We start from the raw sequence: 115343 nt of genomic DNA, 5'->3' as shown, positions 1-115343 counted from the left end.
CTGTCGATCTTCACGCGGGCCAACCCACAGCCGATCCGCGAACCCGCCGACGTCGTCAAGATCCTGAAGCTCGCCGCCTGAGGCATCAGCACCGGAGCAGCCGCCATGGCCGCCTTGCGCATCTTCTCCTATTTGCCGAACCCGCGAGTCTGGAAGGCAACCATCGCGGCGCGGTTCTGCGGCGTCGATGTCGAGGTCAGGGGCGCCTCCGGCAAGGAGCTCCGCGACTGGTTGTGGGACTATGATTCCCGCCCACTGGCGGAGCATGAGCGCGCGTCGCTGTCGTCGCTGGCGCGGACCGGACGAGTCGGACTGACCGGCGCGCAGCTCTTCAAGACCGATGCGTTCATGGCGGCACAGCCCTTCGGCAATGTGCCGGCGGCATTCGGCGCTGACGGCAAGGTCGGGATCTTCGAATCGAACAGCATTATGCGCGCGGTAGCGCGGCTCGGCGAGGCCGCATTCCCGCTCTATGGGCGCGACGCCTATGAGGCGTCGCGGATCGACAGTTTTCTCGATGTCAGCCTGGTGTTCGCGCGGGACTCGCAAATCTATCTGCTGGCGCTCTCGGGCGGCACCGTCGACGCGGCCATTCATGCGCGTGCCAAGGATGCGTTCGCGATCTATGCGTCCGGCATCGAGCAGGCGCTGTCGCCGCGGCGGGGGACGCTGGTCGGGAATGGCATCTCGATTGCCGACATCTGCTTTGCCGCCGAACTCGCGCTGTTCATGAATGAACATGCGCGGACCGAGCAGCTGAAAAAGCAAGGATTGGCGAAAATCCTGCATTCGGGCGTGCAGGATGAGTATCCGCTGATGTTCGCTCACTTTGATCGCCTGATCGCGCATGAGCACGTCGGGCTGGATCTCAAGCCTTATGTCGAGAAGCTGCTGTCGAAGGCGGCCGCCTGACCATGAAGGCCATAGGCCGCAACGCGGAGGGTTGATCGCATGACCGCACCTGTCTGTCTGATATCCGGCGTTGGGCCCGGCACCGGTTCGGCGCTCGCCAGGAGGTTTGCCGAGGGCGGCTATCGTGTCGCGCTGCTCGCCAGGAACGAGGCGCGTCTCGCCGCGCTCGAGCAGCAGCTGCCGGGCGCAAAGGCCTATCGATGCGACGTGTCCGATCCCGCGCAGGTCGAGGCGGTGGCCTCGGCCGTGGAGCGCGATCTCGGCAGCCCGGGCGTCGTGATCCACAACGCCGTCGGCGGCGCGTTCGGCACCTTCCGCGAGATCGATCCGGAGATTCTCAATCGCAACTTCCAGGTCAACACGATGGGACTGTTGTACCTGGCAAGGCGATTTGCCCCGGCGATGATCGCTGCCGGCAAGGGCGCCATCGTTGCGACCGGCAACACCTCGGCGTTGCGCGGCAAGGCCGGCTTCGCGGGGTTCGCGCCGACCAAGGCAGCGCAGCGAATTCTCGCCGAGGCGATGGCGCGCGATCTGGGGCCGCAAGGCGTTCATGTCGCCTATCTCGTGATCGACGCCGTGATCGATCTGGAGTGGACGCGGAAGCGCTGGCCGGAGCGGCCGGACGACTTCTTCATCAAGCCGAAAGCGATCGCCGACGAGGTCTGGCACGTCGCCCATCAGGATCGCAGCGCGTGGTCGTTCAATGTCGAGATCAGGCCGTTCGGCGAAGCCTGGTAGCGCCGCGCGCCGGTCGCAAGAGTTGGTCAATTCATAAAAGCCCAGGGGAGAATTTCATGTTGTTGAAGACGTTTGCCGTGTCCGTTGCGATGCTCGCGGCGCTTGCCGCGGCTCCAGTCCGCGCCGAAACGCCGGGGGTATCGGAATCAGAGATCAAGGTCGGGGCGACGTTCCCGTTCAGCGGCCCGGCGTCTCCGCTCAGCAACACCGGCAAGGGCCTGATCGCCTACGTCCATTCCGTCAATGACCGCGGCGGCATCAACGGCCGCAAGGTCAACCTCATCACCTATGACGATGCCTACACGCCGCCCAAGGCCGTGGAGCAGACCCGCAAGCTGATCGAGAGCGATGAGGTGGCGTTCCTGTTCAGTCCGCTCGGCACGCCCGGCATCGGCGCGACCATCAAATACGTCACCGCGAAGAAGGTGCCGCATCTGTTCGTCGTCAGCGGCGCGACCAAGTTTGCGAATTTCGCGGAGTTTCCGCTGACCACCACGGGACTGCCGAGCTACAACACCGAAGGCAAGATCTACGCAAGATACATCACGCAGACGGCGCCCGATGCGAAGATCGCGATCCTCTACCAGAACGACGATCTCGGCCGCGATTTCGTCGCCGCGTTCAAGGAGGTGTTGAAGGCCGATTTCGTCTCCCTATGAGGTCACCGAGCCGACCATCGAATCCCGCGTGGTGACGCTGAAGGCGTCAGGTGCGCAGGCCTTCCTGATCGCCGGCACGCCGAAATTCGCGGCCCAGGCGATCAAGAAGGCGAACGAGATCGGTTGGTCGCCGCTGACCATCGTCAACTATGTGTCGAGCTCGGTCTCCGCGACCATCGTGCCGGCGGGCGCGGACAAGGCGGTCGGCGTTGTCGTGGCGACCATCACCAAGGATCCGAACGACAAGAAGTGGGCCGACGATCCCGGCATGAAGTGGTATCGCGCCCATTTCGAGAAATATCTTCCCGGCGCTGATATCGGCGACAACAATTATCTGTTCGGCACCCAGCAGGGCCAGATCCTGGAACAGGTGCTGAAGCAGTGCGGCGACGACCTGTCGCGCGAGAACATCGTGAAGCAGGCGCGCAACATCAGAGGACTCGTGCTGCCGACGCTGATGCCGGGCATCACCATCAACACAGGCCCCGACAACAGCATGGCCTATACGCAGCTTCAACTGCAACGCTGGACCGGAAGCTCATGGGAGCAGTTCGGCGGCGTGCTGAGTGCCGACCTGAACTGAACCAGGTCGACCGAGGCGCTAGTGGAGCCGACGTGCGATCGGCTTCGCCAGCGTGTTTTGCCATTCCCGCTGCGTCGACTGGTCGCTTGACCGCAGGCTGTTCAGCAAGGCGGTGGTCTTCGGCTGAACCCGCGAGCCGTCGATCACCTCGAGCCGGCCGCAGCGGTTGAGCGTGTGCAGCTTGCGACCGGTCCACAGCGGCCCGGGCTTGAGCAGATGGCGCACGGCCTGCCTGTAGGTGGTCGGCGACAGTTCGAGCACTTCCGCAAGTCCGAGCGCCGCGCCGTATCCGTTGGTGCAGTCCTGCACCGGCCGCCACAGCTTGCCGTTGATGGTCACGAAATTGCCGGCCGGCCGCGTCGTCGCGCGATCCATCAGGATCGGATTGCTTGCATGCGGCCGCCACGGGCCGAACAGCTGCTCCGCGTAATAGATCGCCAGCGTGTCGGAATATCCGCCGGTGCCGTCGCGCCAGGCTCCGAACATGTAGTAGAGGCCGTCATGCTGCGTGATGGTCGCGTCGGCGAGTTCGAGCCCGGACAACAGCGTGCCTTGCCGATCCCACTTGTCGGGAAAGCGGACGCATTTGTAGATCGGGACGTCCCGGTGCGCGGTGCTTTCCGGGATCATCCACAGTTCGCCGTCGGTCTCGATCAGGAACGGGTAGGACAGGTGCCAGGGCTCTTCGAGCACCGGCAGCACCGTGCCGACCGGACCGTTGCCGTCGAATTCGATCGCGGAGATGATGCCCTTGCCGGTGCGGTGGTCGAGGTCTTCGAAGAACACGAAGGTCCTGCCCTGCCATTTCATCGGGACGGGATCGGCATAGAAGTGGTTGCCGGGATCGCCGAGCACGTTCCAGGCAGGTCCCGACAGGTCACCGGTCCGCCAGATATCCGCGTCGTCGGCGTAGCGCCAGCCGACATGCCAATGCGGCGCGTAGCAGCAAAGACGATAGATCTCCTTCGCGATCGAGGTCGCGACGCCGCGCAGGACAAAGGGCGCGGGATTTCGCGGCGCGCTGCCGGCCGCCGGCACTGCCAGTTGCGGCACCAGCCGCGGAGCCCCCGACAGGATCGGCGGCAGCATGGACAGGGTGCGCGCCATGACCGTTTCGAGCCCGCCGCTCAGGCCGGCGGCGATTTCCGCCGAGGGATGGCCGCGGTCCATCACCGTGCCGTCGAGCTCGTTGACGATTTCAATCACCGGCAGGTCGCCGGCGAGAATGGCGGCCAGTGCGGCGGCTTCGCCCGCCTGTCCGTTGAAGCGCGGACGGAGGTAGAGCCTGGCGGAGCAGTTCGGGTCCCGCTCGGCAGTGGTGAAGTCGACCACCACATCGGGGTTGCCCATGCGCGGCCGTTCCGCAATCGTCTTCAGCCTGTCGACATCACCCGCCTTGCCCTTGCGCAGCACGATGCGTTCGAGCTCGAACAGCATGTCGAGGCCGGCGGGCCTGGGCCCCGGCGTCGTCGTCCAGGCGATTTGAACGGGAATATCCTGTTCGTTGACGCGCAACGTCTCGCGGCGCATCCAGAGTCGCGCCTGCGCGCGATCGCAGCGAAACTCGATAATCATGTCCAGCCCAATTTCCTAGTGCGCGTCCACTCCCACGGCATTGCCGAGAATGCGGACGTATTCCTCTATCATGGCATCCAACGAATAACGCGACTTCAGGCCGACGGCACTTTGCCGCAGCTGGTCGCTCAACAAACGATCGGTCAGGACTTTCGACACGGCGGCCGAAAACTCCGCCTCGTTCGCCGCGTCGACGAAGACCGCCGCGGGCTGTCCCTGGTAGGACAGCACCTCGCGCAGCACCGGCAGATCGTTGACGACGCAGGGGATGCCGGCGCTCGCGGCTTCCACCGCAGCGAGGCCGAAGGTTTCGGCCTGCGTCGGAAAGACGAAGACGTCGAGGCACGCCAGGAATTCGGCCATCTGGCGCGGTGGGATCTCGCCGATGAAGTGCAGCCGGTCCGAGACCTTCAGCTCGCTCGCCAGGGCTCGCAGCCGTTCCTCATCCGCGCCTTGTCCGGCGAGGGCAAGATGCCAGGATTGGTCGGCGGCCAGCAGGCGAATTGCCGCATCGAGCCGCTTGTGCGGATGCAGCCTTGCCGCGCAGCCAAGCAGCGTGCGATCCGGCGGCAGCCTGAACTGCTGCCGCGCGACGTTCTTCGGCAGGCTGTGCGACTTGTCGTCGAAGCCGTGCGGGACGTGCGTCATGCGCGCGCGATAGGTCGCGGGGTAGCGGGCGTATTCACGCTCCATGTCCCGCGAATTCAGCGTGATGCACTGGAAGAAGCCGGTCGAGCCCATGAAGATGTCGGCGGCGCGCACCGGCATGCTCATCGACATCGCCGAGGACACCTGATTGGCGATGACAGGAGCGCGGCTGACGAGCCGCGACACGCCTCCACCGATCACATTGCCGAAGTGCTGGAAGGTCAACACGGCATCGGGCCTGATGGTCCTGAGATGACCGGCGAGCGTCCACAGCATCCGCAGTAGCGCCAGCGGGTTTCCTGGACGGCTCGGCGCGCAATAGAATGTATTGGGCGGCTCGTCGAAGGAATCCGATTTGCGGAAGAAGAACAGGTTGGCGACGTCATAGCCGCGCGCGGTGAGGCCCGCGCCGACGAGCCGCGATATCTCCTGCGCGCCGGCGTTCTCGGCCTGGGTCTGCACCAGGACGACACGCAGCTTTGGCTTGCCCACGTTCGATTGATCGCGTGATGCGGTCGATGCCTCGCGCAATTCTATGCTTGGCCTGTAATGGAGCACGGCTTCCTCACCCGTCGAAGGAATGAAATCGTCTCCCTCGCTATTGCGCGCGTACTTATCACGCGAAGCGCGCTCGTAGACCGAGTAGCGCGTGTTGAGGTTACTGCTCATTTAGTGCGATCAGACATTGCCAGCAATCGAGAGCCATTGTTTCACACATAGGGTACAGCTGGCTCGTTAACTAATTGGTTACGTCCGCATGAGGAGGGGGTAACCGTGGATTAACCATAGATATTTACGTTGGAGCAGTACTGTCAGTTGAATTCGAGTAACAGCGCCATGAAGTTCGGTAGCCGCGTAGGCCCGAGACGTTCCGACCCCACGGAACCCGCCGCGTCGTGGGAAACTGCCGGCGTGCCGACCAGCCGATCCTCTGCGGAAACCACCAAAGGCGTGCTTAGCATTCCCGGCGTGGTGGCTTTTTTCCGCGAGAACGGTCAACGCATTCTGATGCTCGCCGCGGTGATCTTCGCGGTCGGCGTCATTCTGCTGATGTTGATTCCGGCGCGCTATGCCGCGACCGCGCTCGTCGTGGTCGACCCGCGCGAGCAGCGCGTCACCACCGATCAGGACGTCCTGCCGGGCATCGGTCAGGATGCCGCAGCACTGCAGAGCTATGTCGAGATCGCCAAATCCGACGGATTTCTCGGGCCGCTGATCGAGCAACTCAAGGTCGCCGAAGACAGCGACATCTCCGGCGGCAGGACCGACCCCACACGCCTGCTCGACCGGTTTCGCAACCGGCTCGACATCTCCCGGCGCGGATTGACCTATGTCATCGCCATCAAGTTCACATCCAACAACCCGCAGCGCGCGGCGTATTACGCCAATGCGGTGGCTGAGGCGTTCGTCGCCAGCCAGCGCGGCACGCGCAGCGTGGCGACCGACGAAGCCGCCGACTGGCTGAAGAGCCGACTCAAGACGTTGAACGACCGCTTGCGGTCTTCGGAAGATGCCGTTGCGAAGTTCAAGCTCGAGCACCGGATCGTCAACGCCGGCAAGGAATCGACGACGCAGCAATTGCGCGTCACCGATCTGACCCAGCAGGTCGCCGCCGCGCGCGCCCGCACCGAGGAGGCCAAGGTCCGCTATGAGCAGCTGCAGCGCGACCTGAAGGCCAATGTCGACGGGCCCGTCAAGCAGGACCTGCTGAGTGCGCTGCGCGCCCAGCGCTCCGCGCTCAACGACCAGATCGCACAAAAGCGCGGGGTGCTGGGCGACCGTCATCCGGACCTCGTGATGGCCCTCAGCCAGCTCAGCGATCTCAACCGCCAGATCGAGATCGAGCGGAAGAAGAACATCGACACCGCGAAGTCGGAATATGAGGCGCAGCGCGATCAGCAGAAAGCGCTCGAGGATCAGCAGAAGGCGGTCGAGCAGCAAATCCTGGTCGACGGTCAGGCGCTCGTGAAGCTGCAGGAGCTGCAGCGCGACGCCGACGCCAACAAGAATATCTACGAGCAATTCCTCTCGCGCTACAAGACCACCGACGAGCAGCGGCTGCTGCAGAGCTCGCAGACCAAGGTCGCATCGCCTGCGACGCCGCCGGTGCGCTCGACGCTGCCGCCGCTCCCGCTGTTGCTGGTCGCGCTCGCGATCGTCTCGCTGCTGACGTCGACGGCGATCGTCGCTGTTCCCGGTCTGAATCTGAAGCAGCTCCCGATCAAGGCCATTCCGCCGCTGCGTCGGGCCGAGGCGCCCGCACCGCCGGCGCCCGCCGCGCCGCAACCCGCGCCGCCGCCGGGATTGCCGGTGCTGGCCCGGATTCCCAACATCGCATCGCCCGACGTCGTCAGAAGCGTCTGGCAGACCCCGATCTCGTCGACGGCCGAACCCGATCTCAGTCCGCATCTTCAGCTGCTGATCGAGAACATCGAGCAGCTTTCGGGAGAGCACGGCAAGGTGGCGCTGTTGCTGTCGGTCGAGGCCGGTGCGGGCGGCAGCACCGTTGCACGGTCGCTGAACCGATCCGCCGTCAAGAACGGCATGCTCAGCGTCCTGATCGAGGTGGAATCCAGGCGCGCCGAGGCCGCGCCGCCGCAAGGATCGGGCATCATCAAGGCCGACCTGCTGTCGGTCGTCGAGCTGCTGGGCGCCAGCAGCAAGGCGCCGCCCTATCCGCCGGACGATATTCGCGCCGATTTCGGCTTGATCATCGTCGACGCATCGTCGCTTGCCCTTCAGCCTGCCGCGGTGGCGCTGGCTGCCCATGCCGACCTCGTGATCCTCGTGGTTCGCGAAGGGGCTGCCAACTCGGCTGCGATCGGCAAGGCGCGGGCCGATCTATCCGGGTATGGTTCGGTCCCGACGGTGCTGGTCGTCAATCGCGTGGCGGTCAATGCCGCCGTTCGCGATCCCCAGGGCGAGGCGCTGGGCCTGGCGAGCTGAAGGCGGTTCGGCTGAAGCTAGAGCCGTTTCCGTTCCGATAGTATCGGAACGCGGCTCTTCGCTCGAAAAATGCTCTAGTCGTTGCTGTCCGCAACGCGGACCGCGTAGGCGTCACCTTTCGACGGCCACAGATGCGACAGCACCAGAATGGATGGGTCGACGCCGGTCCGCCGCCGGCACAGCACGTTGAGCGCGATGGTGGCGACGACCAGCGAAACCGTCGCCGAGATCGCGGCGCCGAGCACGCCGAGCCACGGGATCAGCACGACAAATCCCAGCAGCCGCAACGCCACATTGGCTGCGACGACGGGAACGTAATCGCGCTCATGGCCTGTCAGCTGCAGAACAGCAGCAGAGGGCCCGCCCGCCGCCTGGAAGGCCGTTCCGATCGCGAGCACGATCAACACCCACTGCTGCGCCGCAAAGTGCGGCCCGAACAGGCCGAGCAGATAGGGGGCACCCACCCATACGATGACAAGCCCGCTGAGCACGCAGAGCGCGGTCACCTCGGCCATCAGCTTCAACGTATGTTCCAGCTCGCCGTGGTTCTTGCTGAAATACAGCGAGGGGAGCCGGCGCGCGCCGAACGTGTAGAGCGCAGCCGACAGCATCGCGAAGATGTTAGCCAGCCGCGAGGCGGCGAAATAGACGCCGGCGGTGGCCGGGTCCAGCATCCAGTAGACCAGGATGACGTCGAAATACTGGTTTGCCGCTTCGAGAATGGAGGCGAGCCAGAACCGGAATGCGCTCTTGTTCCAACGCGAGGCCTCGAAGCGCGCCGTGACCGTCCGCAGGTTCGGCAGCACCCGCATGATCGATACGATCTGCACGACGAGCCCGAGCGCCATCGCGGCCGACATCGCGCTGAACAGCTCGGCGGGGGTGAGCTGCCGGTGGCCGAACAGCACCGCGATCAGGAACAGGACGACGGCGACGCGCCAGAAGAACTCCCGATTGCCTTCGCCCATCAGGATGCTGACCAGCGATCGCGCGATCTGGCTGCCGAGCATCAGCCCTGCATTGATCGCGGTGAACGCCGAGACCGACAGGATCAAGAGCCACCACTCGCCGCGAATGCTTGCCACCGCGGCGATCGCGGCGATCGAAATCAGCATCCCGATCGCGGAGTTCTTCAGGCTCGACAGCAGCACACCCTTGGTGAACTCGGCCTGGCCGCGCACCTCATACTCGTTGAGAAACCGAACCAGGAGAAGCTCCTGGCCGACCAGGCCCACCACCGAGGCGATCTGGGCGACAGAGAGCAGGGTTGCGAAGTTTCCAAACGCGTCCGGCGTCATCGCCCGCGCGGCGAGCGAGAACAACGCGAATGCGAGCCCGCCGCTACCAACCTTGAGCAGGATGGTCCCGGCAACGCCGCGCGTAACGTCGCGCCGTAACAGTTGGAGCACGGAGGCAATCACCAGAGACGTCTCAATATCCAGTCGGGCTGTTGACCGCAGCAATCGGTGAAGCCTGGAGTGTTAATGTTCTCTTGCTAAGATTCCGTTCCTTTCGAATGGCTGCCGGGCCCAACGCAGTTGTGAGCAGGGCCAGGTCGCGTTGCTCCATTCTGGAACGGCGCCGTCTGCCCTGTCTCCAAACGGCGCAGGTTGGATTTGCCTCCAGCATCCGGTCCAGTGGCGCGGACCTTGCCGGAACAGACCGCGCTTGCGCGTCAACGCCATTTGTCGCTGCTCGATGGCCTGGCAATTGCCTCGCCATCCCGCTGCGGAGCCTGCAAAGGTTCGGTTTCATGGCCGACCGCCGTGCAAGTCATGTGCCGAGAGACCGCTGATCGTGGTCCGGACGTTTTCATTAACCGCAATTCTGGAACTCGCCGTGTTCGATTGGCAAGGCGGCACCGCAGGCAAGGAAATTGCAGTTCTGCGGCCAACCAGAGCTTTTCCCGTTCCGATGGAATCGGAACGGGGCTCTAGATTCTTGTTTTGACGCGTTTTCTTCACGCGAACCGGTATCCACTTCGCTGGAAAACGCTCTAGCCGTCGGAGCGGACAGACATGATTGCCGAGAAAAGTGCGACCAAGCCGATCGTGGCCTGCGAGACCGAGGTCATCGAAGCGGACGTCGCAATTGTCGGAGCCGGTTTGGCAGGCTCGCTTGCAAGGGCTGTGCTCGCCCGAGCCGGATTCCGCGTCGTCCTGATCGACAAGCGTTCGATCCCGCCGGATGAATTCCGGGTCGAGAAGATCGCCGGGCGGCAGATCGATATCCTGCGCCGCCTCGGCTTCATCGACGACGTCGAGGCCATTGCCGCGCCCTATGACCGGGTGCTCAACATCAGGAGCGGCAGGCTGGTCGATATCGGCGTCGGCCGGTCCTACGGGATTTCCTATGCCAACCTCGTCAACATGGCACGCGGCCTGACGACTGATGCGTCGAGCTTGCTGCTCGACCAGGTGACCAATGTCAGCTGCAGCGAAGAACGTCAGCAGTTGACGCTGGCCTCCGGCAAGCGCGTCGTCTCGCGTCTGGTCGTTCTGGCGACCGGCACGGCGAACGTGCTCGGCCACAGTCTCGGAATGCGCCGGCAGATGCTTGCTGCGCGCCACTCTGTCTCGTTCGGCTTCACGATCGCACGGCCGGACAACGCGCCGTTCGATTTCGATGCGCTGACCTGCTATGGCGAGCAGGCGGCTGACGGTGTCGACTATCTCAGCCTGTTTCCGATGTCGGGCGGCATGCGGGCGAACCTGTTCATGTTCCGCGATCCGACCGATCCGATCATGCGTGAGCTGCGCCGCGACACCAGACGAACGCTGCTTCGCCTGATGCCGGGATTGCAGCCCTATCTCGGGGATTTCGAGGTGGTCGGCCAGGTGCAGAACTGGGTCATGGATCTGACCGTGACCGAGGGCCATCTGCAGCCCGGCGTCGTGTTGATCGGCGATGCGTTTCAGACCAATTGTCCCGCAGCCGGAACCGGCGTTGGCCGACTGCTGGTGGACGTCGAACGTCTTTGCACGGACTATGTGCCGCGCTGGCTCAAGACCGCCGGTATGGGCGCGGACAAGATTGCGCAGTTCTATTCCGATCGGGACAAGCTCGCCGCGGATCAGCACTCGCTGCACCTGGCGAGCTTCCGCCAGGCCTTGACGTTGAACACCGGTGTGCGCTGGAACTTGCGGCGGAAGCTGCACTTCCTGCGCCGCATGATCACACACCGGGTGGACCGGATTCATCCGGGATGGGTGATGCGCGTCCGCAGCGCGCTCCGCTGATCGGGCTGCCAGCGCCGGGCGGCGCTAGCGCGTGCCGGTCGAGGTGCGGACCGGCCTGAAATCGGTCACACGCTTGGCGGCCTGCTTGATCCAGGGCGCCTGCTTCAAGGCAAACAGCGCGAGCGAGCCGGCCGCGCTCCCGGCCCGCGTCACGGCCGACATCGGGGTCGGCTGACCGCCGAAGTACGTCTTGTAGGGTTCGTCACCGATGGTGAAGTCCAGCACCCGACCGCCGCGCTCGATGCAATCCTTGGCGACGCTCTCGAATGTCAGCGCGCCGATCGATTGGCTCTTGTACCCCTCGACATCGAACGCCGTCATGACGACAAGGAGGCTGTCACGGTGAACCAGCCCAAGGGCCGCCGCGATGACTTTGCCGTCCATCTTCATGGCGTAGAGCCGGGTAAACGAGCCCATGCCGCGAAGCGCCACGCTCGAGTAGAAATCGAAATACTCCGGTCGCTGCAACAGGTCGCCATCACCCTGGTCGTGAAACCGCGGACCGCGAAACTTTCTCATCGTCTCCATGGCTTCGCCGACGGAGGCGCTATCGTCGCAGCATGAGAAGGTGAGCGTGCCCTTCTTGTGGATCTGGCGCCATTTCTTTGCCAGCTCCTTCTGGTACGACTTTCCCATTGCATTGATCTGCCACTGCTCGAACGGCGCAACGAGGACCGTCGCGTAAGCATTGGTATCCATCAGGCTGCGGTGGGGCGCTCCGAGCAGATTCTCGATCGGCATCCTCGCATCGAGCAGTTTGGGGATGCGCAGCAGGTCGAACGGCCGCAGCAACTGTCGGAGCCTTTCGCAGGCACGCTGGTCTTGCAGCAGGTCGGTGAATGTCGCGATGCTGCACACCGGCGACAGATAGTCGGACACGCGGAGATCGGCGAATTCGATGGTGCGCATCGGGCCGCGCCGCACGCGCAGCATCGGCAGCACGGCCGCAAGCGACTTGTTCGCACGATGGCGGACGGCGACGACCAGCGGTTTGGCCGACGCAGCGGGAGCGAGCTTGCGATAAAGGCTGTCCAGCCATATCGGATGCTGGAAGGCGGTCGCGTCCGAGCCTTCAAATAACTTCACGTACTCTTCAGACAGGAAGTCGAATGCGTCGTCGATGCTGACATCGAACGCGTCATCATTCTTGTTCATGTGAGACCAAACAAAACGACAGTTTCAAAGCGCCGACTCAATCCGGCCCGCGGCCCTTATAGCAAAGGTCGATCGGCTCGGGCAGCGGCAGAATACGATTTGTATTAATGCAATGCGTCGACCTTTGCACATTGTTGCTGGGTCGAGCCATTGGCTTCATCGCATCGACTGCGATCGGCTGTCATCTCAACGTGGCCGCGTCCGAGGGATCAGCATCGTTAACAATCCCTTAAGGATGCGTTCAATCGCGCCGTGGTGAGATATCGCACCCGGTCTGGACCGGATATTGCAGTTAAGGGCTCGCAAGTCCTGGAGTCCCGCCGAAATGCTGAGTCACAGCCAAAAAACCCGCGCTTCCTACGCAATTTCGTCCCCACAGGCCGACCGCAAGCCGCCTCGGCGTCTCAATTCGGACATGGCTGCTCCGCCTGTCCGGATTTGCGACACGTCGCGGGCCGAGCGGATGTCCTCGGCGCCGGCGCAGATCGGATCATTGCCACACGGCGCGCCGGAGCGGCGTATCAATCCTGTCGGCAGGGCTGCGACGGCCGGTGTCCCCCGGGCGACCATCGGTGGGCTGCGGCTCGCCGTGCTCGATCGCGAGCAGACCGCCGAGTTCATGGTCGAGGCGGTGCATCCGAACCGGCGCGCCAATCGTCCGCTGTATCTGACCTCCGCCAACGGCGAGGTGCTTTCGCGCTGCTCGACCGAGCCGATGACGGACCGGCTGTTCCGTACCGCCGACCTGATCAACGCCGACGGGCAACCGCTGGTCATGGTGTCCAAGCTTCGATCGCCGAATCCGCTTCCCGAGCGCGTCGCGACCACGGATCTGTTTCACGACGTCGCGCGCAAGGCGGAAGAGCTCGGGCTGACTTTCTATCTGTTCGGCGCCAACGAGGCCGAGAACAAGGCTGCCATCGCCAATGTCCGCCGGGCCTATCCGGCACTCAAGATCGTCGGCCATTCGCACGGCTATCTGCGCGGCGACGCGCTGCGGGCTAAGGTGGACGAGATCAATGCCCTGGCGCCGGATTTTCTCTGGGTCGCGCTCGGCGTGCCCTATGAGCAGGCTTTCGTCGACGAATTCATGCCTCGGCTCGGCAATGTCGGCGTCATCAAGACCTCGGGCGGGCTGTTCAACTTCCTGTCCGGCTCGCGGCTGCGTGCGCCGAGATGGATGCAGATCGTCGGCCTCGAATGGGCCTGGCGCCTGTGGCTCGAGCCGCGGCGGCTGTTCTGGCGCTACCTGACGACCAATCCGCACGCGCTCTATCTGCTGTTCAACCGCACCCGATCCTCCTCAACGAAAGACTGACGCCTCTCGCGAGTGCAATGTGCTGCTCCGATCCACCGGAGCAGCAAGCTCATTCCATGAGCGGGGTACAACCGAATGGACGGACGTGCGATCGACAGTTCGATCTGGCAGGCACCCGGCGTCGGGGCGGAGAATTTCGCCAGGACCGTCGTCGGTTGGTCGATCACCATCAATGTGATCATGTCGATGGGGACCTTTCACGCGGCGCTGCTTCCGACTGAATTGACCCTGGTACAGCAAGCCGTCGCCCTGTTGATGTGGGGCGTCCTGATTTACGCAAGCCTGTTCATCCGTCCCTGCCTGCGGCTGGCCCTCAATCTCGACACGCTCGTGATCGTCGCGTTCTATGCGTTCGCCACTGTTTCTGTGCTGTGGACCAACCTCGGCGTGGCGGCCCTGATGAAGGCCGCGGCGCTCGCAATCACGACGCTTGGCGCGTTCTGCATGATCACTCGCGTCGATATCGACGACATCGTGACATCGGCCACCCGCGGCCTGTTCGTGCTGATCGCGGCCTCTGCGCTCTGTGTTGTGATCCTGCCGGACATCGGGATCGATCAGACCTGGATGCACAAGGGGCAGTGGCAGGGTGTCTTCGAGTCGAAGCAAACCCTCGGCTTCGCCGGCGCCTATCTCATGTTCTTCGCCTGCTATCGAAAGATAGCGGGTCAAGGATGGCTGCCGTTCCTCGTGACGTTCGTGCTGGCATCCACCTGCGTCATGCTTTCGGAGTCGCGCGGCGCCGGCGCCCTGTCGCTGGTTGCCTGCGCGCTGCTGCTCACCTCCCTGTGGTCGGTCCGATGCATGCAGGTCTACGCGATCCTGCCATGTGTCATGTGCGTCGCGGCAGCGCTATTGATCCTGTATTTCTACACGACCGGATACGATTCGATTCATGCCTTCGACACGACGATCGACTTCACCGAGCGAACCTTCATCTGGCAGTACGCCATCAGCCATTTCGATGACGCGCCGCTGTTCGGATTCGGCATCAACGGTTTCTGGACCAATCCGGCGATCTACGACTATTTCAACCAGAACCACGGCTGGGTCCTCGACAATTATCACAACGGCTATATCGCCATTCTCGTCGAGACCGGATTCCTGGGCTATTTCCTGTTCACGGCGAGCGTCTTCCTGTTTTCCTACAAGGTGCTCTGCCTGATCGCAGGGCGGGCGATCGACCGCCTGCACTGCGCGTTGATCATCGGGTTCGTCTTCCTCAACTGCCAGACCAATTTCACCGAGACGGTCTTCCTTCGTTCGACGATGTTCACGTCGGTGCTGCTGATCGCCTTCTTCCTCGCCATTTGCCGGCCGGTGCCGTCATCGCGCGTAGAGCCGCGCGAGTTGGAGCAGCCATGACCGCGTTCCGATTGCTTCTGCAAAGAGCCTTCGTCATGCTGGCGGCGGCGGCACTTGCTCTCCCGCTGATCGCGCCGGCGAACGCTGCGGGGCAGGGGGCATCGCCGGTCGCCGCGGCATTGGGGCGCGGCATCAATATCCTCGGCTATGACGGCATCTGGGAAGGCTACCGGAACGCGCCGTTCCGCCTGGAAAACCTCGCTGCGATTCGCAGGGCCGGCTTTTCCCATGTCCGGATCAACTTCTTCGGCTTCAGGCATATGGATTCCGGCAACATCCTCGATGATGCCGTCCTGCGGCGCCTCGATGCCGTGATCGAGCAGGTGCAGGCGAATAGGCTCGTTCCGATCCTCGATGAGCACGACACCGATCTCTGCCAGCGCGACGTGGCGGAATGCGGCGTGAAGCTCAAGGCATTCTGGCGCCAGATCGCATCGCGTTATGCGGGGAAATACCCGGCGCTGGTGTTCGAGATCCTGAACGAGCCCGGCGGCAACATGACCTCGGCCGAATGGAATGCGCTGCTCGGCGATTGTCTTGCCATCATCCGGGATACCAACCCGAAGCGCAATGTCGTGGTCGCGATCCTGAACACCGAGGAGCTGCCGATCGATCAGCTGGTGCTGCCGGCCGGCGACCGAAACCTCATCGTCACATTCCACTATTACTTGCCGCTGCAATTCACCCATCAGGGCGCGCCGTGGTCGCCGACCTTCTCGAAGATCGGTCCGTTGCGCTGGGGCTCTGCGGAAGACGAAGCCAGGGCCTCGGCCGATTTCGACAAGATCCGCTCCTGGTCCGAGAAGGAACAGCGCCCGATCTATCTTGGCGAGTTCGGTGTCTATGAACGTGCTCCCGCGGAGAGCCGCGCGACGTATCTGTCGTTCATGGCGCGACGCGCGGAACGAAATGGCTGGGCGTGGGCCTACTGGCAGTTCGACCACGATTTTGCGGCATTCGACGGCGCCCGGCAACGCTGGAAGGCGGATATCCTCCGCGCGATCATCCCTCCGGTCCGCTAAGCCGTTCGATTGGGCGCAGCGTCCGATTCAGGATCGGCTGGCGGCCTTGACGACGCGATTGTCCCGCGCAACGAGCACGCCACCCTTGTAGACTGAACGCCCGGACGGCCGCGCCACCACGGCCTCCTGGATATGCACGGCGTTCAAGGTCACGAAATCGGCCTTGGCCCCCACATGCAGGCCGTAGTCCTCGAGCCTGAGCGCCTTGGCGCCGGCCGCGGTGATCATGTCGAACGCGATCGCGAGCTCCTCATCGGTGTAGAAGCCCGAGCGGTATCCGATCATCATGGCACGGCCCAGCATGTCGCCGTCGCCATAGGGCCACCAGGAGTCGCGGATGTTGTCGTTGCCGCTGAACACCGTGACGCCGGCTTTCCGCAACAGCGCGACCGGCGGGAACGGCCGGCTGCCCGGCGCATTCGTCATGATCGCCACGCCCGAGCGCGCCAGACTGTCGGCGGTCTTCTTCAGCGCATCGGCGGGAATGTCGCCGAGCCCATAAGCGTGGCTGACGGTGACGCGGCCCGCCATGTCGAGCGCGCGCGTGCGCGCCGCGATCTGCTCGACCTCGAAGGCACCGAGCATGCCGCCGTCATGAAGATGGATATCGACATCGACGCCGTGCTTTTGCGCGACGCCGAACACGACGTCGAGATGGCCCTCGACATCCCGGTCGAAGCTTGCCGGATCGAGCCCGCCGACGGCGTTGGCGCCGAGCTTGACGGCCTCGTCGAGCAGTTGCGGCGTGCCGGGGCTGGTAAGGATCCCGTTCTGCGGAAACGCCACGAGCTGGATATCGATCAAATCCGTGTATTCCTCGCGAACCCCGAGGATGGTCTCCAGCGACTTCAGCCCCACCGAGCCGTCGACCATGACGTGGCTGCGCATCTGCGTCGTGCCATGGCCGATGCAGAGGTCGAGCTGGTTCCGTGCGCGCACGTCCATCGGCGCGGCGGCGGCAAGGTTCTCGGCCTGAAACGCCACCCGCTCATGGACGTCGAAGCCGTTGGTGCTGGGACGGTGCGGCCGCCAGGTATCGCCGTAAAAACTGGTGTCGAGATGGATGTGGCCTTCGACGAAGCCGGGCACGACCAGCGCATTGCGGAGATCGACGATCTCGACCCCGCTCGGGCGTTCGCCGTTCGCCTCGATCGCAACGATGCGGCCGCCACGGACCAGCATATCGCGGCTGGCGCCGTCACCGAACCTGGCATTGATGAAGAGTTTGTCGGCTGGCATCGGATCTGTTCCTCTTGTCGCTTGCGTCGCATGCAGATCGCGCGGCTCTCCATGCCTTGCCTAACATGGTTGGAGGAATAATACTCCGCTCGGACAAGCAGACAAGGAACCGAGAGCGTTGCCGGAGATTGCGAGCAGGGAACAGTTCGATGTCAAGCGCGCAGCCTTTGCCGCGACCATCGGCAACATGCTGGAGTTCTACGACTTCATCACCTACAGCTTCTTTGCGACCGAGATCGGCCGCACCTTCTTCCCCGCGCACAGCGAATACGGCAGCCTCATGCTGTCGCTTGCGACCTTCGGCGCCGGTTTCCTGACGCGGCCGATCGGCGGCATCGTGCTCGGCATCTTCTCCGACCGGGTCGGACGGCGGCCGGCGATGCTGCTGAGTTTCGCGCTGATGGGCGGCGCGATCCTGACCATCGCGCTGACGCCGTCCTATGCCGCGATCGGCATTGTGGCGCCGATCATCGTGATCCTGGCGCGGATGGTGCAGGGGTTCGCACTCGGCGGCGAAGTCGGGCCGACCACGGCCTATCTGATCGAGATCGCTGCACCGAGGAACCGCGGCCTCGTGGTCGCCTGGCAGCCCGCCAGCCAGGAGATCGCGGCGACGGTGGGCGCGCTTGTCGGTGTCATCCTGAGCAGCGCGATGGCGCCCGACATGCTGCAGGCCTATGGATGGCGCATCGCGTTCCTGCTCGGCGCCGTCTGCCTGCCGTTCGGCATCTGGATGCGCCGCACGCTGCCGGAAACGGTCTCGCACGGCGAGCACGTCGCCGGGCAGATCGAACGCTCGAGCCATGTGGCGCTGGCGCGGCGGCATCTTCGCGTCATCATGCTGGCGGTGATGATCCTGGCCAGCGGCACGATCTCGACCTATGTGACGCAATACATGACGACCTACGCCAAGAATACGCTGCATGTGTCGCCGTCGCTGGCGTTCACGGTATCGCTGGTCAGCAACGGACTGCAGATCATCGGCGCGGTGCTGGGCGGCTGGCTTGCCGACCGGCTCGGACGCAAGCCGATCATGATCTGGCCGCAGCTGGTCGTGCTGGTGCTGACCTATCCGGCCTTCCTGTGGATCGTCCAGGACCCCGGTGCGTGGTCGCTGCTGTTCGGCTTCGGCATCCTGTCGTTCATCGGATCGCTGCCGTTCACGGCGTTCTATGCCGCCTTCACCGAAGCGCTGCCGCAGAGCATTCGCGGCGGCGTATTCGCCACGATCTACGCGGTCGCCATCGCGACGTTCGGCGGCACCGCGCAACTCGTGGTCACGTGGCTGCTGCACGTGTCAGGGGATCCGCTGGCGCCGTCCTGGTATCTTCTGCTCGCGGCGGCGGTCGGGATCGTGGCGATGAGCCTGATGCCCGAGACCGCCCCGGTGAAGGTCGGCGAGAAATAGCGCCCGCGCTCAATCCATGTCGCGAAAGGCGTGGCCGTTGGCCTCGATTTCCTTCACGAGCTGCGGCGGCAGATTGGCCTGCGCCGAGGTGCCGTCGAACACCCAGTCCTTGGCGTCGGCAAGGTCGGGAAGGCCGGCGCCCTTGCGGACGTAGAGACCGACCGATGCCTTCTTCGGATTGATGTAGAGATCGTAGTCCATTGCGCGCCTCCTCTCCGTTTCACGTTTGGCGGAAGCTCCGGCAACGGCCGGAGACTTCCCGGATAGGTCAACGCCGGCAAGACTAGGCGGGTTTCTTCGCCTCCGGCGCAAGCACCACCGACGCTTCGCTCGTCAGCATCAGGAAGGTGATGGTCTCCTGGAAATACAGCTGAACCGATTTCGCCGAGTGGCTGAGATAGCCGATCGAAAGATCCTGGCCGATCGAGAGCTGGAAATCGCCGCCGCGGGTGGTGAGCAGGACGCCGCCCTCGATCGCGGGCGCCCAGATGATCTTGCCGTCGATCAGGCGCTGGATGTGCTGCAGCACCGGATAGCCGTCGTCGGTCGCCCCGCCGATCGCGGTATAGGGCTCGGTGCCGAGCAGCAGCGTATAGGGACCGTTGACGCCGGCAAGCCGCAGCTGGCTGACCGCCTGCGCGACCACGGCGGGATAGTTCTTGACGCTCGATGGCAGCGTCAGCACCGGGTTGCTGGTGCCCTGACGGATGCCCTCAATGCCGGCGGCCGCGTAGCCGTCGAACACCGCGCGATCCTCGGCGAAGGCAATCTTGCGCGCGGCCTGCTTGAGCGGATCCCAGTCGGAATCATTCGCGCCGCGCTCGACATCGTCGATCGCCTGGCGCGAGAGCTCGAACGGCACGCGCAGCTCGACCAGCGCGCGGACGTCGCGCTGCGTCGCCTCGACCCCGTCGCCCGGCGCCGCAATCTTCTTGAGATGACCGGTGCCGACCGCGGAGAAATCCGTTCCCTTCGGACCGTCGACGTCGACGACACGGCGCGCCGCCAGATGGCGCTTCAACGTGCGCGAGGCCTCCTCTTCGATCTGGGCCCATGCCGCGTCCGAGATGGGAGCGAGTCCCCGATGAAGATTATTCATGTCCAGCCTCTCCTTTCAGTGAGCCGATCCCGAGCGAGCCGTCGGACGGCGATATTCCTGGTGTAGCTGTGTCGTCGGCCCCGGCGTCGTCCAGCGACGGCTTGGCGGGCGAAGCTGCCGGTGCCTCGCTCGCGACATCCTCCAGGAAGGTCGCCGACGGGACGAAGAACAGCATGCCGGTGACGGCGCGGCTGAAGTCGAGCAGGCGGTCGTAATTGCCCGGCGGCTTGCCGACGAACATGTTCTCGAGCATCTGCTCGATCCGCTGCGGGGACTTGGCATAGCCGATGAAATAGGTGCCGAACTCGCCCTTGCTGATATTGCCGAACGGCATGTTGTCGCGGACGATATCGAGCTCCTCGCCATTCTCGACGATCGTGGTCAGCGCGTTGTGCGCGTAGCTTGGCTTCACCGCATCGTCGAGCTCGATGTCGGACAGCTTGGTGCGGCCGATGATCTTTTCCTGCATCTCGACCGGCAGCTCGTTCCACTTCTTCAGATCGTGCAGGTATTTTTGCACGATCACATAGCTGCCGCCGGCGAACGCCGTGTCCTCGTCGCCGATGATGGTGGCGTCGGTGGCCGCCTGGTCCTCCGGATTCTCCGTGCCGTCGACGAAGCCGAGCAGGTCGCGTTCGTCGAAATATTTGAAGCCGTGCACCTCGTCGGAGGTCGCAACCGCATCCCCGAGCCGCGTCATGATCTGGGTCGCCAGCTCGAAGCACAGATCCATCGGCACGGCGCGGATGTGAAACAGCAGGTCGCCCGGCGTTGCGACGGCGTGGTGGACGCCGTTGATCTCGCGGAACGGATGCAGGCCTTTCGGCTTCGGCGCGCCGAACAGCCGGTCCCATGCGTCGGAGCCGATGCCCATGACGCATGACAGCCGGCCCTCGAGATCGCGGAAGCCCACGGCACGCAGCAGCGCGCCCAGGTCGGCGCACAGCGACCGCACCACCGCGTCATATTCCGGATTGGGCTTGATCGTGACCGCAAGGAAGATGGCCGCGCGCGTCAGCTTCGCAGCGACCGGTTGCGGAACGGCTGATGGCACGCATGTCTCCTTGACTAAAACGGCACTTCCACGAGGACAAAAGGCAGGCGCTGGACGCCGGATCGGCGTCCAGACAGCGGCAGAGGAGCATGCAAGTGGAACCTTTACAAGGGCTCGAATGGCTCACGCTTTTGCAGACGTGCCTGCCTCAATCGACGGGCTTGCCGGACTTCTCTTCCTCGAGGGTCACCGCAATCGCGGCGTTGGCCGAGAGCCGAACCTTGGAGCCTTCGACACCCGCCACGAAGCCGAGTTCGATGAAGTGGTGATGGCCCTTGTGAAAGCCGTCGCTGTCGCTCTTCTTGAGCTTGATCCGGTTGCCCTCGACGTGATCGACGGTGCCGACATGCACCCCATCGGCGCCGATGACCTCCATGTTGTCCTTGATCTTGTGCTGCGTCATGGCGCTCTCCTGGTTGCAGGTCAGCTTGTATATTTGGCTTGCATATGATGCCGGCAGACGACGCGGCGATGACAGCGCGTCGTGGGCAATCCGGCCTGTCTCACACCGGTTCGAATTCGTCCGCCGCTGCGTTTTCCGGCTTCTTACCGTTGAAGGTGAGGCCGGCCCTGGTGGCCGAGAGCTTCACCTCTGAGCCGTCGCGCACGTCGCCGGAAAGGATCATCTCCGCCAGCGGATCCTGTACGCTGCGCTGGATCACCCGCTTCAGCGGGCGGGCGCCGTAAGCTGGATCCCAACCCTTCTCGGCGAGCCAGTCCCGCGCCTTCGGGTCGAGCTCCAGCTCGATCTTACGATCCTCGAGCAGCTTGCGCAGCCGCGAGAACTGGATCTCGACGATGCGGCCCATGTCGCTCTTCTGCAGCCGGTGAAACAGGATGATCTCGTCGATCCGGTTGAGGAATTCGGGCCGGAAGTGCGCCCGTACCATGTTCATCACCTGTTCGCGCACCGCGCTCGTGCTCTGACCTTCTGGCTGGTTGACCAGATATTCGGCGCCGATGTTCGAGGTCATGATGATCAGCGTGTTGCGGAAATCGACGGTGCGGCCCTGGCCGTCGGTCAGGCGGCCGTCGTCGAGTACCTGCAGTAGTACGTTGAAGACGTCGGGATGCGCCTTCTCGATCTCGTCGAACAGCACCACCTGATAAGGCCGCCGCCGCACCGCTTCGGTCAGGGCACCGCCCTCATCATAGCCGACATAGCCGGGCGGCGCGCCGATCAGCCGCGAGACCGAATGCTTTTCCATGTATTCGGACATGTCGAGGCGGATCATCGCGGTCTCGTCATCGAACAGATATTCGGCAAGCGCCTTCGCAAGCTCGGTCTTGCCGACGCCCGTGGGACCTAAGAACATGAACGAGCCGATCGGCCGGTTGGGGTCCTGCAGGCCGGCGCGGGCGCGGCGCACCGCGGTCGACACCGCGCGGACCGCCTCGGCCTGGCCGACGACGCGCTTGCCGAGCATCTCCTCCATGCGCAGCAGCTTGTCCTTCTCGCCCTCGAGCATCTTGTCGACCGGCACGCCGGTCCAGCGCGACACCACCTGCGCGATATTGTCGGCAGTCACGGTTTCGCTCGCGGACGCGGTCTCGCTGGCCTCGACCGCCGCGAGCTTCTTCTCGAGCTCGGGAATGCGGCCATAGGCGAGCTCGCCCGCCTTCTGGAATTCTCCCTTGCGCTGCGCGTTGGCGAGCTCGGTACGCAACTGTTCGAGTTCGCCCTTCATCTTCTGCGCATCGGAGAGCTTGCTCTTTTCCGACCGCCATTTCGAAGTCATATCCGCCGATTTCTTTTCCAGGTCGGTGAGATCCTTCTCGAGCGTCTGCAGGCGGCTCCTGGAGCCGAGATCGGTCTCCTTCTTCAGCGCCTCCTGCTCGATCTTGAGCCGGATGATCTCGCGGTCGAGCGAGTCGAGTTCTTCCGGCTTGGAATCGACCTGCATCTTCAGCCGGGCGGCCGCTTCGTCCATCAGGTCGATGGCCTTGTCGGGCAGGAAGCGGTCGGTGATGTAGCGGTTCGACAGCGTCGCGGCTGCAACCAGCGCCGAATCCGCGATGCGCACGCCGTGATGTTGCTCGTATTTGTCCTTCAAGCCGCGCAGGATCGAGATGGTGTCCTCGACCGTCGGCTCGGAGACGAACACCGGCTGGAAGCGCCGCGCCAGCGCTGCATCCTTCTCGACATGCTTGCGGTACTCGTCGAGCGTGGTGGCGCCGATGCAATGCAGCTCGCCGCGGGCGAGCGCGGGCTTCAACAGGTTGGATGCGTCCATCGCGCCGTCGCCCTTGCCGGCGCCGATCAGCGTGTGCATCTCGTCGATGAACAGGATGATGCCACCCTCGGCCGAGGTCACCTCCTGCAGCACCGCCTTGAGCCGCTCCTCGAACTCGCCGCGATATTTTGCGCCGGCGATCAGCGCGCCGAGATCGAGCCCGAGCAGCGCCTTGTCCTGCAGGCTTTCCGGCACGTCGCCATTGACGATGCGTAGCGCGAGGCCCTCGACGATCGCGGTCTTGCCGACACCGGGCTCGCCGATCAGGACGGGATTGTTCTTGGTCCGCCGCGACAGCACCTGGATGGTGCGGCGGATCTCCTCGTCGCGGCCGATCACCGGGTCGAGCTTGCCGTCGCGCGCGGCCTGGGTGAGGTCGCGGGCATATTTCTTCAGCGCGTCATAGGCGTTCTCGGCCGATGCGCTGTCGGCGGTGCGGCCCTTGCGCAGCGCGTTGATGGCCGCATTCAGGTTCTGCGGATTGACGCCGCCCTTGGCGAGCAGCTTGCCGGCCTCGTTGTCCTTGTCGGCTGCGAGCGCCTGCAGCAGGCGTTCGACCGAGACAAAGCTGTCGCCGGCCTTGTCAGCGGCCTGTTCCGCCGCGGCGAAGGCGCGCGCGGTCTCGGGCGCCAGGTAAATCTGTCCCGAGCCGGCGCCGCTGACCTTCGGTACCTTCGCCAGCGCGTCCTCGGTCGCCTTGAGGATCGCGCGCGAGTTGCCGCCGGCGCGGTCGATCAGGCCGGCCGCGAGGCCCTCATTGTCGTCGAGCAGCACCTTCAGGATGTGCAGCGTCGAGAACTGCTGATGCCCCTCACGCATCGCGAGCGATTGCGCCGACTGAATGAAGCCGCGAACGCGATCGGTATATTTTTCTACGTTCATCGTGGCACCTCAAGGCAAGGCAGGCTCGTCGAGATCCATTATGCCACGCAGTTCCGTCGGCGACAGATGGCGGAACGATGACATCCATCATGCAACAGCCCCGTGCAATTGCGCCGGCGGAAAAACCGCGGGCCAAAGGCTGCCGCATCTCGCATCGTGTGGTCCTTTCAGGGGAGTGTCAATCGCGCAGCGCGCTCGCTGGGACGCTGCGGTTAAGCCGTTGCGAGGGCTGATGTTCGTCGCTGGCACTCATCCGGGGGCACTGCTACGGCCGCGCGGGTAAGCCGGGTGCACGCATCGCGCTGATTACGGTTCGATGGATCGCCGGGCTCGCGAAGCGAGTGTTGGATGAGCATGGACCGCTGTGATCGTACAAAGGCCCAAGTCATGATCGGGACACGCTATCGGAATCGATCACGTCCCGTTTCGCGTCGCTCGCATCGATGATGCAGAGAAGCAACGCGCGATGTTCCACTGCATCGCGCAACGTTGCATCACGGCGCACTCTGAACCGACCATGAATAGCCGGATGAGCGCGTTTCCGCTTGCGTCGATGCGTTTCAGGCTGGTGTAAGGTCAAGGCGCTAGCGATGAAGTGTGTCGGTGCATTGCCGACGCACGGAACTTTTGTTCCGTCTCACGTTGAACGTGCTCATCGAAGAGGCTCCCAATGACAACTCGTCTCCTTTCGACCGTGTCGTGTGCGGCGATTGCCACGGCGCTGTTCTATGCGACCGCGGTGCCCGCAATCGCGCAGGATGCGGCATGCGCGCCGGTCTCTGCCGTCGAGACCGCGCCGCCGCCGTTGCCGACCTACGATCAGCCGCCGGTGCCCGGTCCCGGCTATATGTGGTCGCCGGGCAATTGGTCGTGGGACGAGGATCGCGGCGATTACTACTGGGTGCCGGGCACGTGGGTGCAGCCGCCGCGGGTCGGGCTGCTGTGGACACCTGGTTATTGGGGCGCGTTCGGCGGCGGCTTCATTTTCCATCAGGGCTACTGGGGTGATCGCGTCGGCTTCTACGGTGGCATCAATTACGGCTTCGGCTACGGCGGGTCGGGCTATGAAGGCGGCCGCTGGGATCACGGCAACTTCTTCTACAATCGCACCGTGAACAATCTGCAGGGTGCGCGGATCACCAACGTCTACGAGAAGAACGTCACGATCAATCAGACCACCGTCAACAACGTCAGCTACAATGGCGGCCGCGGCGGCATCGAGGTGCGGCCGACGCCGGCCGAGCGCGCGGTCGCCAAGGAGCAGCACTTCGCGGCGACGCCGTTGCAACGCAAGCAGGTCGAGACCGCAAGCCAGGATCCGAGCCTGTTCAAGCGGACCAACAATGGCGTGCCCGCAGTCGCCGCAACGGCGCGTCCCGGCGAATTGAAGGGACCGGGCGTGGTTCGCGCGCGGCCGGCCGGCGAGGCGGTGCCTGCCAACGCCGCACGGCCGGCGGCCGGGGAGCCGGGGCACCCGGGAGTTGCACCCGCACCCGCAACAGCGCCGGCTGCTTCCCATGCGCTCCCGGTCCCGGGAAAGGAGCTTCCGGCGGCGCATCCGCCCGCCGAGGCGAACAAGCCCGCGGCCGAGGAGAGGCGCGCGGCACCTGCTCCCGAGACAAAGGCCGAGCCGCATCCTGCTGCGCCGGCGCCTGCCGGATCCCACGCGCTTCCGGTTCCCGAGAAGGGCGTTGCGGCGCATCCGCCCGCCGAAGCGAACAGGCCCGCGGTCGAAGAGAAGCGCGCAGCGCCTGCCGCCGAGCCGAAGCTTGAGCCGCATCCTGCAGAAGCGGCGCGGCCTGCCGTGCAGGAGAAGCGGCCCGAAGAGGTGCGCAAGGAAGAGCCGCGTCCCGAGCCTGCCGCGAAGCCCGTCGCGCGGCCCGAGCCAGCGAGGCCCGAAGCGCGACCGGAGCCAGCAGCAAAGCCGCAAGCGCACCCGGAGACGATGGCGCGCCCAGAGCCGCATCCGCAGCCGCAGGCCGCCCATCCCCAGCCGGCGGCACGGCCGGAGCCGCACGCCGCTCCGCATGCTGCGCCTGCGGCAGGTCATCCCGCGGAGGAGAAGCGGCAGGAGCAACACTAGGGCACGTCCGCGCTCCGCTGGCTCGTTCCGGCGGAGCGCGGTATTGTTCCGCCCGTGCAAGCGATCATCAGTGGAGGTTGGTCATGGCACAGAGTCATGGCGGCGATGGACAGCTCGACGATGGAAAGCCGCGCTTGAGCGAGGACGACATGCAGCGCGCTTTGCTCGGTCCGAGGGGCGTGCCCGGCAAGGCGGATACCGCCAAGATGACGCCGCAGCAGCAAAAGAACATGCCCACTTATCTGGACCCCGGACATACATCCTAACTTGTCATGTGACGTGAGCGCATGCTGCGTTGACCGTTTCCGGGCGGCGCGCCTGCGCACTTGCAAATCGCCTGCTTTTGCGCCCTCATGATTGCAGGTGCACTCACGGTGTTGCGGAGCAGGTTGTGAGAAATCCGTACGAGGTTCTTGGCGTTGCCCCGACGGCGTCTGCGGCCGATATCCAAAAGGCCTATCGCAAGCTGGCGAAGAAGCTGCATCCGGATCTCAATCCGGGCGACAAGGCGGCCGAAGACAAATTCAAGGAAGTCGCTGCTGCGAACGATCTGCTCTCGGATGCCGAGAAGCGCAAGCGCTTCGACGCCGGCGAGATCGATGCCGATGGCGCCGAGCGGCCGCAGCATCGCTACTACCGGGATTTCGCCACCGCGGATGCGGGGCATCCCTATGCCGACAGCTCCGGCTATGCCGACTACATGGACCAGGACGACGCCTTCGCCGAATTGCTCCGGCGCAGCGAGCAGGCGCGCGCCAACCGGCGTGGCCGCGATCTGCATTACGCTCTCGCGATCGACTTCGCGGAATCGATCACCGGTGCGAGCAAGCGGCTGACGCTTCCCGACGGTGGTACGCTCGACGTGACGATCCCACCGGGGCTCGTCGATGGCCAGATCATTCGTCTGCGCGGCAAGGGCATGCCCGGCAGCGGCAAGGGCGGTCCCGGCGATGCGCTGATCGAGGTGGAAGTTCGCCCCGACCCGCGCTTCACCCGCGAGGGTGACGACATTACGCTGGAACTGCCGATCTCGCTGTCCGAGGCGGTGCTCGGCGGAAAAGTCCGCGTTCCGACGCCGACCGGTGCCGTGACCATGACGGTTCCGAAGGGATCGAACACCGGCACGACCATGCGGTTGCGCGGCAAGGGTGCGCCCCGCGTCGGCGGAGGCCATGGCGACGAGCTCGTCAAGCTCAAGGTGGTCCTGCCCAAGGGACCCGATCCCGAGCTCGAGGCGTTTGTGTCGAACTGGGATCGAAAGGCATTCGATCCGCGCGAGGATGGTGCATCATGAACAAGCAGCAGTTCCTCATCGATGCGGGTCTGGAGGTGCAGACCCTGGAGTTCTGGATCGAGCAGCAATGGCTCGTGCCGGACGAGACCGCCAGCGAGATCAGCTTCTCCGACACCGACGTGGCGCGCGCGCATCTGATCCGCGACCTGAAGGGCGACTTCGGCGTCAACGACGAGGGCATCGACGTCATCCTTCATCTGGTCGATCAGCTGCACGGCCTGCGCCGCGCGTTCGAACAATTGCACAAGGACATGGCGTCACCACCGCGCTAGGCGCCTCACTTGCGATGAACCTCAGCCTCGGGACTCGGCCTTGGGATCAGCCTGGGAGACGATCATGACGGACAAGCCGACGCCGCTGGCGCATGGCGAGATCGACGTTCTTATCCTGCAGGCGCTGGTGCGCAAGCTGATCGCGAAGGGCGTGCTGACGCCGGACGACGTCCGGTCGATGCTGTTCGAGGCCGCCAAGAATCTTGACCTGGTCGGCAGCGAACTGACGACGGAAGCCGCCAACATCATCGTGCAGGAGGATCTCGCGCCGGCATTCCTTGGCGGCTAGTGTCCCGAATCCGAAGTTCGCATCATTTGCCGCACCTTCGGAACGAACTTCGGATTCGATAAGGACACTAGCAAACTTATGATTCTAGTGTGCTTTGTGAATGCGAAGTTCGTGAAAGTGACTGCCGCGAAATCGCACGAACTTCGCATTCAGCACACTAGAGCATGATCCAAAAAAGTGGAAGCCGGTTTTCCCTCGCGACAGACGCAAAGCGTTTGCGCGGAGATCACGCTCAAACAAAGAGCTCAAATAATGAGGCTTCAGGTCTGGCCGCCGCGGGTGGAGACCAGCCGGATCCGGGTGACTTGGCCGGCATTGCCGGCGAGATAGGCTTGTGCGTCACGCACCAGCCGCTCCACTGCGGCCGCGTCATAGCTCGGATGACGGGTGTTCAGATGCAAGTCGGTCTCGATCTGCATGACGTTTGTCGTGTCCGCGGCGCCGATCTCGACCGAGAACGACACCAGCGATACGTTCGGGCTCTTGAAGGCCATCGCTCGATCTCCCTCATCGCGTGACGCGCGGCGCGCATCGGTACGATGGGTGCAGTCTATCTCAAGCTGCCGAATTTTGCTCGGCCGTTCGCATAGCAGCCGGATGCGCCCTGTCGAGCTCCTCGATCATGCCGCGGGCGATCTCGCGCTCGCCCATGATCACGATGTCGGCGCCTAGTGCCTTGAGATGATCGACCTCGGCGTCGGAATGCGCACGGGCGATGATCTGGATATCGGTATTCGCGGCGCGCGCCTGTTCGACGATCTGGCCGGCCTCGAAGGCTTCGGGAATGGCGATGACCAGCGATCGCGCGCCGGCCGGATTGGTCGCGCGCAGCACGCTGGCGCGCGCGGCGTTGCCCATCAGGGCTTCGATGCCGCGCTCCTTGAGCTTGGCGACCATGTCGTCGGACGCCTCGACCGCGAGGAACGGCGCGCTGCGTTGATGCAGCGCATCGCCGACGATGCTGCCGACCCGGCCGTAGCCGACCAGGATGGTGTGATCCTGCAATTCGGTGACCGGGATTGGTTCAGAAGCTGCGGCAGTTGGCGAGGAAGCCTGCGGCTTCTCGAGCCGCGACGTCAGCCAGTCGACCACCGCGAACACCAGCGGGTTGAGCATGATCGAGAAGATCGCGCCCGCCAGGATCAGGTCGCGGCCGGCCTTCGGCAGCAGATTGAGCGCAACGCCGAGTTCGGCCAGGATGAAGGAGAATTCGCCGATCTGGGCGAGGCTCGCCGAGATCATCAGGGCGGTTGCCATCGGATGACGGAACAGCACGACGATCAGAAGGGCTGCGATCGACTTGCCGACCACGATGACGAACAGCGTCGCGACGAATGGCCAGGGCTCGCGGACCACGCTCATCGGGTCGAAGAGCATGCCGACGGAGACGAAGAACAGCACCGCGAACGCATCGCGCAGCGGCAGTGTTTCCTGGGCCGCGCGCTGGCTGAGCGGCGATTCCCGCAGCATCATTCCGGCGAAGAAGGCGCCGAGCGCCAGCGAGACACCGAACAGCTTGGTGGCGCCGAATGCGATGCAGAGCGCGATCGCGAGCACGGTCAGCCGGAACAGCTCGCGCGAGCCGGTATGCGCGATGTAGTGCAGGACCCACGGGATCAGCCGGCGCCCGACCACCAGCATCAGCGCGATGAACACGGCGATCTTGATCAGCGTCAGCACCAGCACGCCGGTGAGCCCGAGACCGAAACGGGCGGCGAGGGGGTCGGAGGTGAGCGCCGCGCCATCGCCGCCTTGCAAGCTCGCCACCGCCGGGAACAGCACCAGCGCCAGCACCATGGCGAGGTCTTCGACGATCAGCCAGCCGACCGCGATCTTGCCGCGTTCGGTGTCCATCAGGCGGCGCTCCTGCAGCGCGCGCAACAGCACGACGGTACTTGCGACCGACAGCGCGAGGCCGAACACGAGACCCGCGCCGACGGTCCAGCCCATCAACAGCGCGAGGCCGAGGCCCATCAACGTGGCGACCGCAATCTGCGCAATCGCGCCGGGCACCGCGATCGCCCGCACCGACAACAGATCGTTCAGCGAGAAATGCAGGCCGACGCCGAACATCAGGAGAATGATACCGAGCTCCGCGAGCTCGGTTGCCAGCGCCTGATCGGCAACGAAGCCGGGTGTGAAGGGACCGACGGCCACGCCCGCGAGCAGATAACCGACCAGTGGCGGAACCCGAAAGCGCTGGGCGATGGTTCCGAAGACGAAAGCTAATCCGAGACCCGCGACGATGGTCGCGATCAGAGGTGTGTCATGCGGCATTTCGCCTTGTCGCACAGCATCCCTGGCGGTGCACCGCGACCATTTGAGGCGCGACATTCCGCGCGGAAACTGTGATCTATTGCTCATGGCGTGAGCATATGATCTCATGTCGGGATGGATCCGCGGCTTCCCGAGACTGATCTCGTCATCTTCGACTGCGACGGCGTGCTCGTCGACAGCGAGGAATTGAGCTGCCGCTGTCTCGCCGAGGCAATGGTCCAGGCCGGCATCGGGATGAGCACCGAGCGGGCGCTCGAACTCTTCCTCGGCCGCAGCACCGCGGCCCTGGTCGACTACTGCCGGGGCGTCGGAAAGCCGCTGCCCGAGACGTTTCTGCCAGACCTGGCGCTGCAGGTCCGTGAGACCTTCCGCTCCCGACTGAAGCCGATCGCCGGCATCGCGGCGGTGCTCGAGGAATTGCAGCTGCCATATTGTGTCGCCTCATCGAGCGATCTCGAGCGGGTGAAGTTTTCGCTGGAGCTGACCGGCCTCGCCGCCAGCTTCGGGCCGCGGCTCTACACCGCGCAGATGGTCAGGCACGGCAAGCCGGCCCCTGATCTGTTCCTGCATGCGGCAAGCGCGATGGACGCTGCGCCGCGCCGCACGCTCGTGATCGAGGACAGCGTCAGCGGCGTGATGGCCGCGAAGGCGGCGGGCATGAAAGTGTGGGGATTTGTCGGCGGCGCCCACTATCGGTTGGCGGATGGCAGTGCTCTGCTGCGGCAAGCGGGGGCGGATCGAATCTTCGCCGCGATGACGGATTTCTGGATGGAAGGCTGACGCAAGACGATGGCTGCGCCCGACAACGAAAAGTCTCGCCTCGACGATGCGGCGCGCGCCGGCTGGCTCTATTTCATCGCGGGCCACACCCAGGATGAGATTGCGAAAATGCTGCAGGTGTCGCGCGCCTCCGCGCAGCGCCTGGTGTCGCTGTGCCTGGCGGAGCGGCTGATCACGTTTCGCCTCGAACATCCCATCGCGGCCTGCATGGAGCTGGCTTCCCGGCTGAAGGCACGGTTCGATCTGGTGCATTGCGACGTCGTGCCGACCGATCCGGCGGCGCCGCTGTCGAATGCGGGAATCGCTGAGCGCAGCGCCAATCTGCTGGAGACGACGCTGCGCTCGGAGACGCCCGTGATCGTGGCGCTCGGCACCGGCCGCGCGGTGCGCGCCGCGGTCGAGCGGGTCTCGCCGATCGAGCGGCCCGATCACCAGATCGTTTCGTTGGTCGGCAACATCTCCGCCGACGGCTCGGCGAGCTTCTACGACACGGTGGGACGGCTCGCCGACCGCACCGGCGCGCGCCATTACCCGATGCCGCTGCCGTTCCTGATGTCGAGCGAGGACGAGCGCAACCGCATGGTCCGCATCGACCCGATCGCGCGGGTGAGGGCGGTCGCCGCCAAGGCCGATCTGCGCCTGATCGGCATCGGCCAGATGGACCAGAAGGCCCAGGTCCATGTCGACGGCTTCGTCACCCGCGAGGAGCTGCTGGAGATGATGCGGCTCGGCGCGGTCGGCGAAGTGACCGGCTGGGCCTATGACGCCAAGGGCCGCCTGATCAAGGGCGGCACCAACAAGCGGTTGACGAGCATTCCGCCGCAGATCCCCGCGGAAGCGACCACGATCGCGGCAGCCGTCGGCGCCGCCAAGGTGCCGTCGATCAAGGCCGCATTGGCGGGCCGGGTGGTCAACGGCCTCATCACCGATGAGGCCACCGCGCGCGCGGTGCTGGATCGGTAGGAGCCACGAGTCGTACTTCACCTCGCCCCGCTTGCGGGGAGAGGTCGGATCGCATCGGAGATGCGATCCGGGTGAGGGGGAGTCTCCGTGCATTCGTCCGCTTCGTATGCGCGGAAAGAGCCCCTCACCCCAACCCTCTCCCCGTAAGAACGGGGCGAGGGAGCGCAGTCCCGCTGTGGCCGCAAATCAAGTTGCCTTCTGGGTCCCAGCGCCCTTCTTCATCTCCGCAAACACCTCCATTCCAGCGTGCAGTGGAACCCGCGAACGCGCGGGACGGCGCTCCCGCGCGCTTGACAAAATTTGGCGACAGGTTGAACATAAGCTCAACACGTGGGCATATGCTCAACGTGACATAAGGGAGGTCACCTTGAAAAACGTCCTTTGCGCCGTTGCGGGCGCGGCTGCTGTTTTGATCTCTGCCCCCTCGATCGCCCAGACCACGCTGACGGTGGCGACCGTCAACAATGGCGACATGATCCGCATGCAGGGGCTCACCAGCGAATTCACCGCGAAGAACCCCGACATCACCGTCAAATGGGTGACGCTCGAGGAGAACGTGCTGCGCCAGCGCGTGACCACCGACATCGCTACCAAAGGCGGCCAGTTCGACGTGCTCACCATCGGCACCTATGAGGTGCCGATCTGGGCCAAGAAGAACTGGCTGGTGCCGCTCGACAAGCTCGGCGCCGATTACGACGTCGGCGACCTCTTGCCCAAGATCAAGGATGCGGTCTCGGTCGACGGCAAGCTCTACGCCGCGCCGTTCTACGGCGAGAGCTCGATGGTGATGTATCGCACCGACCTGTTCGACAAGGCCGGCCTGAAGATGCCGGAGAGCCCGACCTGGGACTTCGTGGTCGACGCCGCCAAGAAGCTGACCGACAAGTCGGCCGGCGTCTATGGCATCTGCCTGCGCGGCAAGGCCGGCTGGGGCGAGAACATGGCGTTCCTGACCGCGATGGCGAATTCCTTTGGTGCGCGCTGGTTCGACGAGAAGTGGGAGCCGCAGTTCAATTCGCCGGAATGGAAGAAGACGCTGACGACCTATGTCGACCTGATGAAGCAGGCCGGCCCTCCCGGCGCCTCTTCCAACGGCTTCAACGAGAACCTCGCACTGTTCAACGCCGGCAAATGCGCGATGTGGATCGATGCCACCGTGGCGGCGTCGTTCGTGAGCAATCCGAAGGAATCCACGGTCGCCGACAAGGTCGGCTTCGCGCTGGCGCCGAACACCGGGCTCGGCAAGAACGCCAACTGGCTGTGGGCATGGAGTCTCGCGGTTCCTGCCGGTTCGAAGAAGGTCGAGGCGGCCGAGAAGTTCATCGCCTGGGCGACCAGCAAGGATTACACCAAGCTCGTCGCCGCGAAGGAAGGCTGGGCCAACGTGCCGCCGGGCACGCGCACCTCGCTGTACAACAACCCCGACTATCTGAAGGTCGCCCCCTTCGCCAAGCTGACCTTGGCCTCGATCGATGCCGCCGATCCGAACAAGCCGACGGTGAAGCCGGTGCCTTACGTCGGCGTGCAGTACGCGGCGATCCCTGAATTCCAGGGTATCGGCACCCAGGTGGGCCAGCAGTTCTCCGCGGCGCTCTCAGGCTCGACCACCGTCGATGCGGCGCTCACCGCTGCGCAGTCCGTGACCGAGCGCGAAATGAAGCGCGCGGGCTACATCAAGTAGAGCACGCCGGAACCAAAGCCAGGGCGCGTCGAACGCCTTGGCCGCCCGACCAGCTTAGACCTCCCGAGCTGGGTACTTGCGACCATCCTGTCCCGCAGCGGGATGGTCGCTCCTTTCCTTGAGAAGGAGGCGGGGATGGCGACCCAGCAGACCCAACTGCTCGCACGCACGCTGCTCACGCCCGCGGTGGCGCTGCTGTTCATCTGGATGATCGTGCCGCTGGCGCTCACGATCTATTTCGCGACCCTGCATTACAATCTGCTCGATCCCGGCTCTGAATCATTCGTTGGGCTGGAGAATTTCCGCTACTTCCTGACCGATCCGGCCTTCCTCGCCTCGTTGCAGAACACGTTGGTGCTGGTCGGCTCGGTGCTCGCGATCACGATCATCCTCGGCGTGCCGCTGGCGCTGCTGCTCGACCAGCAGGTGGTCGGGCTCTCGATCGTCCGGCTGATGGTGATCGCGCCGTTCTTCGTGATGCCGACGGTGAGCGCGCTGGTCTGGAAGAACCTGCTGATGCATCCGGTGTCGGGCCTGTTCGCCTGGATCGCGCATCTGTTCGGGCTGCCGGCGATCGACTGGTTCAACGACGCGCCGCTGTTCTCGGTGATCCTGATCATCTCCTGGCAATGGCTGCCGTTCGCAACCCTGATTCTGCTGACCGCGCTGCAATCGCTCGACGAGGAGCAGAAGGAGGCGGCCGAGATGGACGGCGCGAGCGCGATCTCGACCTTCATCTACATCACGCTGCCGCATTTGGCGCGCCCGATCACGGTGGTGATCCTGATCGAGACCATCTTCCTGCTCACGGTGTTCGCGGAGATCTTCGTCACCACCGGCGGCGGCCCCGGCCTGCAAACCACCAACATCGCCTTCCTGATCTATTCGCAGGCGCTGATCCAGTACGACGTCGGCAGCGCCTCGGCGGGCGGCCTGGTCGCGGTGGTGCTCGCCAACATCGTCGCCTTCTTCCTCGTTCGTATCGTCGGCCGGAATCTGGAGGCGTAACGTCATGGCGCGGATGGTCACGACACGGCGCAAGGTGATCTCGACGCTGGCGGCCTGGCTGGTCGGCTTCCTGATCTTCTTCCCGATCCTCTGGATGGTGCTGGCGAGCTTCAAGACCGAGCTCGAGGCGTTCGCGATCCCGCCCTCGTTCCTGTTCTTCCACTGGACCACCGAGAACTACGCCACGGTGCAGGAGCGCAGCGACTATTTCCACCACGCGCTCAACTCGATCATCATCGCCGGCGGCTCGACCTTGATCGCGATGCTGATCGCGATCCCGGCGGCGTGGTCGATGGCGTTCTCGCCGACCAAGCGGACCAAGGACGTGCTGCTCTGGATGCTCTCCACCAAGATGATGCCGCCGGTCGGCGTGCTGGTGCCGATCTATCTGATCTACCGCACCTTCGGCCTGCTCGACACTCGCTCCGGCCTGATCTTCATCCTGTGCCTCGGCAATCTGCCGATCGTGATCTGGATGCTGTTCACCTATTTCAAGGAGATCCCCAAGGACATCCTCGAGGCGGCGCGGATGGACGGCGCCACGATCGGCCGCGAGCTGATCTATGTGCTGACGCCGATGGCGGTGCCGGGGCTGGCCTCGACGTTGCTGCTCAATCTGATCCTGGCGTGGAACGAGGCGTTCTGGACCCTCAATCTGTCGACGCTCGAGGCGGCGCCGCTCACCGTCTTCATCGCGTCCTATTCCAGCCCGGAAGGATTGTTCTGGGCGAAACTGTCGGCGGCGTCGACGCTCGCGATCGCGCCCATTCTCGTGCTCGGCTGGTTCAGTCAGCGGCAGCTCGTCCGCGGACTGACCTTCGGCGCGGTCAAGTAGCAGAAAGGCTTTTGCCATGGGTCAGATTACGCTGCAGGGTGTGCAAAAATCGTTCGGGCCGGTCCACATCATCAAGGGCGCCGATCTCGACATCGCCGACGGCTCCTTCGTTGTCTTCGTCGGCCCGTCCGGCTGCGGCAAGACCACGCTGCTGCGGCTGATCGCGGGGCTCGAGGATGTCACCGGCGGCGCCATCCTGATCGACGGGCGCAATGTCGTCGATGTGCCGCCGGCCAAGCGCGGGCTGTCGATGGTGTTCCAGTCCTACGCGCTCTATCCGCATATGAGCGTGCGCGGCAACATCGCGTTCGGCCTGAAAATGGCCGGGATCGCCAAGGGCGAGATCAACCGCAAGGTCGAGGCGGCCGCGGCAACTCTCAATCTCACGCCCTATCTCGACCGCAAGCCGCGCGAGCTCTCTGGCGGTCAGCGCCAGCGCGTCGCGATCGGGCGTGCCATCGTGCGCGAACCGAAGGCGTTCCTGTTCGACGAGCCGCTGTCCAATCTCGACGCCGCGCTGCGCGTGCAGATGCGGCTCGAGGTGACGCGGTTGCAGAAGCAGCTCGGCACCACGGCGATCTACGTCACCCACGACCAGGTCGAGGCCATGACCATGGCGGACAAGATCGTGGTGCTGAACGGCGGCAAGATCGAGCAATACGGTTCGCCGCTCGAGCTCTACGAGAAGCCGGCCAACCTGTTCGTCGCCGGCTTCATCGGCTCGCCGAAGATGAATTTCGTCACCGGTGAGATCGCCAAGCAGCAGGGCGCCGCGACCATCGGGGTACGGCCCGAGCATTTGAGGGTCGAGCGCGACGGGCAGGGCGGCTGGCACGGCACCGTCTCGGTCGCCGAGCATCTCGGCAGCGACACTTTCCTCTATGTCGACGCCGGACCGCTGGGAATGCTGACCGCGCGCTATGTCGGCGAGCTTGACCTGCATCCCGGCGACCGGGTGTCGCTGATCCCGGATCCGGCGCGCATCCACCGTTTCGATGACAGCGGAAAATCGATTCACGCGTAGAGCATGATCCGGACCCGGAGGGTCGCGTTAGCGCAAAGCGTGAAGCGGTTTTCCGAACAGATCATGCTCAAAAAGAAGCTAAGGAAGAAGAAAATGTATCTCGAAAAATTCAGGCTCGGCGGCAAGACCGCCATCATCACCGGCGCGGGTCAGGGCATCGGGCTCGCCTGCGCCGAGGCGCTCGCCGAAGCCGGCGCCAAGGTCATCATCGGCGACCGCGACGCCAAGGTTGCCAATGACGCGCAGGCGGCGCTGAAGGCCAAGGGCTTCGACGCCGACATCGCGCTGATGGACGTGACGGATTCCGGCCGCGTCGCCGCGGTCGCCGACGAACTGGTCGGCAAGTACGGCAAGGTCGACATTCTCGTCAACAATGCAGGCATCGCCCGCAGCGAGACGCCGGCGGAAACCGTGACCGACGAGCACTGGCTCAACGTCATCGACGTCAACCTGAACGGCACCTTCTGGTGCTGCCGCGCCTTCGGCAATCACATGCTGAAGGCGAAGTCCGGCACCATCGTCAATGTCGGCTCGATGTCCGGCTTCATCGTCAACAAGCCGCAGGAACAGTGCTTCTACAACGCCTCCAAGGCCGCGGTGCATCATCTGACGAAATCGCTCGCCGCCGAATGGGGCGCGCGCGGGGTCCGCGTCAACGCCGTCGCGCCGACCTACATCGAGACGCCGCTGAACGCCTTCGTGAAGAACAGCCCTAGAATGTACGACGCCTGGATCGGTGGAACCCCGATGGCGCGGATGGGGCAGGTTGACGAGATCGCCTCCGTGGTGCTGTTCCTGGCGTCCGAGGCGGCGAGCCTGATGACCGGAAGCATCGTTCTGGTCGATGGCGGCTACACTTGCTGGTAGGCTTGCGTCCGGGGATCATGCTCAACGGAAGATAGAGCGGTCATGCGGCAAGCCTATATCGGGGTGGATGTCGGCAGCACCAGCGCCCGGGCGGGCGTGTTCGACGAGTCGGGGAAGCTGCTCGGGTCGGCCCGGCATCCGATCCGGGTCTGGCACGAGCCCGGCGATATCGTCGAGCAATCGTCCGATGACATCTGGGCGGCCTGCGTTGCCTCGGTGCGCCATGCGATGCGGGAGGCTGCGGTTGCCGCCGAACACGTCAAAGGCATCGGCTTCGACGCGACCTGTTCGCTGGTCGTGCTCGACAGGGCAGGCCGGCCGCTCACCGTCAGCCCGTCCGGCGATCCCGTACGCAATGTCGTGGTCTGGATGGATCACCGCGCGATGGATGAAACCGAATTCGTCAACGCGACCGGCGATAAGGTGCTGCGCTATGTCGGCGGCGCCATCTCGCCGGAGATGGAGATCCCGAAGATCCTCTGGCTGAAGCGGCATCTGCCCGCGACCTTCGAGGCCGCCGGGCATTTCTTCGATCTTGCCGACTATCTGTCGTTCCGCGCGTCCGGCTCGCTGGCGCGCTCGACCTGCACGGTCACCTGCAAATGGACCTATGTCGCCGGCGAGGGCGGCTGGAGCGAATCCTTTTTCAAGCGGGTCGGGCTCGAGGCGCTCGCGGCCGACCGTTTTGGGCGGATCGGCAGCGAGATCGTGCCGCCCGGCTCGCCGCTCGGTCGCGGGCTGTCCGAGGATGCCGCGCGCGATCTCGGCCTGCTGCCGGGAACCGCGGTCGGTGCCTCCCTGATCGATGCCCATGCCGGCGGCGTCGGCGCAATCGGCGGCCGCGATGGCTCCGGCGCCGAGGTCGATGTCTGCCAACGGCTCGCCTACATCATGGGAACGTCGGCCTGCATCATGGCGACGACGGTCGATCCCTGCTTCGTGCCCGGCGTCTGGGGTCCGTATTTCGAAGGCATGGTGCCGGGCTTCTGGCTGAACGAGGGCGGCCAATCGGCGGCGGGCGCCGCGATCGATCACCTGCTCAAGTCGCATCCGGCGCATGCCGAGGTTGCGCTCGCGGCGAAGACCGACGGCGTCGACGTCATCGAATATCTCGAGAGGCGCATCCTGGCGCGCAGCGGCAATGCCGGTGCTGCGGCGCTGCTCGCGCGCAACGTTCACGTTCTGCCGGAGTTCCTCGGCAACCGTTCGCCCTATGCCGATCCCGGCTCGCGCGCGGTGATCGCGGGGCTCGATCTCGACACCGACGCGTCGGCGCTGGAGCGGCTGTTCATTGCCGGCCTGTGCGGGCTGGCCTATGGCCTTGCCGACGTCATCGACGCCTTGCAGGCGCATGGCGTCAACGGCAAGACCATCGTGATCGGCGGCGGCGCGAGCCGCAGCCCCCTGGTGCGCCAGATCATGGCCGACACGACCGGCTACACGGTGGCGCTGCCGCAGACGCAAGAACCCGTCTTGCTCGGCGCCGCGATGCTGGGCGCGGTCGCCAGCGGTGCGCACAACTCGATCAATGCGGCGATGGCCGGCATGTCGGCGCTCGGGCGGTTGAGCGAGCCGACCAGGCCGGAGCTTGCCGGGTTCCACCGCAAGAAGCGCGGCGTGCACAAGCTGCTGCGGGAGCTCGACCGCGACAGCCGCGAGGCGATGAGGCGGGCGCCCGGCGAAGCGCCGACGTAAGGTTTGCCCCATGCTGCTGAGTTGCGGAGATGCGCTGATCGATTTCCTGCCGTCGAAGACGGCGGATGGACGTGAGGCCTTGACGCCCGCGGTCGGCGGCTCCTGCCTCAACATCGCGATCGGCAGCGCCCGGCTCGATGTTCCCACCGGCTTTGTCGGCGGCATCTCGACCGACACCTTCGGCAGGATGATCGCCGATCATGCCGCGGCGTCCGGCGTCGATCTTCGTCGCGCCACCCGCAGCAATCGCCAGGCGACGCTGGCCTTTGCGCGCGTCACCGGCACCGAGACGCAATACGCCTTCTATGACGCCGACACCGCGTCGCGGAACTGGACCTATCGGCGCGATGCGGTCGCGCTTGACGGTGTCACCTGCGTGCACACCGGCTCGACCACGCTGGTCCATGACAAGGGTGCGGCGGAGACGCTGGCCTTGATCGAGGATGCGCGGCCGAACGTGACGATCTCGCTCGATCCGAACTGCCGGCCGAACCTCGTCAAGGACAAGGACGCCTATCGCGCGCGCATGCTGGCGTTCTGCGGCAAGGCCGACGTCGTGAAGATGTCCGACGTCGACTTCGCCTATCTGTTTGGTGACGAGGCCCATGCTGCGCGGGCCGAGGCGCTGCTGTCAGGCGGCGCATCGCTCGTCGTCATTACGCGCGGCAATGATGGCGCCTGTGCCTGGCATCGCAAGGCCGGACCGATCGCGGCCGAAGCGCCGGTGGTCAACGTCGTCGATACGATCGGCGCCGGCGACAGCTTTCAGGCGGCGCTGCTCGCCGCGTTGCATCGGTTGGACCGGATCGCGCAGCCGCAGTTGCGCGACGTCTCCGCAGCCGAGCTGACCCGTGCGTTGTCCTTTGCCTGCAAATGCGCCGCTTTCACCTGCACGCGGCCCGGCGCCGATCCGCCGCGCAGCCGGGAGTTGCCGGCCGACTATTGGTAGGCCATGCACGGCCTCAGCCGGCGCGGTGTCTTGCGCGATGCCGTCGCTTGACGCTTAGTCTCATTTTGTGTGCTGCGCCTGCGAAGGCAAATCCGCCCTGTGATGCGTGAAGGCGTCCGAAGCACCCGATATCGCTTGGATTTGATGCCAACCCGCGATCGCTGCATTTCGATCGTACGAAGTCATGCTGCTTCGGCTTCGCATTGAGCGCATCGGTTGTCTTTGTGAAAGACCGCGCTAACATGGAACCCATCCATCGATACCTGTCGTCGTCTTTTTTTGATCGTCTATTGCAGCGCAACCAGGCCGCGCAACGGGTTGCGGGCTCGCCAGGGCGACCGGGCCTCGAAGGGAAGTAGCAGACACGCATCCCTAATATTGCAACCAAGAAATAACGGGGGAAGATATGTATGTGAGAGGGATTGCGGCATTCGCCGCCGCGCTCGGCGTTGGCCTGTTGTCGGGCGCCGCCATCGCGCAGGAAGTCAAGCAGGAGAAGCAGTCGGTCCTCGGCAACGCCAATGTTTCTCCGGTGACCCAGGAGCAGCTCAACGCCGCCGACAAGAACAGCAGGGATTTCCTGCTCACCAACGGCAACTATGCCCAGACGCGATTCTATCCGGGCAAGCAGATCAGCCGGGACAATGTGAAGGACCTGCACGTCGCATGGATCTTCCAGACCGACGTCAAGGAATCGCTTGAGACATCTCCGATCGTCGTCGATGGCGTGATGTTCGTCACGACGTCGTTCAGCCATGTCTATGCGCTCGACGCCAAGACCGGTCAGCAGCTCTGGCACTACGCCCACAAGATGGGCCCGATCACGGTTTATTGCTGCGGTCCCAACAATCGCGGCGTCCAGGTGCTCGGCGACCGGGTCTATCTGGCGACGCTCGATTCCAAGCTGATGGCGCTGAATGCCAAGACCGGCGAGGTGGTCTGGACCACCAATATCGCCGATCCCGAGCTCGGCTACAGCGAGACGATGGCGCCGACCGTGGTCAAGGACAAGGTGCTGATCGGAACCAATGGCGGCGAGTACGGCATCCGCGGCTTCGTGCGCGCCTACGACGCCAAGACCGGCAAGCAGCTCTGGAATTTCCACACCATTCCGGAGAACTCCGTCGGTGTCTGGGCGACCAAGGATGCCACCGGCCGCGACATGCACCGCAATATCCAGGCCGAGAAGGACATGCTCGCCAAGATCGGCGATCCCTATGCCAAGCTCGGTGGCGGCGTGTGGCAGAACCCGTCGGTCGATCTCGCGACCAACCGGATCTACTTCGTCGTCGGCAACCCGTCGCCCGACCTCGACGGGTCGAACCGGCCCGGCGACAACCTCTACACCAACTCGCTGGTCTCGCTCGATCTCGACACCGGCAAGTATGTCTGCCACTTCCAGTACATCGCCCATGACGTCTGGGACCTCGACGCGGTCAGCCCGACGGTGCTGGTCAACGTCAAGGACAAGAGCGGCAAGACGATTCCCGGCGTCATTCATGCCGGCAAGACCGGGCACATCTATGTGCACGATCGCAAGGACTGCAGTCTGATCCGCTTCTCCGAGGCGATGGTGCCGCAGGAGAACATGTGGGTGCTGCCGACCAAGGAAGGCGCGCGCATGTTGCCCGGCGCCAATGGCGGCGTCGAATGGTCGCCGATCGCGACCGATCCGGGACAGGAGCTGGCCTACGCCATCAACCTGCACCAGCCGATGACCTACCACGTCGAGAGCTCGGCCTATCCGAACGGCAAGCTGTGGCTGGGCGGTGCCTTCAAGGTGATCCCGGGCGAGAAGCAGGCGGGCAACATCACCGCGGTGAACTACAACAACGGCAAGATCAAATGGCAGGTCAACACGCCCGAGCCGATGATCGGCGGCATCCTCGCCACCGCCGGCGGCCTGGTCTTCACTGGCGAAGGCAACGGCAAGTTCGCGGCCTACAATTCGTCGAACGGCAAGGAGCTGTGGAGCTTCCGGGCCGGCGCCGGCGTCAACGCGCCGCCGTCGAGCTACATGGTTGGCGGCAAGCAATATATCGTGGTCGGTGCGGGCGGTAACACCCAGCTCGACTACAAGCGTGGCAACAACATCATCGCCTTCACGCTCGACTGAGCCCGGGCCTGATGCATCGTCACGCGTGCAAACATTGACGGCGAGGCGGGACCGGTTCGGTCCCGCTTCTGTTTTGTTCGGATAAAAGGTCCAGCCACGTCATTGCGAGCGAAGCGAAGCAATCCATTGTGCCGCGTTTGTGGAAGCATGGATTGCTTCGTCGCTCCAGCGCAAAATTGCTTTGCAAGATTGTCGCGAGCTCCTCGCAATGACGGAGGTGGACCGATACTGCGCCTCAGGATGAGCCAATGTTCGGTAAATTGATGATTTGCGGCGCCGCGCTGTTGCTGATTGCGGCGCAGGCGCGCGCAGAGACGATTGAGGAAAAAGTGCAGGTCTGCGCCGGCTGCCACGGCGAGAACGGCAAGCCGGTCGACAAGACCATTCCGACGATCTGGGGCCAGCAGGCCGGCTATCTCTACATCCAGCTGCGCGATTTCAAGCGCGGCGATCGCAAGAGCGAGATCATGCAGCCGATCGCGGCGCAGTTCGAGCGCGACGACATGCTGGCGATCGCGGAATATTTTTCGCAGAAGCCGTGGCCTGACCTCGGCCAGCCGCGTGCGCCCAAGGACGTGGCGGAGAAGGCGGTCAGTGCCAGCCGCTCGGTCGGCTGCCCGGCCTGCCATCTCGATCGCTTCCAGGGCGACGGCACGGTGCCGCGGCTTGCCGGCATGGGACGGGATTACCTCGCCAAGACCATCGCCGATTTCCGCACCCGCGCGCGCGGCAACAATCCCGGCATGTCCGACCTGATGCTGGCAACGTCGCCCGACGACCTTGCCGCACTGGTGGACTATCTGGCGGGGCTGTAGCTGCGGACACTCGTCATGCCCGGGCTTGTCCCGGGCATCCACGTCTTGGTATCCAGGCAAAGGAAGACGTGGATGGCCGGGACAAGCCCGGCCATGACGTCCGAGCAAGTCGCCTCAGCGCGGCGTCAGTTCCTCGCGCAGCGCCGACAGGATGGTGAGATCGGCGGCGTGCTTGCCGGCCTTGTCGGCCAGCGCAGGGTCGGCGCCATGCGCGAGCAGCGCTTTTGCAATCGCCGGATGATTGCCTTCGGCGGCGATCATCAGCGCCGTGCGGCCGCGCGCATCGCGGTCGTCGACCTTGGCGCCGGCGTCCAGCAGATACGAGACGACCTCCAGTGCCTGCGCCTCCGGCACGGTCTCGTCGGGCCCGGCCGCCCACATCAGGAGCGTCAGATCGTTGGCGTAGCGCGCGTTGATGTCGATCTCGCGCGCGAGCAACTGCTTGACAATGCCGAGCTGGCCGCCCGCCGCGGCGTAGACGACCGGCGGCTTGCCGGTGTCGTCTGCCTTGCGGCCGTCGGCGCCGTGCGCCAGCAGCGTGCGCACCACCATGTCCCGGCCGGCATAGGCGGCGGCCGCGACCGGGGAGGCGCCGCTGCGTCCGGTGAGATTGACGTCGGCGCCGCGGTCGATCAGGCGCTGCACGATCGCGACATGGCCGCGCTCGGCGGCAAAGTACAGCGCGGTCGATCCCGCGAGGTTGCGTGCATCGACCGGCGCGCCGCGCGCCAGCAGCAGGTCGACCATGGCAAGATGGCCGGAGCGGGCGGCGTGGCTCAGCGGCCTTGCGCCCAGGCGGTCCCGCGCATCGACCGAGGCGCCGTGATCGAGCAGCTCGGTGGCAAGGTTGATGCAATCGGCATTGGCGGCCGCAAACAGCGACAGCGAGATCTCGATCGCGCTGAGCTGGGCGTTGTCGGTTTCGTATTTGCGGATCAGCTCTCGGCACCGCGCCGGATCGGGCGCCGCGAGGCTGCCGTGCACACTGCCGGCAACGATCAGCGCGGCGAGGGCGATGCGGCGATACAAGGCGTGGTCCTCCGTCATGCTGACAGCAGCGCCATTCGGTTCGAGCGTCGCATGATCTTCCGTCGCTGCCAAGCCGCGCGGCCGGGAACTGCCCGCCGACTCGGCAGGCCATGCGCCGTCGTGGCTCCGTGGCGGCGCGCCATGCGTCCGAGCCGATGGACTTGCCGCATGCCGCGCGGCACGATGCGGGCGTCGACCATGTCTGACGCGAGTCCTTGCCAAATGAGCGACGATCTGTGTTTGCTGTCTGCCGTTGAGCTTCATGGGCGCATCGCCCGCAAGGAGGTTTCGCCTGTCGAGGTTACGCGCGCGGTGCTCGCCCGTGCCGAGCGGCTGCAACCCGAATTGAACTGCTTCATCACGCTGTGCGGCGATGCGGCGATGGCGCAGGCGAAAGCCGCCGAGCGGCAAATCACGGCTGGCGAGCCGCTAGGTCTGCTCCACGGCATCCCCTTCACCGTGAAGGACATCGTCAACACCAAAGACGTCCGGACGACCTTCGGCGCGGTGCCGTACCGGGACAACGTGCCCGACAATGACGCCGTCGCGGTGGCCCGCCTCCGTGCCCAGGGCGGCATATTGATCGGCAAGACCACGACGCCGGAGTTCGGCAGCAAGTGCCTGACCGACTCGCCGCTGTTCGGGCGGACCCGCAATGCATGGAGTGCCGAGCGGTCCAGTGGCGGCTCCAGCGGCGGCGCGGCGGTGGCCGTCGCGAGCGGCATCGCGCCGCTGGCGGTTGCGACCGATGGCGGCGGCTCCACCCGGATTCCCGCCGCCTGCAACGGCGTGGTCGGAATCAAGCAGAGCAACGGGGTGATCCCGCACAGCCAGGTGCAGGATGCTTTCGGTAACCAGACCTATGTCACGCCGACCACGCGCACCGTTGCCGATACGGCGCTGATGATGCAGGCGATGGCGGGAGAGGATCCGTCGGACCCCTGGTCGATCGGGGTGCCGGTGCCTGACTATCTCGGGCTTGCCGCGCCGCGCGGCGACCTCAAGGGCCGGCGGGTGCTGTTCTGCGTGTCGCCGCCGCGGCGTCCGGTCACGTCCGATGTGGCTGCCGCGTTCAAGGCAAGCCTCGACCGTCTGGCGAGCCTCGGCGCCGAGCTCGAAGAGTTTTCCGGCGACGGCTTTGACATCGAGCCGATCTGGCGTGCGATCAATCACACAGTCTGGCGCACCCGCTTCGAGAAGCTCGCGGCCGATCATCAAAATGATCTCAGCGCAACCTTCCTGAAGCAGCTCGCGTTGGCGGCGCAGGTCAGCGGTGTCGACTACCAGCGGGCGATGTTCGAGCGCACCGCGCTGTTCCGCCGGGTGCAGTCGTTGTTCGCGCGCGGCGATCTCCTGGCGATGCCGACCTTGACCCGGTCGGCTCTGCCGATCGACCAGGACCTGTTCGGCACGATCGAGATCGACGGCCGGAGTTTCGACAGCGTGCGGCCGCACTGGTTTCCCTGGACCATGCTGTTCAACATGACAGGTCATCCCGCCGTCAGCATCCCCGCAGGTTTCGGCCGCGACGGCCTGCCGATCGGACTGCACCTGGTCGGCCGCTTCCGGGCCGATGCCGAACTGTTGCGCGTTGCAGCGTTGTTCGAGGCGGCGAGCGACTTGCTTGGTCGCTGGCCGACCTGACGTTGTCGGCGACGCCGGTCGCGGCGTCGCTGGTTCAGCCGCTTTGCCCGGTGCTCGCATTGGCGACGGCGCGCGCGACATTGGCGATCACCTCGTTGCACTTCTCCATGGGGGCACTTGCCCCGGTCAGGTAAACCGTCACCACGATCGGCTTGCGGCCGGGCGGCCAGAACACGCCGATGTCGTTGTAGGTGCCGCGCTCGCCGGTGCCGGTCTTGTCGCCAACCCGCCAGTCGCGGGGCACGCCGGCACGCAGCCTTGCGTCGCCGGTTTTGTTGGCGACCATCCAGTCCACCAGCTTCTGGCGCGAGACGGTCTGCAGAACGTCGCCGAGCACGACGCGCTGCAAATCCTTCAGCATCGCGACAGGACTCGTGGTGTCGCGCTGGTCGCCGGGCACGGCTTCGTTCAGCTCCACCTCCCAGCGGTCGAGCCGGCTGACATTGTCGCCGATGGTGCGGAAGAAGCTGGTAAAACCGGCGGGCCCGCCGATCTCGCGCAGCAGCAGGTTGGCGGCGGTGTTGTCGCTGAGTGTGATGGCAGCCGCGCAGAGTTCGGACAGAGTCATGGCCGATCCGACGTGCGCCTTGGTGACCGGCGCGTAGGCCAAGATATCCTTGGCCTCGATTTGCACGCGCTGATCGAGGCTGGATTCGCCGCGGTCGACCCGGTGCAGCACCGCGGCCGAGGCCAACGCTTTGAAGGTGCTGCACATCGGGAACCGCTCGTCGCCGCGCCGGCTCGCGCGCAATCCCGTCTCCATGTCGAGTGCGGCGACGCCGAGCCGGCCGCTGGTCGCCAGCTCGATGCGCGCAAACTCCTGCTGCAGCCGCTGCGCCGGATCGCTTGGTCCCGCCGCCGCGCCTGAACGCGCCAGAGTGCAGGACACCGCAAGGCCCAGCGCGCGTAATCCAAATGTCCGTCTCGTCAGCATGTCGAATCTCCCGTTGGCGGCGCGAACCTGCCGGGCGGCGTGACGGCGCACAAACAATCATTTATACAGCGAGACATGAGGAAAACTTGGTCATGACGCCGTGCGCCGGCATCTCCCGCTGAACGCGCTGCGCGCCTTCGAGGCCTCCGCGCGGCTGCTCAGCTTCACCCGCGCCGGGCTGGAGCTGCGCGTGACGCAGACCGCGATCAGCCATCAGGTCAAGCAGCTCGAGGATCTCCTGGGCACGAGCCTGTTCCGCCGCCTGCCGCGCGGGCTGGTGCTCACTGACGAGGGGCTGGCGCTGCTGCCGGTGCTGTCAGACGCGCTCGACCGGATCGGCGCCGCGATCGACCGCATCGAAGCCAAGGGCACGCGCGAGGTCGTGACCGTCGGCTGCGTCACGACGTTCGCGACCGGATGGCTCTTGCAAAGGGTCGATCGCTTCAAGCGCGCGCATCCCTATATCGATTTGCGTCTGCTCACCAACAACAACCGCGTCGACATCGCGGGCGACGGGCTCGATCTCGCGCTGCGCTTCGGCGACGGTTCGTGGCACGGCACCGAGGCGATCCATCTGTTGTCCGCGCCGTTGTCGCCGGTGTGCTGTCCCGACGCGGCGGACCGGCTGCGCAAGCCGTCCGATCTCGCGCAGGAATTCCTGCTGCGCTCCTACCGCGCCGAGGAATGGCCGCTGTGGTTTGCGGTCGCCGGCGCGCCGTGTCCGAAAATCCAGGGGCCGATCTTCGACAGTTCGGTCGCGATGGCCGAAGCCGCCGCGCGCGGCGTCGGCGTCGGGCTAGTGCCGATCGCGATGTTCGAAAATGAGCTGGTCTCCGGCCGGCTGCTGCGTCCGTTCGCGGCCGAGGTCCCGGCGGGATCCTATTGGCTGACCTGGCTGAAGTCGCGCGAGGTGACGCCCGGCATGCGCGCGTTTCGCGACTGGCTGCTCGAGACGCTGCGGACGGAGGCGAATGAGGTGGAGGACGCCGTCGCGCCTGCACCGCGGCGGAAGATCAAGACAAAGGCCGGACCGAAGCCGCGGACCAAGACCAAGCGGCGTTAACGTCTGACGACGTGATTCAACTATCGCCGCCATTATTTCGGAATTATCGAATGATGCCGCTGATTTGCCCGACATGTCAAGTGCCGTGTCGAACGCCCGTAGCCGCCGGCTACTTTGCATGGGGTTGTTTTCGATATTTCTGGCGGTGCGCTCCCGCGCCGGCTGGCTATCGCATCTGGCGCGCGACCTACGCCAGATGGCACGCCACGGAATGCCCGTTCCTGCCTTCCAGCAGCTCCGGCGCGCTCTGCCGGCAGCGCTCCTCGGCGATTGGGCATCTCGTGTGGAAGTGGCAGCCCTTGGGCGGATTCATCGGGCTCGGCACGTCGCCCTTCAGGCGGATGCGGTCGCGCTTCGCCTTGGGATCCGGCACCGGCACCGCCGAGAGCAGCGCCTTGGTGTAGGGGTGCTGCGGGTTGCGGTAGAGATCGCTGGCCTTGGCGAGCTCGACGATGCGGCCGAGATACATCACCGCGACGCGGTCGGAGATGTGCTCCACGACCGAGAGATCGTGGGCGACGAACAGATAGGTCAGGTTCAGCTCGGCCTGCAGATCCTCGAGCAGGTTGATGACCTGGGCCTGGATCGAGACGTCGAGCGCCGAGACCGGCTCGTCGCACACGATCAGCTTCGGCTCCAGCGTCAGCGCGCGTGCGATCGCGATGCGCTGGCGCTGGCCGCCGGAGAATTCATGGGGGTAGCGCCGCATGTGCTCGGCCTTGAGCCCGACCTTGACCAGGAGGCTCGCGACGCGGTCCTCGCGCTCGCTGGCCGAGCTCACGAGGTTATGGATGATGAAGGGCTCGCCGAGGATCGCGCCGACCGTCATGCGCGGATTGAGCGAGGCGAACGGGTCCTGGAACACCAGCTGCATGTTGCGCCGCATGGCGCGCAGATCGCCGCCGCCGAGGCCGGTGACGCTCCGGCCGTCGAACACGACCTCGCCCGAGGTCGGCTCGATCAGGCGCAGCACGCAGCGGCCGGTGGTCGACTTGCCGCAGCCGGATTCGCCGACGAGGCCGAGCGTCTCGCCGCGGTTGACCGAGAACGACACGCCGTCGACCGCATAGACCTGGCCGACCTCGCGCGAGAGCAGGCCGCCCAGCACCGGAAAGTGCTTCTTCAGATTGGAAACGCGCAGCAGCGGCTCGCTCATGACGCGTCTCCGAGGTGGCAGGCCATGCGGTGGCCGGGCGCGATCTCGCGCAGCCGCGGCTCCCTTTCGGTGCAGATGCTCATGGCGTATTTGCAGCGGGTGGCAAAACGGCAGCCGGGCGGCGGGTTGATCAGGATCGGCACCGAGCCGCCGATCGCCTCCAGCCGCGTCTTGTGCGCGGCGTCGAGATCGATGCGCGGGATCGAGCGGATCAGGCCCTGAGTGTAGGGATGGCCGGGATTGCCGAACAGTTCGTCGACCGGCGCCTCCTCCACCACCTTGCCGGCGTACATCACGACGACGCGCTGCGCGGTCTCGGCGACCACGCCCATCGCGTGCGTGATCAGCATCACCGCCATGCCGAAGCGTTCCTTCATGTCCTGCAACAGGTCGAGGATCTGCGCCTGGATGGTGACGTCGAGCGCGGTGGTCGGCTCGTCCGCGATCACAAGCTTGGGGCGGCAGGCCAGCGCCATCGCGATCATCACGCGCTGGCGCATGCCGCCGGAGAACTGGTGCGGATAATGATGCACGCGGCCCGCGGCGTTGGGGATCTGCACCAGCTTCAGCATCTCGATGGTGCGCTCGAGCGCCTGCTTCTTGGTCACCGCCTCGTGGCGGCGCAGGCTCTCGGCGATCTGCTCGCCGATGGTCAGCACCGGATTGAGCGAGGTCATCGGCTCCTGGAAGATGAAGCCGATCTCCTTGGCCCTGATGTCGTCGAGCTGGTGGCTGGTCAGCGGCACCAGGTCGCGGCCCTCGAAGATGATCTCGCCTTCGACGATCTTGCCCGGCGGCATCGCGATCAGCTTCAGGATCGACATCGCGGTGACGGTCTTGCCGCAGCCGGATTCGCCGACCACGCACAGCGTCTCGCCGCGGTTGATGCTGATGTCGACGCCGTCGACCGCCTGGAGGATGCCGTCGTCGGTGGTGAAATGGGTTTTCAGGCCCTTGATGTCGAGCAGCGCCATCAGATCACCTTGCGAGCGTCGAGCGCGTCGCGCAGCCCGTCGCCGATGAAATTGATGGCGACCACCGCGATGAAGATCGCGCCACCCGGGAACAGCGCCCAGTGCGGGCCGATGTCGAGAAAGTCCTTGGCGTCATAGAGGATGCGGCCCCAGGTCGGCGTATCCGGCGGGAAGCCGAGGCCGAGGAACGACAGCGTCGATTCGGCGATGATGGCGGCGGCGACGTCGATCGTGCCGGCGATGATCACGGGTCCCAGCGCGTTGGGCAGGATGTGGCGCACCACCTGGCGCACCGGACTCGCGCCGAGCGCGCGCGCCGCCTCGACGAATTCCTTCTCGCGCAGCGACAGGAACTGGGCGCGCACCAGGCGCGCGACCGGCATCCAGCGCAAGCCGCCGATCACCAGTACGATCAGGATGAAGATGCCGCCCTCCGGGCCGAACATCGCCTTCAGCCCGTCGCGGAACAGATAGATCAGCATCAACAGCAGCGGCAGCTGCGGCAGCGACAGGAACAGATCGGTCAGCCACATCAGCGCGTAGCCGAGCGCGCCGCGCGACATGCCGGCGAGCGCGCCGATCAGCGTGCCGACGAACACCGAGACCAGCATCGCGGCGAGACCGACCGCGAGCGAGATGCGCCCGCCATAGATCATGCGGGCGAGCAGGTCCTGGCCGAGATCGTCGGTGCCGAACGGGTGCGCCAGCGAGGGGCCCTGCAGGCCGGCCACGACGTCCATGTCGCTGATCGAGACGCGCCAGACGAACGGACCGATCACGACGGCTGCGATCAGCAGCAGCAGCAGCACGGCGCTGACCACGGCCGGACGGTGCCGGCGGTAGCGCCGCCAGGTTTCGCGCCAGGGCGAATAGCCGCGCCGCTCAGCGGAAGGAGATGCGAGGGTCAAGCCAGCCATAGAGGACATCTGCGATCAGGTTGAACAGCACCACGAGACACGCGAAGACGAAGGTCACGGCCATCACGACCGGCGTGTCATTGGCGAGGATGGAGGAAATCAGCAGCGAGCCGATGCCGGGAATCCGGAAGATCTGCTCGGTGACGATGGCGCCGCCGAACACGGCGGGCATTTGCAGCGCAATCAGCGTGACGACCGGGATCATCGCGTTGCGCATCACGTGTTTGACGATCACCTTGGCTTGCCCGAGCCCCTTGGCGCGGGCGGTGGTGACATAGTCGAGCCGGATCACGTCGAGCATTGCCGAGCGAACGAAGCGGGTCATCGACGCCGCCTGGAACAGGCCGAGCACCATCACCGGCATGATCGCCTGCCGGATCATCTCCAGCAGCCAGGGAATGCCGCTGCCCGGCACGTCGGTGTAGACGAAGGGCAGCCAGTCCAGCTTCACCGAGAACACCAGGATGAACAGGATGCCGGTGAAGAAGGTCGGCAGCGAGAAGCCGATGAAGGCGAAGGTGTTGGCGAGCTGGTCGAAGATCGAATAGGGCCGGGTGGCGGCATAGACGCCGACCGGGATCGCGATCAACAGCGCCAGTAGCTGCGCCGAGCCGATCACGTAGAGCGTGGTCGGCAGCCGCTGCAGGATCAGCGTGTCGACATTGATCCGGCTGACAAAGGAAAAGCCCCAGTCGCCTTGCGCCATCGCCGCGAGCCAGTGCAGGTAGCGAAGATAGATCGGGTCGTCGAGGCCGAACTTGGCGCGCAGCGCGGCCTGTACCTCGGGCGGCACGTTCGGATTGGTCGCGAGCTCGCTGAACGGATCGCCCGGCGCGAGCGCCAGCACCACGAACAGCACGAGCGAGATCCCGAGCAGGCTCGGGATCGCGATCATCAGGCGACGCAGGATATATTGACTCATCGAGAGATCATCTAACTAACGCTCGCACCTTGAGCACGTTGATCTTGCTTCCAGTCGAAAGGCGAGCTTCACCTCGCCCCGCGTGCGGGGAGAGGTCGGAATTCAAGCACGGCTTGAATTCCGGGTGAGGGGGACTCTGCACGAACTCATCTTTCACGGTGTTTGCTGCGAAAGCCCCTCACCCCAACCCTCCAAGAGCGAGCTCCGCCCGTCTCGACCCCGTAAGAACGGGGAGAGGGAGAAGATGCACCTACTCAAACTCCGAATCTGTCCCCGTGTCTCAGGTTTCACGATACCAGTCTTGCAGATTGTCGGTCTGGTTGGCCCAGCCGGAGAGCGCGGGCCGCACCGTGTTGGAGCAGGCTTCCACTGCGAGGCGGTGCATCACCGGGATCACCACCGTGTCCTGCCACATCAGATCGTTGCACTTGATGTAGAGCTCGGCCCGCTTGATCGGATCGGTCTCGGTATCGGCCGCCTCGATCGCGGCGTCGAAATCCTTGTTGACCCAGCGCGGGAAGTTCTGCCCTTGCCACTTGTTCTCCTTGGTCGCGACATTGCGCGACAGATAGCGGCGCATGTGCAGGCCCGGGTCGGGTTGCGTCATCGGGATCTGGAACATCTCGATGTCGGCGTAGAACTTGGAATAGGTGTCGGGGTTGGCGACGTCGGAGGAGAAGAACACCGAGGCCACCACCGACTTCAGCTCGACGTCGATGCCGGCCTTCTGGCAGGCCTGCTTGACGATCGCCTGGGTCTTCTGCCGCGGGCCGTTGATCGAGGTCTGGTACAGCAGCTTCAGCTTCTTGCCGTCCTTCTCGCGGATGCCGTCGGAGCCGACCTTCCAGCCGGCCTGTTCGAGCAGCGCGCTCGCCTTCTCGACCGAGAACTCCCATCTGGTGTTCTTGGAAACGAACTCCTCGGGGCCGTTGAGATAATTGGCGGTGGCGCGGCCGGCGCGGCCGTAGATCACCTTCTTGACGGAGTCGCGGTCGACCAGCAGCGCCAGCGCCTTGCGCACCGCCGGATCCGACAGGATCGGATGCTTGGTCTTGATCGACGAGCGTTCGCCGTCGACCTCGGTGTTCGGGTCGGTGAAGTTGATGGCGATGAATTCGATGTCGCCGCCGACTGCATAGAGCGTCTTGCCCTTGCCGCCCTTTTCCAGCCGCAGCAGCACCTCGTCCTCGACCTGGATGTTCCAGGCGAAGTCATATTCGCCGGTCTGGATCACCGCGCGCGCCGCCGACACCGCATCGCCGCCGCCCTTCATCTCGATCGTGTCGAAATAGGGCCGGTTCGGCATGTGGTAATCGGGGTTGATCTCGCCGCGCACCAGATCGCCCGGCTTGAACTCGACGAACTTGTAGGGGCTGGTGCCGACCGGCTTCAGATTGTTCGGCGCCTCGCGCGACTTGCTGCCCTTGTACTCGGCGAACAAATGCTTTGGGATGATGCAGCCATAGGCGCCGACGAACGCATTGGCCCAGAACGGCGTCGGATCCTTGAACTTGATGCGGACCGTGAGGTCGTCGACCTTCTCCACGGTCATGCCGGAATAGGTCCCGCTCGAGACGGCTGCGGTCGCGGGGTCGGTGGCATATTCCCAGTTGAACACGACGTCGTCGGCGGTGAAGGGTTTGCCGTCATGCCATTTGACGCCGGGCTTGAGTTTCCAGACCACCGACTTGGCGTCTTTGGAAAGCCCGCCGTTCTGGATCGAGGGGATTTCGGCGGCGAGGATCGGGTTGAGATGGCCGTCGACGTCCCAGCTTGCCAGCGGTTCGTAGAACAGTCGCGAGCCGTCCTGGTCCTTGGTGCCGGTGGCGAAGTGCGGATTGAGCAGGGTGGGGCCCTGCCACCACAACAGCTTCAGCGGACCGCCGCCGCCGCGCTTGGTCGGCTTGTAGGGATTCGGGCTCTGCGCCATCGCGACGCCGCCGATCGCAAGGATCTGGTTGGCCATCGGCGCGGTGAGGCCGACGGCAATCATTCGCTTGACGAAGGCGCGGCGATCCATCCGCCCGTCCTTCACGTCGTCGATCATGCCACGCAGATTCCTGTCGAACATTGTCCCCTCGGTCCGGCTCAATTGGTTATTGCGGCGGGCCGTGGAACCGGCCGCCGTGTTGGCGGCAGGATGGCACACCGAATGACCGCGAAGGTCAACGCCTCCCGCCCTTCAGCGCCTAGGTCTTTTGGCTATCGCTTGTGCAGAACCTCCCCTTGCCGCACACCGGTTCAGCAGATCGGCGCCAAAAGCGCGCCCTTGCGCGCCTCGCAGTGCGGAAAATTTGTTCGTTATCCTTTGTTCCGAGATGCTTTTTTGCCACGCAGGCCGGAGTTCGCGTCTGAAGCGATCCCTCCGCAAACTCGTCATGCCCGGCCTTGTGCCGGGCATCCACGTCTCCGTTTCCGCGTGAGAAAGTCGTGGTTGGCCGGGACAAGCCCGGCCATGACGATGGGGATATGCGATTGCTTGATCCCGGAGAGCAGGTCCGGCCCGCACACGCGGTTCTCAGGCGATCGACATGTCCAACGGCGGTGCAACATTCGCCGGCAGCGGACTGACATAAGGCGTTCTTGTGGTCCGCTTCTTGAGGTCGGCCTTGGCGGCCGCGATCAGCTCCGGCTCCATCAGCGCCTTGACGCCGAGGCCTGCCATCGCCTTGGCGGCCTGCACCATCGCCTTGTGCGCGGCCGGCGTCTTGCCCTGCGCCACAACCTGCCAGGTGTGGAACGGCGTGCCGATTGCAACCGTCGGTGCATGGACCTGCACGGTCGGCACCACCCAGCTGACGTCGCCGACGTCGGTCGAGCCGATCAGCGGATTGCGCGTGGCGTCGATCGGCACCAGGAAATCGGCGAGCGGCCGGTCGGTCGGCTCCATGCCGATCGCATAATAGACCGAAGCGATGTCCTTGTCGGTCAGGGTCGCGCGGATCTTGCCAGCGAAATCCTTGTCGGCATCGTCGAAATGCGGGGGGCCGAGCTCTTCCATGATCCGGTGCAGCGTCTGTTCCAGCGGCGTGTTGGGCAGGATGTTGGAGACCGCGGAGATGATCTTCATCTCCACCTTGGTCTCGGTCATCAGCGCCGCGCCCTGTGCGATCTTGTGCACGCGCTCGACCAGCTCGTTCATGCCGGGCAGGTCGCGGGCGCGGATCGAATAGCGCACCCGGGCATGGGCCTGCACCACGTTGGGCGCGATGCCGCCGGTGTCGAGCAGTGCGTAGTGCACCCGGGCGTCGCTCGGCATGTGCTCGCGCATGTAGTTGACGCCGACATTCATCAATTCCACCGCATCGAGCGCGCTGCGGCCGAGATGCGGCGAGGCTGCCGCATGCGAGGTGCGCCCGATGAACGTGAAATCGGCGCGGGTATTGGCGAGCGACGGCGTCACCGCCACCTCCCAAAAACTGTGCGGATGCCAGGTGATGGCGATGTCGGCGTCCTCGAACGCGCCACAGCGCACCATGAAGGCCTTTGCCGCGCCGCCTTCCTCGGCAGGACATCCGTAATAGCGCACGCGCCCCGGCACCTTGTTGGCGGCCAGCCAGTCCTTCACCGCGGTCGCGGCGAGCAGCGCGGAGGAGCCGAGCAGATTATGTCCGCAGCCATGGCCGTGGCCGCCGCTTTCGACCGGGCGATGCTCGGCGATTCCGGCCTCCTGGCTGAGCCCGGGCAGGGCGTCATATTCGCCGAGGAAGGCGATCACCGGGCCGCCTTCGCCCCATTCGCCCATCACCGCGGTCGGGATCTCGGCGACGTTCTCGGTGATGCGAAAACCCTGATGGCGCAGTTCGGCCAGATGTTCGGCGGATGAGCGCGCCTCGGTGTAACAGACCTCGGGCATCGCCCAGACCCGGTCGCTCAATTCGATGAAACGCGGCTTGATCGCGTCGACGCCGCGCCAAACATCACTACGGTTGTCCATTTGCTCCGATCCCTTAACGCTAGAGCATGATCCGGAAAAGTGTGAAGCGGTTTTCCGAAAAGATCATGCTCAGACAATGAGCCGAAGCGCGATGATCTCATCGCGCTTTGGGCAATCTGAAGCGCGAAACGCTAGCAGCTTGTCGCGACGCCGCCTAGCGCGCGCCGGCAGACCTGCATTTCCGAATGTCACGTCTTGGTGTGCAGAAATGTTTCTGCGTCAGGCGACGCTGAGCCGCTCAAGGCCTTTCCAGTCGAAGGCGATGCCGTGCCCCGGGCGATGATCGGGCGCGATCGCCATGCCCTGCTCCAGAACCAGCGGGTGCTCGATATAGCGGTCGAGGCCGAAGCCGTGCGCCTCGAGATACGACCGGTTCGGGCACGCAGCCAGCAGATGCACGGTGATGTCATGCGCGCCATGGCTGGTGACGGGAATATTGAAGGCCTCGGCGAGCCGGGCGACCTTCATGAAGCTGGTCACACCGCCGCAATTGGTGACGTCGGGCTCGGCATAGGACAGCGCGCCGCCGGCGATATACGGCTTGAACTCCCACAGGCTGCGCAGGTTCTCGCCGGCCGCGATCGGCACGCCGCCGGCCTGCACGATGCGGGCGTGTCCCGCGACGTCGTCCGGAATCGTCGGCTCCTCGAGCCAGGTCAGGTCGAACGGTTGCAGGGCGCGCGCGGCGCGGATCGCTTCCTCGACGGTCCATTTCATGTTGGCATCGGCCATCAGCGGAAACTCGTCGCCGAGATGGCCGCGCATCGCCTTCACGCGCGCCACGTCGGACGCAAGGCTCGGCCGGCCGACCTTCATCTTGATGGCGCGAAAGCCCTTGGCCAGATTGTCGTCGGTCTGCTTCAGCAAACCATCCAGTGGCAGATCGAGGTCGATGCCGCCCGCATAGCAGGGCACGCGGCGGTCGAAGCCGCCGAGCAGCCGCCACAGCGGCAGCGATGCCCGCCGCGCCTTGAGGTCCCACAACGCGATGTCGAGCGCGGACAGCGCCAGCACCGCCGGGCCGCCGCGGCCGCCATAATGCAGCGCCCACCACACCTTGTGCCAAAGCTGCTCGGTGTCGTCGGCCTCCATCTCGCGCGCGATCTCGGTGATTTCGCGGCTCAGGATATCGGCGATGGCGCCGCCATTGCGGCCGACCGTGTAGGTGTAGCCGGTGCCTTCGGCGCCGTCGGCATCGCGGGCGCGGATCGTGACGAGCTCGAACGCCTTGATCTCGCCATGCGTGCTGTCGCTCAGCACCACCGGGAGCGGGATCTTGTAGAATCCGATGCTGAGGTCCTTGAGGATGGCCACGCCGGAACTCCTTGTCATGGGACGAATGCAATGCGCGGGCACACGATCTCAAAAGCCCCGGCTGCCTGCAACCTTACGCCTGCGAATGTCTGCCTTGAGCGATTAGTCTGCCTTCCTCTATGATGTGGCTCGCGAGGACGTGGTCCGACCATGGATGATGCAATTCCGTCTCTGTTACCGAGAAACTCGGGCCACCAGTTCGTGATCTATGCCGATGCCTGCTCGGGCGTTCCGGGTGCGCCGCATGAGCGCACCTTCGCGTCGGTGAACGACGTGGTGCGCCGGCTGCATCCTGCGCCCGAATTCATTCTGTTCCCCGGCGACGAGATCATCGGCCTCACCGCCGATGCCGACGCGCTGCGCGCGCAATGGCGGCATTGGTTCGAGGTCGAGATGTCCTGGCTCGACCGGCGCGCGGTGCCGCTGTGGCACACGACCGGCAACCACACCACCTATGACGAGATGAGCGAGGCGGTGTTCCGCGAGGTGCTGCAGCTGCCGCGCAACGGCCCGCCCGGTCAGGAGGGGCTGTCCTACTGGGTTCGTCGCGACGATCTCGTGATGGTGTTCGTGCACACGCTGTGGAGCGGCCTCGGCGGCGAGGGGCATGTCGAGACCGACTGGCTGCAAGCCGTCCTCGGACAGCACAAGGACGCCAGGCACAAGCTGGTGCTGGGCCATCATCCCGTGCACGCCATCAATGGCTACAGCGGCAGCTATCAGCGCGAGATCGGCCACGAGTACCGCGAGCGGTTCTGGGATATCCTCGTCCGCGCCGATGTCACCGCCTATCTGTGCAGCCACATTCTCGCATTCGACGTCCAGGTTCATCGCGGTGTGCTGCAGGTCTGCACGGCGGGCGCCGGCACCACGCACCGGATGCCCGAGGGCGTCGAGTATCTGCATTGCGTGCAGGCCGCGCTCGATCAGGATGGGTTCCGTTATCAGGTGCTCGATACCGAAGGTGTGGTGCGCGAGCAGCTGGCATGGCCGCTGCCATCGCTGGACCAGGCCGCGTGGTCGCCGCTGCCGCGCGGGACCAGCCCTGCACCGCTGTCGGGGACATTGGCGCCCGCGACGGTCATCGCGCTGAAACTGGCGGGCCGCACCGCCGCGCCACAAACGCTGCTCTGCACGCCCGCGCCCGGCGTGATCGCACCGCTCTGGCTTGGCTTGCGCGGGCCGAATCAGACGCTCACCTTGATGCTTGGACGCGAGCGTGGACGCAGTCCCTATTACTGGATCGGTCCCGATCTCGGTGCCAACAGCGATTTCAACCTCGACATCGCCTTCTATCGGACATGGGACCGGGCGGCGTGCTGTGGCGACGCAGCGGTGACACGCGCTGGACGTCGTGCGCGGCGATATCGGCAACGGGGCTGGAGCGGTTCGCATGGCCGGCGGTCTGGAACGTCGGGTGCGGCGAGGGTGGGCCGGATGACAAGCGCTATGCCGGACCACGGCTCGAGATCGCTATTTCCGTCATCGCATTGTAGTTAATCGCGCCCGGGCCGACGCGCTGGACGTCGGCGCTGCGGCTGATGCGGGCTTCGACGCCCGCATTGCGGTCGCATTGGCTCCAATGAATGGCCATGGAAAAATCAGACGTCAGCCAAACTTCGCGCGTAGGTTTTATCGCTTGCTGACCTCGAAAAGGAATCGACCATGCGCAATCTCACAGCATTCGTCACTGTTGCCGCGCTCGTCCTCGGAACGCCCGCCTTGGTGCAAGCGCAAGGCACGCAACCCAATGCGCCGCCGCAATCATCTGATCAGTCCACTGTCATCCGGAGTATACAGGTCGTCGACATCAAGGACCTCAAGCCCGAGATGCGATCGAAGATCGAGGATGCGATGGCAAAGACCAAGGAGGACGACATCCAGTCGCTTCGGAAGTCGATTGACGCGACACCGCAGGCGGTCTCCGCGCTCAAGGCCAAGGGCCTGACTTCGTCGCAGGTCGTCGCTATCAACATTGCCGATGGCGTGCTGACGATGTTCGCCAAAACAGCCTGACCAGGGTCAGCGAATGTCGGTATCGGTGGTTGGACCTCCCCGCGGTCACCGATGCCAACAACTCCCGCAGCTGGCGCTGCGGGAGTTTTCATTTCTGATAGGCGCGGCCCGTCCAATGGACCTTCACCGGGGAGAGCGATCAGTCGGGCTCGTTGGGCCTGGTACGTTCCGCGCGTTTCAACTCGCGATCGATCAGCGTGGAGACGCGCCGCCGCGCCAGCAGGTCGAGCCGCGCGCGCGTGGTGCCTTGCCTGGTCTTGCCGTTGATGTCGAACGACCAGGCCCAGAGGTCGGGTTCGATGTTGGTGAGTGTGTATTGAATGTCCCGATGACGACCGATCAGCTTCTTCATGCCGTTTCTTCTTGTTGGCTGAAGATTGCATAGCCAGATCGTGAAGGCGTCTGTATCCGGTCGAATACTGAGTCGGGTGTCCGCAGGGCGGAATTTTCCAAATCGCTGATTTGGGGTTGCTGTGCAGTGGCTGCGTGAAGCAGACGAGTGCGCACGAAAGATTCGCAGTCGTCCTGGCGAAGGCCAGGACCCATTACCCCAAGTGCGCAATGTTGCGCGACGCTAGGGCCACGATCTCGTTCACTGTCAAATGCGGTGGTTATGGTCCTGGCTTTCGCCAGGACGACAATGACGAGTCCTGCCTGCAACATCCGCCGCAGCGTACGGGTCCCTGCTTTCGCAGGAACGACGGGTGGAGAAATCTCAGCTCAGCGTCACTGCAACAGTCATCCCACCCCTCACAAATTTATCACCCCGCGCCGCGCGGCATGGGCGACGGCATCGGTGCGGCCGGTGGCGTCGAGCTTGTCGAGCAGCGAGCCGACATGAAACTTGGCGGTGTGGACGGAAATCCCGAGCCGCTGTGCGATCATCTTGTTGGACGCGCCTTCCGCCAGCAGCGCCAGCACGTCGAGCTCGCGCGGCGTCAGCTCGAAGTCGCCGCCCGCGGCCTCGCGGTTGCGTGCGACGACCGCAGCCGTGGCCTGTTCGCCCGGCGCGGCGAGCCGCAGGCCGGCGACGCTGCCGAGCAGGGTCGCCAGCCGGTCGGCGAGGACGGCGTCGTCGACCTCGAGCGCGATGACGATGTCGTTGGCCGGCTCACCGCTCACGTCTCGGGCCTCTCGCCGACTGTCACCTTGAAGTTCAGCGGCTCGCCGCCGCGATGCACGGTGAGCTCGACCACCGTGCCGACGCTCTGCGGTCCGAGGCCGCGCGACAGCGCGCGCACGCCGGACAGCTTCTCGCCATTCACGGCAATGATCACGTCGCCTTGCCGGATGCCGGCGGCGGCCGAGGGGCCGGCCTTGTCGACGTTCATCACCATCGCGCCGAGGCCGTCGTCGAGACGGACCGGCTGCAATCCGACGCCAAGATATCCGCGCGCGATGCGGCCGCTCTTCTCGAGCTGGCCTGCGACCCGCTCGATGGTCGTAGCCGGGATCGTCAGCACGCGGCGCGGGCCGAGCACGGCCATGCCGAACGGCTCGCCCGCGGCGTTCAGCGCGAGGCCACCCTGCTGGCTGTGCCGCAGCCGGACGTCGAGCTCGATCCGTGCATCGATTTCGCCGCCGCGCAGGCTGCGCCAGGCCGGGCCGGACAGTGCGACGATGCCGAGCCGCGCGGTCGGCGCGCCCCGGTCGGCGGCGACGATCACCGCGAGCGATCCCAGCGCGGGGCTGCCGGTCGACAGCTTGACGGGGGCGACATCGCCTTCGACGCGCAGCAGCGCGACGTCGGTGGTGTGGTCGCGTCCGACGACGGTCGCTGGCCTGCGGCTGCCGTCGGCGAACTGGATTTCGATCTCGCCCTCGTCGGCCAGCGCTTCATCGGCGGTGACGATCAAGCCCGCCTTCCAGACAAAGCCGGAGGCGCGCGCGCGATGCGAATGCACGGAGACGATGGCGGGCGCAGCGCGCGCAATGGTCTCCGCAAAAGCTGATGACAGCGATGACAGGATATTCGGTTCGGTCATGGGAAACTCCGTTGGCTTCCCTCAATCTGGGATGTCGCGGCTGACGGCGATACTGGCCGGATGGGCAGGGCGTGGCCGGGCCGCCCGGAACCGCCGCTCAGCTCAGCCGCTGCAGGGTCGCCTTCGGGCTCTCGCCGAACTTGGCGCGGTAGGCGCTCGCCATCCGGCTCAGATGGGTAAAGCCGAGGTCGAATGCAATATCGACGATGCGCTCGCCTGGCCGCGCCGTCTTGAGGCGGGCGTTGAGATGGGCGAGGCGGATGTCGAGCAGCATCTCGGACACGGTGGTGCCGAAGTGACGGCGGAAGCCGAGTTGCAGCGCGCGGATGCCGGTGCCCGCGATCTCCGCGAGCTCGGCGAGGTCCATCGGCTCGGTCGCCCGGCTCTCCAGATAGGCGCGTACGCGTTTCAAGGCGGCCGGCTGGGCCTCGGTGCGGCCGTTGAAGACATCGATCGCCGAACTCAGGCTGTGCTGCTGCTCGTTGAGCAGGACATTGAGAAACGATTCGCGCCAATCGGCCGCCGCGACCGCCGACAAAGTCTTGCGCGGCCCGAGCTGCTCGGCGGCCGTGACAAGCTGCTCGATCCTGGCCGAGAGCGTCTGCCCGAGTGGGCCGCTCAGCGCGACGGCTGGATCGAACTCGACCGGCCTCACCGCCACGCCGCCAAGCGCCGCGGCGCGATGCTCGACCAGCTTGCGGTCGAGCAGCAAGATCAGCTGGGCGCAGTCGCCGCGCCAGGTCATCTCGGTCGGAATTGTCGGCGACAGCAGCGAGGCGGTGTGCCGTGGTCCGGTGGTCAGTTCGCGCGCGGCGGTGCGGATCGCGGCCGAGCCGGACAGCGGCATCTGCAGCAGGAAGAAGCGGTCGAGGCAGCCGGGATTGATCGCGACCGATCCGCCATAGGCGACATAGTTGACGGAGAAGCCGTCGAAGTCGGCGCAATTGTGATGCGCGGAGAAATCGCTCGCGGAATGATCGACCGGCGTCAGATCGTGCGGACAGAAGATGCGGCCGATCGCTTCCGCCGCGTCATCGACGCGCGCCGTCGCGACGCGTGCGAAATCCTTGAGCCTTGCGCTTGCCGGATTTGCGCTTGCCGAAACCTCGTTGCCAACAGCAGTCACGACGGCCGTCCGGAGTTGTTTGAGGTCTAAAACATCAAGCAGCCTAGAGCATCCCGCGGTAAAGGGGAACGCCGTTTCGTCGTGCAATCTGCCCGATCGGCGGTCAGGACGATGCGACGGCATTGGGCAGCAGCCGGCCGGCGCAACGCTCCCGCATTGCAGCATGAACGTGCCGGGTGTGGATTCGTTTATCGGCTAGACAGCCTCACCGGCCGGCGACAGGCTCCGTGCCGGCACTGCGCATCAAAACTGGAGAGGCTGACATGGGCACGCTCGAAAAAGGCATTACCCGAACCGGCACCGGCTACGGCGGCAAGACCTGGAATATCCTGGGCCAGGTCTACTATCCGAAGGCGGTCACCGACTCGACCTTCGCGTTCGAGACCAACAGCGATCCCGGCCAGTTCGTGCCGGTGCACATCCACCCGACCCAGGACGAGTTCATCCTGGTGCAGGAAGGCGTGCTCGACCTCAAGCTCGACGGCGTCTGGGTGCAGGCCAAGGCCGGCGACCTCGTGCGCATGCCGCGCGGCATCCCGCACGGCTATTTCAACAAGTCGGACAAGCCGGCGCGGGCGCTGTTCTGGGTGTCGCCGATGCAGAAGCTCGAGGCGCTGTTCGAGAAGCTGCACAATCTGCAGGACCCCGCCGAGGTGGTGCGTATCTCCGCCGAGCACGAGGTGGACTTCCTGCCGCCGGAAGCCAACGACTAGCCCGGCGGTCAAACAGACAATACGCACACGAGGCGGCAATCGCCGGAGCTGGACTCCGGCGATGACGGGGACGCGTGCGCTTAACGAAATTGGACCTGTTCATTCAATTCGGAGCGGTTTCATGGTCAAGCAGAAGCATGTGTGCGTCATCGGCGCCGGCATTTCCGGGCTCGCCGCCGGCAAGGCCTTTGCCGGTCGCGGCCACAAGGTGACCATCATCGAGCGCAGCGGCGATCTCGGCGGCGTTTGGGAGCCGGCGCGCTCCTATCCCGACGTGCAGACCCAGAGCCCGAAGGAGCTTTATCGCTACACCGACAAGGCGATGCCGGAGTCCTATCCGGAATGGCCGAAGGGTCCGCAGGTTCATGCCTACTTGCGCGACTATGCCCGCAGCCACGGGCTCGACGGCGCGATGCGGTTCGACACCAAGGTCGAGACCATGACGCGTCGCACTGACGGCAGGCCGGGCTGGACGCTGGCGCTGCGCTCGACCGACGGCGCCACCGGCCACGAGGATTTCGACTTCGTCGCGGTCTGCACCGGGCAATTCAACGAGCCGCAGGCCCTGCCGCTGGCCGGCGAGGACGGCTTCAAGGCGCAGGGCGGGCAGATCCTGCATTCATCGCAATACGGCGATCCAACGCTTGCCAAGGGCCGCAAGGTGGTGGTGCTCGGCGGCTCCAAATCGGCGACCGACATCGCGGTGAATGCGTTCAATTCCGGCGCCAGCGAAGTCACCATCGTGTTTCGCGAGCCGGTCTGGCGGATTCCCTATTTCGTCGGCGGTCTCGTCAACTTCAAGCGCATCCTCTACATCCGCGCGCAGGAGCAGATGTTTGCCAGCTGGGGCATCGGGCCGATGGCACGCCTCGCGCATGTGGTGGCAAAGCCGTTCGTGTGGGCGAACTGGCGCGGGCTCGAGAGCATGTTGAAGATGCAGCTCAAGCTGAAGCAGTGCGGCATGGTGCCGAAGGAGCGGATCGAGGACGGCGTCAACTGCTCGGTGCCGATCGCAACCCCCGGCTTCTATCCGATGGTCGCCGACGGCCGGATCAAGGCAGTGCGCGGCACCTTTGACCATTACGACGGCAAGACCATCGTGATGAGCGGCGGCCAGCGCGTCGCGGCCGACGTCGCGGTGCTCGCGATCGGCTACAAGCTCGGCGTGCCGTTCCTGCCCGAGGAGTATCAGAACAAGCTGGTCGAGCCCGACGGGCAGTACCGGCTCTACCGGCTGATCGCCAATCCCGATCTGCCCGACATGGGCTTTGTCGGCTTCAATTCGAGCTTCTGCACCGTGCTGTGCGCCGATCTCGCCGCGAACTGGCTGGTGCGCTATGCCGACGGCCAGCTGGCGCGGCAGCCGAGCGCGGCCGAGATGCACGACAACATCGCGATGATGCTGAACTTCAAGCGCGTCGAGCGTCCGGCAGCGGGCGTCTATGGCGGATTATGCGTCGCGCCGTACCACTTCAAGCATTTCGACGAGCTGCTGGCGGACATCGGCACCAAGGCGTCGCGCCGCAACCCGCTCGTCGAAAAGTTCACGCCGCCGGACGCGGACGCCTATGCCCGCTTCCTCGCGACTGCGCCAGCATACAGAGCGGTGGCGTAGAGCATCACGGGATTGGGGCGAGCAGCAAGGGCGCTGCGCTCCCTCTCCCCGTTCTTACGGGGAGAGGGTTGGGGTGAGGGGCCGTCCCCGCATCTGCGGTGATAGCTGCGTTTGTGGAGACTCCCCCTCACCCGGAACGCATCTAATGATGCGTTCCGACCTCTCCCCGCACGCGGGGCGAGGTGAAACGGAGGCCGCTAATCGCGGCCGGCGTCGAGGAAGGCCTGCGCCAGCCGCTCGGGGTTGGAGAAGCACAGCTCGTGGCTGCCCGGCACCTGGACCAGGCGGAACAGCCCGAGCTTCTCAGACAGCCGCGGATGCCAGGGCAGGCTGTGCGGCATCGCGGTGTCCTCCGTGCAGTTCACGTAGGACTTCGCGATCGGCATCTCGGCGGGATTGCTGCGCAGCGCGATCTTGTCCTGGAAGGTCTTCAGGGGATGCGGGTTGAGCTTGTCATAGGCGTGCTGCGCCGTCTCGAGATCGGCGTCGTTGATGAACGCCTCGCGCCAGATCGGGAACGGCAGCACCACCGAGCCGTCGCCGCGCTCGGCGTGGATCGCATCGAACAGGCCGCGATAGTGCGGCGGCACCATGTCGTTGAGGCACTCGCCATTGTTCGGGACAAAGGCGTTCCAGTAGACGAGGCGGCGGATGCGGTTCGCGGCGGCGTCGGCAACGCCGGTGATGACCATGCCGCCATAGCTGTGGCCGACCAGGACGATGTCCTTGAGGTCATGCTCGGCGAGATAATCCACGATCGACTGGATCGCCTCGGCGAGGCCGGAGTCCTTCCGGTCGCCGGGCCGGTTACCCCTGATGGTCGGGGTGTGGACGACATGGCCGGCCTTGCGGATGGCGGCCGCAACCGGCTCAAACTCGGCGCCGGTATGCCAGGCGCCATGGACGAGAACATAGGTCGACATGTTGTACCTCCCTGTCTGGATTGCCGCGTCCGGACGGCCCGGGATACGCGCAGGTTTCATCCGCTTCCTGATGGATATTGACCTGGACCCGCGGAACGCGCTTGGCTGTGAGCGAACCGGACTGGGCTCGGAGTGAACTGATGCAGCAAATCGCCGCCGCGGATCGCTCGCGCAGGCTGAGCTGGAATACCGCGGACACCAGGCCCGGCGAGCAGTTCGCGTATTACCGCGAGGCGATCTGCCAGGCCTTCATGAACCTGACGCCGGCGACGCCGGGCTTCCTCGCCCGCGTCGAGACCGTTGGGCTCGGTGATGGCGCGGTCAACCGGGTCAGCTTCCCGGAGCATGTCGTGCGGCGCTCCGCTGCCGACATCGCCGCGTCCAGCCGGCGCTGCTACTACCTCAATCTGAAGCTCGCCGGCCGCTGCCGGATCCAGCAGGCGGGACGCGAGATCAGCCTGTCGCCGGGGCAGGTCGGAATCTTCGACAGCGGCCAGCGCTTCGCGCTGCTGCACGACCGCGGCCCGGCGCTGCAGGTCGCCTCGTTCTGGGTGCCGGCCGAGGCGCTGGATGAACGGCTGCCGACGGCGCCCGAGGTCGCGCCGGCGCGGGTCTCGGATGATCCCTTCGTCGGCCATCTCATCACCGAGACGGCGCAGGTTCTGAACACATCCGCCCTCCGTGCTTCGGATGCGGACAACGCGCGGCTGTTCGGCGTGCTGCTCGATCTGGTCGCGCTCAGCCTGTCGCGCAGCGGCCGCGCCGGCGTCGCCGAGAGTGCCGGCCTTGCCGATGCGACGTGGCTTGCGCTGCGCCGCGCCGTGGACGGCAGGCTGCGCGAGCCCGGGCTCGGCGTTGCCGCCATTGCGGCTGCGATCGGCATCAGCGAGCGCTATGTCCACAAACTGTTCGAGCGCGCCGGCACGACATTCGCCAGCCATGTGATGGACCGCCGCCTCGACGGCGCCGCGCGCGATCTGAGAGATCCCGCGATCGCCGGGCGCGCGATCGGCGACATCGCGTTCGACTGGGGCTTCTCCGACCTGTCGCATTTCACGCGGCGCTTCAGGCACCGCTTCGGCTGCACGCCGCGCGACTGGCGCCGCGGCTGACCAACGCTTCGGAAATCGCCATGGCGCAGCCGTTCACCTACCAGGTCAGCCCGATGCGGGTCGTGTTCGGGGTCGGCACGGTCGCACAGCTGGCGGCCGAGCTCGACCGGCTCGGCATCAATCGCGCGCTGGTGCTGGTGAGCCGGCGGCAGCAGGCCGAACTCGGCGATCTCGCCGACCTGACCGGCGGCCGTGTGGCCGGATCGTTCGACGGTGCAGTGGTGCATACGCCGGTCGCGGTGACAGAACGTGCGATGGAGATCGTCCGCGAGCTCAAGCCCGACGGCGTGGTTGCGATCGGCGCCGGCGCCGCGACCGGCCTCAGCAAGGCGATTGCGCTGCGCACCGACCTGCCGCAACTGATCGTGCCGACCAGCTATGCCGGCTCCGAGATGACGCCGGTGCTCGGCGAGACCGTCGGCGGCGTCAAGACCACGCAATCGTCGCCGAAGATCCTGCCCGAGGCCGTGATCTACGACGTCAACCTGACCGTCTCGATGCCGGCGAAATTCTCCGCGATCTCCGGCCTCAACGCCATCGCACACGCGGCCGAGGCGCTGTACGCGCGGGACGGCAATCCGATCACCTCGCTGATGGCGGAAGAGGCGATCGCGAAGTTTGCCTCGTCGCTCCCCGACGTGATCGCGCGGCCGAACGATCTCGAGGCGCGCTCGGACGCGCTCTATGGCGCGTGGCTGTGCGCAGTCTGTCTCGGCACCGTGGGCATGGCGCTGCATCACAAGCTCTGCCACACCGTCGGCGCGCTGTTCGACTTGCCGCATGCCGAGACCCATGCGGTGCTGCTGCCGCATACCATCGCTTACAACACGCCGGCCGCACGCGATCCAATCAGCCGCGCGGCGAGGGCGCTTGGAGCGGCTAACGCCGCCGACGGCCTGTTCGATCTGTCGGCAAGGCTCGGCGCGCCGCGCTCGCTCGCCGAGATCGGCATGCCCGAGGACGGCATCGCAAAGGCGGCCACGCTCGCCACCAAAAATCCTTACTGGAATCCGCGACCGATCGAGGAGAGCGGCATCCGCGACCTGCTGAAGCGCGCGTGGTCCGGCGCGCGGCCGCAAACCGGATGATCAGACCCCGATCGCGTTGCGCGCGATCACGTCACGGTAGAACGCCGCGCTCAATTTCGGCACCCGGGCCTGGGTCTCGAAATCCACCCGGTACAGGCCGAAGCGCTTCTCGTAGCCAAAGATCCATTCAAAATTGTCCATCAGGCTCCACAGGAAATAGCCGTGGACCGGGACCCCGTCGGCGGTCGCGCGCTGCAATTGCGCAAGGTAGTTGCGCAGGAACATGATGCGGTCGAGATCGTAGATCTGCCCGTCTGGATGCACCTTGTCCTCGCCGGACGTGCCGTTCTCGCTGATATAGATGCTCTTGATGTTCCACAGCTTGGCGGCGATCCGCGGCGCCCAATAAATCGTCTCCGGCGCGATCCGCAGCCATTCCGAGCTCATGTGCGGGAAGGAAGCCGGCATCGGCAGCGGCTTCCAGCCGGGGGCATGGTCGGTCGCAAGGATGTAGCATTGCGGCGCGTAGATGTTCAGCCCGACGAAATCATTGGGCTGCGAGATGATCTTCAGCTCGTCCGCGGTGAACTTGGGCGCATCCGCGCCGGCATATTGCAGGAAGCCTTCGGTGTATTTGCCTTCGAGGACGACGCCGAGAAAACCTGCGTTGAGCTCGCGGGTCGCGGTTTCGGTGGCGCGGATGTTCTCCGGCGTGTTGAAGGCGGGCACGCAGGCGGTGATGTTCTCGGCCGGCCCGACCCGCGTGCCGGCACGGCCCTTGGCGCGGATCGCCTGCACCGCAAGGCCATGCGCCAGCGCCACATGATGGCGCGCCTGGTTTACCTCGCCCGCCGGCAGCTTCAGCCCGGGGGCGTCGACGCCGAGCGCATAGCCGAAGGGGAGGAAACGTCCGACCTCGTTGAGGGTGAAGACGTTCTTCACGCGGTCGGTCAGTCGCTGCGCCACGTAGCCGGCATAGTCGCCGAATGCCTTCGAGGTGTCGCGCGAGCGCCAGCCGCCGACGCGGTTCTGCAGCGCCTGGGGCAGGTCCCAGTGATAGAGCGTGGCGTAGGGCTCGATGCCGTTCGCCAGCAGCTCGTCGACCAGACGGTTGTAGAAGTCGAGGCCCTTCGGGTTCGGCGTACCAGCGCCATCGGGAAATACCCGAGGCCAGGCGATCGAAAACCGATACGCCTTGGCGCCGAGATCCTTGATGAGGCGGACGTCCTCCTTGTAGCGGTGATAGTGGTCGTTGGCGCGGTCGCCGGTCGAGCCGTCCTCGATCTTGCCCGATGTATGGGTGAAAGTGTCCCAGATCGATGGGCCGCGGCCGTCCTCATTGACCGCGCCCTCGACCTGGTACGACGAGGTTGCGGTGCCCCAGACGAAGCCCGTGGGAAAGTTCGTGCCGTCCGGCCGTGACGCACGGTTTGCAGCCTCGGCAGGGCCGGTCAAACCGAACGCCGAGAGGCCTGCAAGGCCCGCAAACTGCCGGCGCGAGAACTTTCCGAACATTGCTGTCTCCCGTCGCCGAACGCTGCGGTTGGAATGCGGGCCGTAGGTTAACCTTCCATCCCGCCGTTGAGCAACAAGGGTCAGCAGGCCCAAGCGCCGTGGCGAGCGACGCACCAATCAATGCGAACCATTGTGATGTCAATGTCGCGGAGTTGTCAGTTTTGTGGCGACATTTTCTCTACTAGATTGCCTGCTACGTCCTTCCGCAATGACATCCGAATATCCCCGAGATCCCGGTGAGCTGCGCGCGATGAACAAGCCTGCAACCCATGTCCGAAGGGCGCTGCTGCGTCGTCTTGCCACTGCGATCGGCTTGGCTTTGGCGATGGCCGCAAGCGCGCAGGCCGAGCAGACATTCTCGTTCGACCACACGCCCGGAAAGCTGCCGAAGACGGTCGTCCCGTTGCATTACGCGATCGAGCTGACGCCTGATATCACGGGCCTCGCTCTGCCAGGCGTCGAGACCGTCGACATCGAGGTGCGCGAGGCGACCGCGCAGCTGACGCTGAACGCCGTCAACACGACATTCGCAGAGGTTACGATCGATGACGGCGCGCAGCGCGCGGAGGTCGCGACCGACGCCAGCGCGCAGACCGCAACGTTGACCTTCACCAGGCCGCTTGCGGCCGGCCGCCACAAGCTGCGCATCGCCTTCACGGCGCAGATCAATAAATTTGGCACCGGCCTGTTCTCGGTCGACTACCCGACCAGGACCGGGATCAAGCGGATGATCTCCAGCAAGCTGGAGCCGGCCGATGCAAGGCGGATCTTCCCGTGCTGGGATGAGCCGTCGTTCAAGGCGAGCTTCGCGCTCACCGTCGTCATTCCGCGCAATTTGCTCGCAGTCGGCAACATGCCCGTGACCAGCGAAGAGCCGGTCGCCGGCGATCTCAAAAAGGTTGCGTTCGCACCGACGCCGAAGATGTCGAGCTATCTGTTCGTGCTCACGGTCGGCGAACTCGAGCGCGTCACAGCGGATGCCGGCGGCGTCACGGTCGGCGTGGTGACGACGGAGGGCAAGAGTGGGCAGGGCCAGTTTGCGCTCGACAGCGCGGTGAAGCTGCTCGCCTATTACAACGACTATTTCGGCGTCAAATATCCGCTGCCGAAGCTCGACCTGATCGCCGTTCCCGGCGGGTTCGGCGGCGCGATGGAGAATTGGGGCGGCATCACCTTCTTCGAGAGCCGGCTGCTGTTCGATCCCGCGACGTCCGCCGAGACCGCGCGGCGCGGCATCTTCGCCATCATCGCGCACGAGATGGCGCATATGTGGTTCGGCGATCTCGTCACCATGGCGTGGTGGGACAATCTCTGGCTCAACGAGGGTTTTGCCAGCTGGATGGCAACCAAGGCCTCGGAGCAGTTCTATCCGCAGTGGCAGGGCTGGCTGAACGGCTACGGCGCGAAGCAGTTCGCCATGGTGCTCGATGCGCGGCGCACCTCGCATCCCGTGCAGCAGCCGATTGCCGATCACAGCGAAGCCGTCACGGCATTCGACGCCATCACCTACAACAAGGGGCAGGCATTGATCCGCATGCTCGAGACCTATCTCGGCGAACCGGCGTTCCGCGACGGCATCCGCAAATACATGGCCGCGCATGCCTACAGCAACGCGACGACCGCCGATCTCTGGCAAGCGCTCGAGAGTAGCGGCGGCAAGACTATCACCGGTATCGCCGCCTCCTTCACCGAGCAGGACGGAGTGCCGCTGGTCGTGGCCGAGACGGACTGTGCTGGCGCCGCGCAACGGCTGACCTTGCGGCAGGATCGCTTCGTGGTCGCGCCGGCCAACAATCCGCCGCTGCCGGCCCGCAACTGGCAGATCCCCGTTGCGGTCGGACCGGCGCATGGCAAGCCGTTTGGCGAGATATTGTTGAAGGGGAGCACCGATATCCCGGCCGGCGCCTGCGGCGATGCGATCAAGGTCAACCTCGGCGACGTCGGCTACTTCAGGGTCGAGTACGGCCCGAAGAACCGTGCGGCGTTGCTGAACGCATTCCCGCAAATGCAGGTCGCCGACCGTCTCAATGTAGTTACCGACAGCTGGGCGCTGGTGCAGGCGGGCCGTGCGGAGGCGCCGTCCTATCTCGCGCTGCTCGATGCCCTCGATGCCGGTGACCATCGCGCGGTGTGGGACCAGGTGATCTCGACATTCGCCACGCTGAACCGGCTGTCGCGCGGCCGCACCGAGCGGCCGGTGATTCAGGCATATGCCCGCGCCAAGCTGCGCCCGGTGTTCGATCGGATCGGATGGGACGGCGCGGGTTCAGGCGACGATGACACTGCGTTGTTGCGTGCTAGCCTGATCTCGACGCTTGGCGACCTCGGGGATGCAGCCATTGTGGCGGAAGCGAAGCGGCGCTTTGCAGCATTCTCCGCTGATCCCAATTCGCTTCCGACCGCATTGCGCGATGCCGTCACCCATGTTGTCGGTTTGACCGCGGATCGGGCGACCTACGACCAGCTGCTGGCGCTGGCGCGCAACAGCACGGCGACCAATGAACGGCTGCGCTATTATCTCGCGGCGGCAAGCGCCCGCGATGCCGAATTGGCGCGGGCGACGCTGGCGTTGACGCTGACCAACGAATTGCCTGATACGATCGTGACGGGGATGATCAACGCGGTTGCGTCCGCCGGCGAGCAGCCGCAGCTCGCCTGGGGCTTCGTCCGGACCAATTTCGATACGTTGCTTGCAAGGCAGGGGCCGAACTTCCGCGACCAGTTCGTGCCTAACTTCATGACCAATTTTAACGATGAGGCGCACGCGGCGGAACTGGCCGCGTTTGCTCCGTCGCAATCGACCACCGGCGGACGTGTGATGGTGGCGCGATCGGTGCAGGCGATCGCGATCTCGGCCGATCTTGCCGCGCGCGTGCTGCCCGCCGCCGACGCCTGGATCAGGGCGCACAAGCCGTGAGATCGCGAAGCAGTTTCCGGCGGCGCGCGATGCGGCTATGCTCCGTGCGCGGCATGCAATCAACGATGCGAGGCTGAGATGGTCAAAGGTTCCGATTTGCTGGTCGCGGCGCTCGAGAATGAGGGCGTGGAGCGGGTGTTCGGCGTCCCGGGCGAGGAGAATCTCGATGTCGTCGAGAGCCTGCGCAAATCCTCGATCAAACTGATCGTGACCCGCCACGAGCAGGCGGCGGCGTTCATGGCGGCGACCTATGGCCGGCTGACCGGAAAGCCGGGCGTCTGCATGACGACGCTCGGTCCCGGCGCGCTCAACCTGACCACCGGCGCCGCCTACGCGCTGCTCGGCGCGATGCCGATGGTGATGCTGACCGGACAGAAGGGCATCTTGAGCAGCCGGCAGGCCAAGTTCCAGATTGTCGACATCGTCAACACGTTTCGCCCGCTGACCAAATTGTCGCTGCAGATCGTCAGCGGCGCGACCATTCCGACGCTGGTTCGCGACGCCTTCCGAATTGCGACGCAGGAACGGCCGGGGCCGGTGCTACTCGAACTGCCGGAAGATATCGCAGGCGAGGAGATTGCGCCGGTCGAAATGATACCGCCGCATCCGATCGAGATTCCGATCGCGCACGCCGCCGCGCTCGACCGTGCCGCCGACATGATCCTGAAGGCGCAGCGCCCACTGATCATGCTTGGTGCTGCGGCATCGCGTCCGCGTTCGACCGCCGGGATCGGCGACTTCGTGCGGCGCACGAAAATCCCGTTCTTCACGACACAGATGGGCAAGGGCACGGTATCCGGCGGTACCAATCAGTACATGGGAACCGCCGCGCTGAGCGAGCGCGACTATGTGCACGAGGCGATCGACCGCGCCGACCTCATCATCGCGATCGGTCACGACACGGTCGAGAAGCCGCCTTTCATCATGGGCCCGAAGGGGCCGCAGGTGATCCATGTCAGCTACATGCCGGCAACGGTCGAGCAGGTCTATTTCCCGCAATGCGAGGTGATCGGCGACGTCGGTCCGAGCCTCGAATTGCTGGCCGATCGGGTCGAGGGAAAGCTGCCGCATGCCAGCGCGCTGCTCGCCCTCCGCCAAAGCATTCTGGCGAAGATCACCGATCGCGCCACCGAGGGCCGCTGGCCGCCGACGCCGCAGCGCATCGTGCACGATGTGCGGCAGGTCATTCCGGAGGACGGCATCGTCGCGCTCGACAACGGCATGTACAAGATCTGGTTCGCACGCAATTACCGCACGCTGCTCGCGAACTCGCTGCTGCTCGACAACGCGCTCGCGACCATGGGCGCCGGCCTGCCGTCGGCGATGATGGCGGCGATGCTGTATCCGAACAACCGCGTGCTCGCGGTCTGTGGCGATGGCGGCTTCATGATGAACTCGCAGGAGCTCGAGACCGCCGTCCGCCTCAAGCTCAATCTGGTGATCCTGATCCTGGAGGATTCCGCCTACGGCATGATCCGCTGGAAGCAGGCGGTCGACAATTTCCCGGATTTCGGCCTGACCTTCGGCAATCCGGATTTCGTCAAATACGCCGAAAGCTACGGCGCCAAGGGTTCGCGGATCGCGAGCACGGATGCGATCGTTCCGACCCTGGAACGGGCGTTTTCCGGCGGCGGCGTGCATCTTGTCGTGGTGCCGATCGACTATACCGAGAACAAGCGGGTGCTGGTCGACGAATTGCGCGAGAAGGTGCAGCAGATCGATGTGTCGTAGAGCATGATCCGGACCCGAAGGGCCGCGTTAGCGCAAAGTGCGAAGCGGTTTTCCCTCGCGACAAACGCAAAGCGTTTGCGCGGAGATCATGCTCAAACAAGAAGCTGAAGCATTGCTGCGGTGGCCAAGGAACGAAAAGCCCTCGGCTTGATTGAACGTAAGCCGCCATGGTAGCACGCCACTGCATCACCATTGCGCAGATGGTCGGCGATACCAGATCTGAGAGGTCACGTGACTGCACCAAATCCTGCCGCCGGCAAACCCATCGATCCCGCCCAGCTCGCCAATGTGCCGCGGCTGGTCACGGCCTATTTTGCCGGCAAGCCCGACGCTGGCGATCCCGCTCAGCGGGTTGCGTTCGGCACCTCGGGCCATCGCGGCTCGTCGCTGAAGAATTCCTTCAACGAGGACCATATCCTCGCCACCACGCAGGCGATCTGCGATTACCGGCGCGAGAAGGGTCTCACCGGGCCGCTGTTCATCGGCATCGACACCCATGCGCTGGCTGAGCCGGCGCTGGCCAGCGCGGTCGAGGTGTTCGCGGCCAACGGCGTCGAGATCATGATCGACGCGCAGGGCGGCTACACCCCGACGCCGGTGATCTCGCATGCGATTCTGAGCTACAACAAGGGCCGTAGCGCGGGCCTCGCCGACGGCGTCGTCATCACGCCTTCACACAACCCGCCGGAGGACGGCGGCTACAAGTACAATCCACCGCATGGTGGTCCGGCCGACACCGACGTCACCGCCGTGGTCGAGAAGAACGCCAACCGCTACATCGAGGCCGGCCTCAAGGGCGTCGCGCGGCTGTCCTATGATCGCGCGCGCAAGGCGGCGACCACGCATCTGCACGATTATATCACGCCCTATGTCGCCGATCTCGGCAACACCGTCGATCTCGCGCTGATCAAGTCTGCCGGCGTCAAGATCGGCATCGACCCGCTCGGCGGCGCGGCGGTGCACTACTGGCAGCCGATCATCGCGCGCTACGGCATCAACGCGTCAGTCGTCAACGAGGCGGTCGATCCGACCTTCCGCTTCATGACCGCGGACTGGGACGGCAAGATCCGGATGGACTGCTCGTCGCCTTATGCGATGGCGAGCCTGATCGGGATGCGTGACCGTTTCGACGTCGCCTTCGCCAACGACACCGACGCCGACCGCCACGGCATCGTGACCCGCTCGAACGGGCTGATGAACCCGAACCACTTCCTCGCCACCGCGATCGCCTATCTGTTCGCGCACCGGCCGCAATGGAGCAAGGACGCCGCGATCGGCAAGACCATCGTGTCGAGCTCGATCATCGATCGCGTCGCGAAGAAGCTGAACCGCAAGCTGGTCGAGACGCCGGTCGGCTTCAAATGGTTCGTCGATGGGCTCGGCAGCGGCGGCTTCGGCTTTGCCGGTGAGGAGAGCGCGGGCGCATCGTTCCTGAAGCGCGACGGTTCGGTGTGGACTACCGACAAGGACGGCATCATCCTCGGCCTCCTGGCGGCCGAGATCATCGCCAAGACCGGCCGCGATCCGAGCGAATTGTTCGCCGAGCTGACCGCCGAGCTCGGCGTTCCCTATTACGAGCGCATCGATGTGGCGGCGACGCAGAAGCAGAAGAACGCGCTGAAGGCGCTCGGGCCCGATCAGCTCAACATGACGCAGCTCGCCGGCGATGCCGTGCGCGCGGTCAGGACCAAGGCGCCGGGCAACGACCAGCCGTTCGGCGGCATCAAGGTCGAGAGCGAGGCGGGCTGGTTCGCCGCGCGTCCCTCCGGCACCGAGGATGTCTACAAGATCTACGCCGAAAGCTTCCGCGGGCCGGATCATCTGAAGCAGATCCAGGGCGACGCGCAGGCCGCGATCGCCAAGGTGTTCTGAAAGGCGCGAGCCGGGCGGACCTCATGCGAATATTGTTGACCGGCTCCTCCGGCTGGCTCGGCCGTTTCCTCGCGCCGCGGCTTCGACAGGCCGGCCATGATGTGGTCGGCCTCGACGTCGTCCCGGGCGAGGCGACCGATGTCACAGGCTCGGTAGCCGAACGATCGGTGGTCGAGCGCGTGTTCGTGGATTACGGCATCGAGGCCGTGATCCATGGCGGCGCGCTGCACAAGCCCGATATCGCGCGATTCGGGCCGCAGGCCTTTGTCGACGTCAACGTGTCAGGCGCGCTTAACCTGCTGCAGGCAGCAGTGGCTGCCGGCCACGACCGTTTCGTCTTCACCTCGACGACCTCGCTGATGATTTCGCAGGCGATCCGCGACGAGGAAGGCCATGCTGCGGTATGGCTCGACGAGACGACAGGACCGCTCGAGCCGCGCAACATTTACGGAGTGACAAAACTTGCCGCTGAAGGGCTGTGCCGTCTGTACAGCCGCGAGCACGGGCTGAACTGCGCGGTGCTGCGCACCAGCCGCTTCTTCCCCGAGGATGACGATACCATCCGCGACATCCATGGCGAGAACCTGAAGGCGACCGAGCTGCTCTACCGTCGCCTTACCGTCGAGGATGCCGCCGATGCCCATGTCGTGGCGCTGGACAAGATCCGCGGCTTCGAGGTCTTCGTGATCAGCGCGCCGACGCCGTTTGCGCGCAGCGATGTCGCCGACCTGAAGACCGACGCGGCCGAGGTGATCGCGCGCACCTTCCCCGATGCGCCGGCGCTGTTCGCGCGGCGTGGCTGGCGCCTGCCGAAATCGATCGGCCGGATCTACGACGCGAGCAAGGCCGAACGGCTGCTCGGCTTCCGCGCCGGCACGGATTTCGGAGCGGTGCTCGGCGCCTTGCGCAGCGGCGCGCCGCTTCCCTTTGCGCACGATCCCGATTATGTCTCGCCGTCAACGAGGCTCGCAAATGGCTGATTTCCACGGCGTCTTTCCGTACCTGGTGTCCCCGGTCGACCCCGCCGGCCATGTCCGCACCGAGGTGCTGGGCCGGCTCTGCGACGATCTGGTCAAGGCCGGCGTCCACGGCCTGACGCCGCTCGGTTCGACCGGCGAGTTCGCCTATCTCAACAATGCGCAGCGCATGCAGGTGGTGGCTACCACGATCGAGGCCGCGCAGGGGCGCGTGCCGGTGGTCGCCGGCGTCGCCTCGACCTCGACGGCGGATGCGGTGGCGCAGGCCAAGGCTTACCAGAAGCGCGGCGCGACCGGCATCCTCGCGATCATGGAAGCGTATTTTCCGGTCGGCGACGCGCAGGTCGAAGGCTATTTCCGCGCCATCGCCGACGCCGTCGACATTCCGGTCGTGATCTACACCAATCCGAATTTCCAGCGCTCCGACCTCACGCTCGACGTCATCGCGCGGCTCGCCGGGCATCCGCGCATCGGCTACATCAAGGACGCCTCGACCAACACCGGGCGGCTGCTGTCGATCATGAACCGCTGCGGCGACAGCCTGAAAGTGTTCTCGGCCTCGGCCCATATTCCGGCCGCGGTGATGCTGATCGGCGGCCACGGCTGGATGGCGGGCCCGGCCTGCATCATCCCGCGGCAGAGTGTCGAGCTCTACAATCTGTGCCGCCGCACCCGCTGGGATGAGGCGATGGCCCTGCAGCGCAAGCTGTGGCGCATCAACGAGGCGTTTGCCCGCTTCAACCTCGCCGCTTGCATCAAGGCCGGGCTCGCGAGCCAGGGCTACGACGTCGGCGATCCCGTGCCGCCGCAGGCGCCGCTCACGGCCGAGCAGCGCAAGGTGGTCGAGGCGGCGTTGCGCGATCTGGGCTGAGGCCGTCGGGGGGCTGCGCGGCAAAATGCCGGGCAATCCGCCTTGGCCATGCCGGAAACCTCCGCTTGGTCAGCGCGTTTGTTGCGTGGAGCACACCAATGAATCGGCGTACCGTCCTTGTCCTGGCCGTGATCGCGGCCATTCTGCTGATCTTCGCGGCCGGCAGCATCCGTCAGGCGCCGTGGAGCGGCCCGGCTGCCCGCGCGGTCGCCGAGCGCGGCGCGCTATCGGATGCCGAAAAGGCCAATGTCGAGATCTTCGAGAAGGTCTCGCCGTCGGTCGTGCAGGTGGTGACGCAAACCGCCGCCAATCCGCTGAGCGAGGAGCAGGAGGGCGGCGCGGCGTCGGGCACCGGCATTGTCTGGGACAATGACGGCCACGTCGTCACCAACAACCATGTGGTGCAGAACGCAAGCCAGGTCGCGATCCGCTTTGCCTCCGGCGAAGCGGTACGCGCCGAGATCGTCGGCACGGCGCCGAACTACGACCTAGCCGTGCTGCGCATCCGCAGCGCGCGCAAGCTGCCGCCGTCGTTGGCGCTCGGCAGCTCGTCCGATCTCAAGGTCGGCCAGTTTGCCTATGCGATCGGCAACCCGTTCGGGCTCGATCAATCGATGTCCAGCGGCATCATCAGCGCGCTCAAGCGCCGGCTGCCGACCTCGAGCGGCCGCGAGATCTCCAACGTGATCCAGACCGACACCGCGATCAATCCGGGCAATTCGGGCGGCCCGTTGCTCGATTCTGCCGGGCGGCTGATCGGCGTGACCACGGCGATCCTGTCGCCGTCGGGCTCGAATGCCGGCATCGGCTTCGCGATCCCGGTCGACATCGTCAATCGCGTGGTGCCCGAGCTGATCCGCAACGGTCGCGTGCCGACGCCGGGGATCGGCATCGTGACCGCGAATGAGGCGGTCGCCACGCGTATCGGTGCCGAAGGATTGATCGTGGTGCGCACGACACCGGGGTCGCCGGCCGAGCGCGCCGGGATACGCGGGGTCGACATGTCGACCGGTGAGCTCGGCGACGTGATCACCGCGGTCGACGGCAAGCCGGTCCACCGACTCTCCGATCTGGCCGACCAGCTCGAGCAGATCGGGGTCGGCAAGAAGGTGCGGCTCAGCGTGAACCGCGACGGCTCGGCGCGCGATGTCGAGGTCGCCATCGTCGATATCGGCCGGGCGCAATAATGTCGTCACTGCCCTGACGCGTGCCACCGGATTGTGCTTTCGCGCGCCGCGCGACGAGATGCCTGTCCTCCGGCCGGCGCGTGGTTGTCAGGCCGCCAAAATCCGCTAAAACCCCCGCCAAATTCTCTGGAAATTCTTGGAAGCTCGAAGGACCCTCTGATGAACATTCTTCCCGGCAATATGCGTTTTGGTGCGGGCCAGCCAGTCAAGCGTCTGGAAGACCAGCGGCTGGTCACCGGGAAGGGGCATTTCATCGACGACAAGCCGCAGGACGGTGCGCTCTGGCTGCACGTGCTGCGCTCGCCGCACGCCCACGCCAACATCAAGGCGATCGACGCCAGGGCGGCGCTGGAGATGCCGGGCGTCAAGGCCGTCTATACCGGCGCCGACCTCGTCAAGGACGATATCGGCACGCTGCCGACGCTTGCGATCTTCAAGCGGCCCGACGGCTCGCCGATGACCGTGCCGCCACGGCGCCTGCTGGCGCATGATGTGGTGCGTTACGCGGGCGAGGGCGTCGCGGCCGTGGTCGCGACCTCGCGGGTGCTGGCGCAGACCGCGGCCGAGGCGATCGAGATCGATTACGAGGTGCTGCCCTCGGTGGTCGATCCGGTCGATGCGATCAAGCCGGGCGCGCCGGCGGTCTGGCCGGAGGCGCCCGACAACATCGTGGCCGCGATGAGCTATGGCGATGCCGCCAAGGTGGAGGAAGCCTTCGCCAATGCCGCGCACAAGGTGTCGCTCGACCTGGTCAGCCAGCGCCTGGTGCCGTCGGCGATGGAGCCGCGCTCGACCATTGCCGAGATCGAGAAGAAGACCGGACGGCTGATCCTCCACGTGCAGTCGCAGACTCCGGGTTCGACCCGCGACCTCTTGGCGGAATCGATCCTGAAGCGGCCGAAGGACAGCGTGCGCGTGCTGGTCGGCGACATCGGCGGCGGCTTCGGCCAGAAGACCAGCCTGTATCCGGAAGACGGCATCGTCGCCTATGCCGCGACCAAGCTGAACGAGAAGATCCGCTGGCGCGGCGACCGCACCGACGAGTTCGTCGGCGGCACCCATGGCCGCGACCTGACCTCGACCGGCGAGTTCGCGCTCGACGCCAAGGGCCGCGTGCTGGCCTACCGGGTGCGCTCGATCGGCGGCACCGGCGCCTATTCGTCGGGCACCGCCAACATCATCCCGCTGGTGCTCGGACCGTTCGTGCAGACCGGCGTCTACGACCTGCCGCTGGTGCATTTCGAGGTGAAGTCGGTGATGACCCACACCGCGCCGGTCGGCGCCTATCGCGGCGCCGGCAGGCCCGAGGCGGTGTTCATCGTCGAGCGGCTGTTCGACGCCGCCGCGCGCCAGATCGGCATGGATCCGCGCACCATCCGCAAGGTCAACTACATCAAGCCGGCGCAGCTGCCCTACACCAACGCGGTCGGGCAGGTGTACGATTCCGGTGCCTTTGCGCACATGCTGGAGCGCGCGTCTGATTTGGCCGACTGGAACGGCTTTGCCGCGCGCAAGAAGGCGGCGAAGAAGAAGGGCCTGCTCTACGGCCGCGGCCTGACCAGCTACATCGAGTGGACCGGCGGCCGCGCCCACACCGAGAACGTCTCGCTGCACGCGACCGCCGAGGGCCGCGTCATCCTGCATTCCGGCACGATGGCGATGGGGCAGGGCCTCGCCACCACCTACACCCAGATGATCGCTGATACGCTCGGCATCGCGATGGACAAGATCGACGTGATCCAGGGCGACACGGACCTCGCCACCGGCTTCGGCAGCGTCGGCTCGCGTTCGCTGTTCGTCGGCGGCACCGCGGTTGCGGTCTCCAGCAACGACATGATCAACAAGGCGCGTGACAAGGCCTCCAATTTGCTGGAAGCCTCCGTCGAGGACATCGAGTATCGCGACGGCTTCCTCACCGTGGTCGGCACCGACAGGCGCATCAGCCTGTTCGAGATCGCGGCCAAGGAGAACGGCGCAAAGCTCTCGGTCGAGAGCGAGGGCAATGTCAACGGACCGAGCTGGCCGAACGGCACCCATATCTGCGAGGTCGAGATCGATCCGGAGACCGGCGTCACGCGGGTGGTGCGCTACACCACGGTCGACGACGTCGGCGTCGCGGTCAATCCGATGCTGGTGACGGGGCAGGTGCATGGCGGCGTTGTCCAGGGCATCGGCCAGGCGTTGTACGAAGGCGTGGCATACAGCGAGGAAGGCCAGCTGCTGACCGCGAGCTATCAGGACTATTGCATCCCGCGCGCGGATGACATTCCGCCGATCACGGTGACGCTCGATGGCTCGGCGCCGTGCAAGACCAATCCGCTGGGTGCCAAGGGCTGCGGCGAGTCCGGCGCGATCGGCGGGCCGCCCTGCATCACCAACGGCGTGATGGATGCGCTGAGCGAGGTCGGGATCACCCAGCTGAACACGCCGCTGACGCCGTCGAAGATTTGGCAGGCGATCCGCGACGCCAAGGTGACGGCCGCTTAGCCGTCATTCCGGGGCCACGCGCCAGCGCGAACCCGGAATCTCGCGCCACAACTTCGAGGTTCCGGGTTCATCGCTTTGCGATGCCCCGGAACGACGGGGCTACAGCCCCAGCACCATCTTCGCGATGATGTCGCGCTGGATCTCGGACGATCCGCCGAAGATCGTATAGGCGCGGCCGTTGAGATATTCCGGCACCACCGGCAGCAGTTCTTCGGGGATCGCCGGCTCGCGGTTGAGCCGGTAGAACGGCCGCGCCGGCTCGACGGCAAGCCCGTCCTGGCCGATCACGTCGACGCCGAGCCGCGTCACCGCTTGGCGGATCTCGCTGACCCTGAGCTTGATCAGCGACGACACCGCGCCGGGATTTTGTCCGGTCTGCAGCGCCGACAGCACCCTGAGCTCGGTCATCTCGAGCGCGTCGATATCGACCTCGACCTCCGACATCCGGATCGCGATGTCGGGATCCTCGATGGCGCGGCCGGTGACGTCGGAGCCAGCGAGATCGGAGATCGTCTTCAGCGCTTCGCGCAGCTTGGCCGACGCGATGCCGGAGCCGCGCTCGAATTCCAGCAGATATTTGCCGTAGGTCCAGCCCTTGCCTTCCTCGCCGACGCGGTTGGCGACGGGCACACGGACGTCGTCGAAGAACACCTGGTTGACCTCGTGGTCGCCGCCGATCGTCAGAATCGGGCGCGTGGTGATCCCCGGCGTCTTCATGTCGATCAGGATAAAGCTAATGCCGTCCTGCTGCCGCTCGCCGTCATTGGTGCGCACCAGCGCGAACATGCGGTTGGCGTGGTGCGCATGCGTGGTCCAGATCTTGGTGCCGTTGATGATGTAGTCGTCGCCGTCGCGCACCGCGCGGGTCTTCAGCGAGGCGAGGTCAGAGCCCGAGCCCGGCTCGGAATAGCCCTGGCACCAGTAATCCTCGCCGGAGAGAATCCGCGGCAGGTAGAAGTTCTGCTGCTCGGGCGAGCCGAACCCGATGATGACTGGGCCGACCATCTTCACGCCCATCACGTTGACATTGGGCACGCCCGCGCGGGCGCACTCGGCCTCGAAGATCCAGCGCTGTGCCGGCGTCCAGTCCGGTCCGCCATGTTCCACCGGCCAGCCCGGCGCACCCCAGCCCTTCTTGTGCAGCGCGCGCTGCCACGCCATGCCGATGTCGGGGTCGGAGAACACCGACGGCGTCAGCGCGGTGGCGCGCTTCATCTCCGGCGTCAGGCTCCCGGCAATGAAATCGCGGACTTCCTGCTCGAAAGCGCGTTCCTCGGCGCTGAAGGTGAGATCCATGGTGCGCTCTCCGTTAGGCGTGGGCGCGGCCGCTCAACGCGGCGTGGCGGCGATAATGATGGGCGCTGTTGCCGAACAGCGTATCGAACGCGAGCAGCCGCTTGAAATAGGCGCCGATGTCGAGCTCCTCAGTGACGCCCATCGCGCCGTGCAGCTGCACCGCCTGTTCGGTGACGAAGCGCGCGCATTTGCCGATCTTCGCCTTGGCGCCGGACGCCGCACGGCTGCGGGCCACGGGTTCGGCATTGGCCATCAGCGCGGCGCGCAGCGCCATCGAGCGCGCCTCGTCGACCTGCATCGCCACGTCGGCGAGGCGATGGCGGATCACCTGGTTGGCTGATAGCGGCCGGCCGAACTGTTTGCGGATCTTGGTATATTCGAGCGTGGTGTCGAGCAGCGTCTGCATGATGCCGACCGCCTCCGCGCCGAGCGCGGCCATCGCGCGGTCGACCACGGTTTCGATCGCGGGTAGCGCATCGCTGCTGTCGCCGAGCAGCGCATCGGCCGGCAATTGCACATCCCTGAGATCGAGATTGCAGCCGCGCCCGCCGCCGAGCCGCGCGTAATCGCGCAGCGTGAGTCCGGGCGTCCCCGCCGGCACCAGGAACAGGACAAGCTTGCCGGATGCACCATTGGCGTTGGCGATACGGGCCGAGACGATGATCTGGTCGGCTGCCGCGCCGTCGAGTACGGCGATCTTGCTGCCGTTCAGGCGCCAGCCGTCGGCGGTCTTGCTGGCCGTGGTGTCGACATGGGCGAGATCGAAGCGCGCGGCGCGCTCGGAATGCGCGAAGGCGAGCGTAAGCTTGCCCTCGGCAACAGCAGGCGGGATCGCCTGCTTTTGCGCCTCGGTGCCGCACTCGGCGACCAGCGCGGCGCCGATCACGACCGTGGAGAGGAACGGCTCGGACACCAGTCCGCGGCCGAACGCTTCCATCAACAGTCCGATCTCGATCGCGCCGCCGCCGAGCCCGCCATGGGCTTCACTGATCGGCAGCGCCAGCCAGCCGAGCTCGGCGAACTGTTTCCAGATCGCGGGCGAATAGCCCAGCGGATCGTTCGCCGCCTTCCTGCGATGCTCGGGGCTAAAGGTTTCCGCCACGAAGCGGTCGGCACTTTCGCGCAGCAGGCGCTGCTCGTCGCTGAGGGTGAGGTCCATCTGGCTGACTACACGTTGGCGGCTTTCTTGACGGAGGGATGCAGACCCGCGGGGTCCACCACCATGCCGAATTCCTGAAGGTTGTGGGCGTGGCAGAGCTGATGCAGCGCGAAGGCCTGATCGATCGCGGCTGGCTGTCCCATGATGTCGATGGAGCGGTTCACCGCCTCCTTGGAAAGCTTCAGCGCAAAGGCGGGCTTTGCAGCGATCCGCCGCGCCAGCGCCAGCGTGAAGGACGAGAGATCGCCGCGCGGCACCACGTGATTGACCATGCCGAGGCGATGCGCCTCGTCGGCACTCCAGACATCGGCGGTGAACAGCATCTCCTTGGCCTTGCGCGCGCCGAGCTCCCAGGGATGCACGAACCACTCGACGCCGCATACGCCCATCGTCACCACGGGATCGCAGAACTCGGCATCGTTGCTGGCAACGATCAGGTCGCAGGCCCAGGCCAGCATCAACCCGCCGGCAATGCACTTGCCGTGCACCTCGGCGATCGTCGGTTTCGCCAGATTGCGCCAGCGCCTTGTGATCTGCAGGTAGATCTCCTGCTCGCGCGCGAAGCGGCCATGGGCGTTCGGCTCGGCGAAGCCGCCCCAATTTCCGATTGGCGGGAAATCGGCACCGGCCTGGTTCTTGGCCCCTGGCCGCAGATCGTGACCGGCCGAGAAATGCGGGCCGTTGCCGGCGAGGATGATGACCTTGACCGCGTCGTCCTGCACCGCTCGGTCGAAGGCGGCGTTGAGGTCGTAGGTCATTTGCAGGTTCTGGGCGTTGCGGGCCTCGGGGCGGTTCATCACGATCCGCGCAATCGCGGGCTCGGGCCGTTCGACAACAATCGTCTCGAATTGTTCAGACGCCAATGGATCCTCCCGCGATCGATTTTTTCGCCATGATGAACGGCGCGGGCAAGGATAGGCAAGCGTCATCATCCGCAAAAGAAGCCGCGAAATCCGCCGCACGGGATTATCCGGCGAAAATCTGTTACGCTGACGCAGAATCCACCCGGGGAGGACCATCTTCATGCGCAAGCTTTGGACCGTGCTCGCAGCGCTGGCGACATTGAGCCTGACCAACTGCGGCTACAACGCGATCCAGACCAGTGACGAGCAGGTCAAGTCGAGCTGGTCGGAGGTGGTGAACCAGTACCAGCGGCGCGCCGATCTCGTGCCCAACCTGGTCAACTCCGTGAAGGGCTTTGCGCAGCAGGAGAAGGACGTGCTGCTCGGCGTCACCAACGCGCGCGCCAAGGTCGGCAGCATCCAGGCAACGCCCGAGGTGCTCAACGACCCGGCCGCGTTCCAGAAGTTCACACAGGCGCAGGGAGAATTGACCAGCGCGCTGTCGCGGCTGCTGGTCGTCACCGAAAATTATCCGCAGCTGAAATCGGACGCGCTGTTCCGCGACCTGATGGCGCAGCTCGAGGGCACCGAGAACCGCATCACGGTAGCGCGCAATCGCTACATCAAGGCAGTGCAGGACTACAATGTCGGCATCCGCACCTTCCCGAACAATCTGACCGCGATGGCGTTCGGCTACAAGGAGAAGCCCAACTTCACGGTCGACAATGAAAAGGAAATATCGACCGCGCCGAAGGTCGATTTCAATAATCCGTCGCCGGCCCCGGCGCCGTCGAAATAACGCCGGCGCGCGCGCATCGCGATGGCCGCCGCACGCGTCATCCTGCTCGCCTTCCTGCTGGGCTTCGTGTGCCCGGCATGGGCCGAGGTCGCGGTGCCTCCGCTCACCGGCCGCGTCGTCGACCAGACCGGGACGCTTTCCGCGAGCGATGTCGCGACACTGACCGAGCGGCTGAAGGATCTGGAGGCCCGCAAGGGGAGCCAGATCGCGGTCCTGATCGTGCCGACCACGGGCGAGGAAACCATCGAGCAGTTCTCGATCCGCGTGGCCGAGGCGTGGAAGATCGGACGCAAGAAGGTGGACGACGGTGCGCTCCTTGTCGTCGCCAAGAACGACCGGCACTTGCGCATCGAGGTCGGCTATGGCCTCGAAGGCGTGCTGAGCGATGCCGTCACCCATCGCATCATCGACGAAGACATCACGCCGAAATTCAAGGCCGGCGATTTCGCCGGCGGCATCTCGGCCGGCGTCGACCGGATGATCCGCCTGATCAATGGCGAGCAATTGCCGGCGCCGGAGCCCGAGCATTGGCAAGGGCCGAACCTGGTCGACTTCGCCAATCCGGTGACGATCTTTATCGTCATCATCGTGGCCGGCGTATTGCGCGGGATACTGGGGCGGTTGTTGGGCTCGGTCGCGACCGGCGGTGTCGTCGGCGTCTTCACCTGGATGGTAGCCGGCTCGCTCGCCACGGCGCTGGTGGTCGGCCTGTTCGCCGCCGTCGCGGCGCTGATCTTCGGCGGATTGAACTTCGGCGGTCCGACGGCAGGCTCGGGACCGTACCGGCGCGGCGGCGGTTATTCCGGCGGCTGGTCCGGCGGCGGGGGCTGGAGCAGCGGCTCGAGCTCGAGCGATAGCGGCGGCTTCAGCGGCGGAGGCGGCAGCTTCGGCGGCGGCGGCGCCTCGGGGAGCTGGTAGGCATGGGCATCAAGCGCATCGGCAAGCATCTGCTCGAACACCGCTGGCGGGTGCGGCGTGATTTTCCGCCGCGCGTGCTCGACGCCATCGAGCGGGCGATCAAGGCCGGCGAGGCCACTCATTCCGGCCAGATCCGTTTCGTCGTCGAGGGCGCGCTCGACGGTGTGCCGCTGTTCCGCAATCAGCCTGCACGGGAGCGTGCGCTCGACGTGTTCTCGCATTTGCGGATCTGGGACACCGATCACAACAATGGCGTTCTGATCTATCTGTTGCTCGCCGACCGCGACGTCGAGATCGTCGCCGACCGCGGCATCGACGCGAAGGTCGGCCATGCCGGCTGGGAGGCGATCTGCCGCACGATGGAAACGGACTTTCGGGCCGGCCGGTTCGAGCAGGGCGTGATCAAGGGGATCGAGGCGGTGTCGCGCGAGCTGGCAAAGCATTTCCCGCCTCCCGCCGGCCCGAATGAGCTGCCGGACAAGCCGGTGGTGATTTAGGGACCGAGTGGTCGGGTGCTCTTCATCCTCCCCTGGAGGGGGAGGATCGACGCGAATGCAATGAGCGGCGAGGTGGGGTGAAGGTCTCTCCGCGTGAACGCTACCCGAGGGGAGAGATCACCCCACCTCGGTTCGCATTGCGCTACGCTTCATGCGAACCGATCCTCCCCCTCGAGGGGAGGATAAGACGACCGCCTTTTACGCCTTCACCGATGGCCGCGCGCCGACGCGGTTGAACCAGGCGACGATGTTGGCGTTCGACTGGTCCAGCGGCTGGCCGACCTGGTTGCCGAAATCGAGCCAGCAATAGAGCAGCATGTCGGCGAGCGTGAAGCGCTTGCCGCAGATGTAGTCGCGGCCGTCGGCCATCTGGTCATTCAGCCATTTGATGCGGTTGGCGGCGATCATCTTCAGGCCGGGCGAGGCTTCGGGCGCAACGGGAATGCGCTTCTCGAAGAATTTCAGCGCTTCGCCGAAGCGGTAGCCGTTGGCGAGCGGCTCGGCGATGTTGAGATCGACGCGGCGCGTCCACATCCGGCATTCCGCGCGCTCTTCCGGCGTGGTGCCGATCATCGCGGGCGAGGGGTGCTTCTCCTCGAGATATTCGCAGATCGCCGTGATCTCAGAGAGGTAGTTGCCGCAGTCGAGCTCGAGCGCCGGCATCTGGCCGTGCGGATTGCGCTTCAGGTGTTCCGTCTCGCGGTTCTCGCCCTTGCGCAGGTCGACGGCCTGTTTGGGTATCTCGATGCCCTTCTCCGCCATGAACATGCGCACGATGCGCGGATTGGGTCCGATCGAGTCGTAAAGCTTCATGATCCTCGCTCCCTGTTTCTTCAACGTTGTTGTTGCCGCTGTTGAACAGGCCGGGCGCGGATTTGTCAAATGTGAAGGCGCTCGGTCGCCCGAACGTCATTGCGACCCGTTGGCTCGCAACGACGGGGAGGAACTGAGCTCAATCGTCGAGCTTGTTGAGGTCGCGCACCGACTGCATGATCGGCTCGAAATTCGAGCGCGCATCGAGTGCATCGAACAGTTGCGCGGTGTCCTCGAGCAGGCCGTGCGAGCGCTGCAGCGCGATCCGCACATCGTCCTGCGGCGTGTCGGACAGCCGGCCATGTCCCGACAGCAGGATCTTCGAGTTGAGGCCCTTCAGCCGCTCCAGCGACTGGATATAGTCGGCGATCGAGCCGGAGCCGAACACGCCGCCCATCACGCCGCCGGGCATCAGCGTGTCGGCGGCGAACAGCAGGCCCTTGTCCTGGTCGAACAGCGTGATGCAGGCCGAGGTGTGGCCGGGGGTGTACATCACGTTGAGGCGAAAATTGCCGAGGTCGATCAGGTTGCCTTCCTCGAGCCAGATGTCGATATCGATCGGCACGTTCGGCTCGTTGAACATCTTGCGCAGCATCGAGAAATCGTCGCGCAGCATGATCTTGTTGGCGGCGAGCCGGTGCGCGGCGACGTAGGCGCTGCCGTGGAAATGGTACGCCGCGCCGATGTGGTCGAGATGCTCATGGCTCAGCACCACCATGTCGATCATCTCGGGCGTCACCCCGAGATGGTTGAGACAGGCGACGAGCGACGGATAATTGCTCGACAGTCCGACGTCGATCATGATGGTCCGCTTGCTGCCGCGCACCAGATAGGCGTTCGCCGCACGGTTCTTGAAGCGGATCTGATAGACGTCGTCGGCGGCCTGGATCAGCGTTGCGACCTCGGCGTCGAACAGCGTCTTGAACGGGCTTGGCTTGCGGTCGCTCATGGGGTTGCCGCCGTCCGGTAAGTGACCGCGTTGGATGCGCGCAGGCGCTTCGAGAGCGCATCCATCACCATCAGCGCGAACGCCGGCTGCTGGCTGACCAGATAGACGAAGCGGGCGTGGTTGATCCGCATCACCCGCGTTGCGGGCGCGGAGGCGATGGCGGTCGCCGAGCGCGCCGAGCCGTCGATCACGGCCATCTCGCCGAAGAACTCGCCCTTGCCGAGGCTGACGATAACAGTCTTGTTTCCGCGATCGATCTTGGCGATGTCGACCTTGCCGTCGAGCACGACAAACAGCTCGCGGCCGGTCGAGCCTTCCTCAAAGATGACGTCATCGACACCAAATTCCTTGATGCATTTCTCGATCGTCATGGCGCTCTCCTGCCTTCTGGCTGGAAGATGACGGTATGTTAATCGGGAAAGCGCCGCGCGCAAACGGAAGCGGCGCAGATTGCCGCAGGGCAGCATCGCCCAAATCCGGCCCGGAAAACTCCCTAAAATTTAGGTAATGGCGGAGCGGGGTAACCATTTCGCAAGCAATAAAAGTTACCGAATTGTCAACCTAGTCTGGAGACTTTGAACGTGAGTGAGCAGCAGAGCGAGCCGGTCAGCGGTCAAACCGGCGCCGAAATGGCGGCGAAAAGCGAGCCCGTGATGGCCGCGACCGGTGTCGAAGCTCCCCGGCTTGCGCCCGAGCAGGAAGAGACGTCGCCAAAGGCGGACGCGCCCCGGATGGACGCGCCCAAGGTGGAACCCTCGAAGGTTGAGCCGCCCAAGATCGACCCCAAGATCGAGTCCATGATCGAGCCGAAGGTCGAGGCCAAGGTCGAGCCGACCAATATGGACGTGCCCAAGGTCGAGACCGGCAAGCGGGAAGAGCCGCATTTTCCGGGCAAGCTGATGATCATGGCGCCGGGTGACCGCACCTGGGACCATGAGGCGACGGCATCCAGGCCAGGTGCCGAACAGGCGGCCAAGGCGGCGGGCAAGCCGGCCGGCACGCGCCGGATCGGCGCGATGGCCGCGGTGCTCGCGCTGGCGACCGTGGCCGGCGCCATCGGCGGTGCGCTCGCGACCGCGGGGCTCGGCCATCTCGCCGCCCCCGCCGCTGCTTCCGTCAGGGATGTGGCTGCCAAGGACGCCGCCGCCAACAAGGAAGCGGCCGATGCCGCGCTCGCCCGGATCGAATCCGAGGTCGCCGCGCTGAAGGCCAGCGTCGAGCAGACCGCCAGGGCCGGCCAGACCCAGTTCAGCAAGGCCAGCGACCGGATCGAGAAGGTCGAGAAGGCCCAGGCCGAGCCGATGGCCAAGCTCAACAAGCTCAGCGAGGCGGTCGACAAGCTCCGCGCCGCGCCGCAGACCACCGTCGCCGCGGCGACGCCCGCCCGCGAGGTCACGGGCTCGATCACCCCGGCGACTGCCGCGGCGGCGCCGGCCGCCCCCAGGCCAGAGGTCGGCCGCCTGCCGGTGGTCGACGGCTGGTCGCTGCGCGACGTCGGCAATGGCGGCGCGCTGATCGAAGGCCGCAGCGGCATCTACGAGGTTTACGCGGGCGACCCCGTCCCGGGCCTGGGCCGCGTCGATGCCATCCGCAAGCAGGACGGCCGTTGGGTGGTCGTCACCAGCAAGGGCCTGATCGTTTCGCGCTGATCGCCGAAACCCGACAACACCAAGGCGCTTCACTACGATGTGAAGCGCCTTTTTTCTTGAATAGGGTTTGCCGCGCGGTGTTAGTGGGGCATGAGCCGCGCGCTGAAATGCCTTCTGCTGATGTCCGTTCTGCTCTGCGGCGCCGCGCCTGCACGTGCCGCCGAGGATCGCGCGCTCGAGCGCGGCACGGCGGTGATCGATCCCGCCACCCTGCGCGAGCTCGACCACGGCCGCTTCAGCCTCGGCCGGATGCTCGCCCCAGAGCGTTCCGCCGACACGCCGCTGTCCAACCGCGGTCTGTTCGGGCTCGCCGCGATGGTTCCGGTGCGCGAGGCGCTCGATCGCGAGTTCGATCGCTACGTCGCAAAGCATAAGGCAAGCCTGCCGAATGAGAGCATTGGCGTCGGCGACGGCTTTGCGTTTCAGCTGTTCGATCGCGCGCTGCTTGAATCCCCCGACGTCCGCTTCGTGCTGTCAGGCATCGTCAACCGCATGGACCGCGCCTATGTGGCGCCGAAAGATTGCGGCGAGATCCGGCTGATCTACCGGCTGACCCGTACCGATGTGCCGCCGATCGGCGAGAACGCGGTGTCGCAGCGGCTGCCGATGACGCTGAACCTCGTGCTGAAGGCGAAGGGCGACGGCAACGACGCATCGCTCGGCTGCCGCGAAATCGCGCGACGCTGGCTCGCGACCGGCAGCGCGCCGCCGGCGATAGAGAAGTTGCTCGGCAAGGATGGTCCGCTCGACCTGATCGATGCGCGCAATATCGATCGTATCGAGACCAATCTGCAGATCGCGCACGCGCCGAAATCCGCGGTGCGCGATTTCCGCACTGACTATCTGCTCAAAGTGTTCGATTATGACGGCGCGGCAAAGCGGTTTGCCGAAGCGCCGCTGGAGAACCAGATCGATCGCGACCGCATTCTGGCGGACGGGGCACTGAGGCGCGACTTCAAGGCGTGGCTGCTCGATCCCAAACATTTTGCCGAGCTCGATCGCGGCACCTTGCTGATCCCCGATCGCTTCCTCGCGACCGTAGCGGTCGCGCCGACGCCGACCGGTTTCGATGTCAGCGAGCTGGAGCCCGAATTCGGCATGGTGCAGGGCGAGGGCACGGCCGGCAATGCGGTGTTCTCGGATGATGACGTCGTCGGCGCCCTGCAGAAGGCTGCGGCCGACGGAACGAAGCTGCAGAACATCCAGTCGCTGGCCGGCTTCGAGCGGCGCCTCAACGATGTCACCTGCGCGGGCTGCCACCAGACCCGCGGCATCGGCGGCTTCCATTTCCCCGGCGTCGACTGGATGGCGGCAAAGCCGTCGAACTCCACCGTGGTGCCGGCCTCGCCGCATTTCTTCGGCGACCAGCCTCGCCGCCGCGATATCCTTGCAAGCTTCCGCGACGGCAAGGCGCCGGACTTTTCGCGCGGCTTCTCCAACCGGCCGCAGCTGCGCGGCAGCACCGAGCTTGCCGGCACCGAATACAGCGACGGCTGGGGCGCGCATTGCTATCTGCCGGGCGCGAGGCCCGCCGAGAGCGACCGCAGTTTCCGCGGCTGGACCTGCGCCGACGGCCTTGCCTGCCAGGTTGCCGGGAAGGCTTCGCACATCGGCATGTGCTTCGTGAAGGGTCGGTGATTTTCCGCCGGAACCGAAGCGGCTGCGCGTCATTATTTGATGCTACATTCCACGTCGCGACCACGCACCGAACAACCCAGCCTTGAGCGGAGACCAGCCGATGAGTGCTCCCGAGGACGACAAGCAGCGCGACCGCGAAATCGCGGCCAACGAGGCCGAGCGTCAGACGGTCAGCGCCGTCCGCGTCAGCAGCTGGGCGATCGGGCTCGCGGTCATCCTCGGCATCATTGTGGTGGCCCTGGTCTGGGCCTGGATGAAGCGCTGAAGCGACGCTCGACGGAGATCGATCCGCTACGCCACCGCGCCTGACGCGCGCAGCTTCTGGATCGTGGCCTCGTCGTAGCCGGCCTGGCGCAGGATTTCGTCGGAATGCTCGCCGACCTCGGGCGGTTTGCGCGGCTGCACCTTCCTCGCGCCGTCGATGAAGATCGGGCTGTTGACGGTCAGCATGGTGTCGTTCTCGAACCGCACCAGCACCTCGTTCTCGATCATCTGCTTGTCGTTCGGGATGTCGTCGAGGATGCCGACGACGCCGAACACGAGACCATTGCCGTCGAGGATCTTGCGCCATTCGGCGAGGTCTTTGCCGGCGAACACCTCGTCGAAGATCTTGATCAGCTCGACCGAGCGCGCGTGGCGGTCCGCCTTGGTGGCGAAGCGGGCATCGGCGACGAGGTCCTCGCGGCCCATGCAGCGCGCCAGCGTCGGCCATTGCCGGTCTTCGTTGAGCAGCGACAGGATCAGCCAGCGGCCGTCCTTGCACTTATAGTGGTTGGTGACCGCGTTCAGCGCCTCTTCGCGCGGCTTGCGCTTCTTGAACTTGGCGCCGGCGAGCTTGGCCTGCGCCAGCACGCCATTGGCCCAGACGCCGTTGGCCATCAGATTGGTCGAGACGTGCGAGCCCTTGCCGGTCTTCTCGCGCTGGAACAGCGCGGTGACGATCGCGCCGTAGAACGCCATCGCGCAGGGGTGATCGCCCATGCCGGCGACGGAACGGGCCGGCGTGGTCTCCTCGTCGGCGCGCACCAGATCCATCAGGCCGGAGCGGGCCCAATAGGCGTTGGAGTCGAAGCCGGGCTTGTTGGCCTCTTCGCCCTTCTCGCCATAGCCGGTGAAGGACGCGTAGATCAGCCGGTCGTTGAGATGGGCAAGATGGTCGTAGGTGATGCCGAGCTTTGCGCGCACCTGCGGCGGCATGTTGGTGATGAACACGTCGGCCTCGGCGACGAGCTTGTACAGCACCTGCTGCGCGTCAGGCTTGGTGAGGTCGAGCGCGAGGCTCTTCTTGTTGCGGGCTTCCAGCATCCACGCGAAATTGTGCTCGCTCGATGGATAGCCGGGCAGATTGGGCAGATTGCGATAGGGATCGCCGGCGCCGGGCGGCTCGATCTTGATGACGTCGGCGCCGAAGTCGGACAGCACGGTGGCGGCCGCGGGTGCCGCGATGAAGCTCGCGCAGTCCAGGACCTTGAGCCCGTCAAAAATGCCTTTTTCCATCGTGCCGTCGCTCCCGTGGCGCTTGTTGGTGTTTTTTCCGGTAGCTGGAATTATCGCAAGCAATGATCCCGATCGGACCGCCATTTGACCCATCTGGGGGGCACGATGCAACGGCTTGTTAGGCCGTCATTGCGAGGAGCGAAGCGACGAAGCAATCCATACCTTCGCAATTGGGGCTATGGATTGCTTCGCGGAGCCTGTCATCGGGCGCGCGTTCGCGCGACCCGTTGGCTCGCAATGACGGCGTCTACTACTCCACCCCCGCCATCAGCGCCGCATTGCCGCCCGCGGCGGCGGTGTTGATGGTGATCGTCTGCTCGGTGGCGAAGCGCGCGAGGTAATGCGGGCCGCCGGCCTTGGGGCCGGTGCCGGACAGGCCGCTGCCGCCGAACGGCTGCACGCCGACCACCGCGCCGATCATGTTGCGGTTGACATAGATGTTGCCGACCTGGAGGCGGTCGATCACGTGCTCGATCGTGTCGTCGATGCGGGAATGGATGCCGAGCGTCAGCCCGAACCCGGTCGCCTCGATCGCACTCAGCACCTCGCCGAGCTTGTCGGCGCGGTAGCGCACCACATGCAGGATCGGGCCGAACACCTCTTCCTTCAGTTGCCCGGCCGCCGACAGTTCGAAGATGTGCGGCGCGACGAAATTGCCTGCCGGCGCCTCGCCGGCGAGATGCACGCGCGCCTCCTGCTTCATTTGCGCGATATGCGCATCGAGCCGCTGCTTGGCGTCGGCATCGATCACCGGTCCGATATGCGTCGACGGTTCGGAGGGATCACCGATCTTCAATTCGCGCGCGGCGCCGGCGATCATCTCGATCATGCGGTCGGCGACGTCGTCCTGCACGAACAGCAGCCGCAGCGCCGAGCAGCGCTGGCCGGCGGAGCGGAACGCCGAGGTCACGACGTCATCGGCGACCTGCTCGGGCAGCGCGGTAGCGTCGACGATCATGGCATTGATGCCGCCGGTTTCGGCGATCAGCGGCACGATCGGGCCGTCCTTGGCGGCGAGCGTGCGGTTGATCGACCGCGCGACCTCCGTCGAGCCGGTGAAGACGACCCCGGCGATGGCGGGATGCGCCACCAGCGCGGCGCCGACCGCGCCGTCGCCCTGGACCAGATGCAGTGCCGATGGCGGCACTCCGGCCTGATGCAGCAGGGCAACCGCTTCGGCTGCGATGCGCGGCGTCTGCTCGGCCGGCTTTGCGATCACCGCATTGCCCGCCATCAATGCCGCCGTCACCTGGCCGAGGAAGATCGCGAGCGGGAAATTCCACGGCGAGATCGCGACGAACGCGCCGCGGCCGTGCAGCTCCAGCACATTGCTTTCGCCGGTCGGGCCGGGCATCGTCTCGCCTTCGCCGAACAGCTTTTGCCCCAGCGCGGCATAGTAGCGGCAGAAGTCGATCGCCTCGCGCACTTCCGATAGCGCGTCGTCGAGCGTCTTGCCGCCCTCGCTTTGCAGCAGAGCGAGGAAATGGGCGCGGCGCTGCTCGAGCAGCTCCGCGGCCTTGTCCAGGATCGCCGCACGTTTTGTGGCCGGCGTGGCGTTCCAGGCCTTGAAGCCGCGGCGCGCCGCGGCAACGGCGGCATTCGCCTGCTCGGTGGTTGATGGCGTGACGGAAGGCGAAGCCTTCCGCTCGGCCGCGATCGCCGATGTCATCGTGTCGAGCGCCTTGCGCTCGCCGAACTCGATGCCGTGCGAATTCTCGCGCTGCGGCCGATAAAGCTCGGCCGGCAACGGAATCGCTGCGTGCGACGCCTTGTCGTCAGCGCCGATGATCTCGGCCGGGCGGCGCAGCAGGTCCACGATGGACACACGATTGTCCGCGGCCAGTGCCACGAAGGACGAGTTGGCGCCGTTCTCGAGCAGCCGCCGCACCAGATAGGCGAGCAGGTCGCGGTGGCTGCCGACCGGCGCATAAGTGCGGTGGGCGATCTCGGGCCTGTCCTCGCCGAGCTGGGCGTAGAGCGCTTCGCCCATGCCGTGCAGCCGCTGGAATTCGAAGCTTGAGGGATCGTCGGCGAGTTCGAGGATGGTCGCGACCGTCAGCGCGTTGTGGGTGGCGAATTGCGGAAACAAGCGCGGCCGCAGCGCCAGCAGCTTTCGCGCGCAGGCGACGTAGTTCAGGTCGGTCATCGCCTTGCGGGTGAACACCGGATAGCCGTCGAGCCCGCGCTCCTGCGCGCGCTTGATCTCGGTGTCCCAATAGGCGCCCTTGACCAGGCGCACCATCATCCTGCGATCCAGCGCGCGCGTCAGCGCATCGACATAGTCGATGACGTCGGCGGCGCGCTTCTGATAGGCCTGGATCGCAAGGCCAAAGCCGCTCCAGCCGGCGAGCGAGGGGTCGCCGAACGCGGCGGCGATGACGTCGAGCGACAGCTCCAGCCGGTCGGCCTCCTCGGCATCGACGGTGAAGTTGAGGTCGAACGCCTTGGCGCGGCGCGCGAGATCGATCAGCTGCGGCACCAGCTCGGTCATCACCCGCGCGTGGCTCACCGCCTCGAAGCGCGGATGCAGCGCGGAGAGTTTCACCGAGATGCCGGGCCGGTCGGGCAGGGGCTGATCGCCGGCCGCCTTGCCGATCGCATCGATGGCGCGGGCGTAGGATTCGAAATAGCGATGGGCATCGTCGGCGGTGCGCGCACCCTCGCCGAGCATGTCGAACGAATAGCGCGAGCCGCGCGCCGTGTGCGATTGCGCGCGCGACAGCGCCGCCTCGATGGTCTCGCCGAGCACGAAATGGCTGCCCATCAGCCGCATCGCCTGCCGCGTCGCGGCGCGCACCGCCGGCGCACCGAGTCGCTTCGTCAGCCGCCCGATCGTGCCCTGCGGCGTCTCGCCGGGCTGGATCACGCGGGCCGACATGCCGAGCGCCCAGGCCGAGGCGTTGACCAGGAACGCGCTCGATCTGGTCTCGTGGTTGACGAAGTCGCCCTGGCCGAGCTTGTCCTCGATGAACTGGTCGGCGGTGCGCGCGTCGGGTACCCGCAGCAGCGCCTCCGCCAGCACCATCAGCGCCAGCCCTTCCTTGGTCGACAGCGCGAACTCCCGCAGCATGTCCTCGACCCCGCCGAGCGGATCGTCATTGGCCCGGATCGCCTCGATCAGGCGGGTTGCCGCGCGGTCGATCCGTGCCTCCGCCTCTGCGCCAAGCTTCGCGTCCTGACGCAGGCGGGCGGCGATGGCGCTGTCGTCTGGCGCATACGGCGCGCTGAACGGGGGCGGGAGCGGCAACGGGTCTGGCATGGCGGTTCCTTGAGATTGTGTGGGAACACGTACGCGCTAGTGAACCGTAGTTCGATAGACAAATTAGCAGATTTGCCTTAGAAAATCAGGATCAATTCGAGAATTACCGTAGATATGACAGAAATTGACAAGACTGACCGCAAAATCCTCTCGATCCTGCAAGGGGATGGCCGGATTGCCAATGTGGAGCTGGCGGAACGGATCGGCCTGTCGCCGACCTCGGTCGGCGAGCGGCTGAAGCGGCTGCAGCGCGACGGCTTCGTCGAGGGCTATGGCGCGCGGCTCAATCCGCACCGGCTCGGGCTCGGCCTGCTGGTGTTTGTCGAGGTGCTGCTCGACAAGACCACGCCCGATGTATTCGAGAAGTTCGCCAGGGCGGTCCAGACCGCGCCGGAAGTGCTCGAGTGTCACATGGTGGCCGGCGGCTTCGACTATCTGGTCAAGGCGCGGGTCGCCAACATGACCGCCTATCGCAGGTTTCTCGGCGAGACCCTGCTGGCGCTGCCGGGCGTGCGCGAGACGCGAACCTACGCGGTGATGGAGGAAGTCAAGCGCGACGCGCCGCTGCCGGTCTGATCCACAGCCATGCGCCGGATGTCTTGGCATCGCGACACGCCCGCGATAATCCTTTGGTCGAGTTGGGGCGGTGGTTCATGAAAGACGCTGATCAGCCGATACGAACGAAGCGGGCCGGATTTGCCGGCGCGCTTGCTGTGCTCATGCTGTCGTTGCCGTCGGCCATGCCGGCCCGCGCGGCCGAGCTCAGCTCCGGCATCCTGCAGCTCTACACCTCGGTCTCGATCTATCCGCCGTCGGCGACGGGGATGACCGTCTGTTACGGCTTCGTCTGCCGGCGTCGCGAGATGCTCGACTTCAGCGCAGCCGACCGGGCGGCCCTGGCCAAGATCATGGCCACGGGCCGCGCCAATGCCGCCGCCGAACGCGCGGCCGTGCAAAAGGCCGTGATCTGGTTCGACCGGCGCATGGGGCCGATCCTCGGCACCGACAAGCGCGTGGCGAAAGCGGATTTCCGCGCCAACGACGACAAACACAATTATGATTGCTGGGACACGACGCGGAACACGACCAGCCTGATGCTGGTGATGCAGGCGTGGAACCTGTTCAGGTTTCATGACGTCGGGGATCCCCACTACCGCGGATTTTCGTTGGCGCAAACGCCGCACAACACCGCCGTTCTCGTCGAGCGCGCGACCAAGGTGGAATGGGCCGTCGATCTCTGGCCCCGCGGCTATCTGCAACCGCCTGATGTCATGACCGTCGCCAAATGGGTGACGGAAGATTGAACGGCTGAGCGTCGCAGCTGCGCGTTCCGCGCTGTTCCATCCTCATTGATCGCAGGGATAGCGTTCCGCGTGACGCTGGGAACCGAATGCCAAGATTCGAACAATAGCTTCGAACGATCTGGTTCCAAAAAATACGTTCAGCGCCGATCACCATAAGAACCAAGTGACGCGTTAACACCGGCAGCATTCGGTCAACCCGAGGCTACCACATGCGTTCACGTTCGATCTGCATTGATGCCGCCAGCGGCGGCGTTCGTTTCCCACAGCTGCTGGCGCTTGCGCTGCTGCTTTGGCCTGTGCTCGCCGGCCCGGCCCGCGCGGGTGATGTCGAGGATTGCAGCGGACCGCCGACGGACAAGGCCGAGGCGGCGTGCTCGGGCATCATCAACGATACCGCACGCTCCACGGAGGACCGCACCAAGGCCTTCACCGGCCGCTCGCGATTTGGCATCGCGCGCGGCAAGATCGATCAGGCCCTCAGCGATGCCGATGCAGCGGTGCAGCTGAATGGACAATTCGTGCCGGCGCTGATCGCGCGCGGCTGGGTCCAGCAACGCAAGGGCAGCCTTGATCAGGCCCGCGCCGATTTCGATCGCGCGATCGAGCTCGAGCCGAAGAACCCGTTCGGCTTCCTGGCGCGCGGCAATCTGCGCGCCGACCAGCACGCCTGGAGCGATGCGATCTCGGATTACGACCAGGCGATCACGTTGCGGCAGGATCTTCCCGCTGCCCGTGTCGGGCGTGCGCGGGCCTATGTCGAAACCGGACAGCCCGATGCGGCGCTGGCCGACGCCAACACCGCGATTGCCGTCAACGCCGGCACGTCGAATGCATTCTACTGGCGGGGTCAGGCCTATCGCCGCAAGGGCGACATGGATAAAGCGATCGAGGATTTCTCGCGCGCGATCGCGCAGGCGCCGCAGGCAGAGCGCAACGCCTATTTCGCCCGTGCCCAGCTCTATAGCGCCAAGGGCGACTATGCCCGCGCGATTGCCGACTTCGACCGACTGTTGACGGTGCTTCCCGACAACAAGGAGATCCAGCAGCAGCGCCAGCAGGCGGTCACGATGCAGGCCGAACTCGCCAAGGCAGCAGGCGGCGCCGCGCCGCCGCAGGCCGCACCGGCTCCAGGCGCGCCGCCGGCGCGGCCAGGCGGGCCGGCGGCGGGTAACCAGCAGGTCGAGCAGGCCAAGCAGCTGGTCGCACAGGGCAACTACGCAGGCGCCGTTGCCAATCTCACCCAGGTGCTGGGCGGCGATCCCCGCAACGAGGCTGCGCTGCGCCTGCGTGCACTGGCCAATTCAAAGCTCGGCCGGTCGGCGGACGCGCGCAACGATCTCAATGCCCTGCTCAAGGTCAAGCCGGACGATCCGCAGCTGCTGGCGGCCCGCGCGCTCAATGCCGCCGGCACGCGGCAGTTCGATCAAGCGATGGCCGACGCCGGCCGTGCCATCACGCTCGATCAGAACAATTCGTTGGCCTATCTGGCGCGCGGCCTCGTCAAGGCCGGCACCGGCAAGGTGCAGGACGCGCTCGCCGACTACGATCATTCGATCTCGCTCAATCCCAAGGAGACGCTCGCTTTCACCGAGCGTGGGCTCGCTCATATCGGCCTCAACCAGCTCGACAAGGCGCTCCTGGATTTCGATCAGGCCCTGGCGCTGGTGCCGACCAATCTGATCGCCAAATCGTGGCGCGGCCTCGCGTTGATGCTCAAGGGCCGCGCAGATGAGGGACTGGTCGATATCGACGCTGTGCTGGAGCGAAGCCCGAACAATCCGACGGCACAGCTCGGCCGCGGGCTCGCGATGCTGACTTCCTCCCAGTACGACCGCGCCATCGCCGCCTTCGACCAGATCATCACGCGGGCGCCCAACGATGCTTTCCCGCATGTGCTGCGCGCCCGGGCCTATCTCGGGCTGAAGAAGCCGGATAACGCGATGAAGGATCTCAACTTCATCCTCTCTGCGCGACCCGATTATCAGCCGGCGTTGACATTGCGCGGCATCACCTGGTCGGCGTTGCGCAACTACGACAAGGCGGTCGAGGATCTCGACCGGGCGATTGCGCAGAAGGAGACGGTTGAGGGCCTGTTCGCCCGCGCCAAGGCGCATGAGGCGCTCAACCATGTCGACAAGGCGACCGAGGACTTCCGCAAGGCCACGCAGCTCACCCCGTCAAGCGTGTTCGACGTGCTGGCGCAGGCCGAGTCGAAGCGCAAGGTTCAGCAGCTGTCGAAGCGGGTGCCGTGCGGCAACGGCCAGAGCGGCACGTGCCTGTGATGCTGCAATGCGCAGCCGCGCGCTTCCCGGCGCAAAAGGTAGTCGTCGGCGCGCGAGCGGTGGCCGCCGAAATAGTTCAACGCCATATTGTTCGACGCCATGGCGCGCGGGCATCGTGCCCGCCCCGCCGAACGTCACGTTGTCTGGTGTGTGGATCGGCCCCCACTCCCGGATGGCGTCCGAGAGTGCGCCGCCGGATCTGGCGCTGTGACGCTAGACCTTGAGGTTTTCGGCTGACGTCTTGCCGCGATTTGCAATCTCTTCGTATTCAACCGACTGACCTTCGTTGAGGGTCTGAAGGCCAGCCTTCTGAACTGCTGAAATATGAACGAAAATGTCCTTGCCGCCCGATGCGGGCTGGATGAATCCATAACCCTTGGTCGGGTTGAACCACTTCACTGTACCTTTGGGCATTCCAGTCGTCTCCGCGGAATCAATCGAAAACAGACCAGTCGGTCCCCGCAAAACCGGCTTGTCCGCAACGACAGGATAGCAGTTTGAAAAAAGCTGGGTAGATCAAACGACGGTGTGTTTTTGACCGGAAACAACCCGCTTTGCGGGGGTTTTACGCCGGATTGCCCGTTTCGTGGTCAATTGATGCGCTGCAAAAACGGATCGGTTCCGGTGTACCGAACTGGATCGATCGTCCCGCGCGCTGCCTTTTCGGCCGGCGCGCGGGGATCGACCGGCGGCGTCTCAATAGGTAGCGGAGAGGTATTCGACGATCTTGCCGACGTCGGCTTCGTCGATCGGCGCACCGTAGACCTTGATCATCTTGGTCACCTCGGCCTGCCAAAAATCCTTCTTGAACTTCTCGCCCTGCGGCTGGGTCTTGATGTAGTCGGCCGAGTGGCAGGCGGTGCAGTTGTTTTGCACCACCTCGAGGTTGGGACCCGGCTTGAAGGCCGCGGTCTCCTCGGGGACGGTGTAGTTCACGGGCGCGGCGATGGCAGCGCCGATCGACAGCGCGGCGATCGCGGCGAGGGATGGAAGCAGCTTGCTGGTCATGATGCTTCTCCTCACGCTGCGGTGACGCGCACGGTTTCGACGACGTTGCGCAGATAGCCGGCCGGATTCCACAACGGATCCATCGGCTGGGTGTCGCCGGCATTGTTGGTGGCGCGCACCTTCAGCTCTGCGGGACCGGCCGCGAGCTTCACCGGCAACTTCCATTCGCGGAAGGCGTATTTGCCGAGGTCCTTGCCGAGCTTGGCCGGCGTCCAGCTCTTGCCGCCGTCGGTCGAGACCATCACCTCCTTGATGCCTTTACCGCCGTCGAAGGCAATGCCGCGCAGCATGGTGCGGCCGACCTTCAGCTTGGCGCCGTCGGCAACGCTGGTGATGAACGAGCGCACCGTGAAACGATTGATCGGGATCGTCGCCTTCGGTGCGGTGCCGGGCTCGACCGCATTGTTTGGCGTATCCGGTATCCGGTAGGCGGACTTCATCCAGAAGCCCTCGAACACGTTGTCGATCACGGTGATCTCGTTGAGGTGCTTCACCCAATAGGTGCCGTAATAGCCGGGCACCACGAGGCGGAGCGGGAAGCCGTTGAGGAACGGCAGGTCCTCGCCGTTCATGCCCCAGGCCAGCATCACCTCGCCGTCGCGCGCGTGGTCGATGTCGAGCGCCTTGACGAAATCCGGCGTCTTGTCGCTGACAGGCCCGTCCATGCCGTTGAAGGTGACCTGCTTGGCTCCGGCCTGCACGCCGGCCATGTCGAGCACGGTCTTCAGCGGCACGCCATGCCAGCGCGCGCAGCCCATCGCGCCGTTGCCGAGCTGGCCGCCGGCGACGCGCGGACTGAAGAAGCCGCGGCTGTTGCCGGAGCACTGGTTGACGGCGACGATCTCGGTCGCCTTCAGCTTCCTGATGTCCTTCAGCGACAGCTTCTGCGGCTTGTCGACCTTGCCCTTGATCTCCAGCGTGAACTTGTCCGGATCGAGATTGTAGGGGAGGTCGGCGAGGTGATAGCGGACGAAGAACGCGTTGTTCGGCGTGAGCGGGCCGTCGTTGAAGACCGCAAACGGCGTTTCCAGCTGCGGCGGGCGGGCGGTCAGGCCGATCATCGGGCGCTTCTGCGGATAGCGCACCAGCGGCCGCTCGCCATTGCCGAAGGGCAGCGTCACGGTGTCGAGGGCGAGTGCGCCCCTTGATCCCAGCCCCGTCACCAAAGCCGCCAATCCGGCGCGCTTCATCAAGTCTCGTCGATCGAGCATTCCGCTTCCTCCGAAGCTGTTCTGTCGTGAGCCGGTCATCACCAGGCCCAGATTGCCTTGCGCGCCTTCGCATCATGGAATGCGCGCGGTCCAAATGTCGCACCTGACAACCGCGAGTCAATTGAGCTTTCGCAGCGTTGCGTCGCAACAACGAAAAGCCCCGGTCGCGTGGACGACCGGGGCGTTTCCATCCAAGTAGAAGGTTCGATCAGTAGCAGACGTTCACGGTGCGATAGCGATAGCCGTAGGGCGTCAGCACCAGGCGGGTGGCGTAGCAGCCGGAGTCGACGAAGCCGACGGCAATGCCCGGGCCACCCCAGAAGTGATGGTGATGCGGATGCCAGAAGAACGGCTTGGCGGAAGCTGCGGTCGGCGCCAGCGCGCCGGCACCGAGGGTTGCGGCAGTGGCGAGAGCGAGCGTGACTTTGCGAAACATGGTCTTCTCCTTTAGGTGCGCGTTGAGCTCTGTCGCGGCGCGGTTGCAGTGTTACCCATCGCCAGTCAGTCGCATCCGGCATCGGGCACGTTCGAGCATCTCTGCTGAGCGCACCGTCGGATGTGCGGCAGGTCACATTCGGAAAGAGGGGGATGAACCGGTCAGGCCGCGACGGCACGCCGGTCGTCGACCAGCGTTGACAGGAGCTGCGTCTTTTCGACCGTGCGCACGGTCATCGGCTCGTTGCGGCCGCGGATCGCGACCTCCTGCGCCGGCAGGGCATCGTCGGCCAGCCCGGCGGTGACGCGCACCTCGTCCGAGATGATCGCCTCGCAGGCCAGCGCCTTGGTCATGTCCTGCAGCCGTGCCGCGACGTTGACGGCATCGCCGAGCGCCGTGAACACCATGTGGTCGCGATAGCCGATATCGCCGACGATCACCTCGCCGCCATGGATGCCGATGCCGAAGCGGATCGGCTCGCGCAGATCGTGGCTCAGGAACTGGTTCAGCTCGTCGATATGGGTTGCGATCAGCGCCGCCGCGCGCAACGCCTGGCGGCAGGCCACCTGCCGGTCGGTGGCAAGCCCGAACAGCGCAAGCATGCCGTCGCCGATGAACTGGTTGGGCCGCCCGCCGGCTTCCAGCACCGCCTGCGACACCGCGCCGAGGAAGCGGTTGACGATGAACACGGTGTCGAACGGCAGCCGCTTCTCGGCAAGCTGCGTCGAGCCGCGCATGTCGACGAACATGCTGACCAGATAGCGCTCCTGGCCGACCCGTGCCGGATTGGCGGCGTGCGCGTTGGCCGACGTCGTGCTCGGCAGGAACAGCTGGAAGAAATTCAGGTCGGCGGTCGGCCGCAACTGGCAGGCCAGCCGGATCGACGGATCGTCATTGCCGACCCGGTGCAGCACGAAGGCTTCGCGCGGCGAGGGCTCGGGCAATCCGGCGTGGTCGCCGATGATACGGATGCGGCAGGTCGAGCAGCGTGCGCGGCCGCCGCAGACGCTCGCATGCGGCACGTTGTAGCGCAGGCTTGCTTCCAGCACGCTCAATCCCTTCGGTACCCGCAGAGTGCGGCCGTTGCCGTAGGACAGCGCGATCATGCCGCCGCGGCGCTCCAGCAGCGCCCGCGCGCCGCGCGCCAGCAGCACGAGGCCGAGCAGGCCGAGATAGCCGATGGTCAGGCCGTCGGTGATCTTCTCGAGCGTCGTCCCCTGCGCCGCTGTTCCGAGCTTCTGCACCGACAGCTCCTCGCGCCGCCAGTCGGGATCTTGATAATCCGCGACCGTGGCGCGGCCGCCCTGGTAGACGCCGAGCATCGCCAGGGTCGGGATCAGCACGGCTCCGGCGAGCAGGAACGGCGCGGCGCGCTTGAAGAACGGACGCAGCCGCAGCCAGAAATACAGGCCGATGCAGCCATGCACCCAGGCGATCACCAGCACCGCCAGCATCTGCCACAGCCGGTTCGGCGAGGCGATGAAGAAGGTGTACAGCTCCTGGGGGTAGAGCTTCTCGTGCCCGTACAGGGTCTGGCCGAGCCGTACGCCGACGACGTGGGCGACGATCAGCATCGGGATGCTGAGGCCGAGCGTGAGTTGCAGCGGCTCGATCGCCTTCCGGTGGAACTCGCGGCGCTGATAGAGTCCCCAGATGCCGAGCCCGGTATGCACCAGGCAGGCGTTGTAGAACACGATCGCGACCGGCAGGAACTGCCAGAACTCGGTGTGGTAGTAGACCCCGATCGCCAGCGCCTGCGTCGAGATATTGCCGAGCGCGTGGTTGAGGAAATGGCTGGTCAGGTAGGCGAACATGATCGCCCCCGTGACGATGCGGACCTGCCGCAGGCCGATACCGCGGGCCATGTCCTGCAAGTGCTCGCGCGAGGGGGAGGCCATGTGATTCATGATCGGCAAGTCTAGTGGTTAATTCCCGCGCTGAACACCACCGCGGGTCCGGACCAGCCGTGAGAGCGGGCCGCGCGGCACGTTGACACTCCGTTAAGAGTCGAACAAAAAGCGCGCCGTGACGATAGCCCAAGCCGAACCTGGAGCCGATAACAACAGCGTTAAGCCGGCCCGTTCGCGCGCGCCGGACTGGCGGGGCGTCATCGCCGTGATCGTTGCCATGACCGCGATGCGGCTGGTCTACGCCCATGCGCTCGATCTGCGCACCGACGAGGCCTATTACTGGACCTGGTCGAAGGAAAACGTGCTGTCGTTCCTCGACCATCCCCCGATGGTCGCCTGGTTCATCCGCTTCGGCACCGCGATCCTCGGCGACACCAATCTCGGCGTCCGCCTCGGCGGCATCGTCGCGATGCTGGCCACCCAGCTCCTGCTCGCCGACATCGTCCGCCGCGTGACGGCCAACAACGTCCGCGCCGTGATGCTGGCGTTGCTGCTGCCGGAGGCGGCGCTGTATTACGGCCTCTTGATGGCAAAGGTCGCGCCGGATACGGCGCTGATCCCGTTTTCGGTGGCGATGCTGTGGTCGCTGGTGCGGCTTGCGCAAAGCGGTGACGGGCGCTGGTGGCTCGCCGCGGGGTTGTTTGCCGGGCTGGCGCTGCTGTCGAAATTCACCGCGATCATGTTCGCGCCGGCGGTGCTCGCCTTTGCGCTGGTGCCGGATTGGCGCTGGCGCTGGCTGCGCAGCCCGTATCCGTATCTTGCCGCGCTGATCGCGATCGTTGTGTTCTCGCCGGTGCTGATCTGGAATGCCGAGCACGACTGGGCCTCGTTCCGCTTCCAGGCGGTGCGCGCCACCGCCGAGCGCGCCTTCACGCTGCGCACCGTCGGCGAATTCGTCGGCATGCAGTTCGGCCTGGTCGGCTTCGTGCTGCTGCCGGTGACGCTGTTCGGCACCGCGCTGACGGCATGGCGCGGCTATCGCAAGCGCGAGCCGGTCGCGATCCTGCTGGCCACCGCGGTCTTGGTGCCGTTCATCTACTTCCTCTGGAAGTCCCTGACGCTGCGGGTCGGCGACACCTGGCCGATGTTTTTGTGGCCAGCCGGATTTGCGGCGGTCGCGATCAACGTCACGCGGATGCCGTTCGAGGGCTGGTCGGTCGGGCTCGTCAAATCGACGGTGTATTGGGCGCGGACCGCGATCACATCAGGCATCGTGTTCGTCGTCTGCGTCTTCCTCTATTACATGTTTGCGCCGTGGAATCTGATCGGCCGCACCGATCCGATCGGCACCGAGGCAGGCTACGATGTGGTGGCCGCGCGCACGCTGGCGCAGGTTGAGGCGACCGGCGCGACCTGGGTCGCGACCACGGATTATCGCACCTATGCGATGCTGCGCTGGTTGCTGCGCGGGAAGGTGACGGTCATCGAAATCAACGAACGCGGCCGCTTCCAGGGCTTTGCCGATCCCGGCATGAGCAAGATCCGCGATCACGCCGGCATTTATGTCGGGCGCGAGCCCGAGAACAATCTGCCGCTGTGGAGCGAGACATCAGCGGTGCGCCAGCCGCTGGAGCGCGTGACGCGCAGCTGGCGCGGCATGGTGATGGACACCTATGCGCTGGAGAAGATCAGCGGCTGGACCCCCGATCTGTCGCCGCCGCCGGACACCACCTTCTTCCGCTGGCGGGTGCTGGCCTCCTCCTTCTCCCCGCTTGCGGGGAGAAGGTCGGGATGAGGGGGGTCTCCACGGGGACGGCAAGAGTTGGTCTCGCGGAGACTCCCCCTCACCCGGAATTCGCGCTTCGCGAAAATTCCGGCCTTTCCCCGCAAGCGGGGCGAGGCAAGCACCTCATTCCTCTTCCTCGCGCTTGCGGATCAGGTCTTTCGCGAGATCCGTTAGCGCCGGGCGCGGCAGGGCGTTGAAGGGAAGCGGGCGGGTGACGTCGATCGCGGCGAGGCCGAGCCGGGCGGTCAACAGGCCGTTGAGCATGCCTTCGCCGAGGCGTTGTGACAGTTTTGCAGCGATGCCGTGACCGAGCATCTGCTGGATCAGGCTGTCGCTGGCCGCCATGCCGCCGGTGATCGCGAGATGCGCGATGACGTGGCGCAGCAGGCGGATCATGCCGAGCGCGCCGGGCCGGCCGCCATAGAGCCGCGCCAGTTGGCGGATCATCCGCAAGCTCGCCACGAACACGAACAGCACGTCGAACAGCGCGCGCGGGCTGACCGCGGTGACGACCGAGACGCGCTGCGCGGCCGTCGACACCAGCCGCCGCGCTTCCTCGTCGAGCGGGGTCATCAACTCGCGCTCGGCGAGGCGGATCATGTCGGCGCCGTCGATGATGTCGTCGGTATGGCTCTGCAGCGTGCTGCGAGCGCGGGCGAGCTGCGGGGTCTGGTGCGCGAGCTTGAGCAGGTTGCCAATGATCGCGCGGCTCGCGGCCCGGTCGTCGCTGATCAGCACCTCGGCGGCGCGCAGATGCAGCTTCTCGATCGTCGCAAGCCTTGCCAGGCCGACGAGCTCGCGCGTGGTCACGACCGCGAGCGCCACTGCGGCGATGACGGCGAGCGCGAGCCCGAGGAAGCCGAGGCCTTCATTGCGTGCGAACAGGTCCTCGACCAGGTTGAGGACGCCAAGCCCGGTGCCGAGCACCACGAGGCCCGCGACCGCGCTCCAGAACAGCGTGCCCCAGCGGAAGCCGTGGCGCGCCGGCACCAGCGGCGTATCGACCGGGACCGGAAGCTGCGCGGGCTCGGCCTCAGGCACGATCTGGATCGTGCCGCGGGTGAGGCGGCCGCCGTCGTCCGGATCCATCACGACCACGCCGGGATCGTCGAGCTTGAACGTCGCCGGCCGCCTCGGGGGCGTCTTCTCGTTCATTGCAGTTTGTCTCCGATCAGGAACTGGAGAGCGCGGTCAAGGCGGATGTGAGGCAGCGCCGGCTCTGCATCGCCGTTTCGTTCCAGCTTTGGCGGACGGAAGCGCAGGAAGCGGTAGTCTACGGCCTCTGTGTCCGAGCTTGAGAGGCCGCGGAAGCCGCCGTTGAACAGCTCCTCCGGATTGTCGGGCAGGTCGCCGGGAAAGGTCGCAACTTCCGTCTCGCCGTCGAGCCGCTCGCCATTGGCGACCTCGCCCGGCGCCGGCGTGCCGAGGATCGACGGCAGCCGGTCGCGCCCGCGCTGGACCTGCGCCTCGCGCGTGGCGCGCACCGCGGCGAGCGCGACGACGTCGATGTCGGCGCCGGCATATTCGGCGCGCTCGGCGGCCTTGGCCACGATCCGCCGCAGCACGGCCTCCAGCCGGTCGTGGCTCTGGTGGTGCAGATGGTCGGCCTTGGTAGCGGCGAAGAGGATGCGGTCGATGCGCGGCCGGAACAGCGCGCTCAGGATCGTGCTGCGGCCGATCCGGAAGCAGTCGAGAATGCCGGCGAGCGCGGCCTCGAGATCGTGCAGCGCCTCGGGGCCGGCATTGAATGCGGCGAGCGCATCGGCCAGCACGATCTGGCGGTCGAGCCGCGCGAAATGATCGCGGAAGAACGGCCGCACCACGACGTCCTTGTAGGCCTCGAAGCGCCGCCGCATCATCGCCCACAGCGAGCCGTCGGATGCGCTGCCGCCTGCGGGCACGTCGAGTGGCGCAAAGGTCAGTGCCGGCGTATCGGCGAGATTGCCGGGCATCAGGAAGCGGCCGGGCGGCAACAGGCTCATCGCGAAGCGTTCGTCGCGGCAGGCGCGCAGATAGTCGGTGAACAGGCGTGCTTCGGTCAGCGCGGCCTGCTCGTCCTCTTTGGCCTCTGGCTTCAGCGTCGCGAGATGGGCGTGCCAGGGTGCCGCGAGTTTTGCGCGCAGCGGCTCGCGCGACAGCGCAAGGCTCTCCGCCGACCATTGCTCGTAGCTCTTGTTGAGCAGCGGCAGATCGAGCAGCCACTCGCCGGGATAGTCGACGATATCGAGGGTCAGCGTGCGGTCCGCGCCATTTTGCCGCTGATACTCGATCACGAGACGGAGCTCGGAGATGTCGGTGGTCGAGCTCGGCCAGGTCCGCTCCTCGACCAATGTCCGGACATGGTTCTCATAGGCGAAGCGCGGCACCGCATCGTCGGGCTGCGGGGCGAGATAGGCGCGCGCGATCCGCCCCGAGGCATAGGCCTCGAACACCGGGAAGCGGCCGCCGCGGGTCAGGCCGTGCACCAGCGCGGTGATGAACACGGTCTTGCCGGCGCGCGACAGGCCGGTGACGCCGAGCCGCACCGTCGGGTTGAAGAACCCCTCGCCGTAGTCGAGCAGCGCCCGCGCCGAGAGACGGGCTTCCTCGACGATATCAGTGAAGCTGGGGGGCATGGAGGGTTAACGAAAACCCGGCAGGAGGGACCAAAAGGGGCGGGCGATCACCCGCAAGGTGGCGATTATCGGGCCAAAATCAAGCTTCACATTTCCGGCGCCTTTGCAGGCGAGGGGTTGTCGGGGGGCAGGGGAATTGAACGCGTCACACCACCCGCGCTACCCATCGTCCATCGGCCCACGGGAAAGCCTGCATGACGGTCTTCCGCCTGAAGCAACTTGCCTCGACCTCGATCCACGCGGCCGGCGCCGCGCTGTGGAACTACGACCGTGCCGAGCTGATCGCCGACGGCGTCGTCCATCTCGTCGGCGTCGCTTTCGGGCTGGTTGCCGCCACCGCGCTGATCGTGCTGACCGCAGTCTATGCCGGCCCGTTCGACATCGCCGTGGTGTCGGTCTATGTCGCCGGCCTGCTTGCAATGCTGGTGCTGTCGGCGACCTATAATCTCTGGCCGGTGTCGCGCGCCAAATGGGTGCTGCGGCGCTTCGACCATTCCGCGATCTATCTGCTGATCGCCGCGACTTACACGCCGTTCATCGTGGAACTGAAGGACAGCACCTTCGCGATCGCGCTGCTGGTCGGGGTGTGGTGCGTGGCGATCGTCGGGATCTGGCTGAAGCTGCGCTATCCCGGCCGCTTCGACCGACTCTCGATCGGGCTCTATCTCGCGATGGGCTGGAGCGGCATCATGCTCTACGACCGCGTCGTGAAGGCGCTGCCGGCGATGGCGCTCGGCTTCGTGCTGGCCGGCGGTATTCTCTACAGCCTGGGCGTGATCTTCCACTCCTGGCGGCGGCTACGCTTCCAGAACGCGATCTGGCACTGCTTCGTGCTGCTCGGGGCTGCCTGCCACTACACGGCGGTGTTCGACGTCGTGCTGGCGAGCTGAAGTTCTCGCCATCTGCGGCGAATGGGCTATCATGTTTCGTGATAGGCGCATTCAGCCCTCACACCGTCGCCCTGAGGAGCCGCGCAGCGGCGTCTCGAAGGGTCGACGGCCACCAGCCGGGCCGTTCATCCTTCGAGACGCGCGTCGCGCTCCTCAGGATGACGGAAGGCGCAGGGCAGCATGGGCAAGGCAACAACGTACGAGCAAAGATATCGGGAGGATGGCCATGCAGGTGGCAGGTAAGGTTGTGGTGGTCACCGGCGGTGGCAATGGCATCGGCAAGGCGCTGTGCGAGGCGTTCCATGCCGCGGGCGCATCGAAGGTCGTGGTCGTCGACCTCGATCATGGCGCGGCCGAGAAGGTCGCGGCCACGGTCGGCGGCGCCGCCTTCAAATGCGACGTCGGGCAGGAGAAGAACATCCTGCATGTGATCGACGAGACCGAGCGCATGTTCGGCCCGATCGCGCTGTTCTGTTCCAATGCCGGCATCGGCGGCGGCTTCGATCCGCTGTCGGTGAACGCCGGCGGCACCTCGGACGAGCCGTGGTCGCGGAGCTGGGCGATCCATGTGATGGCGCATGTCTATGCCGCGCGGCATCTGGTGCCGCGCATGAAGGCGCGCGGCGGCGGCTATTTCCTCAACACGATTTCGGCCGCGGGCCTCTTGTCGCAGGTCGGCAGCCCGGCCTACTCGACCACCAAGCACGCCGCGGTCGGCTTTGCGGAAAACCTCGCGATCTCGCACCGCGCCGACAACATCAAGGTCTCGATCCTCTGCCCGCAGGGCGTCGACACCAGCATGCTGCGCTCGATCCCGAAGGGCCCGCAATCCGGTGACGGCGATCTTTCCGCGGAGCAGGTCGCGCAGGATGCACTCAAGGGCATCGAGCAGGAGACCTTCCTGATCCTGCCGCATCCGCAGGTGCTCGGCTACATGCGCAAGAAGACCGAGAATTACGATCGCTGGATTGGCGGCATGGCCAAGATCCAGGCCAAGATGCGGGAAGCGCACGGAAAGTGAGACCTGTAGCCCGGATGGTACGAAACGTAATCCGGATCGAACGTGCGCGCGTGAATCCCGGATTTCGCTGCGCTTCATCCGGGCTACGATATCGGCCGCGCAACTGAGGCGGCCTCACTCCTTTGCTATCTGCGCGATCCTGTCGCGCAGATAGGCATCCATCAAATCGGGCGCCGAGGCGCCGAACATCCTGATGCGGCCGGTGTGCAATAGCAGCAGGAGGCCGGTCGCATGCGCGAAGCAGTCCACCATCACCGTGTTCGCCTTCGACCTAGAGGCGCCGAGCGCCTCTGCGGCTTCGGCGATCGGATGCAGCGCCGCCTCCAGCGCGGCGTTCAGCGCGTGATCGCGGTCATGGCCGAGCCCGGCCGGCTTCATGCCGCCGCGGAACAAGTAGAAGCCGAGATCGAGGTCGCGCGGGTTCTCCGCGTAATAGCGGAAGAAGCCCATGCCTGCGGCGTGCAGCTTCTGCCTGGCGCCGCGCGTCGTCGCGACTGCCGCACTGACGGCTTCGCCGAGCGAGGCCAGCGATTGCCGCAGCACCTCGGCGTAGATCGCCTCCTTGGAATCGAAATGGAAGTACAGCGCCGCCGGCGTGTAGCCGGCCCGCGTCGCGATCGCCCGCAGGCTCGCGCCTTCGAGGCCTTCCTCCGCGAACACGCTGCGCGCCGCGTCGAGGATCAGCTCCCGCTTGTGGCGGCTGACCGCTTCCTTCCTGCTCTCGCGCATCTGCATGTTCCGGCAAATCCGTTCTTGACTCAATTCTAACAGCGTTAGATAATTTAACATCGTTAGAATAAATGAGCAAGGGAGAAGCGTCATGCTGATGACGGCTGCGGACTATCGGGAATCCCTGCGCCGCTACAAGCCGCGCGTGTTCATCAACGGCGCGGCCGTTGCGAGCGTCGCGGACGAGCCGTTGCTGGCGCCGGGCGTGGCGGGCGTCGGCGTGACCTATGATTTCGCGCTGCAGCCCGAGCATGTGCCGATCATGACGGCGCGGCAGGGCACCTCTGGCAAGACCGTCAACCGCATGCTCCACATCGATCGGAGCTCGCAGGACCTGCTCGACAAGCTCGAGGCGGTGCGGCTGGTGTGCAGGACGTCGGGCTGCGCGCAGCGCTATCTGACCCATGATGCGCTGAACGGTCTCTTTCAGGCGACCAGGCTGACCGACGATCGCCACGGCACCGATTACAGCCAGCGCTTCCTCAACTATCTGCACGAGGTGCAGGACCAGGATCTGACGCTCGGGATCGCCATGACCGATGCGAAGGGCGACCGCTCGAAGCGTCCCGGCCTGCAGGCCAATGCGGACGTCTACGTCCACATCAAGGAACGTCGGCCCGACGGCATCGTGATCCGCGGCACCAAGGCGATCGTGACCGGCGCGCCTTACATGCACGAATTCCTTGTCATGCCGTGTCGCACCCATGTGCCAGCCGACAAGGATTTTGCGGTCTGTTGCGCCGTGCCGGTCGATGCGCCCGGCGTCACGATCGTCGCGCGTCCGGCTGGCCGGCCCGGCGATGCCGCGGCGAAATTTTCCGCGAAATACGGCCAGTCGGTCGGCGTCGTGATGTTCAACGACGTGTTCGTGCCGCATGATCGGGTGTTCCTCGCCGGCGAGACCGAGGAGGGCGGCTTCCTGACGACGTCCTACGCCACGCATCACCGGCATTCCTGCATCGGCGCCCGTGCCGGCTTCGGCGATCTCTTGATCGGCGCCGGCGCGCTGATGATCGAGGCGAACGGGCTCGATGCCGAGAAGCATGCGCATATCCGCGAGGCGATGGTGGAGCTGATCACCATCACCGAAAGCTTCTACGCCTGCGGCGTCGCCTCCTCGGTCTACTGCACGAAGGATCCGGCGGGCTCGGTGATGCCGGATGCGGTGTTCTCCAACATCGGCAAGCTGCTGCTGGCGACCAAGATCTACGACATGCACCGCGTCGCGCATTACGTCTCCGGTGGGCTGATCGTCGCGCTGCCGGGGCCCGACGAGGATCACAATCCGGAAACGCGCGCCTCGCTTGCCGCTGTCATGGGCGGACGTCCCGATATCCCGGCCGATCAGCGTGCCGAGGTGGCGCGGCTGATCGAGGACCTCACCGTCTCGCACGAAGCCGGCTGGTATTCAGTGATCTCGTTGCACGGCGGCGGCTCGCCGGAGGCGATGAAGCGCGAGATCTGGCGCAACTATCCGGTGATGGAGAAGGCCGAGCTGGTCGAGAATCTGCTCGGCCGCGACCTCGTCGACCAGGGGCAACGGGTGTCGAAGCAGCCCGGACGCTGCTGCGCAACCGGCTGCGAGGCGCCGACGCCGTCAGCGGCGCCCATGCTCGGCGATCCAATGCCCTCGTAATAAGGTTGCGAATATATGTCCAGCCGTCATTGCGAGGAGCGGCAGCGACGAAGCAATCCATATCTCCACTTGCCGAAAGATGGATTGCTTCGCTTCGCTCGCAATGACGTGGCGAGATTGCCGCTCAGCTCTTCTGCGCGTAGAGCAGCGGCACCGCGGAATCGACCATCACCTCGATCAGGCTGGTGCCTTGGTGCGACAGGGCGCGCTGGTAGGCGCTCGGAAGCTCGGCTGATTTCGTCACCCGCACGGCGTCGCAGCCCAGGCCTTCGGCGAGCTTGACGAAATCGATGCCGGGCAGATCGAGGCCCGGCACGTTGCGCACCTGCATCACCTGGCTGAACGAGCGCATCGCGCCGTAGCCGGAATTGTTCAGCACCACGACCGTCAGCGGCAGCTTTCGCTGCGCTGATGTCCACAGCGCCTGGATCGAATACATCGCCGAGCCGTCGCCGATCAGGCAGACCGTGCGTCCCTGACGTCGACCGAGCGCCATGCCGACCGCGGCCGGCAGGCTGTAGCCGAGGCCGCCGCTCGCCATGGTGTAGAAGCTGTCCTGGCCGTGCATCGGCATCGCCTTCTGCATCAGCGGGCGGTGCGACGGTATTTCCTCGACCAGCGCGTCATGCGGCCCCATCGCGGCCGAGAGCGCGTGCAGCGCGTATTCGGCAGGGATCGGGTCGCCGGCGGCGGGAGCCGGCGGCAGAATGCGGCCGGCCGGCGCGGTGCGCCTGGTCTCGGGCAGCATGTCGAGCAGCGCCGTCAGCGCCGGCTTCATGGTCGCGACGATGCTGTGGCCGGTCGGCGTCATCGCGGCGGCATCCGGATCGTCGGTGATCTGGAAGATCGTGGTCGAACCGTCGAAGATCGCCGCATGGCCCTCGACATGGAAGGTGAAGACCGGCGCGCCGACCACGACGACGAGATCGTGCTCGCGCAGCGCATCGGAGAGCTGGCCCGGCGCGGCATGCAGGAAGCCGGCGAACTGCGGATGCCGTTCGGGGAACGAGCAGCGCGCCGAGAACGGGCTGGCCCAGACCGCGGCTTTCGATTTCTCGGCGACGTCAACCATGAGATCGACCGCCTCGGCACGATCGACGGCCGGGCCGACGACGAGGGCAGGGCGCTTGGCCTCGCCGAGCGCGGCCACCAGCGCCTGCATCGCGGATGGATCAGGGCCGATTTCGCGACTGACCTGGCGCGCGTCGAGCGGCTGCGTCGCATGCGCCCAGTCGTCGATCGGCACCGAGACGAAAGTCGGCCCGCAGGGCGGCTGCATCGCGACATAATAGGCGCGCGCGATCGCGGCGGGAACGTCTTCGGCGCGCGCCGGCTCGACCGCGAATTTCACGTAAGGCCGCGGGAATTCCGAGGCCCGCTCGGCATAGAGGAAGGCCTGCAGCGGCATGATCGAGCGCGCCTGCTGGCCCGCGGTGATCACCAGCGGGGTCTGGTTGCGATAGGCGTTGTAGATGTTGCCGAGCGCGTTGCCGACGCCGGCCGCCGAATGCAGATTGACGAAACCGGCATTGCGCGTCGCCAGCGCGTAGCCGTCGGCCATGCCGACGACGGATGCCTCCTGCAGGCCGAGCACGTAGTCGATGTCGTCGGGCCAGTCGCTCAGGAACGGCAGCTCGGTCGAGCCGGGATTGCCGAACACCTTCTTGATGCCCCACGCGCGCAGCAGGCCGAAGGTGGCGTCCTTGACGGTGACGGTCGTGCCTTTGCTGGCGGCGGGTTTGCGCGAGGACATCGGGCGGCTCCCATTTCTGTCTTGTTACGTTCCGTCATTGCGGGCGGCAAAAGCGGAAAGGCAATCCACCTGTCGATGGATTGCCTGACGATGTCAAGCCGCTGCGCCCATAGTTGCCGCGGCAACGGCTGCAAATTTGCGTAGGCGGCTATCCCGTCATCCTGAGGAGCGCGCTTGCGCGCGTCTCGAAGGATCGACGGCCACGGCGGGGCCGTTCATCCTTCGAGACGCGCTACGCGCTCCTCAGAGTCTGACTCATAAATCACCCAACCTTAGCTGCAGCCGCGAGTCTGCGGGTCAGGAGCCTGATGTGTGCAATCAGCAGCCAGGCAGCTTCGGTTGCCACCGTCGCCTCGAAGTCCTTGGCGAGGCGGCGGCATCTGCCGAACCAAGCGAATGTGCGTTCAACCACCCACCGCCTCGGCAGAAGCTGGAAGCCTTTGACGCCTTGAGGCCGCTCGACGATCTCGACAGTCCATGGACCGCAGTCTGAGAGCGCGTCGAGGAGTTGATT

Annotated in this window: 98 protein-coding genes and 1 pseudogene (1 of these 99 running past the window's edge); 54 read left to right on the top strand and 45 right to left on the bottom strand. The window is 65.4% G+C overall.

The features are described 5' to 3' along the window. From J6525_RS23870 to J6525_RS23855, 4 genes and pseudogenes are all read left to right on the top strand, one after another. Positions 1-81, top strand: the final stretch of a protein-coding gene (locus tag J6525_RS23870; RefSeq protein WP_225646530.1) for an iron-containing alcohol dehydrogenase. Its footprint begins 1080 nt before the window's first position; 81 of the gene's 1161 nt are visible here — the last part of the coding sequence; the start codon falls outside the window, past its left edge; its stop codon occupies positions 79-81. Positions 82-105: 24 nt separating this feature from the next. Beyond that, a complete protein-coding gene (locus J6525_RS23865; RefSeq protein ID WP_225646529.1) occupies positions 106-912 on the top strand; it encodes a glutathione S-transferase family protein in 807 nt (268 codons plus the stop codon). A 39-nt stretch (positions 913-951) separates the two neighbouring features. Further along, on the top strand, positions 952-1653 hold the full coding sequence (locus tag J6525_RS23860) for an SDR family NAD(P)-dependent oxidoreductase (RefSeq protein WP_092090303.1): 702 nt from the start codon (positions 952-954) through the stop codon (positions 1651-1653). A gap of 56 nt (positions 1654-1709) precedes the next feature. Beyond that, a pseudogene (locus J6525_RS23855) lies at positions 1710-2895 on the top strand (ABC transporter substrate-binding protein). Positions 2896-2913: 18 nt separating this feature from the next. On the opposite strand, the gene J6525_RS23850 reads toward J6525_RS23855, so the two are convergent. Continuing rightward, entirely contained in the window at positions 2914-4470 is a 1557-nt protein-coding gene (locus J6525_RS23850; RefSeq protein WP_225646528.1) for a glucosamine inositolphosphorylceramide transferase family protein, read from the bottom strand. A 15-nt stretch (positions 4471-4485) separates the two neighbouring features. Beyond that, positions 4486-5676: a glycosyltransferase family 4 protein gene (locus tag J6525_RS23845; RefSeq protein WP_376708552.1), complete on the bottom strand. Its 1191-nt coding sequence runs from the start codon at positions 5674-5676 to the stop codon at positions 4486-4488. 279 nt (positions 5677-5955) lie between these two features. Between J6525_RS23845 and J6525_RS23840 the strand changes: the two genes are divergently transcribed. Further along, positions 5956-8064 (top strand): GumC family protein, encoded by a 2109-nt coding sequence (locus tag J6525_RS23840; protein WP_376708551.1) that lies wholly within the window; start codon positions 5956-5958, stop codon positions 8062-8064. A gap of 74 nt (positions 8065-8138) precedes the next feature. Here the strand turns inward: J6525_RS23840 and J6525_RS23835 are convergent, their stop codons facing one another. Continuing rightward, complete coding sequence (locus J6525_RS23835) at positions 8139-9464, bottom strand: lipopolysaccharide biosynthesis protein (RefSeq protein ID WP_249796162.1); 1326 nt, start codon at positions 9462-9464, stop codon at positions 8139-8141. A gap of 618 nt (positions 9465-10082) precedes the next feature. Between J6525_RS23835 and J6525_RS23830 the strand changes: the two genes are divergently transcribed. Further along, the gene (locus tag J6525_RS23830) at positions 10083-11303 is read left to right on the top strand and encodes an FAD-dependent oxidoreductase (protein WP_225646525.1); all 1221 of its coding nucleotides are present in this window, start codon (positions 10083-10085) and stop codon (positions 11301-11303) included. A 24-nt stretch (positions 11304-11327) separates the two neighbouring features. On the opposite strand, the gene J6525_RS23825 is transcribed toward J6525_RS23830, so the two are convergent. Further along, positions 11328-12458: a GNAT family N-acetyltransferase gene (locus J6525_RS23825; RefSeq protein WP_225646524.1), complete on the bottom strand. Its 1131-nt coding sequence runs from the start codon at positions 12456-12458 to the stop codon at positions 11328-11330. A gap of 463 nt (positions 12459-12921) precedes the next feature. On the opposite strand from J6525_RS23825, the gene J6525_RS23820 reads away from it, so the two are divergent. From J6525_RS23820 to J6525_RS23810, 3 genes are all read left to right on the top strand, one after another. Beyond that, entirely contained in the window at positions 12922-13776 is an 855-nt protein-coding gene (locus J6525_RS23820; protein WP_225646537.1) for a WecB/TagA/CpsF family glycosyltransferase, read from the top strand. Between the two features lie 75 nt (positions 13777-13851). Further along, positions 13852-15141, top strand: coding sequence for an O-antigen ligase family protein (locus tag J6525_RS23815; RefSeq protein ID WP_225646523.1), 1290 nt, complete (start codon positions 13852-13854; stop codon positions 15139-15141). Next, entirely contained in the window at positions 15138-16163 is a 1026-nt protein-coding gene (locus J6525_RS23810; RefSeq protein WP_225646522.1) for a glycoside hydrolase family 5 protein, read from the top strand. The genes J6525_RS23815 and J6525_RS23810 overlap by 4 nt, the downstream gene beginning before the upstream one ends. Before the next feature lie 27 nt (positions 16164-16190). On the opposite strand, the gene J6525_RS23805 is transcribed toward J6525_RS23810, so the two are convergent. Next, the gene (locus J6525_RS23805; RefSeq protein ID WP_225646521.1) at positions 16191-17402 is read right to left on the bottom strand and encodes an amidohydrolase family protein; all 1212 of its coding nucleotides are present in this window, start codon (positions 17400-17402) and stop codon (positions 16191-16193) included. Between the two features lie 118 nt (positions 17403-17520). On the opposite strand from J6525_RS23805, the gene J6525_RS23800 reads away from it, so the two are divergent. Next, the gene (locus J6525_RS23800; protein ID WP_225646520.1) at positions 17521-18810 is read left to right on the top strand and encodes an MFS transporter; all 1290 of its coding nucleotides are present in this window, start codon (positions 17521-17523) and stop codon (positions 18808-18810) included. A gap of 9 nt (positions 18811-18819) precedes the next feature. On the opposite strand, the gene J6525_RS23795 is transcribed toward J6525_RS23800, so the two are convergent. The 5 genes from J6525_RS23795 to clpB form a co-directional block, all read right to left on the bottom strand. Further along, positions 18820-19011 (bottom strand): hypothetical protein, encoded by a 192-nt coding sequence (locus J6525_RS23795; RefSeq protein ID WP_057019217.1) that lies wholly within the window; start codon positions 19009-19011, stop codon positions 18820-18822. Positions 19012-19093: 82 nt separating this feature from the next. Then, the gene (locus tag J6525_RS23790; protein WP_225646519.1) at positions 19094-19909 is read right to left on the bottom strand and encodes a family 1 encapsulin nanocompartment shell protein; all 816 of its coding nucleotides are present in this window, start codon (positions 19907-19909) and stop codon (positions 19094-19096) included. Continuing rightward, the gene (locus tag J6525_RS23785; protein WP_225646518.1) at positions 19902-20963 is read right to left on the bottom strand and encodes a Dyp-type peroxidase; all 1062 of its coding nucleotides are present in this window, start codon (positions 20961-20963) and stop codon (positions 19902-19904) included. The genes J6525_RS23790 and J6525_RS23785 overlap by 8 nt, the downstream gene beginning before the upstream one ends. Before the next feature lie 148 nt (positions 20964-21111). Next, positions 21112-21366, bottom strand: coding sequence for a DUF2171 domain-containing protein (locus J6525_RS23780; RefSeq protein WP_028334888.1), 255 nt, complete (start codon positions 21364-21366; stop codon positions 21112-21114). Positions 21367-21466: 100 nt separating this feature from the next. Next, a complete protein-coding gene (gene clpB, locus J6525_RS23775) occupies positions 21467-24079 on the bottom strand; it encodes an ATP-dependent chaperone ClpB (protein WP_225646517.1) in 2613 nt (870 codons plus the stop codon). A gap of 670 nt (positions 24080-24749) precedes the next feature. On the opposite strand from clpB, the gene J6525_RS23770 reads away from it, so the two are divergent. The 5 genes from J6525_RS23770 (at position 24750) to J6525_RS23750 (ending at position 28017) form a co-directional block, all read left to right on the top strand. Next, positions 24750-26162: a YXWGXW repeat-containing protein gene (locus tag J6525_RS23770; RefSeq protein WP_225646516.1), complete on the top strand. Its 1413-nt coding sequence runs from the start codon at positions 24750-24752 to the stop codon at positions 26160-26162. An 83-nt stretch (positions 26163-26245) separates the two neighbouring features. Continuing rightward, positions 26246-26428: a hypothetical protein gene (locus J6525_RS23765; protein WP_057019222.1), complete on the top strand. Its 183-nt coding sequence runs from the start codon at positions 26246-26248 to the stop codon at positions 26426-26428. Between the two features lie 125 nt (positions 26429-26553). Beyond that, a complete protein-coding gene (locus J6525_RS23760; protein WP_212056530.1) occupies positions 26554-27456 on the top strand; it encodes a DnaJ C-terminal domain-containing protein in 903 nt (300 codons plus the stop codon). After that, positions 27453-27728 carry a chaperone modulator CbpM gene (locus J6525_RS23755; RefSeq protein ID WP_057019224.1) on the top strand — a complete coding sequence of 92 codons (276 nt, stop codon included), beginning with the start codon at positions 27453-27455 and terminating at the stop codon, positions 27726-27728. Before J6525_RS23760 ends, J6525_RS23755 begins: the two co-directional genes overlap by 4 nt. Before the next feature lie 64 nt (positions 27729-27792). Further along, on the top strand, positions 27793-28017 hold the full coding sequence (locus J6525_RS23750) for a hypothetical protein (protein WP_016843345.1): 225 nt from the start codon (positions 27793-27795) through the stop codon (positions 28015-28017). Positions 28018-28277: 260 nt separating this feature from the next. Here J6525_RS23750 and J6525_RS23745 read toward each other — a convergent pair whose 3' ends face one another. Together J6525_RS23745 and ybaL are read right to left on the bottom strand one after the other, a co-directional pair. Then, positions 28278-28511 (bottom strand): hypothetical protein, encoded by a 234-nt coding sequence (locus J6525_RS23745; protein WP_225646515.1) that lies wholly within the window; start codon positions 28509-28511, stop codon positions 28278-28280. 61 nt (positions 28512-28572) lie between these two features. Then, on the bottom strand, positions 28573-30294 hold the full coding sequence (gene ybaL, locus J6525_RS23740) for a YbaL family putative K(+) efflux transporter (protein WP_225646514.1): 1722 nt from the start codon (positions 30292-30294) through the stop codon (positions 28573-28575). 114 nt (positions 30295-30408) lie between these two features. On the opposite strand from ybaL, the gene J6525_RS23735 reads away from it, so the two are divergent. The 11 genes from J6525_RS23735 to J6525_RS23685 all read left to right on the top strand — a co-directional run bounded on the left by J6525_RS23735 (position 30409) and on the right by J6525_RS23685 (position 43027). Continuing rightward, positions 30409-31074 (top strand): HAD family hydrolase, encoded by a 666-nt coding sequence (locus J6525_RS23735; protein WP_225646513.1) that lies wholly within the window; start codon positions 30409-30411, stop codon positions 31072-31074. Between the two features lie 9 nt (positions 31075-31083). After that, a complete protein-coding gene (locus J6525_RS23730; RefSeq protein WP_057019228.1) occupies positions 31084-32037 on the top strand; it encodes a sugar-binding transcriptional regulator in 954 nt (317 codons plus the stop codon). Positions 32038-32404: 367 nt separating this feature from the next. Next, positions 32405-33718: an ABC transporter substrate-binding protein gene (locus J6525_RS23725; RefSeq protein WP_225646512.1), complete on the top strand. Its 1314-nt coding sequence runs from the start codon at positions 32405-32407 to the stop codon at positions 33716-33718. 135 nt (positions 33719-33853) lie between these two features. After that, a complete protein-coding gene (locus tag J6525_RS23720) occupies positions 33854-34726 on the top strand; it encodes a carbohydrate ABC transporter permease (RefSeq protein WP_024583852.1) in 873 nt (290 codons plus the stop codon). Positions 34727-34730: 4 nt separating this feature from the next. Next, entirely contained in the window at positions 34731-35561 is an 831-nt protein-coding gene (locus tag J6525_RS23715) for a carbohydrate ABC transporter permease (protein WP_225646511.1), read from the top strand. A gap of 16 nt (positions 35562-35577) precedes the next feature. Continuing rightward, positions 35578-36585 carry an ABC transporter ATP-binding protein gene (locus tag J6525_RS23710; RefSeq protein ID WP_092081652.1) on the top strand — a complete coding sequence of 336 codons (1008 nt, stop codon included), beginning with the start codon at positions 35578-35580 and terminating at the stop codon, positions 36583-36585. A 93-nt stretch (positions 36586-36678) separates the two neighbouring features. Beyond that, positions 36679-37452: an SDR family NAD(P)-dependent oxidoreductase gene (locus J6525_RS23705; RefSeq protein WP_057019317.1), complete on the top strand. Its 774-nt coding sequence runs from the start codon at positions 36679-36681 to the stop codon at positions 37450-37452. Positions 37453-37494: 42 nt separating this feature from the next. Further along, positions 37495-39147, top strand: coding sequence for an FGGY-family carbohydrate kinase (locus J6525_RS23700; protein WP_225646510.1), 1653 nt, complete (start codon positions 37495-37497; stop codon positions 39145-39147). A gap of 10 nt (positions 39148-39157) precedes the next feature. Continuing rightward, on the top strand, positions 39158-40096 hold the full coding sequence (locus tag J6525_RS23695) for a carbohydrate kinase family protein (protein ID WP_225646509.1): 939 nt from the start codon (positions 39158-39160) through the stop codon (positions 40094-40096). Positions 40097-40502: 406 nt separating this feature from the next. Further along, positions 40503-42212: a pyrroloquinoline quinone-dependent dehydrogenase gene (locus tag J6525_RS23690; protein WP_168855785.1), complete on the top strand. Its 1710-nt coding sequence runs from the start codon at positions 40503-40505 to the stop codon at positions 42210-42212. A gap of 248 nt (positions 42213-42460) precedes the next feature. Next, complete coding sequence (locus J6525_RS23685) at positions 42461-43027, top strand: c-type cytochrome (protein ID WP_225646508.1); 567 nt, start codon at positions 42461-42463, stop codon at positions 43025-43027. 114 nt (positions 43028-43141) lie between these two features. On the opposite strand, the gene J6525_RS23680 is transcribed toward J6525_RS23685, so the two are convergent. Then, positions 43142-44074 carry an ankyrin repeat domain-containing protein gene (locus J6525_RS23680; RefSeq protein WP_225646507.1) on the bottom strand — a complete coding sequence of 311 codons (933 nt, stop codon included), beginning with the start codon at positions 44072-44074 and terminating at the stop codon, positions 43142-43144. 204 nt (positions 44075-44278) lie between these two features. Here J6525_RS23680 and J6525_RS23675 point away from each other — a divergent pair, with 204 nt between their 5' ends. Then, complete coding sequence (locus J6525_RS23675; RefSeq protein ID WP_225646506.1) at positions 44279-45700, top strand: amidase; 1422 nt, start codon at positions 44279-44281, stop codon at positions 45698-45700. Between the two features lie 34 nt (positions 45701-45734). Here the strand turns inward: J6525_RS23675 and bla are convergent, their stop codons facing one another. Continuing rightward, positions 45735-46634, bottom strand: a complete 900-nt coding sequence (gene bla / locus J6525_RS23670; protein ID WP_092081665.1) for a class A beta-lactamase — start codon at positions 46632-46634, stop codon at positions 45735-45737. A gap of 100 nt (positions 46635-46734) precedes the next feature. Between bla and J6525_RS23665 the strand changes: the two genes are divergently transcribed. Beyond that, complete coding sequence (locus J6525_RS23665; protein ID WP_092081667.1) at positions 46735-47697, top strand: LysR family transcriptional regulator; 963 nt, start codon at positions 46735-46737, stop codon at positions 47695-47697. Positions 47698-47884: 187 nt separating this feature from the next. Here J6525_RS23665 and J6525_RS23660 read toward each other — a convergent pair whose 3' ends face one another. The 7 genes from J6525_RS23660 to J6525_RS23630 form a co-directional block, all read right to left on the bottom strand. Next, the gene (locus J6525_RS23660) at positions 47885-48853 is read right to left on the bottom strand and encodes an ABC transporter ATP-binding protein (protein WP_057019236.1); all 969 of its coding nucleotides are present in this window, start codon (positions 48851-48853) and stop codon (positions 47885-47887) included. After that, positions 48850-49830, bottom strand: a complete 981-nt coding sequence (locus J6525_RS23655; RefSeq protein WP_225646536.1) for an ABC transporter ATP-binding protein — start codon at positions 49828-49830, stop codon at positions 48850-48852. The genes J6525_RS23660 and J6525_RS23655 overlap by 4 nt, the downstream gene beginning before the upstream one ends. Then, positions 49827-50744 (bottom strand): ABC transporter permease, encoded by a 918-nt coding sequence (locus J6525_RS23650; RefSeq protein ID WP_028334911.1) that lies wholly within the window; start codon positions 50742-50744, stop codon positions 49827-49829. Before J6525_RS23650 ends, J6525_RS23655 begins: the two co-directional genes overlap by 4 nt. Beyond that, complete coding sequence (locus tag J6525_RS23645) at positions 50710-51666, bottom strand: ABC transporter permease (RefSeq protein WP_016842735.1); 957 nt, start codon at positions 51664-51666, stop codon at positions 50710-50712. Before J6525_RS23645 ends, J6525_RS23650 begins: the two co-directional genes overlap by 35 nt. Positions 51667-51946: 280 nt before the next feature. Then, positions 51947-53737, bottom strand: coding sequence for a peptide ABC transporter substrate-binding protein (locus J6525_RS23640; RefSeq protein WP_057019238.1), 1791 nt, complete (start codon positions 53735-53737; stop codon positions 51947-51949). Between the two features lie 447 nt (positions 53738-54184). After that, positions 54185-55603 (bottom strand): M20 family metallopeptidase, encoded by a 1419-nt coding sequence (locus J6525_RS23635; protein ID WP_225646505.1) that lies wholly within the window; start codon positions 55601-55603, stop codon positions 54185-54187. A gap of 219 nt (positions 55604-55822) precedes the next feature. Continuing rightward, positions 55823-56935 carry a mandelate racemase/muconate lactonizing enzyme family protein gene (locus J6525_RS23630; protein ID WP_225646504.1) on the bottom strand — a complete coding sequence of 371 codons (1113 nt, stop codon included), beginning with the start codon at positions 56933-56935 and terminating at the stop codon, positions 55823-55825. A 132-nt stretch (positions 56936-57067) separates the two neighbouring features. On the opposite strand from J6525_RS23630, the gene J6525_RS23625 reads away from it, so the two are divergent. Together J6525_RS23625 and J6525_RS23620 are read left to right on the top strand one after the other, a co-directional pair. Then, positions 57068-58417: a metallophosphoesterase family protein gene (locus tag J6525_RS23625; protein WP_225646503.1), complete on the top strand. Its 1350-nt coding sequence runs from the start codon at positions 57068-57070 to the stop codon at positions 58415-58417. Between the two features lie 165 nt (positions 58418-58582). Next, positions 58583-58933, top strand: a complete 351-nt coding sequence (locus J6525_RS23620; RefSeq protein ID WP_057019241.1) for a hypothetical protein — start codon at positions 58583-58585, stop codon at positions 58931-58933. A gap of 139 nt (positions 58934-59072) precedes the next feature. On the opposite strand, the gene J6525_RS23615 is transcribed toward J6525_RS23620, so the two are convergent. From J6525_RS23615 to J6525_RS23600, 4 genes are all read right to left on the bottom strand, one after another. Then, positions 59073-59285: a hypothetical protein gene (locus J6525_RS23615; protein ID WP_092081677.1), complete on the bottom strand. Its 213-nt coding sequence runs from the start codon at positions 59283-59285 to the stop codon at positions 59073-59075. Positions 59286-59683: 398 nt separating this feature from the next. Then, positions 59684-60055 (bottom strand): response regulator transcription factor, encoded by a 372-nt coding sequence (locus J6525_RS23610; protein ID WP_057019243.1) that lies wholly within the window; start codon positions 60053-60055, stop codon positions 59684-59686. Further along, the gene (locus tag J6525_RS23605) at positions 60052-60918 is read right to left on the bottom strand and encodes a S1C family serine protease (protein WP_092081679.1); all 867 of its coding nucleotides are present in this window, start codon (positions 60916-60918) and stop codon (positions 60052-60054) included. The genes J6525_RS23610 and J6525_RS23605 overlap by 4 nt, the downstream gene beginning before the upstream one ends. 97 nt (positions 60919-61015) lie before the next feature. Then, positions 61016-62044 (bottom strand): AraC family transcriptional regulator, encoded by a 1029-nt coding sequence (locus tag J6525_RS23600; RefSeq protein WP_092081681.1) that lies wholly within the window; start codon positions 62042-62044, stop codon positions 61016-61018. Between the two features lie 263 nt (positions 62045-62307). Here J6525_RS23600 and J6525_RS23595 point away from each other — a divergent pair, with 263 nt between their 5' ends. Beyond that, positions 62308-62757, top strand: a complete 450-nt coding sequence (locus tag J6525_RS23595) for a cupin domain-containing protein (protein WP_050386854.1) — start codon at positions 62308-62310, stop codon at positions 62755-62757. A 121-nt stretch (positions 62758-62878) separates the two neighbouring features. After that, entirely contained in the window at positions 62879-64372 is a 1494-nt protein-coding gene (locus tag J6525_RS23590) for a flavin-containing monooxygenase (RefSeq protein ID WP_225646502.1), read from the top strand. A 197-nt stretch (positions 64373-64569) separates the two neighbouring features. Here the strand turns inward: J6525_RS23590 and J6525_RS23585 are convergent, their stop codons facing one another. Beyond that, on the bottom strand, positions 64570-65295 hold the full coding sequence (locus tag J6525_RS23585; protein WP_225646501.1) for an alpha/beta hydrolase: 726 nt from the start codon (positions 65293-65295) through the stop codon (positions 64570-64572). A gap of 140 nt (positions 65296-65435) precedes the next feature. Between J6525_RS23585 and J6525_RS23580 the strand changes: the two genes are divergently transcribed. Continuing rightward, positions 65436-66407, top strand: a complete 972-nt coding sequence (locus tag J6525_RS23580; protein WP_225646500.1) for a helix-turn-helix domain-containing protein — start codon at positions 65436-65438, stop codon at positions 66405-66407. Positions 66408-66427: 20 nt separating this feature from the next. Beyond that, positions 66428-67495 (top strand): maleylacetate reductase, encoded by a 1068-nt coding sequence (locus J6525_RS23575; protein ID WP_225646499.1) that lies wholly within the window; start codon positions 66428-66430, stop codon positions 67493-67495. Here the strand turns inward: J6525_RS23575 and J6525_RS23570 are convergent, their stop codons facing one another. Further along, positions 67496-68950 carry a GH1 family beta-glucosidase gene (locus J6525_RS23570; RefSeq protein ID WP_225646498.1) on the bottom strand — a complete coding sequence of 485 codons (1455 nt, stop codon included), beginning with the start codon at positions 68948-68950 and terminating at the stop codon, positions 67496-67498. It abuts the gene before it with no gap. A gap of 250 nt (positions 68951-69200) precedes the next feature. Here J6525_RS23570 and J6525_RS23565 point away from each other — a divergent pair, with 250 nt between their 5' ends. From J6525_RS23565 to J6525_RS23535, 7 genes are all read left to right on the top strand, one after another. After that, a complete protein-coding gene (locus J6525_RS23565; protein ID WP_225646497.1) occupies positions 69201-71867 on the top strand; it encodes a M1 family metallopeptidase in 2667 nt (888 codons plus the stop codon). A gap of 78 nt (positions 71868-71945) precedes the next feature. Beyond that, positions 71946-73598 carry an acetolactate synthase large subunit gene (locus tag J6525_RS23560; RefSeq protein WP_225646496.1) on the top strand — a complete coding sequence of 551 codons (1653 nt, stop codon included), beginning with the start codon at positions 71946-71948 and terminating at the stop codon, positions 73596-73598. Positions 73599-73829: 231 nt separating this feature from the next. Further along, complete coding sequence (gene pgm / locus J6525_RS23555; protein ID WP_225646495.1) at positions 73830-75470, top strand: phosphoglucomutase (alpha-D-glucose-1,6-bisphosphate-dependent); 1641 nt, start codon at positions 73830-73832, stop codon at positions 75468-75470. 23 nt (positions 75471-75493) lie between these two features. Next, complete coding sequence (locus J6525_RS23550; RefSeq protein ID WP_225646494.1) at positions 75494-76450, top strand: NAD-dependent epimerase/dehydratase family protein; 957 nt, start codon at positions 75494-75496, stop codon at positions 76448-76450. Then, on the top strand, positions 76443-77318 hold the full coding sequence (locus J6525_RS23545; RefSeq protein WP_225646493.1) for a dihydrodipicolinate synthase family protein: 876 nt from the start codon (positions 76443-76445) through the stop codon (positions 77316-77318). The genes J6525_RS23550 and J6525_RS23545 overlap by 8 nt, the downstream gene beginning before the upstream one ends. A 98-nt stretch (positions 77319-77416) precedes the next feature. Continuing rightward, positions 77417-78505 carry a S1C family serine protease gene (locus tag J6525_RS23540; RefSeq protein ID WP_225646492.1) on the top strand — a complete coding sequence of 363 codons (1089 nt, stop codon included), beginning with the start codon at positions 77417-77419 and terminating at the stop codon, positions 78503-78505. 159 nt (positions 78506-78664) lie between these two features. Further along, positions 78665-80992 carry a xanthine dehydrogenase family protein molybdopterin-binding subunit gene (locus J6525_RS23535; RefSeq protein WP_225646491.1) on the top strand — a complete coding sequence of 776 codons (2328 nt, stop codon included), beginning with the start codon at positions 78665-78667 and terminating at the stop codon, positions 80990-80992. 99 nt (positions 80993-81091) lie between these two features. Here J6525_RS23535 and J6525_RS23530 read toward each other — a convergent pair whose 3' ends face one another. From J6525_RS23530 to J6525_RS23520, 3 genes are read right to left on the bottom strand one after another with little or no spacing between them, the layout of a single operon-like run. Then, on the bottom strand, positions 81092-82288 hold the full coding sequence (locus tag J6525_RS23530; protein ID WP_225646490.1) for an acyl-CoA dehydrogenase family protein: 1197 nt from the start codon (positions 82286-82288) through the stop codon (positions 81092-81094). Between the two features lie 13 nt (positions 82289-82301). Continuing rightward, a complete protein-coding gene (locus J6525_RS23525; RefSeq protein WP_225646489.1) occupies positions 82302-83447 on the bottom strand; it encodes an acyl-CoA dehydrogenase family protein in 1146 nt (381 codons plus the stop codon). 8 nt (positions 83448-83455) lie between these two features. Then, positions 83456-84310: an enoyl-CoA hydratase gene (locus J6525_RS23520; RefSeq protein ID WP_225646488.1), complete on the bottom strand. Its 855-nt coding sequence runs from the start codon at positions 84308-84310 to the stop codon at positions 83456-83458. A gap of 160 nt (positions 84311-84470) precedes the next feature. Here J6525_RS23520 and J6525_RS23515 point away from each other — a divergent pair, with 160 nt between their 5' ends. The 3 genes from J6525_RS23515 to J6525_RS23505 are packed head-to-tail and all read left to right on the top strand — an operon-like array spanning position 84471 to position 86503. Beyond that, the gene (locus tag J6525_RS23515) at positions 84471-85088 is read left to right on the top strand and encodes a LemA family protein (protein ID WP_028334935.1); all 618 of its coding nucleotides are present in this window, start codon (positions 84471-84473) and stop codon (positions 85086-85088) included. A gap of 21 nt (positions 85089-85109) precedes the next feature. Then, positions 85110-86006 (top strand): TPM domain-containing protein, encoded by an 897-nt coding sequence (locus tag J6525_RS23510; protein ID WP_225646487.1) that lies wholly within the window; start codon positions 85110-85112, stop codon positions 86004-86006. Positions 86007-86008: 2 nt separating this feature from the next. Beyond that, complete coding sequence (locus J6525_RS23505) at positions 86009-86503, top strand: TPM domain-containing protein (RefSeq protein ID WP_057019261.1); 495 nt, start codon at positions 86009-86011, stop codon at positions 86501-86503. Positions 86504-86701: 198 nt separating this feature from the next. Here the strand turns inward: J6525_RS23505 and J6525_RS23500 are convergent, their stop codons facing one another. The 3 genes from J6525_RS23500 to J6525_RS23490 form a co-directional block, all read right to left on the bottom strand. Further along, positions 86702-87316, bottom strand: a complete 615-nt coding sequence (locus J6525_RS23500; RefSeq protein WP_225646486.1) for a glutathione S-transferase family protein — start codon at positions 87314-87316, stop codon at positions 86702-86704. Between the two features lie 139 nt (positions 87317-87455). Next, on the bottom strand, positions 87456-88265 hold the full coding sequence (locus J6525_RS23495; RefSeq protein ID WP_225646485.1) for an MBL fold metallo-hydrolase: 810 nt from the start codon (positions 88263-88265) through the stop codon (positions 87456-87458). Further along, on the bottom strand, positions 88262-88636 hold the full coding sequence (locus tag J6525_RS23490) for a Crp/Fnr family transcriptional regulator (protein ID WP_018273297.1): 375 nt from the start codon (positions 88634-88636) through the stop codon (positions 88262-88264). Before J6525_RS23490 ends, J6525_RS23495 begins: the two co-directional genes overlap by 4 nt. Positions 88637-88840: 204 nt before the next feature. Between J6525_RS23490 and J6525_RS23485 the strand changes: the two genes are divergently transcribed. The 3 genes from J6525_RS23485 (at position 88841) to J6525_RS23475 (ending at position 91817) form a co-directional block, all read left to right on the top strand. Continuing rightward, positions 88841-89914 carry a hypothetical protein gene (locus J6525_RS23485; protein ID WP_225646484.1) on the top strand — a complete coding sequence of 358 codons (1074 nt, stop codon included), beginning with the start codon at positions 88841-88843 and terminating at the stop codon, positions 89912-89914. A gap of 90 nt (positions 89915-90004) precedes the next feature. Continuing rightward, positions 90005-91552 carry a hypothetical protein gene (locus J6525_RS23480; protein WP_225646483.1) on the top strand — a complete coding sequence of 516 codons (1548 nt, stop codon included), beginning with the start codon at positions 90005-90007 and terminating at the stop codon, positions 91550-91552. 100 nt (positions 91553-91652) lie between these two features. Next, the gene (locus tag J6525_RS23475; RefSeq protein ID WP_225646482.1) at positions 91653-91817 is read left to right on the top strand and encodes a hypothetical protein; all 165 of its coding nucleotides are present in this window, start codon (positions 91653-91655) and stop codon (positions 91815-91817) included. 26 nt (positions 91818-91843) lie between these two features. Here the strand turns inward: J6525_RS23475 and J6525_RS23470 are convergent, their stop codons facing one another. Beyond that, positions 91844-93049: a CaiB/BaiF CoA transferase family protein gene (locus J6525_RS23470; RefSeq protein ID WP_225646481.1), complete on the bottom strand. Its 1206-nt coding sequence runs from the start codon at positions 93047-93049 to the stop codon at positions 91844-91846. Between the two features lie 250 nt (positions 93050-93299). After that, on the bottom strand, positions 93300-96308 hold the full coding sequence (gene putA, locus J6525_RS23465; protein ID WP_225646480.1) for a bifunctional proline dehydrogenase/L-glutamate gamma-semialdehyde dehydrogenase PutA: 3009 nt from the start codon (positions 96306-96308) through the stop codon (positions 93300-93302). 114 nt (positions 96309-96422) lie between these two features. Here putA and J6525_RS23460 point away from each other — a divergent pair, with 114 nt between their 5' ends. The 3 genes from J6525_RS23460 to J6525_RS23450 all read left to right on the top strand — a co-directional run bounded on the left by J6525_RS23460 (position 96423) and on the right by J6525_RS23450 (position 99894). Continuing rightward, the gene (locus J6525_RS23460) at positions 96423-96884 is read left to right on the top strand and encodes an Lrp/AsnC ligand binding domain-containing protein (protein WP_038386239.1); all 462 of its coding nucleotides are present in this window, start codon (positions 96423-96425) and stop codon (positions 96882-96884) included. Positions 96885-96961: 77 nt separating this feature from the next. Beyond that, on the top strand, positions 96962-97612 hold the full coding sequence (locus tag J6525_RS23455) for a hypothetical protein (RefSeq protein ID WP_376708550.1): 651 nt from the start codon (positions 96962-96964) through the stop codon (positions 97610-97612). Between the two features lie 209 nt (positions 97613-97821). Further along, entirely contained in the window at positions 97822-99894 is a 2073-nt protein-coding gene (locus J6525_RS23450; RefSeq protein ID WP_225646479.1) for a tetratricopeptide repeat protein, read from the top strand. Between the two features lie 213 nt (positions 99895-100107). Here the strand turns inward: J6525_RS23450 and J6525_RS23445 are convergent, their stop codons facing one another. From J6525_RS23445 to J6525_RS23425, 5 genes are all read right to left on the bottom strand, one after another. Then, a complete protein-coding gene (locus J6525_RS23445; protein WP_057019268.1) occupies positions 100108-100308 on the bottom strand; it encodes a cold-shock protein in 201 nt (66 codons plus the stop codon). Between the two features lie 282 nt (positions 100309-100590). Further along, complete coding sequence (gene sorB / locus J6525_RS23440) at positions 100591-100902, bottom strand: SorB family sulfite dehydrogenase c-type cytochrome subunit (RefSeq protein ID WP_050386875.1); 312 nt, start codon at positions 100900-100902, stop codon at positions 100591-100593. Between the two features lie 11 nt (positions 100903-100913). After that, positions 100914-102113, bottom strand: coding sequence for a SorA family sulfite dehydrogenase catalytic subunit (sorA, locus tag J6525_RS23435; RefSeq protein ID WP_225646478.1), 1200 nt, complete (start codon positions 102111-102113; stop codon positions 100914-100916). Between the two features lie 208 nt (positions 102114-102321). Then, positions 102322-102549, bottom strand: a complete 228-nt coding sequence (locus J6525_RS23430; protein ID WP_225646477.1) for a hypothetical protein — start codon at positions 102547-102549, stop codon at positions 102322-102324. A gap of 161 nt (positions 102550-102710) precedes the next feature. After that, positions 102711-104456 (bottom strand): adenylate/guanylate cyclase domain-containing protein, encoded by a 1746-nt coding sequence (locus tag J6525_RS23425; protein ID WP_376708549.1) that lies wholly within the window; start codon positions 104454-104456, stop codon positions 102711-102713. Between the two features lie 220 nt (positions 104457-104676). Between J6525_RS23425 and J6525_RS23420 the strand changes: the two genes are divergently transcribed. Further along, a complete protein-coding gene (locus J6525_RS23420) occupies positions 104677-106194 on the top strand; it encodes a glycosyltransferase family 39 protein (RefSeq protein ID WP_225646534.1) in 1518 nt (505 codons plus the stop codon). Between the two features lie 114 nt (positions 106195-106308). On the opposite strand, the gene J6525_RS23415 is transcribed toward J6525_RS23420, so the two are convergent. Both J6525_RS23415 and J6525_RS23410 read right to left on the bottom strand, forming a co-directional pair. Beyond that, complete coding sequence (locus tag J6525_RS23415; protein ID WP_225646476.1) at positions 106309-107340, bottom strand: YcjF family protein; 1032 nt, start codon at positions 107338-107340, stop codon at positions 106309-106311. Next, positions 107337-108800: a YcjX family GTP-binding protein gene (locus J6525_RS23410; RefSeq protein ID WP_225646475.1), complete on the bottom strand. Its 1464-nt coding sequence runs from the start codon at positions 108798-108800 to the stop codon at positions 107337-107339. The genes J6525_RS23415 and J6525_RS23410 overlap by 4 nt, the downstream gene beginning before the upstream one ends. A 194-nt stretch (positions 108801-108994) precedes the next feature. Here J6525_RS23410 and trhA point away from each other — a divergent pair, with 194 nt between their 5' ends. Together trhA and J6525_RS23400 are read left to right on the top strand one after the other, a co-directional pair. Continuing rightward, positions 108995-109690 (top strand): PAQR family membrane homeostasis protein TrhA, encoded by a 696-nt coding sequence (trhA, locus tag J6525_RS23405; RefSeq protein WP_057019273.1) that lies wholly within the window; start codon positions 108995-108997, stop codon positions 109688-109690. Positions 109691-109916: 226 nt separating this feature from the next. Beyond that, positions 109917-110711, top strand: coding sequence for an SDR family oxidoreductase (locus tag J6525_RS23400; RefSeq protein WP_225646474.1), 795 nt, complete (start codon positions 109917-109919; stop codon positions 110709-110711). A gap of 114 nt (positions 110712-110825) precedes the next feature. Here the strand turns inward: J6525_RS23400 and J6525_RS23395 are convergent, their stop codons facing one another. Continuing rightward, a complete protein-coding gene (locus J6525_RS23395; protein ID WP_225646473.1) occupies positions 110826-111440 on the bottom strand; it encodes a TetR family transcriptional regulator in 615 nt (204 codons plus the stop codon). 91 nt (positions 111441-111531) lie between these two features. Between J6525_RS23395 and J6525_RS23390 the strand changes: the two genes are divergently transcribed. Further along, on the top strand, positions 111532-113076 hold the full coding sequence (locus J6525_RS23390) for a 4-hydroxyphenylacetate 3-hydroxylase family protein (RefSeq protein WP_225646472.1): 1545 nt from the start codon (positions 111532-111534) through the stop codon (positions 113074-113076). Positions 113077-113200: 124 nt separating this feature from the next. On the opposite strand, the gene mdlC is transcribed toward J6525_RS23390, so the two are convergent. Both mdlC and J6525_RS23380 read right to left on the bottom strand, forming a co-directional pair. Next, positions 113201-114829 (bottom strand): benzoylformate decarboxylase, encoded by a 1629-nt coding sequence (gene mdlC / locus J6525_RS23385; protein ID WP_225646471.1) that lies wholly within the window; start codon positions 114827-114829, stop codon positions 113201-113203. 262 nt (positions 114830-115091) lie between these two features. Next, on the bottom strand, positions 115092-115343 hold a 252-nt coding region (locus tag J6525_RS23380), incomplete at its 5' end, for a transposase (protein WP_225646470.1).

Origin of the sequence: Bradyrhizobium australafricanum, from assembly GCF_020329495.1 — a bacterium.
Taxonomy (GTDB): Bacteria; Pseudomonadota; Alphaproteobacteria; order Rhizobiales; family Xanthobacteraceae; genus Bradyrhizobium; species Bradyrhizobium australafricanum.
Note: the sequence above shows the minus strand (reverse complement) of the source record. Positions and strands in the feature narration are given on the sequence as shown.

What these genes read in the sequence shown, in the direction of transcription:
- J6525_RS23865 (WP_225646529.1), top strand. Translation starts at nt 106, where the DNA reads ATGGCCGCCTTGCGCATCTTCTCCTATTTGCCGAACCCGCGAGTCTGG.
- J6525_RS23860 (WP_092090303.1), top strand. Translation starts at nt 952, where the DNA reads ATGACCGCACCTGTCTGTCTGATATCCGGCGTTGGGCCCGGCACCGGT.
- J6525_RS23850 (WP_225646528.1), bottom strand. Translation starts at nt 4,470, where the DNA reads ATGATTATCGAGTTTCGCTGCGATCGCGCGCAGGCGCGACTCTGGATG.
- J6525_RS23840 (WP_376708551.1), top strand. Translation starts at nt 5,956, where the DNA reads ATGAAGTTCGGTAGCCGCGTAGGCCCGAGACGTTCCGACCCCACGGAA.
- J6525_RS23830 (WP_225646525.1), top strand. Translation starts at nt 10,083, where the DNA reads ATGATTGCCGAGAAAAGTGCGACCAAGCCGATCGTGGCCTGCGAGACC.
- J6525_RS23825 (WP_225646524.1), bottom strand. Translation starts at nt 12,458, where the DNA reads ATGAACAAGAATGATGACGCGTTCGATGTCAGCATCGACGACGCATTC.
- J6525_RS23820 (WP_225646537.1), top strand. Translation starts at nt 12,922, where the DNA reads ATGTCCTCGGCGCCGGCGCAGATCGGATCATTGCCACACGGCGCGCCG.
- J6525_RS23815 (WP_225646523.1), top strand. Translation starts at nt 13,852, where the DNA reads ATGGACGGACGTGCGATCGACAGTTCGATCTGGCAGGCACCCGGCGTC.
- J6525_RS23810 (WP_225646522.1), top strand. Translation starts at nt 15,138, where the DNA reads ATGACCGCGTTCCGATTGCTTCTGCAAAGAGCCTTCGTCATGCTGGCG.
- J6525_RS23805 (WP_225646521.1), bottom strand. Translation starts at nt 17,402, where the DNA reads ATGCCAGCCGACAAACTCTTCATCAATGCCAGGTTCGGTGACGGCGCC.
- J6525_RS23795 (WP_057019217.1), bottom strand. Translation starts at nt 19,011, where the DNA reads ATGGACTACGATCTCTACATCAATCCGAAGAAGGCATCGGTCGGTCTC.
- J6525_RS23790 (WP_225646519.1), bottom strand. Translation starts at nt 19,909, where the DNA reads ATGAATAATCTTCATCGGGGACTCGCTCCCATCTCGGACGCGGCATGG.
- J6525_RS23780 (WP_028334888.1), bottom strand. Translation starts at nt 21,366, where the DNA reads ATGACGCAGCACAAGATCAAGGACAACATGGAGGTCATCGGCGCCGAT.
- clpB (WP_225646517.1), bottom strand. Translation starts at nt 24,079, where the DNA reads ATGAACGTAGAAAAATATACCGATCGCGTTCGCGGCTTCATTCAGTCG.
- J6525_RS23770 (WP_225646516.1), top strand. Translation starts at nt 24,750, where the DNA reads ATGACAACTCGTCTCCTTTCGACCGTGTCGTGTGCGGCGATTGCCACG.
- J6525_RS23765 (WP_057019222.1), top strand. Translation starts at nt 26,246, where the DNA reads ATGGCACAGAGTCATGGCGGCGATGGACAGCTCGACGATGGAAAGCCG.
- J6525_RS23755 (WP_057019224.1), top strand. Translation starts at nt 27,453, where the DNA reads ATGAACAAGCAGCAGTTCCTCATCGATGCGGGTCTGGAGGTGCAGACC.
- J6525_RS23750 (WP_016843345.1), top strand. Translation starts at nt 27,793, where the DNA reads ATGACGGACAAGCCGACGCCGCTGGCGCATGGCGAGATCGACGTTCTT.
- J6525_RS23745 (WP_225646515.1), bottom strand. Translation starts at nt 28,511, where the DNA reads ATGGCCTTCAAGAGCCCGAACGTATCGCTGGTGTCGTTCTCGGTCGAG.
- ybaL (WP_225646514.1), bottom strand. Translation starts at nt 30,294, where the DNA reads ATGCCGCATGACACACCTCTGATCGCGACCATCGTCGCGGGTCTCGGA.
- J6525_RS23735 (WP_225646513.1), top strand. Translation starts at nt 30,409, where the DNA reads ATGGATCCGCGGCTTCCCGAGACTGATCTCGTCATCTTCGACTGCGAC.
- J6525_RS23730 (WP_057019228.1), top strand. Translation starts at nt 31,084, where the DNA reads ATGGCTGCGCCCGACAACGAAAAGTCTCGCCTCGACGATGCGGCGCGC.
- J6525_RS23720 (WP_024583852.1), top strand. Translation starts at nt 33,854, where the DNA reads ATGGCGACCCAGCAGACCCAACTGCTCGCACGCACGCTGCTCACGCCC.
- J6525_RS23715 (WP_225646511.1), top strand. Translation starts at nt 34,731, where the DNA reads ATGGCGCGGATGGTCACGACACGGCGCAAGGTGATCTCGACGCTGGCG.
- J6525_RS23710 (WP_092081652.1), top strand. Translation starts at nt 35,578, where the DNA reads ATGGGTCAGATTACGCTGCAGGGTGTGCAAAAATCGTTCGGGCCGGTC.
- J6525_RS23705 (WP_057019317.1), top strand. Translation starts at nt 36,679, where the DNA reads ATGTATCTCGAAAAATTCAGGCTCGGCGGCAAGACCGCCATCATCACC.
- J6525_RS23700 (WP_225646510.1), top strand. Translation starts at nt 37,495, where the DNA reads ATGCGGCAAGCCTATATCGGGGTGGATGTCGGCAGCACCAGCGCCCGG.
- J6525_RS23695 (WP_225646509.1), top strand. Translation starts at nt 39,158, where the DNA reads ATGCTGCTGAGTTGCGGAGATGCGCTGATCGATTTCCTGCCGTCGAAG.
- J6525_RS23690 (WP_168855785.1), top strand. Translation starts at nt 40,503, where the DNA reads ATGTATGTGAGAGGGATTGCGGCATTCGCCGCCGCGCTCGGCGTTGGC.
- J6525_RS23685 (WP_225646508.1), top strand. Translation starts at nt 42,461, where the DNA reads ATGTTCGGTAAATTGATGATTTGCGGCGCCGCGCTGTTGCTGATTGCG.
- J6525_RS23680 (WP_225646507.1), bottom strand. Translation starts at nt 44,074, where the DNA reads ATGACGGAGGACCACGCCTTGTATCGCCGCATCGCCCTCGCCGCGCTG.
- J6525_RS23675 (WP_225646506.1), top strand. Translation starts at nt 44,279, where the DNA reads ATGAGCGACGATCTGTGTTTGCTGTCTGCCGTTGAGCTTCATGGGCGC.
- bla (WP_092081665.1), bottom strand. Translation starts at nt 46,634, where the DNA reads ATGCTGACGAGACGGACATTTGGATTACGCGCGCTGGGCCTTGCGGTG.
- J6525_RS23660 (WP_057019236.1), bottom strand. Translation starts at nt 48,853, where the DNA reads ATGAGCGAGCCGCTGCTGCGCGTTTCCAATCTGAAGAAGCACTTTCCG.
- J6525_RS23650 (WP_028334911.1), bottom strand. Translation starts at nt 50,744, where the DNA reads ATGGCTGGCTTGACCCTCGCATCTCCTTCCGCTGAGCGGCGCGGCTAT.
- J6525_RS23645 (WP_016842735.1), bottom strand. Translation starts at nt 51,666, where the DNA reads ATGAGTCAATATATCCTGCGTCGCCTGATGATCGCGATCCCGAGCCTG.
- J6525_RS23640 (WP_057019238.1), bottom strand. Translation starts at nt 53,737, where the DNA reads ATGTTCGACAGGAATCTGCGTGGCATGATCGACGACGTGAAGGACGGG.
- J6525_RS23635 (WP_225646505.1), bottom strand. Translation starts at nt 55,603, where the DNA reads ATGGACAACCGTAGTGATGTTTGGCGCGGCGTCGACGCGATCAAGCCG.
- J6525_RS23630 (WP_225646504.1), bottom strand. Translation starts at nt 56,935, where the DNA reads ATGACAAGGAGTTCCGGCGTGGCCATCCTCAAGGACCTCAGCATCGGA.
- J6525_RS23625 (WP_225646503.1), top strand. Translation starts at nt 57,068, where the DNA reads ATGGATGATGCAATTCCGTCTCTGTTACCGAGAAACTCGGGCCACCAG.
- J6525_RS23620 (WP_057019241.1), top strand. Translation starts at nt 58,583, where the DNA reads ATGCGCAATCTCACAGCATTCGTCACTGTTGCCGCGCTCGTCCTCGGA.
- J6525_RS23615 (WP_092081677.1), bottom strand. Translation starts at nt 59,285, where the DNA reads ATGAAGAAGCTGATCGGTCGTCATCGGGACATTCAATACACACTCACC.
- J6525_RS23605 (WP_092081679.1), bottom strand. Translation starts at nt 60,918, where the DNA reads ATGACCGAACCGAATATCCTGTCATCGCTGTCATCAGCTTTTGCGGAG.
- J6525_RS23595 (WP_050386854.1), top strand. Translation starts at nt 62,308, where the DNA reads ATGGGCACGCTCGAAAAAGGCATTACCCGAACCGGCACCGGCTACGGC.
- J6525_RS23590 (WP_225646502.1), top strand. Translation starts at nt 62,879, where the DNA reads ATGGTCAAGCAGAAGCATGTGTGCGTCATCGGCGCCGGCATTTCCGGG.
- J6525_RS23585 (WP_225646501.1), bottom strand. Translation starts at nt 65,295, where the DNA reads ATGTCGACCTATGTTCTCGTCCATGGCGCCTGGCATACCGGCGCCGAG.
- J6525_RS23580 (WP_225646500.1), top strand. Translation starts at nt 65,436, where the DNA reads ATGCAGCAAATCGCCGCCGCGGATCGCTCGCGCAGGCTGAGCTGGAAT.
- J6525_RS23575 (WP_225646499.1), top strand. Translation starts at nt 66,428, where the DNA reads ATGGCGCAGCCGTTCACCTACCAGGTCAGCCCGATGCGGGTCGTGTTC.
- J6525_RS23570 (WP_225646498.1), bottom strand. Translation starts at nt 68,950, where the DNA reads ATGTTCGGAAAGTTCTCGCGCCGGCAGTTTGCGGGCCTTGCAGGCCTC.
- J6525_RS23565 (WP_225646497.1), top strand. Translation starts at nt 69,201, where the DNA reads ATGAACAAGCCTGCAACCCATGTCCGAAGGGCGCTGCTGCGTCGTCTT.
- J6525_RS23560 (WP_225646496.1), top strand. Translation starts at nt 71,946, where the DNA reads ATGGTCAAAGGTTCCGATTTGCTGGTCGCGGCGCTCGAGAATGAGGGC.
- J6525_RS23550 (WP_225646494.1), top strand. Translation starts at nt 75,494, where the DNA reads ATGCGAATATTGTTGACCGGCTCCTCCGGCTGGCTCGGCCGTTTCCTC.
- J6525_RS23545 (WP_225646493.1), top strand. Translation starts at nt 76,443, where the DNA reads ATGGCTGATTTCCACGGCGTCTTTCCGTACCTGGTGTCCCCGGTCGAC.
- J6525_RS23540 (WP_225646492.1), top strand. Translation starts at nt 77,417, where the DNA reads ATGAATCGGCGTACCGTCCTTGTCCTGGCCGTGATCGCGGCCATTCTG.
- J6525_RS23535 (WP_225646491.1), top strand. Translation starts at nt 78,665, where the DNA reads ATGAACATTCTTCCCGGCAATATGCGTTTTGGTGCGGGCCAGCCAGTC.
- J6525_RS23530 (WP_225646490.1), bottom strand. Translation starts at nt 82,288, where the DNA reads ATGGATCTCACCTTCAGCGCCGAGGAACGCGCTTTCGAGCAGGAAGTC.
- J6525_RS23525 (WP_225646489.1), bottom strand. Translation starts at nt 83,447, where the DNA reads ATGGACCTCACCCTCAGCGACGAGCAGCGCCTGCTGCGCGAAAGTGCC.
- J6525_RS23515 (WP_028334935.1), top strand. Translation starts at nt 84,471, where the DNA reads ATGCGCAAGCTTTGGACCGTGCTCGCAGCGCTGGCGACATTGAGCCTG.
- J6525_RS23510 (WP_225646487.1), top strand. Translation starts at nt 85,110, where the DNA reads ATGGCCGCCGCACGCGTCATCCTGCTCGCCTTCCTGCTGGGCTTCGTG.
- J6525_RS23505 (WP_057019261.1), top strand. Translation starts at nt 86,009, where the DNA reads ATGGGCATCAAGCGCATCGGCAAGCATCTGCTCGAACACCGCTGGCGG.
- J6525_RS23500 (WP_225646486.1), bottom strand. Translation starts at nt 87,316, where the DNA reads ATGAAGCTTTACGACTCGATCGGACCCAATCCGCGCATCGTGCGCATG.
- J6525_RS23495 (WP_225646485.1), bottom strand. Translation starts at nt 88,265, where the DNA reads ATGAGCGACCGCAAGCCAAGCCCGTTCAAGACGCTGTTCGACGCCGAG.
- J6525_RS23490 (WP_018273297.1), bottom strand. Translation starts at nt 88,636, where the DNA reads ATGACGATCGAGAAATGCATCAAGGAATTTGGTGTCGATGACGTCATC.
- J6525_RS23480 (WP_225646483.1), top strand. Translation starts at nt 90,005, where the DNA reads ATGAGCCGCGCGCTGAAATGCCTTCTGCTGATGTCCGTTCTGCTCTGC.
- J6525_RS23475 (WP_225646482.1), top strand. Translation starts at nt 91,653, where the DNA reads ATGAGTGCTCCCGAGGACGACAAGCAGCGCGACCGCGAAATCGCGGCC.
- J6525_RS23470 (WP_225646481.1), bottom strand. Translation starts at nt 93,049, where the DNA reads ATGGAAAAAGGCATTTTTGACGGGCTCAAGGTCCTGGACTGCGCGAGC.
- putA (WP_225646480.1), bottom strand. Translation starts at nt 96,308, where the DNA reads ATGCCAGACCCGTTGCCGCTCCCGCCCCCGTTCAGCGCGCCGTATGCG.
- J6525_RS23460 (WP_038386239.1), top strand. Translation starts at nt 96,423, where the DNA reads ATGACAGAAATTGACAAGACTGACCGCAAAATCCTCTCGATCCTGCAA.
- J6525_RS23455 (WP_376708550.1), top strand. Translation starts at nt 96,962, where the DNA reads ATGAAAGACGCTGATCAGCCGATACGAACGAAGCGGGCCGGATTTGCC.
- J6525_RS23450 (WP_225646479.1), top strand. Translation starts at nt 97,822, where the DNA reads ATGCGTTCACGTTCGATCTGCATTGATGCCGCCAGCGGCGGCGTTCGT.
- J6525_RS23445 (WP_057019268.1), bottom strand. Translation starts at nt 100,308, where the DNA reads ATGCCCAAAGGTACAGTGAAGTGGTTCAACCCGACCAAGGGTTATGGA.
- sorB (WP_050386875.1), bottom strand. Translation starts at nt 100,902, where the DNA reads ATGACCAGCAAGCTGCTTCCATCCCTCGCCGCGATCGCCGCGCTGTCG.
- sorA (WP_225646478.1), bottom strand. Translation starts at nt 102,113, where the DNA reads ATGCTCGATCGACGAGACTTGATGAAGCGCGCCGGATTGGCGGCTTTG.
- J6525_RS23430 (WP_225646477.1), bottom strand. Translation starts at nt 102,549, where the DNA reads ATGTTTCGCAAAGTCACGCTCGCTCTCGCCACTGCCGCAACCCTCGGT.
- J6525_RS23425 (WP_376708549.1), bottom strand. Translation starts at nt 104,456, where the DNA reads ATGAATCACATGGCCTCCCCCTCGCGCGAGCACTTGCAGGACATGGCC.
- J6525_RS23420 (WP_225646534.1), top strand. Translation starts at nt 104,677, where the DNA reads ATGACCGCGATGCGGCTGGTCTACGCCCATGCGCTCGATCTGCGCACC.
- J6525_RS23415 (WP_225646476.1), bottom strand. Translation starts at nt 107,340, where the DNA reads ATGAACGAGAAGACGCCCCCGAGGCGGCCGGCGACGTTCAAGCTCGAC.
- J6525_RS23410 (WP_225646475.1), bottom strand. Translation starts at nt 108,800, where the DNA reads ATGCCCCCCAGCTTCACTGATATCGTCGAGGAAGCCCGTCTCTCGGCG.
- trhA (WP_057019273.1), top strand. Translation starts at nt 108,995, where the DNA reads ATGACGGTCTTCCGCCTGAAGCAACTTGCCTCGACCTCGATCCACGCG.
- J6525_RS23400 (WP_225646474.1), top strand. Translation starts at nt 109,917, where the DNA reads ATGCAGGTGGCAGGTAAGGTTGTGGTGGTCACCGGCGGTGGCAATGGC.
- J6525_RS23395 (WP_225646473.1), bottom strand. Translation starts at nt 111,440, where the DNA reads ATGCGCGAGAGCAGGAAGGAAGCGGTCAGCCGCCACAAGCGGGAGCTG.
- J6525_RS23390 (WP_225646472.1), top strand. Translation starts at nt 111,532, where the DNA reads ATGCTGATGACGGCTGCGGACTATCGGGAATCCCTGCGCCGCTACAAG.
- mdlC (WP_225646471.1), bottom strand. Translation starts at nt 114,829, where the DNA reads ATGTCCTCGCGCAAACCCGCCGCCAGCAAAGGCACGACCGTCACCGTC.